Here is a 109947-nt window from a genome sequence, read left to right as displayed (position 1 = left end):
GCGCATGACCTGACCAAATTGTCGCCGGAAGCCATCGTCGATCTCGGCGTCGCGATGGTGCCGGAGGGGCGGCGGCTGTTTCCCAAACTGACGGTGCTGGAAAACCTGATGCTCGGCGCCTTCCGCAAGGCGGCCCGGCGCGACATCGACAAGAATCTGGCGCAGGCCTTCGAAACCTTTCCGGTGCTGAAGGACCTGAAGAAACAGCTTGCCGGCACCATGTCCGGCGGCCAGCAGCAGATGCTCGCGATCGCACGCGCGCTAATGTCCTCGCCGCGCCTGCTGTTGGTCGACGAGCCGTCCGTCGGATTATCTCCGCTGCTGGTATCGCAAACCATCACCAAGATCGGTGATCTCAATCAGCGCCTCGGCCTCACCGTGCTGATGGCCGAGCAGAACTTCAACCAGGCGATCCGCATCGCCAACCGCGGCTACATCATCGTCCACGGCGAGATCGTCGTCGCGGCCCGTTCCGTCGACGAACTGAAGGGTAACGACATCGTCAAACGGCTCTATCTCGGCGGCATAGCCTGATGGCGCAAGACGGCGCGCACGCGTCCTTGTAAAGTCGGCGACCTGACCGGAGAATTCAGCCGATGCGTCTCCTGAGCGAAGACTTCCCCTTGGGCCTGCCCGCCGGACCCGTATCCCCCAGAGCCTATCCCGAAGTCGAGCCGGACGCGCTGTCCAATGTCGAACTGTTCCTGCAGGGACAGCCGTTCGACATCTATGCCCGGCTGCGCGCCGAGGCGCCGGTGGCGTGGCAGCGTGAGGGCAGTAACGGCCCGGGCTTCTGGGCGCTGACCCAGTATAACGACGTGATGCGCGTCGATGGCGATCCGAAAACCTTCTCGTCGCAGAAGGGCGGCATCCTGATGGCCTATGGCCCGCCCGAAACACGACATCCCCTGCTGTTCCGCGCCTCGGTCGACGCCATGATCAACATGGACGCGCCTTGGCACCTGCAGCTCCGCAAGGAGCACATGCCCTATTTCACAGCTAGCTATCTCACGGGCATCCGGGAGAAAGTGGCTATCGAGACCACGCGGCTGATCGACGACATGGCCGGCCTTGGCGAATGCGACCTGGTCGAGACGCTGTCGTCGCGGCTGCCGCTGTTCACGCTATGCGAAATCCTCGGCGTGCCGGAATCCGACCGGCCGAAATTCCTCGACTGGATGCATTATCTCGAAGTGGCCGGCCATGTTTCGGCGCAGCAGCGCAAGAACCCGCAGCCGACGCCCGAGTTCATGGCGTTCGTCAAGGCCTTCAACGAGAACGTCGCCGAGATGTTCGCCTATGGCCAGCACATGCTGCAAAAGCGACGCGCCGACCCAAAGCCCGATCTGATGAGCGCGATCGCGCGCGCCACCATCGACGGCGAATTGCTGCGCGACGAATATCTCGACGGCTCCTGGCTCCTGATCGTGTTCGCCGGCAACGACACCACGCGCAATTCGATTTCCGGCTCGATGAAGCTGCTGACAGAGTTCCCGGATCAGAAGCGCGCGCTGATGAATGATCTGTCGCTGCTGCCGAACGCCGTCGACGAGCTGATCCGCATGATCAGCCCTGTCATCTACATGCGCCGCACCGCCACGGAAGATACCGAGATCGGGGCGCAGAAGATCGCGGCCGGCGAGAAAGTCATCATGTATTACGGCGCCGCCAATCGCGACCCCGCGATCTTCCCGGACCCCGACAGGCTCGACATCCGCCGCGCCAATGCCTCGAAGAACATCGCCTTCGGTTTTGGCCCGCACGTCTGCATCGGCAAGCGCGTGGCGCAACTGCAGCTCGAGGAAGTCTATCGCCAGTTGCTGACGCGGCTGCCGGACATCGAATACGCCGGCGGCATCGAAATGGCGCCGAACAATTTCGTCCATGCCATCCGCAAACTGCCGGTGCGGTTTACTCCGCAGCGCGCGATCTGAGCGCAGGCCGCACCGAGGGCCGAAGTCGCGAACCAGCGAACCGTCTCGAAACACTTTTTTACCCAAAGTAGGCAATTTTCTGCGGTAGCCGGCCAGACGTGCTAGAGGCGTTGCTATCGACGCGCGGTCTTGGACTGGGTAGCTCTATGCGCAAATTCCTCAGAAGAGCGCTGATCGTCTGCTTGGTGATAGCGGCTGTTCCGGCCGCCCTGTTCGTATCGCTATGGCTTTGGATTTCGTACAAAACCGCTGAAGTTGATAATTTTTATAAACAAAACCGACTTCTTGGCGGAATGCGCTCCGTACAGAGAGACAGCACGAACGACTCGGCGCCGGCACGCGAAGCACTTTTGAAGATAATCCCACTGGGAACGAGCAGAGAGGCCGCAATTGCCACGCTCCGCAAGGAAAAACTTGGCTGCCAGGGCATCGCCGGTCCAATCGCCTGTCAGACGATGTCTCCCAACGTTCTTGGATACAAGCAGTGGATAGTCAGTCTGGAATTCGATACTGATGAACGCCTGAGCGAAGCACGTATCGCCATTTGGAACATCTTTTTCTAACGATCAGATTTTGTTCGATATAGCCCTTGCTGCGGACGCCTTCCACTTTACTCTGCAGCGCGCGATCTGAGCGCCGGCCGCACCGAGGGCCGCTCGCCGGACGCAAAGACGATGTCCTCATAGCCCTTGGCGACGGCATCGTTGATGGCGGCGACGTATTTCGGCGTGCCGCCGTTGTAGACGAAGTAGCGGTACTTGCCGTGCTCGTGGCCCGGAACATTGGAATTGTAGCCGGTGAACCACGACTTGGCGTTTCGCATCAGCATGATGGCGTACATTTTTTTCACATGCGCGCTCCAGCGCTCCTGCGCTGCCAGCGTCGGATCGGCGCTGGTGTAGCCGCGATCCCAGATGTGCTCGAGCAAGCCCATGCACCAGTTGACCCCGGTCTCGATGCCGCGCGGAAAATTGGTCGAGGCCGAGCCGCTTTGCGGGCCGGTCGGCATCAACAGGTTTGGAAAACCGTGCACGAGCATGCCGAGGAAGGTCGAGGGACCGTCCTTCCATTTGTCGTATAGTTTCTCGCCATTAATGCCGGTGATGTCGATCTGGTCGTACGCGCCGGTGATGGCGTCGAAGCCGGTCGAATAGATGATGATGTCGAAATCGTAGTCTCGCGCCGACGTACGCAGGCCGGTTTCGGTCACGCGCAGAAGCGGCGTTTCGCTGATATCGACCAGATGCACGTTGTCGCGGTTATAGGCCTCGAAATAATTCGTCTCCAGCGGCACGCGCTGCACGCCGAAACCATGGTCTTTCGGAATCAGTTTTTCAGCGATGACAGGATCGTTGACGCGGCGGCGGATACGATCGGCGATGTAGGCGGAGAACTCGGCGTTCGCCACCTCGTCGGTAAAGATCTCGCGGAAATTGCTGAGCCAGATCCCGAACCCGGGTTCGTCGTAGAGCTTGTCCCACAGCGCCAGCCGCTCCTCGCGCGTCACCTCGTAGAAACCGCGGCGGTCGGGCTCATGCTCGAAGCCGCCGGGGCTGCGGGCGCAGGCCGCGAAGATGTCGTCATAGCGCGCGCGGATATCGGCCATCTCCTCGTTCGAGATCGGTCCGTTGTTGAGCGGCGCCGCCCAGTTCGGCCGGCGCTGGAACACGGTCAGTTCGCCGACCTTGTCGGCAATCTCGCCGATGATCTGGATGGCGGTGGCGCCGGTGCCGATGATCGCGACCTTCTTGCCCTTCATCTCGACCGGCTCATGCGGCCAGTAGAAGGTGTGGAACGAGGGACCCTTGAACGACTCCACGCCTTCCAGCCGCGGCAGGGTCGGTATCGACAGCAAGCCGATCGCCAGGATGACGAACCGGCAGGTCAGCTCGCGACCGTCGTCGACCGTCAGACGCCAGATGTGCTGCGTCTCATCGAACTGCGCGGCCAAAACCTTGGCGTTGAACTGCATGTATTTGCGCAGGTCGAACTTGTCGGCAACATGGTTGAGATAGCGGAGGTTCTCAGGCTGGCCGGAAAACCGTTCCTTCCAGTGCCACTCATTGAGCAATTCCCGCGAGAAGGAATAACCATAGGTGTAGCTCTCCGAGTCGAAACGTGCGCCGGGATAGCGGTTCCGGTACCAGGTCCCGCCAAGATCGGGGGAGCCCTCCAGCACCGTGGCATCCACCCCGAGATCGGCCAGACGCTTGATCTGATAGATGCCGGCCACACCCGCGCCGATCACGATCACTTCGTAATGCGACTTGTCGCGGGGAGCCTTATCGTGGGGAACGTTGGTCCCTTCGGTCATATTCCACCCGGTCTTTGTTGTTCTTGCCAACCACGGCGCTTGTGCCCACCATACCAACAATCCGCGCATTGCACTTGCGTCAGGATGCCAGGGTTGCGCCTGACGGCTTTACCTGGCGGGGGCCGTTCCGTACCCTAGCGGTTCCTGTGGCAATGAAAGCATCAGCATGCGCGACCAGTTCTCCAACACCCAGCAGATCCGCAAACCCGCGGTGACTTCCAAGGGCGGCATCGTCGCCGCGCAATCCGGCAAGGCGGCCAAGGTCGGCGCCGATGTGCTGGCGGCGGGCGGCGATTGCGTCGATGCCGTGATCGCGACCACGTTTGCTCTGGGCGTGCTGGAACCCTGGATGAGCGGGCTCGGCGGCGGCGGCGCGATGGTGCTCTACCGCGCCCGCGAGGACCGTTATGAAGTGATCGATTACGGCATGCGGGCGCCGCTCAGCCTGCGCCTGGAGGATTATCCGCTGAGCGGCGGCGCGGCATCCGATCTGTTTCCGTGGGCGCGGGTCAAGGACGACCGCAACATCCATGGCCCCGGTTCGATCGCGGTGCCCGGCGTGGTCGCCGGCATGGAGGAAGCGCATCGCCGCCACGCCAAAATGCCGTGGCAGGAATTGCTCGCGCCCAGCGTCGCGCTCGCCGGTGAGGGCCTTGCGGTGGACTGGTGGACCACGCTGATGATTGCGAGTGCGGCGCTTGATCTCAGGCGCTATCCCGCCAGCGCCGCCGCCTATCTCGTGGATGGATTGCCGCCGAATGCACCATGGGGGATCAAGACCAAGATTCGCCTGCCGCAGGACAAGCTCAAGGCCACGATGGCGCATCTCGCCGCGCAGGGCCCGCGCGATTTCTACGAAGGCGATCTGGCGCGCAGCCTCGCCGCCGATGTGCGAAGCGCCGGCGGCGCGCTGTCGGTCGAAGATCTCATTCCGTTCAAGGCTTTTCTGCGCGAACCGCTGGCGATCCCCTATCGCGGCGGCAAGGTGTTTGCGACGCCGGAACTCACCGCCGGACCAACGCTGGCGCGTACGCTGCACCTGCTGCAGCAAAATCTGCAGCCCGCGAAAAGCGGACCTGACGCCGCGGCCTACACGGCCTATGCCGAAGCGCTGCAAACGGCCTACCGCGAACGCCTCAAGGACATGGGCGACGCCGACGGCCGCCGCGCGCTCGGCGCCGAAACGCTGGCGCCGGCCTGCACCACGCATTTCTCGGCCGTGGACCGCGACGGCAACATGGCCGCGGTGACGCAAACCCTGCTGTCATCGTTCGGCTCCAAATTCGTCTGCCCGCAAACCGGCATCACCATGAACAACGGCATCATGTGGTTCGACCCGACGCCGGGCACGACGAATTCGCTGGCGCCCGGCAAGCGCTGCCTCACCAATTACACGCCGGTGGTGGCGCAGGCGTCTGACGGCCGCCGCACCGCCATCGGCGCCTCCGGCGGCCGGCGCATCCTGCCCGCGGTGACGCAGCTTCTGTCGTTCGTGATGGACTACGGCATGGACCTGGACGCGGCGATCCACCAGCCGCGCATCGACGCCAGCGAAGGCGCCATCGTGATCGGCGACGTGCGCTTGCCGAAATCAACGCGGGAGAGCCTGCGTGCGCAGTTCGATTACGAGGAAGCGCGGATCCAGACCACGCCGATGAAGTTCGCCTGCCCGAGCGTCGTGCTGCGCGACGGCGCCACCAACAGCGGCGCCACCGAGGTGTTCCAGCCGTGGAGCGAGGCGGTCGCGGAAGCATAAGGCCGGCGGTCGCAGCGGATGCGGCACGTTGCAAGCTGACGCGCGCCCTAGCCGCTCAGGACTCAAGCGAGAGCAAGGGAATATCGAGGAAGTACACGAACCCGCTCGGCTCATAGGTCAATCTGACATTGCCTTTGAGTTGCCGGCCGAGCGTCTCGATCAGGCGCGTGCCGAAACTCTGGCGCGTCGGGGCCGCAACCGCCGGGCCATCCTGTTCCTTCCAGGTGAAATGCAGCCGCGATGCCGGCGCATCGATCGCCCAGCTGATGGCCACGTGACCGGCGGGCACCGACAATGCGCCAAATTTCGTGGTGTTGGTGCAGAGCTCGTTGAGCGTCATCGCGATCGCAATAACCGCGCCTGATGCGATCTGCACATCGGACCCGGCAATCGAAAAACGGGGCTTGTCCGGATTGTCGAACGGCTCGGTCGCCCCCTGGACGATCTTTCGCAGTTCCGCACCGGTCCAGCGCGCCTGCAACAGCAGATCATGGGCCCGCCCGAGCGCCAGCAGACGGCCTTCGATCGCTTGCTGCGCATGCTGCGTGCTCGGCGCGTTGCGAAGACTTTGCGACGCGATGGCGCCCACGGTTGCCAGCGTGTTCTTGATGCGGTGATGAAGCTCCTCGAGGATCAGTTTTTGGAGCTTGTCGGCGGCTTCGCGCTCCTTGGCGTCGATGCCGGCCTGCTCAAGCAGCGTCTCGGCACTGAGCTTGGCCTGTGTCAGCAACAGCCGGAGACTGACGTTTTCAGCCGCCAGCTCCTCCTGCGGTGACGTCGGATCGGACGCATCGAGGGAGGCATACGGATCAGGGACTGTTCTGAACATCGACAACGAATACCACCATCTGTCCGGCTCCGGACATTTCTTTATGCCAATGATTCAGCCGTCTGACCGTTACGGTGCAGAGCCATCGGATGTCCATCTCCTGCCAAGCTCAGGCCGGGCCAAGCATTTCGCGCATTTCCGCGATGATTTCGTCGGATTGCAGCGGTTTGCCGAAAAATCGGCTGTCCAAGGGAATGTCGCTGCCGGACAGTTTGAGCTGTCCGGACGCCAGGATGATCTTGATGGGCGGCCAATTCTCGCGGACCGCGTGTGCCAGTTGCAGCCCGTTCATGCTACCGGGCATCTGAACATCGGTCAGCATCAGCGCGATATCGGACCGGGAGCGGAGGATGGCCATGGCTTCGTCCGCATCCACGGCCTCGACCGGGACGTAGCCGGCGTCTTCCACCATATCGACCACGCGCATGCGCAGCAGCATCTCGTCCTCAACGACGAGCACGACGAGCGGAAGGAGGGAATGATCCAGCGGCATCATATGCGGTTCAACGGCGCGCCGTGACCAGGCGCACCTCACGAACGGCCGCACCCGATTCTGTGTCGCGCAGGCAGGATGATGCGATGTTCGGCCAGTTCTGGCTGGCGCAGTCTCCAGCGACGTGGCCGGCCAGCCGGTCCGCCTTAGCGAGCACAACGACTTGCTCGGCTTTCACCGCTGGCGCGAAGCCCGGCAGAGCGATCACAGCCGCTCCCAAGAGCGAGAGTATCGCGAGGGCAGAAATAGATTTGATCATATTGGACTGCTGACTGTGGCGGATCGCCAATCCCGCTGCGCTTGGGGATCGGTTGGCAACGGCGCTACGGAGGCAGAGTTCCTCAACGACGACTTATATTTGTCATCTCCGCTTGCAATTTGAGGCCGGCCCGCGCAGCGGCGCTGCCAGTTATGGCCCGCGCCGCGGCCCCGGCCATCAGCCGCGAAAATCGATGCTGCGCAGGATGATGCCGGGAGGGGTGCCCTCGAACTCCCGCGCCTGGAACTTGCGCGAGGCGCATTGTTCGATCCGGTCGCGCAGCCGGACGAACTGTTCTTCACGCCGTTCCGGCGCCGTCCGCGACACCCGCTCAAGGTCGTCCATCGCCGACGCACTGACGGCGCAGGGGACTTCCCTGCCGTCGTCCATCATGGAGAACTTCAGCACCATGCGATCATATTCGTAACCCCCGATGCTGCCACGCGCGAGCGTCATCGGGCGGTTCTCAAAGGCCGGAACAACCGTACCATCGATTTCTCCCACTTAACCCACCACCATCTTCTTCTTGGCCGGCGGGGGATTGATTTCGGCAATCCTGCGCAGGCAGTCGGCTTCGGAATCATGCGGGCCCGAAACGAAGGTGCCGCTGACCTTGGTCGAGTACCAGCCGGACACGACACCGAGGCGAAGCGATTCTTCTGTCTTGACGTGACGGGGCGAGAGATTCTTCATCAGATAAGATACTTTCAGTTTGGCCGTTCGATCTTGCATCGAACACGCTGGATAAAGTCTTGGTTGGTCGAAGCCGCTTGTTCGTCTTGTTCAGGCATCATCGCCGGCGAGCCGGGTGAGATCCGCAAGCACCGCGCTCACGAGGTCGCGGTGATGCGTGTCCGATGGCGCGAGGCTGGCCGAATAGAGATTGAGCACGTAACGCGCCTTGGCCACCGCCTCGGGCCACGAGGCGGCCGGTACGGCCAGGAGCTGGATTTCGAGCTCGCCCTGCTTGTCGCGCAGCAGTTTCGCGTTGGCCTCGACGTCGGCCAGCACGCGGCGGATATCGGTTGCCTTCTGCGCCGCCATGCCGCGATGCTTGTCGAGCTCGATCGGGGTTTCAGTCACGAGGCGCGCTCGCGTCGATGCGCTGCGCATCGGACAGATCGACCGAACTGATCGAAATCATTTCCATCGAAGATCGGTGCGGCGCCGCTGCTGGGACCATGATCATGGTGGCGACACGCCGGAAGCACGGGAACGACAGCCCTTCGATCATCTCCTCATCGGTGACGACTTCGTAAGCGCCGGGCGCGAGTTGGCGATCGATTCCCTTGATGCGGAACGGGTGCCTGAAATGAATCGTTTCCCGTCGCGAGCGCATCGTCATGGCAACAGACCTCGTCTGTGCACGGAACCATCGGGTTGTTCGGACATCGGCGCAGCGTGCGCGCTTTTGCGGCAATTAGCTATCGTTTTCTCTGTCGAGAGGCGCATTTGGTCGAATAAAGCAGCAAAAGCCTTGTATTCGGTGGTTTCGTAGCCATTTCGAGCAGGTATTCAGCCAAGAAAGTACTTCGAATGAAGCTGCGCGTCGGATTCGAAATGCTCTACGATTTCCCGCAGCCGACCCCCATGATCATGGTGCTGGGCACACATTTCACGCGCGCCTCCGATGTCATCGTGCCGGACTTCCTGACCACCACGCCTGCGGTCGAGATCACGCCCTATCGCGACATGTTCGGCAATTGGTGCAGCCGCATGGTGGCGCCTGCAGGGCGCCTGCGTCTTGCCGCCGATGGCGTCGTTCGCGACTCCGGCATGCCCGATCCGGTGTTTTCCTCGGCGGTCCAGCACGCGGTCGAGGATCTGCCTGCGGACACACTGGTCTATCTGCTCGGCAGCCGCTATTGCGAAACCGACCGGCTTTCTGACATCGCCTGGCAATTGTTCGAGAAGACGCCGCCGGGCTGGGCGCGGGTGCAGGCGATCTGCGATTTCGTGCATCGCCATATCGCGTTCGGTTACGAGCACGCCCGCGCCACCAAGACGGCGTGGGAGGCCTATAGCGAAGGCAAGGGCGTCTGCCGCGACTATGCTCATCTCGCCATCACGTTCTGCCGCTGCATGAACATTCCGGCGCGCTATTGCACCGGCTATCTCAGCGACATCGGCACGCCAAAACCCTGGGCCGTGGGGGATTTCGCCGGCTGGTTCGAGGCCTATATCGGCGGGCGCTGGCACATGTTCGATCCGCGCAACAACGTGCCGCGGATCGGCCGCGTCCTGATTGCGCAGGGCCGCGATGCCTCCGACGTGCCGATCACCCAGACCTTCGGCCCGAACACGCTGGCGAGCTTCAAGGTGTGGACCGACGAGGTCACCGCATGAGCGAACCACACCCTGCCCTCAGCGCCGACGAATTCGCCTCCTTGCGCGAAGTCAGCAAGGGCGATGCGCAGCGTGAAATTCCACAGCTGCACTGGGAGCGGCTGGTCGGTCTCGGATACGCAGTGCGGCGGCTCGGCGAACTCGGTTTGACCGCGTCCGGCCTGCGGCGCCTGGCGAGCGGCCAGTAGCCACTTCAACCCCAGGAGCCGCTTGCACCGCTGGCGAGATGGATGCAACTTTCGGCCGACTTGGCCGTAACTCGCTGCATCAGCCAGGGAATATCCGCATGCGCGCTCTTGCTCTCCTTGTCGTCTTCCTGATCGGAATTGGATCTCCAGCCTTCGCTGACGACGTCGCCGCCGCGCAAAGCGTGATCCGCGCGCAGGAGCAGGCTTTTGGCCGCGACGATTCTGCCGCCGCCTATTCTCACGCGGCGCCGTCGATCCAGCAGATTTTTCCGGAAGCCGATATCTTTATGCAGATGGTCCGGCAGGCCTATCCGCCGGTCTATCGCCACAAGAGTTTTGAGTTCGGCGAAGCCCGCGCGGCGGGCGGCCAGATCGCCCAGCGCGTCCACATCGTCGATACCAATGGCGAGGCATGGGAGGCGCTGTATACGCTGGAGCAGCAGCCCGACGGCAGCTTCAAGATCACGGGCTGCTCGTTGTTGAAGGCGGGCCAGGCGGTGTGAGACATACGTTGCGACAGAGGGCCGCACCAAGCCTCGGCATCAGAATTCGCACGCAGTCCTTTGCCATTGCAACCGCCCGGAGTTTACGCCTTACTCGCCCCAATGGACGCAACCGCGTCTTGATCCGGGAGGAAACAAAAATGAAAACAGTACAGACGATGCTGGCCGAAGCCGAAGCCGAGGTGCCGCGTATCAGCCCGGATGAAGCGAAGAAACTGGTTGGCCGGGCTGACGTGCTTTTTCTCGACGTCCGTGAACCGGCCGAGGTCGCAACATCGGGCAAGGTGCCGGGCGCGCTCGCCATTCCGCGAGGACTTGTGGAATTTCGTGCCGATCCAGCTTCCGCGCTGCACGACGCGGCGTTCGATCGATCCAAGACGGTGGTCGCCTACTGCGCATCCGGCGGGCGCTCGGCGCTGGTCGGCAAGACCCTGAAGGACATGGGATACGATAACGTCCGCAACCTTGGCGGCTTCAAGGGCTGGCTGGAGGCCGGCGGCGAAGTCGAGAAGGGATAATTGGCGCGAGCATGATCCGGACCCGCAGGGCCGCGTTAGCGCAGCGCGGGTAACGGCTTTCCCTCGCGACAAACGCGGAAAAGCGTTCGGAGATCATGCTCACGCAAGAAGATGGAGCGGGGTGGCGGTTCGAAGACCCGTCACCCCGATCTAGGCCATCGCCATCCGCTGCCGCGCGCGCATCAACAGCAGCACCATGATGGCGATGTTGACCAGGTTCCAGGCGACGCCGTTGGTAAACGCGGCGGCGTAGGAGCCGGTGGCGTCGAAGATGACTCCGGAAATCCACCCCCCGAACGACATGCCGAACACCGAAGCCAGGATCACGAACCCGACGCGTGTCGCAGCCTCCGAAGCCGGCATCGTCTCGCGGACGATGATGGCGTAGCTCGGCACGATGCCGCCCTGGAACAGCCCGAACATCGCGGAGATGAGGTAGAGCGAGGTCAGGCCGTCGAAGAACAGGTAGAAAAGAAGCGCGGAGCCTTGCGCGACCGAGCCGATCAGCAGCGTCGGGATGCCGCCGATCTTGTCGGCCAGGAAACCAGAACCGATGCGGCTGATGATGCCGAGGCCCAGCATCAGCGACAGCATTTCGGCGCCGCGCGCCACGCCATAGCCGAGATCGTTGCAATAGGCGACGATGTGAACCTGCGGCATCGACATCGCCACGCAGCAGGAGATGCTGGCGAGCCCCAGGATCACGGTGAGCGCATTGGTCGACAGCTTGAGGTCAAGACGCGGCGGCAGTGCGTTGGCGTGGCTACGGCGCACCCCTGCGCCCATCAGCACGCGCAAGCCGATCAGCGCCAGCGTCATCGCCACGGCAGTGAAGATGCCGAGCGCAATATGGGTGGTGCGCCAGCCATAGGTCTGCATGCCCCAATTCACCAGCGACGGCCAGACCGCGCCGCCGATGTAGTTGCCGCTGGCGGCGATCGCGACCGCCAGCCCGCGGTAGCGCTCGAACCAGTGCGAGGCTTCCGCCATCAGCGGCCCGAAGGTTGCCGCCGAAGAAAGCCCGATGGCAAAATGCACGAGAATGTACGGCCAGATCGACCATGACATGCCGGCGACGATGTAGCCGAGGCCCAGAATACTGATGCCAAGCCCGATCGCGGTGACGATACCGTAGCGGTCGGATATTTTGCCTGTGATCACCTGGCCCAAACCGAAACCGAGCATCATCATGGTGAAGGCCAGTGACGCCGTGCCTCGCGTGGCGCCGAAATCCTGCTGCACCACCGGCAGCGCGACCACCACCGACCACATGCCGACGCTGCCGAGCGAGCCGATCAGCACGGCCACGGCAAGCCGGGCCCAGGCTCGGCGCGAGTCGGGAACGAACAGTTCGGAATCTCGAATGAATTCAGAAGAAATTACCACGGCGGGCGCAACTTCTAGCGCAATTGCCTAGAGGTCAAGCCACAATGGCGCGATATTGGGCATGCAGATGTGGAGGGGGTGCACGTCATACGACCAGCACCTCCCCCTCAGAGCATTAGCGCCTACTCTCAGAGCAATGGCACCTGCTCACGCCATCTGCTGCCACAATTTTTGCACCAGCACGCCGGCGCGTTTCTCGATCGACGCCGCGGCATCGAGCGCCAGATCCTCGCGATAACGTCCCGCGATCAGTTGCACGCCGATCGGCTTGCCCTCGTGCAGCGCGACGGGAACCACCGCGGACGGCAGGCCCAGCACGTTGATCGCGGAAATGAACCGCAAATCGTTGAAGAACATCTCGGCCACGCGCTCCAAGCTGGTCGTATCCGCGCGCGGCCCGGGCGTCGGCATGACCGTCGTCGGCGCCAGCACGACCGGATAATCCTCAAAGAAGGCTTGCCAGGCGCGAATATGACCGTTGCGCGCGGCGGTCGCACGCATCCAGCCCGCCAGGTCGAGCGTGTTCGCCTTGAGCTTGATGCCGCCCCAGGCGGTGTGGAAATGCTCCGAGGCCACCGCCAGCATCCCGGCTTCCTGCAGCACGGCAACTTCATTGACGATGATGTCGCACCAGGTCTGCCAGACGCCGTTGATATCGGGGACCTCGACTTCGCTGACGCGATAGCCCCCGCGCTCCAGATGGTCGGCGGCCTGCTTCAGCGCCGCTCGCACCGATGGATCGACGTTCATGTCGGCGGGCAGTTTCGCCAGCGCGACCTTGATCGGCCCCTTCGGTTTCGGACCCGCCAGAGGTGCCGGCACCCACCAGGGATCGCGCGGATCGCGCTGGCACATCACTTCAAGGCCGAGCCTGACGTCGCCGACGCTGCGCGCCAGCGGTCCCTGCGCCGACATCAGATGCGCGAGCATCGGCCGCTCGGCCGAGGCGCTTTGATTGAAGGCGGGGATACGGCCTTGCGTGGGCTTGATGGTGGCGACACCGTTGCAATGCGCCGGCCAGCGCAGCGAGCCGCCGATGTCGTTGCCATGCGCGATCGTGCCGATGCCGGCCGCCACCGCCGAGCCGGCGCCGCCCGATGACCCGCCGCAGGTGATATCAGGATCCCAGGGGTTGAGCGTCAGTCCGTGCAGCGGGTTGTCCGTGAAGCCGCGGAACGAGAATTCGGGTGTATTGGTCAGCCCCAGCACGATCGCACCGGCCTTCCTGAGATTGCGCACCACAGGCGCGTCCGAGGGCGCGATGATGTTCATTTGCGCGGGCACGCCATTGGGATTGGGCCTGCCTTCATAGTCGACGTTTTCCTTGATCGTGATCGGCACGCCATGCAGCAGGCCGAGTTCACCGCCTTTCGCCCGGGTCTGGTCGGCCGCTTTGGCGGCCTTGAGCGCTTCGTCGGAGAGATCGACCACAATTGCATTGAGTTTTGGATTGACCGCGCGCATCCGCGCGACGTGAGCCTCCGTCACCTCGACCGAGGAAGTCGCGCCGGACCGGATCGCGGCCGCGGTATCCAGCGCCGACCATTGCCAGACCGGCCCCTTGGGCACGGCCGGCTTGCGCGATGCGGTCTTTTTCCCGGTCTTGCTGGCCGCCTTCGCGGCGTTGCTGGTGCGGACAGCAGTTTTTTTGGTCGATTTCTTCGCAGGCGCCTTTTTCGAAGCGCGCTGCTTCACAACTCTCTTGGCCAAGTCGGTTCTCCCCAATTGCGCAGCGAAGGTTATGGGCCAAGAGGCCGCGTGTCGAGGCTTACACGCCTGACCAACGAGCTTCTTCAATCGATTGATTCAAAAGCGATCAATGCGATTAGGCGCTCCGATCGCAAAAATGCGCCGTGTCTGAACAGCGATCGAATGGGAAAGGCGCATTTGCCATCGGCATTCCGTGATCCGGATCACTTTTTCGAAGGCGCGGATCGTTCAGGCTGCGCGTGGGCTCCGGGCCACCGCCCGGCCGCTTCTAACGGTTTCGTGAGCAGCAATAGTGAAGCAGCTCACGATCGCCGCCGCGCGTCTCGACTTACAAAAGCCAATGCAACGTGGGAGCTGAACATGCCAAGAGACTTAACGAGAGTCCTGCGCCATGATGTCACTCAGCGTACACATAATGACTGGGCGATCGCTATCCCGGTTGGAATGGTGATCGCGGGCCTGCTGGGCTTCGTCGCCTTTTATCCGAAGCCGGCGCATGTATCCAAAGCCGGACAGGCTGAAACCGTGGGCATCGTCGCCACGAAACCGGAGCCAGTCCCGGCTGCAAGGAAGCCGGTCCGCTACGAAGCGACGATCGAAAACTGGAAGCGCTACCGCGCGGCAACCAAACCTGCCGAGCATCCTCCGGCGGATTGAGCCCTCAAGCCATCTTGCACTGCATCCTTCAGCCCCGGGCTGCACCGAAAGGTGCTCGCAACCGAGGCCGGGCCGGCATAGCCTTGCACCCGCCTGACTGGATCAACCGGCCGGCGCATATCCTGGGAGGAAGTGATGACACGCGACGTGCAGCGCGATGCGCAGTCCATGATTTCACGACGAACGCTGGTCCACGGCCTGGCGCTCGCCGCCGGCGCCACCGTGGCGGGGGCCGGCACCGCGCTGGCCCAGCAGGGCGCGGTGGGGCCACCATCCGTGGTCACCACCCCGCCGCGCGATTTCAGCCCCCGGGGCGCGCCGACCACCTATTTCTGGGACCCCGACATCATCGCGGTCGATCCGTCGTTCAACGACCTCGCCCAGCCCAACGCGCCAATCCAGCGTCTCCATACCGGACTATTGTGGGCCGAAGGCCCGGCCTGGAGCTCGCAGGGCCGCTATCTCCTGTGGAGCGACATTCCCAATAATCGCCAGATGCGGTGGACCGAGGATGACGGCCGCGTCAGCGTGTTCCGCACCCCGTCCAACAATTCCAACGGCAACTCGTTCGACTTCCAGGGCCGGCAGCTTTCCTGCGAACATCTCACCCGCCGGGTGGTGCGCTACGAGCACGACGGCACCGCGACCGTGCTCGCCGATAATTTCGGCGGCAAGAAGCTCAACTCGCCGAACGACGTCGTCGCCCATCCCGATGGCAGCTACTGGTTCACCGACCCGCCCTATGGCGGCCAGCTCTATGAGGGCGAACCGGACGTTGCGGGCGGCCCCAGCAATCCTGCCGGCAAGCTCAACCCACGGATCGGCCAGCCGGCCGGCTTCATGCCGGGCAAGCGCGAGCTGCCGACCAATTGCTACCGCATCGACCCCTCGGGCCGCGTCGACCTGGTCGTGACCGAGGAGCAGGTGCCCGATCCCAACGGCCTGTGTTTCTCGCCGGATTACAAGAAGCTCTACGTCGCCAGCACCGGCAAGGGGCCCGGCGATACCGGGCCGGGCGGCAAGGGCGACATGTTCGTGTTCGATGTCGGCACCGACAACAAGCTGTCGAACCACAAGCGGTTCAGCGACTTCATGGTCGACGGCGTCAAATGCGGACCGGACGGCGTGCGCTGTGACGTCAACGGCAATGTCTGGGCTTCCAGCAATGCCGGCCGCGCCGTCGGTTACAGCGGCGTGACGATATGGTCACCGGACGGCAAGCTGATCGGCCGGATCCGCCTGCCCGAAGTGTGCGGCAACGTGTGTTTCGGCGGGCCGAAGCGGAACCGCCTGTTCATGGCCGCGAGCCAATCGCTCTACGCTGTGTACACCGCAACCCAGGGTGCCGGCCCGGGCTGAGCCGCTCGGCACCGCACGAAGAACAAGGCGAAGCCGGCGCAACCCGCCGGCTTCTTCATGCCGCACAGCCCTCGATGCAGTCTGGTCTCGAGAAGTCCTGTCTCGAAAAACTTCGGGCATGCGCACGGTTGTGCGCGACCATGCGCATGCGTGGGGTCTCCGCAGTCATACGGAGCCAAATCGCGGCGCCTGTGTGCTAGATTGAACAGACGCTTTACCACTACTCGATATTAATCTCGGCGTTTCATTACCAAACAATATTTCGACGAGGGCCCGGCCGGTGTGCCGGGCTTTTGTTTTTCGGCCGTGTTCGGATGGCAGGTCAGCGGAGTGTCTCAACGCGCGCAGGACGGATCGAACCCAACGGTCCTCAATAGTCGCGGCGGGGCTTCTTACTGCGTCGCTTTCCGCCCTCGTAATAGGGATTGACGACGCATTGTGCGGCGCGGCCCGATGCCGACATATTGCACTGTGGGATCGAGGTGTAGCCGCATTCGAAGTAAAAATCGTTCCGGCCCGTGTAGACCTGCAGGCAGACGGGATACTGCGGATCATAGGTCTGGGCGTGAGCCGACGGCGCAGCCACCACCGCCGCAATCGCCAATGCAGCCAACGTCAGAATGCGCATCAGAACTCCTTCGACGGCAGAATTGCCCGCTGCCGCCGGGATAACCCCGCGCGGGTGCCGGTAGTTCCTCTCGGACAAACCGCGCATGCCCGATCCGGAAACCCGACGCTAGGCCGCTCCGTCGATAGCAGCCAGCCTGCAGCCGTTTGAACCCGACGGCTGCGGCCAAGCTTACTCGCGATCACTTGCCGATATTTCCAGCGATTGTGCTGGTCGCGTCGTTCATGGCCCGGAGCATGTTGGTGGTCAGCTGGATGGCCATTTGCCGCTGAGACAGCAGGCTTTGCAGACGGATCATGTACAGTTCGCCACCGCAAACCCGGTCGAGTTCTGTTTCTGCCAATTCGTGCGCAAGGTTATTCATGTCGTTTGTCCCCTGGTGGATGTTTCGCTCGATGCCGAACGTTCGATCAGCGGATCGGGAAAACGACTTTCGGCAGCGGCTGCTTCGGGAACAGCAGCTTCAGGATGTCAAGGATGCAGCCGCCTTCGGTGACGCCGCCGGCCACGATCTCCAGTTCCTCGATCGCCAGTTCACGGTTTTCGGTATTGGGCTTGGTCATGACATTTCTCCATCGGTTGAACATGAGGTGAGGAGCGATTGCTCGTCATGACGCAACACTACGCTTGCCGATTGCGGATCACCGTGACGATCATCACACGATCCGGAATGAACGATACGGATGGGGCCGATGCTACAAACCGTGATCTAGCTCACGGCAGGTCACTCGCACGAACCTAGCCTGCCCTGTCTGACGATGCGGATGGTCCCTTCGTCCCACGACAGGAGACAGATATGGAATCCGGGCAAATCGAACCCAACCCGCTCCGGGAAACCGAACTCGATACCATCTCGGGCGGCCGCACGTGTAACCACGCTCCGCCCAGGATGGAAGTAAGCATACCGTTCGGCGGCCAGGTGCTGGTGATCTGGGCGACCCCCACGTACTCCGGCACCTATTGGTACGTGAAGTAATGCGCAGGCCGGCCCCTTTGAAGGAGGCGTTGGTGGCTGCAGGTCTGCTCGATGAATCCGGAAAGCGGCGCGAAGCTGCCTGACGTGGCTTACTGTTTGCCGGCGGTTGCGACCGGTTCGACCACCTGCTGATCGACGACGCCCAGGCGCCCCGGCAGCGCCCCTGAACGCACCAGCATCGCGACGTTGTTGGCGTCTTCGATCGTGAAGTTGCCCGATATGATCGCCGAACCGCCCGTGATCGGCTCGCTGATGACCGATTCCGACAACACCTGGTCGTCAACGACGATCGCGAACGGCTTTGTGATATTTTCCTGCGTGATGGTGGCGAAGCGCCGGGTGCCGCGCGCATTCAAGCGGAACGACGCGATCGGCTGCTGGGTTCGCGGGTCGATCAAGGGCGACGCGTCGATGATATCGTCACCCTCCATTGCGATCGCCTTCAGGACCACAGAAGGCTCCCTGGTCTTGAAGTGGTAAAGAACTTCGGATGTCGGCGGCACCGGACCTTTCAGAGCCAGCGCGGCGATCACGGACACGTCCACCAGTCGGAACGTCACCCGCCCTCGCTTGCCGAGCATCGCGCTCACGCGCTCGGGATCCCTGACGCCCGGCAAGAGCACGCGAAGCCGGTCGGCCCCGTCGGGCTGCGCGCTGGCGTCCCTGATGCCGGCGTTGCGCAGGCGTTGATCGATCATCGCGCCGGATTGCCTGACCAGTTCGCGCAGGCGCCCGGCGAATCCTGCCTCGGTCGGCATCAGCCGGATCAGCCCGTCACCGCTGTCGGCAACGCTGATCGTCTGTGCGGCGGAAGGCGAGTCCTTCGTGGATGGCACCAGCTTGGCCAGCACGCGCTGCCGGTCCTTGGGTTCGGCAATCCGGACCTCGACGCCGCCGTCGCGCATCGCCAGACCAGAGAACGGAATGCGCCCTTCCCGCACGGTCCGATACACATCATCGCGCAGCTCCGTCACGACGGCTTCGCGCAACGCGGCGCTATCGACCTTGAACAGAATCTTGGAGCCGCCTTGCTTGGCCAGCGCCTGCTCGGCTTTGGCTGCGATCGCCGCGCGCGCCTTGTCGACCGCTTGCGCGTCATCGGACGTGCCGCGCGGGGCGGCTATGGCCGAACACGCGGCAGACGCCAGCATGAAGGCGACGATAAACCCTGCCGTCTTGCCCCGCACGTTCATGGTCACAGCGTCCTCTCATTCGGCGGCACTGATGTGCCAGTCCTTTAGTGCCGGAGGCGCGCGCTGAGGTTCAAAGCCCTTGCCAAAGGCCCAGGGCCAATATGAACTCCCGTAGCACCTCAGGCTGGGAGACGTCGCGTGAGCCCGATCGATACGCTGTTCACCAACGCAAGATTCGCTGACGGTTCGCTCAATGATGTCGCCGTCGCGAACGGACGCATCAGCTCCGTTTCGAGGGCGGGAACCCATATCTCCGCCGGTGCGCCGACACGCGATCTCGGCGGCGCGCTGATCGTTCCCGGGTTTGTCGAAGGACACATCCACCTCGACACCAGCTTCTATGGCGACGACTGGAAGCCCCACAAGCTCTATACCAACGGCTTCAATGTCCATGAACGCGTCGCCCTTCAGGCGCAAAATTTCGCCGAAGCGGCTCCCGTGGAAGTCCGCGCCCGAAATCAGCTCGAGCTTTGCATCGGCCATGGATCGACGCATATGCGCAGCCATGTCACGGTAGACGGCACCATCGGACTCCAATCGCTGGAGAAGATTCTGGCGGTGCGCGAGGCCTACCGGGGTATCATCGATATCCAGCTCGTCGCGTTCCCGCAGAGCGGTATCCTGCAAAGCCCCGGGACAGCTGAACTGCTCGATGCAGCGGTGGCGATGGGCGCTGATCTCGTCGGCGGCATCGATCCCGCGAGCTTTGATCGCGATGTCGAAAAACATCTGGATGTCGTGTTCGGCGTTGCCGAGAAACGTGGCGTCGGCGTCGACATTCATCTGCACGATAGCGGAACGCTCGGAATCTTCGAGATCGAACAGATTGCGGCGCGGTCGCGCGCGCTCGGCATGGGCGGCCTTGTCGCGATCAGCCACGCCTATGCGCTCGGCGATGTCGCCCTCGACCTCGCCAAACGCACGGCCGACGTTCTGGCCGAAAGCGACGTTGCGATCATGACCAACGCGCCCGGACGCCGGCCCTTTCCACCTGTCGCCCTTCTGCGCGAGGCCGGCGTCACCGTATTCGGCGGCAGCGACAATATCCGGGACTCCTGGTGGCCTTATGGCGACGGCGACATGCTGGGCCGCGCCAACATGATCGGCTACCGCTCCGGCTTCAACACCGACGACGAATTGGGGATTGCCTTTGACGTCGTGACCAGGGCCGGCGCGAAAGCGCTGCGGCTTGAAGGCTACGGGCTTGAGGTCGGCGACAAGGCCGATTTCGTGACCTTGAATGCGCAACATGTGCCGGAGGCGGTGGTGGCGATACCTCGCGGGCGATCGGTCTACAAAAATGGAAAACCCGTGGCGCACGATGGACAGTTGGTCCGATCGTAAGTTTGCCGGGCTCCCGATCCTGACCGACTAGCTACCATTCAACGCTTGTTCAGGCGCCAGCCCATTTCCCAGAAGTCGGCTTCGAGCCGGGTTGCTTCCTTGAAGGTTGCGATCAACTCGGCCTCGCGGGCCGGCGTCGCGTAGCGATCGGCAAGCGATTCCAGATGCGCCCGCGCGTTGGCCGCGACCTCCTGATAGGGTGCGCCGGCATATTCGGCGATCCAGACGCGATAAGGGTTGGTTGCGACTAGCGCGTTCGGGTGCGCGGCGAGCCTAGTTGCGATCTCGGCGTAGCCGATCACGCAAGGCGCCAGCGCCACCTTGAGCGACAGCAGGTCACCGCGCATTCCGGCGTCGAGCACGTAGCGGGTATAGGCCAGCATCTCGACCGCCGGAGGGGCTTTTTCGAGATCGCCGGGCGACAGCCCCCAGCCGGCGCAGAGTTTGACGTGCAGGTCCATCTCGACGTCGAGAATGGCCGAGAGGCCGGCGGCCGCCTCGCGCATGTCCGCGAGCTGAGGCGACTTGTAGACCGCGAGCGCGTAGGCGCGCGCAAACTCGATGAGGAACAGATAGTCCTGAACGAGATAGTGACGAAACGCCGCCTCGGCGAGCGAGCCGTCCGCCATGGCGTTCGTAAAGGCATGCCCGGTGTAGGCGCGCCACTCGGCGGATGCTTCGGTCTTCAATCGCTCGAAGAAACTCATGATCTTTCGCTGGGCTGGCTTTTCAACGGGTGGCCTGTCCGGTGATAACAGACCACTGCGGCACCGGACAATGCCGCTCTGCCCAGAAGCATTTCACAGCCCGACGGAGCACGACGGCAGCTTGAACGCTGCTGCGACGTTTTGCGCCTCGGCCAGCTTTCCGGCGCCGGAACTCCGCGGCACAGGCGGCCGTTGACGTGTATGGCAACCGTTCTGCGAAAACCCGTGATTATTGCCGTGATTGTCGCGGCAATCTCGATTACCACCATCATCCTGGTAGATCACACCAACCTGATCGTTGACCGACGGGCGCCCCAGACGCCTCCCGGAACGACATTCAACACGGTGAACGACGCCGGCGCGACGGTCACTCCGACCCGTCCTGAATCGGCGATCAAGCCGACGCCGCCCGGCCCGGCACCGGTTCAGCCGGCCATTCCGGCCAAGTAGCCGACGGCCTCGCTGGCGCTGAATCTCGGATATCGGGCAGCGCCCTGCGCGGGATCCCCGGCCCTACCGGGTCACTTGGCGTAGCCCTGCGATCGGAGCCACGCGACCTTGCGGTTTCCGTTCATCCAGTCGTCGGCATCTGCCTTGCTGGTCAGCCCGGTGATCACGCGTTGTTCGCTGCCCGGATAGTCTGCCTGGATAGTCCAGTCGTCATCTGCGATCCTGACGGTCTTGAAGGTCACTTTTGCTTTTGCCATGAGACCTTATGCACCATCCCGAGGCGACTGTGTGAGGTTTTCTCACGATTGGAACCAGCGCGGAGGCAACGAAAAAGGCCGAACCGAGGCAGCCTTATCGTTCCAGCACATGGCGGACTCGTTATGCTCAGTTCTTCCGCTAATGACCGACCCACAGCGGACTTCGGGCCAGTGCCTGTGTTCCTAGTGGCCTAGTTTATAATCGTGGCCTGATTTGAGTTGTTAACGATTTCGCGATGTGAGCAATTTTGACCACTATGTCGACCTGCGGACATGCCAGATTATCTCATCACCGCCCCGCCATCGGCTTCCATCGGTGATGAGAACGCGAGTTGCGCTCCCGCCTCCTCAAGAATGGAGCAGCGCCATGCAGCGACGCCACTTCAAACAATCTGCTCCACTAGATCAACGACTAACGCTCGAGGCGGAACGCCTCCGTACAGAAGCCCAAGGCACCCCGCCGGGGGTTATTCGCGACAAGCTCATTCGCCAAGCCAGACAGGCCGAAACAGCTTCGCACATGCATGAATGGCTCACGTCTCCCGGCCTGCAAGCGCCACTCTGATGCCGGAGTATCGCGCTTACATCGTAGGCGAGGACGGGCACTTCATCGGATACGAGCCGCTGGTCTGCGCCAATGACAGTGAGGCCATGGAAAAGGCCAAACGCCTTTCAAACCGTGGCCCGGTGGAGCTTTGGAGCGGGCCCCACCAAGTCGCTCGGCTGGGGGCGGCAGAGACTAGCGACTATGCCATTACGCACGAAATACGCGATGGCCACAGGATCCCTAAACCCGCAGAGCACCCTAAGTAGGGCCGCCTCATTTGGCGAAACCCAACTATCCTGTAATCTTCGCCGACATGTCCTACGACGCCGCCAGATTTCGCGGGCAAGCTGGCGATTGCCGAGACCAGGCCGAGCGTGCGGTGACCTTCGCGAAAGGCGTTGCTCTTCTATCGAGCAGGGCAGTGATTAGATAGGGAGGGGGCAACCCAAGGAGTTGCCATGAAAAAGCCTCTGACGATACCGGACGAGCCGCAACCCCGCAACATCACACGCGCTGACCTTGTGATGACCGAGGGCTTTGGCTTGGAAGTCGATGGGCGGATGAAGACAGTATTTCCAACGCTTCAAGCCGCGCAGAAAAGGGCGAGGGATCTCAAAGCCCAGTTTCCGATGCTCCAAGTCAAGGTGTACGACGCTGCGGAAAAGAAGATGCTGGAGTTGTCGCCGACTGAGTGATGCTATGAGACCATGAAAATTGACCAGATTATCCGACCAGCGGAAGCGAACGTCGTCGGCTTTTGGGCTGCGCGACGGTGAGACGAGACCTTGCCGATACGCGTGCTGACTTCCAAAATTGGACCATCGTTCGTACTAAGGAACGACGTTCTCATAGGGATTAGTGGCCTGTTGGGTGATGCCCGGATCAAACTATCTGGTGCATTATCGGCGTCATGTCAGACGACGCAGCCAGGCCGTAAGCTAGCTGACGAATGCCGAGAATAAGGCGAGCGGGCCCTTAACCCGCTCGATAAGGAATCGTGGCTGCGGCTCGCGGGCGAATGGACGAAGATGGCGCAAACCGCCGAACTCAGGCTCAAGAGAGAGTAAGGCAGCTCGTAAGTACCCTAGTCGGCGGCATTTTTCTCGGTCTCGCGCGGTAACTCGCCACGATTTTCGGCAGTCTCTTCCGGATCGCCGGGCGTTTTGCCGGCCATATTTCCTGGGTTGTAGTGAAACTTGCCCTCCGGGTTTTCGCCGGGCTGCTTTTTGTTTGTTTCTTGTGTTGTCGTCGGCCATCAGTCGTTCCTTTGGAAGGAGGAACAACGTTTAACAGAACTGCGCTGGTTACGTTCCTGTACGAGTGGCCTGCGGTGGCCTAATTTGAGTGTTTAACTAGTTCGCGATGTGAGCTGTATTGACCAGTATCTCGGCTGCCGGATATGCCAGATTGCCCCGGTCACCGCACCGCCCCGTTTGGCCCTTATCGGTGATGAGAACGCCCGGTTGCGCTCCCGCCTTCCTCGATGGAACGGAGCAGCCCTATGCAGCAAAGACAGCACTACACACCACCTGAAATCCTCGAGCAACGTCTTGCCGAAGAAGCACACTGCCTGCGCGAGCAAGCCAAATTGCTTCCACCTGGCGCGGTTCGGGAGGCCACGATCCGCAAGGCCCGACAGGCCGAAACCGGATCGCACCTGAGCGACTGGCTGCGATCTCCCGGCCTGAAGGTTCCGAACTAATGCACGCATTCAGCGATAACTACACCTTGGGCAAGTTCAACCCGCCCTCATACGCGAACTGGCTCGCCGAACTTCGCGCCCTGTTTCCTGTCCCGGATGAATTCCTTCTGGCGGATGCGATCTGCTTCCCAAACGCATTCAAGGAAGGAAAGACGCCGCAACAGGCTTACGAGGCGTTCGATATTTTCGTCAGCGCGGAGGCTTGAACATGAACGGCAACAGCCGTAGGCCGCTGCTGACCGCTCCATCCGCCCCCGCATGCTCTTCGGCTGCTTCAATCTGACGTGCATTTCCCTGAAGGCGCGAGATAGCTCAGGGCGAGGCTGCCTCGTTCATCCCGGCTGTGAAACCTTCATCGTGCGGCACTTTTACTTCAGGACGTCGGCGGCGTGAATGGTATGGTAGGCGTCCCACCGCGGGGAACGGAACCGGACATGCCAAACAATACCGATCAAGCAAAATTTGATCCAAAGGAGTTTCTCGCCAAGGTGGGCGAAGGGAAGACTATCCTTGAGTTTCGCAAGGATGAGGTCGTCTTCGCGCAGGGCGATGCGGCAAACGCGGTGTTCTACATTCAGAAAGGCCGAGTTAAGGTCGTTGTCCTATCCGAGCAAGGCAAGGAAGCCGTGGTCGGCATTTTAGGACCCGGCCAGTTCTTTGGCGAAGGCTGCATGAACGGCCATTCGCTGCGGATCGCGACGACGACAGCGATGGAGGAATGCCTGGTGACCGCGATAACGAAGAGCGCCATGGTCGCGGCACTGCACGATCAACCCAAGTTTTCCGAGCTGTTCATGGCCTATCTGCTGACCCGCAACAGCCGGATAGAAGAGGACCTGATCGACCAGCTCTTCAACTCCAGTGAAAAACGGTTGGCGCGCCTGCTGCTCCTGCTGGCGAATTTCGGCAAGGAGGGAAGCCCTCAACCGATCACTCCGAATATCAGCCAGGAGACATTGGCCGAAATGATTGGAACGACACGATCCCGCGTCAGCTTCTTCATGAACCGATTCCGCAAGCTCGGCTTCATAAGCTACAACGGAAAAATAGAGGTCAACAGTTCATTGCTGAACGCGGTCTTGTACGACAAGCCCGAGATCAAGCGCGAATTGTAAAACGATATGGAATTGCCCCCAGGCGTCACAAGCCAACCCGCCGGGCGCGTCGCTAGGGCTTCGCCAGCAAATCCGCGATCTGGAAAGCGCTACGCTACAATGCCAATCAATGTTGGTAGTCGAGTGCGGAAGCCGCCAGCCGATCCTTCATCCGGCTGATCGAACGGAACTATTGCGCCGATATAAACTGGAAATGGCCGAGTGCCTGAATACCGTGTCGATTGCTCGGAATTTGACTCGCTATTGGACCGTTAAAAGGCGCACGGTGATTTATCACCGTTTCGCGCTTTCGGCTGTTGTCGGTGACTGGAGTGTTGAGCTCCCGCCTTGGTGAAAGGGAGATCCCATGCCCAAGAATTCCCCGCCTCCGATCTGCCCGAAGTGCAGCATGCCTATGCGATTTGTGCTCGTGAAGACGGGAGGACGCAAATTCCGCTGCGTCGATTGCGATGTAACAGGCCTCCTTAAATTGCCGGAGGTCACCCAGCTTCTCACGGGCGAATTAAGACATCCGGGCTAAATTACCTCCGTTGGCTTTGATGGCGAAACTTACTGAGAGGCTGGCTTCATCCGACAGGCATCGGTCTTTGGAGGTCATTATGAATGACGCATTCTCGCTCTCAATCTCGGTAGGTATCATTGCCTTTGGATTTTGCATTGCTGCTAGCGCGATCGGCGCTGGCTCGTCTTGGGCCTGGATGCTCATAGGACTACTTCCCGTCATTGTAGGTACGATCAGCCTTTATCTGGCGATTCGCGAAGTCAATGTTGCGCAGAGGAATTGAGATTCAGTGAGTGTGGAGGACGGCAAGCGCCTGCCTCAATGGGGGTGTTCTCAAAGAAGGAGGACTTCCATGAAACTTCGCGCAACATTGTTCTTTGCGGCCGCACTTGGCGGTGTCGCTGCCGTGGTTGCCCCTGCTACAACGGCCGCGGCTGAGCCTAACAGCCAGATCACCATCCTCTATGACGCTTTCGGCACCTGCCGCAACGAAGAAGGATTGGGGCTTCTCCGCGCTCGTGGAGGTCGCCGGTAAACCGATCTTGTTCGACACTGGCAACGATCCAGACATCTTCGCAGCCAACGTCAAGGCGAAGGGTATTGACCTCACCAACATTGGCAAGGGGCTAGGTCAGCATCCCTCACTTGATCTTCCTTGAGCCGCGCCCAGCTTTAAGGAAGGTTGGTTTGATCGATAGGTTCTCGCACCGGCTAGCACCAACAAGAGACATAAGAGACCCATAGCGGCCACTGTCTAAGGCTAGAGCAAAGTCGAGCGCATCAATCCCAACTGTAAACGAAAGGACCGCCGGTCTCCGGCGGTCCTTTTGTTTGGGTGAGCCGGGGCGATCAAGGTCCTCGTGATATGCTTAAGCCAAAGCAAGGAGGGCTGGCATCATGCCTACCGGATTATTCAAAACACCCGATCAGTCGGCTCAGGTTGAATACGACGGCGTTTCCATCCCGATACCTAGGTCGACATACGAGAAGAACGGCTACCAGCCCGATTTCGACAAACTGCCCCTCGAAGACGAATATAAGGCGGCCCAGGAGAAGTTGCGTAATGCCCCAAGAAGCGGACATCTCGCATTTATGAGTACGCGTCCTAGCGCTCAAGGCGGATGAGCTGGAGCGCCATCCGCCGTTCGAACCCAAGACAGGATGGCGGACTGAGTCGCCGCCTCGGGCCGCGCCTTGCGCGACCCGTCGGCTCACTCCGCCCTGCGCGCTGACCGAAACAGGCCGCGCGCAGATCAGTACCGGTCGTAGTAGCGGCCGCGCGGATAGTAGGCGTGGGCGTGCATGGGGTTGATGCCACAATAGGCGTCGGTCCCGTACGCGGTCGCCATGCACTGCTGATAGCTGGAGAACTGGCAATTGCCGGGATAGCCCCACTGGCGGCCTTGCAGGCAATAGCGATCCTGGATGCGCTCGGCTGCGGGCGCCGGCGACATCGATCCGACGACGGTCAAGGCGGAAACGGCTGCCAGAATGGCAAGGGAAACATTGCGGCGCATGGTCGAAGCTCCTTGAATTGCTATCAATCGCTTTCGATAGATAGACGGGCTAGCCCCTCGAAAAGTTCAACCCGGGCGGATTAATTCCTGGTGATGTTCAGGGGGTTGATGACGTGGCTGGTCGCTGCCGGCGGATGATATCTGTTGTTGGGGTGCATCGCCGCCGCAACGAGCAGGGCGAGAATCACGAAGCCGGCTATCTTGCGCATCGTCCCGCTCGATGCTTGGCGAGGGCTCGCCGTTGATCCGGAGCGAGTGTGCCGAGGCTGTTCTTGCGGGAATGTGATGGGAATCACAAAAGCCGTCCAACTGAAGCGGCCGTGTTGATGCTGAAGCCTAATAACGAAGCCTTGACCGAGGCGGCTAAATTCGAGGGCGTGCAGCGGGAGAAGGCGCGCTAGTATCAGTGATTGTGTTGCGCGTCCGTGCCGAAGCTTTGCGGCAGACGTTACGCTCCAGCAAGCGGCCTCGACAGTAAACCCGCGAGGCAGTTCTGGTTGGCGATTTCGAGGGATGTTCCGATGCGCATTCTGGCTTTGACGTTTCTAACGATTGGTCTGGTTACCGCAGCCGAACAAGCTCCGGCGCAGACCTATGACCCGGCGTTTCCAGTTTGTGCGCATGTCGTTCCGTGGGGCGGCGGCTCGTTTGAAGATTGCACCTACTATACGATGGCCCAATGCGCGGCATCGGCTTCCGGCCGCGCTGCGCAGTGCCAGCTCAACCCGTTTTACGCTGGTGCGGCAGCGCCGAGACAAGGCGAGCGGCGTTATCGCCGGGGCTACTGAGCTGTCTAGCAGGCCCCCGTTGGCGGCCCTATTCATCGGCTGCCCGATTTCGAAAGGGCCCGGTCGACCGCCAGTACCACCTGCGTAATGGCCTCGCTGCGCGTTTTCGTTTCACCGCTTTTGGTGGTGTGGTCGTCAAGCGTCACCGCCCATCGCCACGAATTGGGCTGGTCGCCTTCGAAAATCAGGTAATTCTTGCCGCGGTATTCCATCGGAAAAAATCGATACTTGTCTGCAATCAATGCCGGTCGCGCTAATCTCCCAACATACCACGGTTCTGCATCCGGCCGCACGGTGAAATTTGTGCGGCCGCAGCCGAACCGGTCGCCGCGCTGGCAGGCCCGAAGCTTCCAAGGCCATCAGGCTGGCCCCTGCCCTCCCTGGCAATGATGACGGGCCTGACAAGGCTCAATGAAAAGGCCGCAATGAGATACTGGTTCTATTTCTCCTTCAGCCCTCGCGGCAGCGCGTCGCGCAAATGGACGGTATCCAGCACGTTTCCTGCCTCGTCCGCGATCAAAATCCTCATCGGCATGCCGTCGATGGCGAGGACGATCCACTCGGCAAGCATTTCGCGCGCCGCCAGCAGCGCTTCCCGGCGCGCGGCTTCGAGGTCGGGCAGTTCGGTGCCGTCGGGATCGGTGTCCAACTCATCGATGTGAAAGTAATATCGCGGCATGCTGGTTCTCGACTACCAACGCTACTCAACATGCACATTTGCAATAAGTTGCTCTGTCAGTCGGCGAACAGGTGCCAGGGGTCGCCAAGTTTTTCGTCCCGACGTCGCCTAGCGAGCAGACGAATGGCAAAGGGGCGGTTAGCGTGGAACATCATCGCCCGATTCCCCAGGTATTTATCGGTGACAGAGAGACTCTCCTGGACGGCCCCGACGGCACCGGGCGAACGATCCTCACCGTCGAACTCACGACCGGGTAACGTCGCATCGCCACGCGCCACGCCTGCCGGGCACAGCCGGCCGGGCCGCCCGTCGCCTGCTATGCCGGCGGCTCTGTTACGCTGCATGGGTCGCCGAAGCGCTCCAGCCTGATCACGAGGCGCGTGCCACTCCAAAGCTCGATATCGCAACCGTCGAGCAGTCGCCTGGTCCGGACGATGGCGTCGGCATACCGGGACAGGTAAAGGCGCGTGAGGCGGTCATATGCCGTCCTGGCCGACCGTATACGCGCGGTACTCGATCACTTGCGCGATGCCAGCCCCGACGATGCCAACCCTGGCGGCGACAGCCACCGGTTCATGCGTGAGGCTGTTTCAGCCTGTTGCGCCCGGCGCAAGAGCAGCTCCCGGGCTGTGCTGCCGGCAGGTTGCTCTTCAGCCGCTTCCTTGAACCGCAGGGCCTCTTCCGCCAGCCGCTCCTCGAAAGTGGCCGTGTGCTTGATCCGTCTTCTGGTCTGGACCATGGCCTTGTCCTCACCCAAACGCCCTTGTTGGATTTTACTCCACGGTCGTCCGGATCGTCTGTCCGCTGCCCGACATTTCAAACCCTCGCCATGCCCGGCCCGCTGCTGCTGGCATGCGTTCGCCTGCGCGCGAAACTTGCGTCGTGTTGCGCTGGCATGGCATCGGGAAAATCGCACGCCCGGGCGGCAGCTTTCAGCCGTCGAAGATGCGCGCGTAGTGAGAATTGACGGCCGCATCGCACTCGCAAGCGCGCTGTTGAATCCTGGCAATGTCGATGATGTGAACCCGGCCTCGCGCATAGGAGATCAATCCGGCGTCCTGCAATTTCCCCGCCACTGCCGTGACGCTGGTTCGGCGCACGCCGATCATCTGGGCGAGAAATTCCTGCGTCAGCGGTATGTCGTCGCCGACGAGTTGCTGCATCCTCAGGAGCCATTTGCAGGTGCGGGAATAGACGTCATGAACCGCGTTGCACGCACAGGTCTGTTGCACCTGCGCGAGGAAGAACTGTTCATAGTGCATCAGCATCTGCCGGAGTTTAGGATTCTCCCGGGTGAGATCGCGCAGCCGGTCGGCATCGACAACCGAAGCGGACCCCGCAACCAGCATCACGACATGGTTCAGGGAGATCTTGTGATCCATCGCGGGGCCTGCGCCGTACTGACCGTCCCTGCCGATCATGCCGGTTTCGATCCGGCCTCCGTTGGACAACTCGACGACACAGGAAATGATGCCGCCATGGGGGAAGTATACCCTCTGGACATGCGCATGGGTTTCCGCGATCGCAAAACCCTGACGCAGTTCTGCGATGATGAGGTGCGGCTCGAGGTGCGCGAAGGTGGCGCGATCGAGCCGGGACAAAAGTTGATTTTCTCGATGACCGCGCATGGCGCTCTCTTTGGAGAAGGCGGGAGCGCGACGAACTCTCAGTCACCGAAAGAAGCCCCGGACGGCGCGGTGATAATGTCATCTAGCAGACATTTGCGGCCTTCGTCTGTCTTGTAGGCAACTTATGGGGGCGACGCTGCCAGGGAGGCTGCCAGGCTGGAATTCGACCACTCAGGCCGAACGAGGCGCGCGGCGCTAGAGCAACGCAAGCGCGATACCAAAGCACGTTATCAGCGTCGCGGTGCTCAGTGACACCACGACCAAAGCCTCTTCCTTGCGCTTTTCCAAATTGTCCATCCGGACTTACGTCGACGGAGCGGCTTTGTTCCGCTACTCGTCGATCTCGCGGAGTTTCATTTCCGGAACTATTGGAGCGGATGGACGAACGCGCAATTCGCCGTCCGCCCCCCCGAACACCAAAGGGCGGATGACGCCGGAACCAGGACGACTTCGCAGGACCTGGATCGGCCTAACCGAACGATCTTGCCATCTGAGAAATGACGGCTTTCGCACTGCGCGAATAGTACGAGCCATGGAAATGCTCGTCCACAAAATGGAGCACAAGGAGAGCAACGATCGTGGCCGCCAGCACCCTCATTCGAATATCGTCGCGCCGGGGACTTAACGGCAAGTAAACAGCCAAACCCGCGCGTGGGGGATCAGCGACAGCCCAAACGTCGGTAACGAAAAATTAACCCTGCCCGCGCCACCTTTTCAGCAGATGGAGGGCGCCCAAGAATGCAGGTTTTCAGAATGACGCTGAGTGACGGTGCGAGGACATTCCACATCGCCATTCAGGCACCGGATGCCGCCGCCGCGGAGGCGAAGGCCGCCGATTGCTTCGATACCTCGAAGTGGCAGATTCTGAATATCCGCCGCGCCGGCGTGGTGGCCGCCGGGCCGGAACCGCAATCCGCCGCGGCTTGATCCCTAGGGAATGTGATCCGGCCCTGCCCGCCGCGCTCGTTTTAACCTGCCGCTGCCTTGTCTTCCTTGTCGATACCGCGCGTCACGATCCTGAGCGCGTCATCCGCTAGCGGCCGCTGCAGCCCCTTGGCCTCATCCCATGGCGCGCGCATCCAGACGTCGCGTTCCTCGTCGGTCGTCAGGATCACCGGCATCGCCTTGGGGTGAACGGGCTCGACGATCGCATTCGGCGTCGTCGTGAGAAAACCGTAGACGTTGTGCGGACCGGGGATCGGCTTCGACTTGGTGCCGCGATCGCCCTTGAACTCGGTCCAGATGCCGCCGAAGGCGAACAGCGGCCGATCGTCATGGAGGGCGAACCAGACCACGTCCTTCTTTTTCGTCTCCGGATCGGGCTCCGGCGCGTATTCCGCAAAACTGTTCACCGGCACCAGGCAGCGATTTTCCGGCTTCAGCCAGCCGCGCCAGTGCGGCGAAGAGGTGTTGCGGATGTTGGTGACCGGCGGGCCGCCGGTGCGCGGTGGCGGCGGCATGCCCCAGCGCATCGTCACCAGCTCAGTGCCGTGATCGGTGTTGCGCACGACCGGCGCGGGATAGTCGGGGAATACGCCGGGCATCGGGGCGAGGTTGCCGACGTACCGGTTGACGACGCGAAACAGCCGGCTGATCGCTTCCTGGTTGGTCGTGATCGAATAGAGATTGCACATGTTGCGATCGACGGTACCGGCCGATTAAGCCACTCGCAATTTCAATATGGGCCAGTGACCGTACGGATGCGCAGATCGGTCCGCTTCCGCGGCACATCGCCTATGTCGGCGGCGTTCCGGTATTGAGCAAATTGGAAATGGCGGTCACAAGCTGTGCCGGGGCAAAGGGTTTGGCGAGCAGAACACTGTTGGGGACGCCTTTGGAAGCCCACTCCCCTTCGTGAGTGCCGGTCATATAGATTACGGGCATCGCCGGATCGGTCTCTCTGGCCGCGCGAGCGACTTGCCATCCGTTCAGGCTTCCGAGCAGATTGATGTCGGTCACGACCGCCCGGTATTGCGCTTCATCACCCTGGAGCAGCGCAATGGCTTCCTCGCCGGATGTTGTGATGGCTGATTTGAAGCCGCCGTCTGCAAGCGCATCTTCGACCATGGCCTGGATGAGATGGTCGTCCTCGACGACCAGTATGGTAACCGCATGATCCACTTCAACCGCTCCCTGCAGCAGTGTTGCAGTCCTCCGGGAGAGTAAGTGACGCTGGAAAGGATTGGTTCCGAAATAATGTTCAAAAGTGAACATTTGGCGCAGGGTGCTGCGTCAGGCACGCAGGATCGGCGTCGGCTTCTGCGTGACAGGCCGTGGCTTGATCGACGCAGGCTTCGGCGTTACCGCGGGGCCTGCAGGCCCGCTGAGGCCAGCCATTCCTGCATGTGCGAAGCCGTCTCGGCCTGTCGGGCCCGGCGAATGAGCTCGTCGCGCGCAACGCCCGGCGGGGTGCCGCGCGCTTCCTTGCGCAGGCGTTCTGCCTCTTCCGTCAAACGTTGATCTAGCGGGGCGGTCTGTTTGAAAATGCGTCGCTGCATGGCGCTGCTCATTCCCTGGGGGAGGCGGGCCACGACCGGTGGTCCATCACCGATGGAAGCCACTGGCCGGGCGGTGATGCCAGGACAATACGCCACCGGTACTGCCGGTCTGTCCACTTGTGCACACACAGCGCAAATCGCGGCTCGGCTGGCCCTCAAATTCCGTTTCTTGATCTGGCCACAAATTTCTTATGGTCTACCCTACTGCCTGTTGCTCCCTCGGGAGGCTTGGGAAAATGAAGGCTGGAGAACCGGCGCATTGCCCTACCTGTCACAGCGACCTGACCCTCGTTCGTACGCAGCCAGATCAACCCGGATTCGAGTTGCAAACCTTGCACTGCCCGAGGTGCGATATCACGCATCGCTGGATGGTCAGGAAGCAAGCATCGCCGCCAAGCGGGTCCAGACTTGCCAGCAAGCGAGCTAGGCCCAAAATCCTCGCGCGGTTCTGGAAGAAAAAATAGCAGCGCGTCGGGCGGATTAGCGACAGCGTCATCCGCCATCCGGGCTCGCAGCAACATGGCCCCGGCGCTAGTTCTTCAGAGCATCGTCGCTTGTCGCTGCGTCAACCGAGTCGACAGCGGCCATTGCTCCTTCGGCTTCTTCACTTTGAACCTGCCGGAAGAGAGTCGTAAAGCTCTCGGCAATCCGTCGCCAGGCAGCCCTGTCCGTCTCATTCGTGGCCCGTCGCGCTTGGTCGTGGGCCGCTAGCGCCCGCCGCCAATATTCGGCGCTGTTATCCATGTCGGTATCTGCAATCGGGAAAAATAGGTTCGATCAATGCCAGCAAATTGTCGCATCGGCGACCGCCGGTCAATCCGGCTCTCGGGAAACTCCGGGGTAGTAGATCAGGACCAGGCGTCCGGTACCGACCGAGGACATCAGTCAATCTGAATCAGGACAGTCTTTTTGCAGGGACTTGGGGGACGCTCGGCATGCCCGGTTTTGGTTTGAGCGGTGGCAGGCCGGAGCCGAGTTCGAAAAGCGCCGCGAGAAGGTGGCAGATTGCTTCCAGGACGAGTTCGGCCACCTAACCCTCGCAGAGGGGAATTCGGACGCCTTTGGATAGGTCGGAGGGCCGGGGAAGCAAGTTCAGTCACTTTTGGAGGTGGTCCTGATCACGGAATCAGGAAGCGCGACGTGACCCGCAAGGAGCGCGGTCTGTCAGAAATGGAACTTGATCAAAAGAGCGGGCACGACCGGCGTATTGACGACGGGCGGCCTGGGTTCCTTGTGGGGCACCGTCTGCCCCTTGGCGTTCTTGTCACCGCCGCTCACGAAGTCGAGTTCGGCATCGCGCAAGATCGAGGTCTGGCTGTGCATGGTCCCGCTCCGTGTTTGGCGATATGTCGCCGTTGATCTGGAGCGAGTATGCCGCGGCGCTATCCCGCGGACTGTGACCGCTGTCACGCAGCGTCGCGATCCCGGACAAGCCGCCCCGAGTGAGCGGGCCGCGACGCTTCGCCAGCGCGCAGGGCGGATCAGCGGCAGCGTAGTCCGCCGCTACGACCCTAGCCGGTGCGATAGGCGTCCAACGCGTGCGCCACGAAAACGCCGATGCTGAGGAAGGCCAACAGGGCTGCTATGAACTCGGTCATCGCCGCCTCCCCTGGGTCATGGCCATACCAACGATGGCAGCCGTGAGGAAATGGCGGTAAATCGAATTGAGGATGGCGACTAACATGACCGTTCCCCTTGTTTGAGCTTCCCCTTGTTTGACCTGACATAGGCTACCGGCGCTCTGTTTCAGGACGACTTCGCGACCCGGGAAAACGGTTTCGTCGCGGCCGATCTATTAGGGCGAATTTGCGACAGCGTGATCCGCCGTTCGAACCGACTACAAGATGGCGGTCTTCGCCCCTTCGGCGACAGCGGACAACCGGCTCGATCCGCCCTGCGGACCGACACCTTGGTATGGCTCGCCCTCTTCCTCGGCCCAATCGACCGCAAACACGCCGCAACGTAGCGTCGTCGATGCCGCGGCCGCCAACCCAAGGAGTCCTTTCCATCATGTCGTCGCAACAACAACGCCTGAACTGCGCGCGGCAATCCCCCGAGCTGTTGCTGCCTGAGTATCCACGCAAGAAGGCTTCCGGCTTCACGGACCAAACCACTGCGCACAGCGATGGCGCGTCGAAGCCGCGCGACGGGAGGGTGTGATGAACGTCGTTGTCTTTGGTGCGACGGGGTCGACGGGACGGCTCGTCGTTGAGTCCGCTCTGTCCGCATGCCACGTCGTCACGGCCTTTGTCCGTGATATCAAGCGCATGCCCTTGACGCATCCGAAACTCGGAATCGTCAAGGGCGATGCAATGGATCCAGCCTCGGTGGCATCTGCGGTTCGGGGTATGGATGCGGTCATCTGCACGTTGGGGGCGATACCTCAGGCGAAGGACGATCGGGGTCGACGCCAGCCCGGCGTCCCGGTTTGCTCGGTGGGCACCATGAACATTCTGGCCGCCATGCCACGAGGCCGCGGCCGGCTCATCGTCGAAAGTTCGGTGAGTGTCGGTGAGAGCTACCGCACCGGCAGTTTCGGCGCAGGCTTCCTGGTCAAGCTCGCACTCAAGGAAGTGATGGCAGACAAGGAGAAGCAGGAGGCCGCCGTCCGGGAGAGTGACTGCGATTGGACGATCGTTCGACCGGCAACGCTGACATTCAAGCCTGCTCGCGGAAACCTGAAGGCCGGCACCGACCTGCGCTGGAACATCACCTCAACAGCCACCCGCGCTGATGTGGCCGAGTATCTGGTCAAGATCCTCGATGACCCCGCGACCTTCAGGAAGGCCATAACGGTACGCAACTAGGGCACATGCTCATAAATCTTCGGCGCTCTCCGCCTCGCTCCGATACCGACCGCCTCTGTGCAACAGCCGCAATGTTGCGATGGGCCGTTTGCAGACTTTCGGCGTCGTCGGCGGACTATGCGGGCGGCAAATCGAGGCCGTCGGGTAGCCTGATCCAGAGAACGGTTTGCTCGTCTGTGGAGTGACGGGACAGATGGCCCTTTCCGTGTGTGTCCTCCACCAGCACGAACTCGCCCGCAGGGACCTGCCGCACCTCGCCGTCATCAGTCTCGTACTCGACCGCCCCGGTCAGCCTGACAGTCAATACCCGCGCCGGAACGGTGTGCCAGTCAACCTGTCGCATGCCGGCAGGAATTTGAGTGAATTCCATGCTTGACGCGGGATAGCGCCTGGACACGTGAAACGGCTTGGCACCAGGAGCGACGGTCACCTTTGCCGTCATGGGGATTTCCACTTCACCGAAGTGAGATTCACCGTCCGGGGTTGCGTATATCCGAAGACACTTCATCGGCTGTCACCCGTCGGCTCGCCAGCGGCTCGATCTGCCCTAAGGCCCTTTTTTCCTCCTCCTCAGCCCCAGCTACCAGATCAGGTTTTTCCTCAACTGGACTCGGGAGATGGGTTGCTCCGTCGGAGCAGGGAGAACGGCATTTCCACCGCGCGCGTAGCGGATGATGTTTTCAGCCTGCGTAAAAATAATATCCAGAATAAGCCTGGCGATCGGACGCGCAACAAGGCCCAACGCGGCCGCTAAAACGCCACCGACGAACGGAACGTTTTCGATCGGTTTCATCAAACCCTTGATCAGGGCATCGACCGATACATGACGGTAGTTCTGCGCAAGGTTTTCCTTGTTCATGAGCATCTGGATGGCAGGGCGGCCTTCCTGCCCCGCGGTCAGCACGGTGGCGCTAAATTTGGCTGACCCGACCAGCGCGTCGGCCTCCGCAGCGGCTAGCGGCATCATGCGCAAAATCTCGATATCCGTCGATTTCGGGCCGGTGCAGGTAACGACGAGAGACAGTTCGCCCATTTGAAAGGCAGCCATCATCGTTGCGAGGTAAGCGGCATCCGGCTCCCGTCTTTGGAAATCGACACCCGGGATTTTATCGAGAATGTCGAGCAGCTTGCCAAGATCAGCGGCCTCTGCCGCGCGCCTGGCCATGCTGTCAGCCAGCGCCTTCAAGGCAGCGGCAGCTTCGGTCACGCCTTTCGTAGCTGCACTGACAGCGCCTCGCGCGCCTTCCTTGAGCCACTCAAACATCGCCGCTGCCTCTTGTCGATTCCGGGGAAGCATATGGTGGGCATTTGCTTGATGTCAAAATGCGCCGGTCGCATTTTCGTCAGCGCTGGGGCGGTCTGGAGCGCGTTGCGCGTAGGATGAGCGACAGCGTAATCCGCCGTTCGATCGAAAACCAAAGCGGCGGATTACGCCTTCGGCTCACTCACGTTTCCAGCCATGGCGGTTCATGACAACGCACTGCGGCATTTGTATAGCCAGGGGCTGGGCTTCCCAAACCGCGAGTCAATGCCGTCCTTTACGACGATTTTGCCCTCAGTTGTTATGGATTGGAAAAACCGAATGCGGAAAGCCTTTTCGGTCTGACGATCGTTCTCCTTTAAAAACACAGTCCAGAAGGTCTTCCCATTGAATTCCGCAAATTTCGGATCAGCGTTACGGACAGTAATTTTCAGCATTGAAGATGAGATTATTTCTGCGCCGTCAACAATGGTCGCATAAATCGATTTCGCGCCGAAATCCAGCTCGCGCCTTGCAAGCCCATCAGCATCCCTGGAGAAGATCGTATGAAAGCCGCTGACCGTCGCGGGCTGACCGCAGTTGGCCGACCATGTGCCGGTTAAGCCAAAGCGTCCAGGACGTCCCATGCAGAGTCGGCCGCAATCGCACAGCATGTCGAGAGAAGAAATATGAGGGCTGCCAGTTTCCGTGTCATGCCGCAGCCCGATCTTCCTTAGTCCGCGCGCCAAGCCTATTGGTGAGTGATGGATTTCAACCGCCGAATGGATAGGGTCGGCAAAGGGGAATTCGATGCGATCGTCGAACATATGTTAATAGCAGCAAACTTGGCTCGTGATTAGAGCCGCCAACCGAGGCGGCCCAAAAGTGTGAAAGCATGAAATTCCCGATTGAAAATGGCACCCGCAAGCCACTGACGATATTCGTTGAACTCGAAACGTTGGAAAAAGTCATCCCATCGGGAGGCAAGGCCGTCGTCACGTTGCCCGATAATCCAACATCCTTCCTCGAAGTGCGCGATGGGCTGGTGGTCGTTTGGAACAACGGGCCGGGTGAGGCGACTATTGAGACATGGGACGATTGCTAAAGTCGCCGGGTTGGAAACTCCGTTCACGGACGGAGAACTACGGAGCGGATTAGCGACAGCGCAATCCGCCGTCCGAACCACGACAAATGGCGGATTACGCCTTCCGCCTTCGCACTTTGAGCTACGGCGGACAGGTCGGCTCAATTCGCCCTACGGCCCTGATGAAATTGAGCGATTGCAAAATTCGGGTTCCAAGAAAGAGGCCACCAGAGGCGGCCTACGCTTTGGTCAGAGCCTTCTGGCGGGGTGCCGCAACCCTCTTGCTAGAGGCCGGTTCTGCTAGTGGCGCTTCGCGAGCAAGCCTGTCGCGCTCCACCACACCGGGCAGAGCCATTCGAGCCTCTCTCCAGCGCCGCTCGGCTTCCTTCAACAGGCCTTTGTCGAGCGGGTCGATTTGCTTGAAACGTCGCCCTTCGGTCATAGACCTTCCTTTGCAGGAAAGGGTAGTGACCGACATAGGCCACTCGCAGGTTCAAAATAGGCCACTAACGCAACAGCGCCCCAAAGCCGAATGATGCTTAGTAGCGCTGTGCTAGCCCCGGAAAGTGCAATCCCCCGGTAGCTATCTGTCTGCAGGGACGGGCAAAGGTTCAAAGGATTGTTTTGGAACCGGGGCCGGGGTGCTCGGTCAAGGTGGCAGTTCAACGTCGCGGCCGACGGCACACCAAGTGCCCAGGAGTTATTTTCTGATTTACGGAAATTCCTCTTGACAGCCACCCCAACTCACCTGGCATATCTCTCCCGTCTCATCCCTCTACGAGGGGCGTATCGCGATCGTCCGGACGCGGGGTGGGATGCGGTGGACGCTGAGGTTGCGATTGACGGTCGCGGCTGAAGCGTACGGCGAAAGCGTGTGGTCCTGGCGCCCGTAACGGCGTCAAGTCTTTCGGGAGCCAACGCTTCCGAGGGGCGACGGTGGCAATAGAGGCCGTCTCGCCGGGGAGAGCGCGATATAAGCCGTAAAGCCATTGCGCAGGGAATGTCGGATGCTCTCCGCTGCCCTGTATGCTCGTGTGCGCACTCTTGTTGCACAATTGCACACGAGACCACGGGTGCAGCGCGCACCCGGCATTCCCTGCTCCCTTGTTTTGGGGAGGAACGGTTTGAATCACCCGGGCGCTTGGCGTCGCGGGATCGCGAAGGTGTGTTTCCGTCATCCTGAGGTGCGAGCGCAGCGAGCCTCGAAGGATGCGTGGCCCGGCTGGTGGCCGTCGTCCTTCGAGACGCGGCGAAGGCGCCGCTCCTCAGGATGACGGTCTTAGGCTGAATGGCCGCGGAGGGATGGATCGAGGCGCCAAATCTCCCGGAAATTAACCCTTTACTAACCATACACCGGGCAAAATTTGCCCAGTGAAGTCGAGTGTCGTCAGCCGCGTAGAACGGGAGGAACCCCGTGGACGCCAGTGCGGTGCCTCACTTACGGAGCGGCGGCCCTTCGGCCGCCGCGAAGACGTCTGGCGGCCGCGGCCGCCATTCGCGAGGAGCTGCAAGCATGGTCGACGTCACGGCAGGTCAGGGCACAGGGGCAAGCGGCGGCTTCCCCAGCTTCAGTGAAATCGGCACCATGCTCCGGCGCGGCGATCTTGCGCTGGCCTTCGGCGTCCTCACCATCCTGGTGGTGCTGATCCTCCCGCTGCCCGCGATCGTGCTCGACCTGTTTCTGGCGATCTCGATCACGGTGTCGATCCTGATCCTGATGACGGCGCTGTTCATCCAGGCGCCGCTGGAATTCTCGTCGTTTCCGACCGTCCTGCTGATCTCGACCATGCTGCGGCTGTCGCTCAACATGGCCTCGACCCGGCTGATCCTGAGCCACGGCCATGAAGGCACGGCGGCGGCCGGCCACGTCATCGAGGCGTTCGGCAATTTCGTGATGGGCGGTAATTTCGTGATCGGAATTATCGTGTTCGCGATCCTGGTGATCGTGAACTTCATCGTCATCACCAAGGGTTCGGGCCGCATCGCCGAAGTCGCGGCCCGCTTCCAGCTCGACTCGATGCCCGGCAAGCAGATGGCGATCGACGCGGATCTCTCCGCCGGCCTGATCGACGAAGCCACCGCCAAGCGGCGCCGCAAGGAACTGGAAGACGAAAGCGGCTTCTTCGGCGCCATGGACGGTGCCTCGAAATTCGTGCGCGGCGACGCCATCGCCGGCCTCTTGATCGTCTTCATCAACGTCATCGGCGGTATCATCATCGGCGTCGCCCAGCAGGGCATGAGCTTCGGCGATGCCGCCCGCACCTACACGATCCTGACCGTCGGCGACGGCCTGGTCACCCAGGTGCCGGCGCTGATCGTCTCGACCGCGGCGGGCCTGCTCGTCTCCAAGGCCGGCATCACCGGCGCCGCCGACAAGGCGCTGATGAAGCAGCTCTCCGGCTATCCGCAGGCGCTCGGCATGTCGGCCGGCGTGATGCTGGTGCTGGCCTTGCTGCCGGGTATTCCGATGCTGCCATTCGTGGCGCTCGGCGGCGGCGCCGCTTACCTGGCCTGGAAGGCGCGCAACCACAACCGCGTCACCAAGGCCGCTGAAGCTGCCGAACTCGCCGCGCCCGACATTGCCGCGGCGGCTGCCAGCGCGGCGGCGGAAGAGCCGATCGCCAACTCGCTCAAGATCGACGATCTCAAGATCGAGCTCGGCTATGCGCTGCTGCCGCTGGTCAACGGCCCCGACGGCACCGACCGCCTCACCGAACAGATCAAGGCGCTGCGGCGTTCGCTGGCGGTCGAAATGGGCTTCGTGATGCCCGCGGTGCGCATCCTCGACAACGTCCAGCTCGAGGCCAACACCTACATGATCAAGATCAAGGAAGTCGACGCCGGCAGCGGCAAGATCTGGCCGAACCAGTTCATGGTCATGGACCCCGCCGGCAACCAGGTCGGCGTGCCCGGCATCCACACCGTCGAACCGACTTTTGGATTGCCCGCCACCTGGGTCGATGCCAGCCTGAAGGAAGAGGCGTCGCTGAAGGGCTATACCGTCGTCGACGCCGCGACCGTGCTGTCGACGCATCTGACCGAGCTGTTGAAGAACAACATGTCGGACCTGCTGTCCTATGGCGAGGTGCAGAAGCTGATCAAGGACCTGCCGAAGGAACAGGGCGAACTGGTCAAGGACATCGTGCCGAGCCAGGTCACCATGTCGGGCATTCAACGCGTGTTGCAGCTGCTCTTGTCCGAGCGGATCTCGATCCGCGACCTCTCCACCATCCTGGAGGGCATTGCCGACGCGCTGGCGTTCTCGCGCAACCCCGCCACCATGGTCGAGCACGTCCGCGCCCGGCTGGCGCGCCAGATCTGCGCCCAGAATACCTCCTACAACGGCTATCTGCCGCTGATCGCGCTGTCGGCGCGCTGGGAGCAGGCGTTCGCCGAATCGATCGTCGGCAGCGGCGAAGACCGCAGCCTCGCCATGCAGCCGTCAAAACTGTCGGAGTTCATGACCGCGGTGCGCGTCAGCTTCGAGCGCGCCGCCCAGGAAGGCGAGGCGCCGGTGCTGGTGACGTCGGCGGCGATCCGCCCGTTCGTGCGTTCGCTGGTGGAGCGGTTCCGCGCCCAGACCACCGTGCTGTCGCAGGCCGAAATCCACCCTCGCGCCCGGCTGAAAACGGTCGGCAGCGTTTAGTTCCGCCGCGAAAATCGATAAGGGGGCCGCGAGGCAATTTCGCCACAGGCAAACGGTTTGTTACAATCCGGCAAGGTGGTCGATTTTGCGTCCCGACAGGCCAGGGCACGTCTAACAATCTGTAATTGTTTTATTATTTGTCATTTTGGGCAGCCATCGCCGCTCAGTGATCGCGGCCGTTCAAGTCTTTTCACTGGCTTGTGATCGCATCTGTGGAACGAAACCGCGAATTCCTACGTTTCCTGTGTCGAGACGTTGAACCTGTTTGTCGAGTTGGTTGTCTAATTCGACACAGGGGAAGGCGGGCAGGAGACTTCCATGAACCACTCGATCTACAGCGCAGACCGCACGACCCATCTCAAGATTGTGGTCGTAGCTTTGGTCGTGGGCATCCTGGTCGCCGGCTTCGGCATCTCGGCACGCACCACTTCGGAGGAAGGTTTCCAGCAGACCGCGAGCACCCGCGTGATGAAGGCCGGCAAGCCGGTCGTGGTCACGAGCTCGGGCAATTCGGTCGTACGCTAACAAAAGGAATTCACGAATTCACGCGGCTCTTTACAGCCCCCCAAAGTCGCCACGTGAAGTACTAGAAGACCCCAACTACCCCCAAGTTGACTACGAAAACGCCCGCTCCCCACGGGCGTTTTCTCTTTATGGGGGTCCCCAATTACAGGGGTCCAAAGTCAGCGCGTCGGAGAGGCCGGCACCGTCTCGATCAGCTTGCCGGCGAAGACCGGCGGCAAGTTTGGCTTGCCGTCACGCGATCCGCCGGCCTGCTCGACCGTCACCGCGTAGGTCGCGGCGTTGATCGTGCCGGCGTCGTAGGACGCCAGCACGTTGCGCGCGGTGAACTCGCTGCCGCCGATCACGCCCAGCGAGCGCGGCTGCGGCAGCTTGTCGGAGACCAGCCAAAGCTCGAAGCTCTTGCCGGCCTCCGCATCGGCGTTGACCTTGCGGACGGTGAAATTTTTGGTGGCGGCGTCGACCGTGAGGATGAACGCCGGCGAACCGCCGTTCCGCTGCAATATCGCAACGTACTGCGCCGACGGCGGCGCCGGCAGCGGCGGCGACTTGACCTCGACCACCTGCGTGCGGATCTTGGGACGCAGTGCGTTGGGCAGCGAGTCCGGCGAATAGACCTGCAGGCCGAGCATCGCGATCAGCGCCGCGGCCGCAGCCGTCGCGAACGACGCCAGATTGCGCCAGCGCTTCACCCGGCCCGACAACTGGACGACGTTGGAATTATCAGCGGCCTGGGTCATTTCGGCCATCAGGGGATCCACCGGCGGCGGAGGCGCGGCGGCTTCCGGCGGCGGAGCAGCGGCGGCTTCCGGCAGCGCCAGCGGCACCTGCGGTCCGGCATGTCCGATCGCGCGTTGAATATTCTCCCAGACGATCGGCCGCGGCTCGACCGAGCCGACCATCTGGTTGAGGACGCCGAGCCTGTACTCCCACGCCTGGACCACGGCGGTGAATTCCGTGTCGACGGCCATCATGGCTTCGACCTGCGCGCGCTCGTCGGCGTCGAGGGTGCCGAGCGCATATTCCGCGGCGAGCGCGATATGGTCTTCGGTATGGGCCATCATCTAACGTCCAGGACACCTTTCAAGAACTCAAAAACCAAAAACTCAAATCCAAAACTCAAAGCCCGAGACATTCCCGGATATCCATGATGCTGCGGCGCAGCCACGTCTTCACCGTATTCACCGGCGTCTCGAACTTGGCGGCCAGCTGCTCGCGGCTCCAGCCGTTGTAATAGGCCAGCAGCACCAGCTTCTGCCGATCCGGCTCCAGACGGCCGACGCATTCCAAGAGCCGCTTCAGCTCTTCCGTCATCTCGCGCCGCGCCAGCGGATCGGGTGAATCGGCGGCCACTTCCATCGCGGTCGGCTCCTCCTCGATCGAGGCCTCGGTCTTCTTGCGCACGACATCGATCGCCCGGTTGCGCGCGATCGCCGCCATCCACGTTATCGGTGAAGCAAGCGCCGGATTGAATTGTCCGGCGCTGTTCCAGATCTTGACGTAGGCCTCCTGAATGACCTCCTCGGCGAGATCCTGTCGGCGCAAGATACGGAGGACGACACCGAAGAGTTTCGCGCGCGTGGCGGCGTAAAGCCGCTCGAAAGCAGCTTCATCCCCCTTCGCAACAGCGGCAATCAGCCAAACCAGCTCGGCTGGCGTCAGCATTCAGCGTCCCCCAAAATCGCGATCCCCCATCGCGCTTTACGCCGGGAGCATCGAGAACCCTCCTAGCATACCTTGCAGCAAACCAGCCACCAAGACGGCTGTCTGTGGACATTATCAAAGAAAAACCCGGACCTTGCGGCCCGGGTTGTCGATGATCGGATGAGAGAAGGTCAGGCGTCAGGCGATGGCGCCGAGCCGGGCGCGCATCAGACCGATGGAGTCCATGTCGGCCTGCTCGCGGGCGTTCTCCTCGGCGCGTTCGCGCGCCTGGTCACGCTCGTCCAGCAGTTCGACCTTCTTGAGCTCCTCGAAGGCTTCGCCGAGCAGAGCCTTGGCATCCTCGAGCTGGATGCGCAGTTCGTCGGCCGAACGGGTCAGGTTCTCGCGCCGCTGGATCGCCGCCTTGGCATAGGTCGGATAGGCGAAATGGGTCGGATCGTTGATGCCGGCCCGGTCCTGCTCGGTCTGGATTTCGCGCTCGAGGTCAACAGACATGCGCTGGAAATCAGCGATCATGCCTTCGATCTGGGTAACCCTTCGGCGCTTCTCATCGACCTGAAACTTCTTCAGGCGGATCAGCGTTTCACGTGACTTCATCGACTCATACTCCCCAGAAGTCCCAATCTTAACGCGGGACAAAGCCGGCTTCCCCCGGGGGCCCCGCCAGCAAGACTATTCATGTGCCGGGGATGATGGCCTGACAAAGTTAGCGTTCCGTTTCCAAACTAGTCAGGATCTGCGCCAATTGCTGGTAGCCGTCGGCGAGGCTTGCTTTTTCGCCCTTGCCCTGCCGCAAAAACCCTTCCAGTGGCTCGTGCAGCCGGATCGCCTCGTCGACCTCCGGGCTCGACCCCGCCCGGTACGCGCCGAGCCGGATCAGTTCCTCCATATCGGCGTAGGTCGCCATCACCTGGCGCCCCCGCATGATCACGGGAAGATAGGCCGGATCGGCCGATTTCGGCATGGTGCGGGAGACCGATTTGAGGACGTTGATCGCGGGAAAACGCCCGCGCTCGGCGATCGATCGCTGCATCACGACGTGACCGTCGAGGATGCCGCGCACCGCGTCCGCAATCGGCTCGTTATGATCGTCGCCGTCGACCAGCACGGTGAAAATGCCGGTGATGGTACCGGTGCTGGTGCCCGGCCCTGCCCGCTCCAGGAGCTTCGGTAGTTCAGTGAACACCGTCGGCGTATAGCCTTTGGCGGTCGGCGGCTCACCCGCCGACAGCCCGATCTCGCGCTGCGCCATCGCAAAGCGCGTCACCGAATCCATCAGGCACAGCACGTCCTTGCCTTCATCGCGAAAATATTCTGATATCGCGAGCGTCAGATAGGCCGCCTGCCGGCGCATCAAGGCCGGCTCGTCGGAGGTCGCCACCACCACGACCGAACGCGCCAGACCCTCGTCGCCAAGGTCGTCCTGCAGGAATTCCTGCACCTCGCGGCCGCGTTCGCCGATCAGCCCGATGACCGTGATATCGGCATCGACGTTACGCGCCAGCATCGACAGCAGCACCGATTTGCCGACGCCGGATCCGGCGAAGATGCCGAGCCGTTGGCCGCGGCAGCAGGTCAGGAACGTATTCAAGGCGCGCACGCCAAGATCGAGCGGGGCGCCGACCCGCTGGCGCGAATGCGCTGGCGGCGGCGAGTTCCGATACGGCATCGGCGATGGCCCCTGCGTCAGCGGCCCCTTGCCGTCGATCGGTTCCCCCATCGCGTTGAGCACGCGGCCGAGCCAGGATGGCGAGGGCCGCACCTGCCCCGCGGCATTGGCGATCACGGCGCGGCAGCCGCGCCTGACGCCCTCGAGGCCGGCGAACGGCATCACCACCGCATTGTTCCCGGAGAAGCCGATCACCTCGGCCGGAATGAAGCTGCCGCCGGTCTCGATCACGATCCGGGCGCCGACCGACATCGCATGGATCGGCCCCGCGATCTCGACCATCAGCCCGCGCACGCCGATCACACGGCCATATATATTGACGCCGTCGACGTCGCCGATCTGTTCCGCGAGTGCCTTCATTGCGAAAACCTTAAGTTTCCGCGTGTTTGAAAGGGGCGCTTAACCTCGTGTTTACCCGCATCGTTAATCATTGCGTCACTGTCTTTGGTGACTGAGAGCGCTCGCCCATCAGAAGAAGGATGAGTCGCGGGAGTCGGTTAGGCCCGTCTCTTAATGTGGAACTTGAACGAGAACGGTAAGGAAAAGCTGCTTCGACGCAACATCTTACGGCGATTCGATAAAAATTGCACGGTTAGAGCTTGCGAACACGAATCAGTATTTGTTAACCATATGTCGTCAGGATCCGAATCAGTTGTTCAAAGGCGTTTTGAGTGCCGCAAGTGCGGCCGACCTGACGCCCGGAGCGGCGACTATAGGGGACTGGCATGCGCGTTTTGCTGATAGAAGATGACAGCGCCGTCGCGCAGTCGATCGAGCTGATGCTTAAATCCGAGAGTTTCAACGTCTATACGACGGATCTCGGAGAAGAAGGCGTCGATCTCGGTAAGCTTTACGATTACGACATTATCCTTCTCGACCTCAATTTGCCCGACATGTCCGGTTACGACGTGCTCAAGCAGCTTCGGGTGTCGAAGATCAAGACCCCCATTCTGATCCTCTCCGGCCTCGCCGGCATCGAGGACAAGGTCAAGGGTCTCGGCGTTGGCGCCGACGACTACATGACCAAACCCTTCCACAAGGACGAACTGGTCGCCCGCATCCACGCGATCGTGCGCCGTTCCAAGGGTCATGCGCAATCGGTGATCCAGACCGGCGATCTCGTCGTCAACCTCGACACCAAGACCGTCGAAGTCGGTGGCCAGCGCGTCCATCTGACGGGCAAGGAATACCAGATGCTGGAGCTGCTCTCGCTCCGCAAGGGTACCACGCTCACCAAGGAAATGTTCCTCAACCACCTCTACGGCGGCATGGACGAGCCCGAGCTGAAGATCATCGACGTCTTCATCTGCAAGCTGCGCAAGAAGCTGGCGAACGCTTCCGAAGGCCGCAACTTCATCGAGACCGTGTGGGGCCGCGGCTACGTGCTGCGCGAGCCGCACGAACAGGAAGAACGCATTCCCGCCTGACCTTAGGTTTACGGCGAGCCGCAAGGCTCACTCCTCCCGACTGGACCCCGCCGCGAATGGCGGGGTTTTTGTTTTTGGGCGGAATGTTGTTTGGCAGATTCTTTGGGATTGAACCGACGTCTCCGATGCACCGACCAATGGGTCGTGCGAACGTGGGAATGGGTCGAGTCGGGGCGTCATCAATGATCTTGCAATCCCTCGCCGGGCTGCCGGCGTTTCTGGTCTATTTCTGTACGGCGCTGGTCGCCGTGGCCGCCTACCTCTTCGCCTATACCCGTGTCACGCCGCATGACGAGTTCCTGCTGATCCGCGACAACAATCCGGCAGCGGCGATCGCGTTGGGGCTCAGCCTGCTCGGCTTCGCGCTGCCTTTGGTCAGCGCCATCGCCCATTCCGCCAATGTCTGGGATTGCCTGATCTGGGCTGTCGTCGCGCTGATCGTGCAGATCATCGTCTTTTACCTCGTCAAGATACCGGTGCCGAACCTGTCGCAGCGCATCGCAGGCGGCGAACTTGCCGCCGCCATCTGGCTTGGCCTAGCCTCGCTGGCCGCGGGCGCACTCAACGCCGCCAGCATGATCTACTGACCATGGCGAACAAGCCCCCCAAACGCACAAGCGAATTCGGGACGCGCAAACCATCGGTGCCGCCTGTGCCGCAGTCGTCGGGCCCGCCGGCCAAGCGTTCCGGCCACGTCGCGCTGTTTCTGATGGGCACGCTTGCGGTCGGCAGCGTCGCCTACACGCTGATGCCGCGCAACAAATGCGAGCCTTCGCCGAACACACCGCAGCCGTCGCTGCTGCAAAACAGCGCCGCCGAATGCCAGCAGCGCGGATCTTCATCCAGCAGCTCCGGCGGCTCCGGTGGTGGATGGTCCTCATCCTCACGCAGCAGCTATTACGGCAGCGATTCGTCCACGAGCCATTCATCCTCTTCATCCTCGGGCATCTCCGACTCCGGCTCGCACAGCGCGCAGCGCGGCGGCTTCGGTTCGTTCGGGCACGCCGTCGGCTTCTCGGGTGGCTGAATTCCATGCAGCGCATCTCCTGCCCCGAACGTGACGACTGGCGTGCCACCGCCGAAAGCGCCGGCTTCACTTTTCACACTATCGACGGCGAGCGTTATTGGGACGAACGGGCCTATTACGCGTTCACGCTGAACGAAATTGAACGGCGGATCGAGGCGCCCACCGGCGAGATCGAGGCGATGTGCCTCGAGGTGGTCGGCCGCGCGATCAACGACGAAAGACATCTCCGCCGGCTGAAAATACCAGAAGCCTTCTGGCCGCTGCTGTCGGCGAGCTGGCACCGCCGCGACGCAAGTCTCTATGGCCGGCTGGACCTCAGCTACGACGGTTGGAGCCCGGCGAAACTGCTGGAGTACAACGCGGATACGCCGACCTCGATCTTCGAAGCGGCGGTTTTCCAGTGGACCTGGCTCGAACAGGCGATGGAGCGCAACATCATCCCGAAGCGCGCCGACCAGTTCAACTCGATCCATGAACGGCTGATCGACGCCTGGAGAAAACACGGCGGCGCAAAGCACCTGCATCTGACCGGGATGACCGACAATGCCGAGGACGCCGGCACGCTGGCCTATCTGCAGGACACCGCGAGTCAGGCCGGATTGAAGACCACGCTGATGGACATCAAGGACGTTGGCCTCGGGGGCGATGGCCGGTTCGTCGATCTCGAGGATCGCGGCATTGAGCTTGCCTTCAAGCTCTACCCCTGGGAATGGATGTTTCAAGACACGTTCGGCGCAAATCTGTCGAGCGCGCCGACGCGCTGGATCGAGCCGCCGTGGAAAGCGATCCTGTCCAACAAGGGCATTCTTCCGCTGCTCTGGGAGATGTTCCCAAAACACCCCAATTTGCTGCCGGCCTATTTCGAGGACGATCCGAAGGCGGCAATGCTCGGCTCCTCCTTCGTGCGCAAGCCGCTTTATTCGCGCGAAGGCGCCAATGTTACGCTCGTCAGCGCCGGCTCGACGCTGATGGAACAGCAAGGCCCGTATGGGGCGGAAGGATTCATCCTGCAGGGTTTCGCGTCGCTGCCGAGCTTTTCCGACCAATACCCGGTGCTTGGAAGCTGGCTGATCAATCACACACCGTGCGGACTATCGATCCGCGAGGACGAGAATCCGATCACCGGCAACACGTCACGGTTCGTGCCGCACGCGATCCTCTAGCTGATGTCGATAGACCGATAGATCAGCGCGCCGAAGCAATCGACCTCGGCGCCTGCGGCACCAGGGTCGCTATTCCGGGGCGCACAACAGTTGGTGCTGCGTTCGGACGATAGAGCCCGCGCCGATCCGGATAGGGCTTGAAGGCGTTGGTGATTCCGACCACGGATTCGGCGGCCCCCAGCGCCAGCACGCCATCGGGCTCGAGCATCCGCGAGATGCGTTCGAAGATTTTGGCTTTGGTGTCCTGGTCGAAATAGATCAGGACGTTGCGGCAGAAGATCACGTCGAACGTGCCGAGGTGAGAAAAATCCTGCAGCAGGTTCAACTGACGGTGCTGCACCATGCTGCGGATGTCGGCGTTGAGCTGCCACAGCTCGCCATTCTGCGTGAAATATTTCACCAGCATCTGGATCGGCAGGCCGCGCTGCACCTCGAACTGGCTGAAGATGCCGGCCTTGGATTTTTCCAGCACGGCGAGCGAAAGGTCGGTCGCGACAATCTCGGTGCGCCAGCCCGCCAGCATGGCGCCGGCCTCCTTCAGGCACATCGCAATCGAATATGGCTCCTGCCCGGTGGAGGAAGCCGCGCACCAGATGCGCAGGGAACGACGCGCCGCGCGCGCCTGCGCCAGCGCCGGAAGAACCGCCTCTTTCAGATGATCGAACGGAAGCTTGTCCCGAAAGAAGAAGGTCTCGTTGGTGGTCATCGCTTCGACCACCTCGGCCGTCAGCGCCTCGGCGCCGACCTTCATCTTCTGAACGAGCTCGGGGATACCGGCAAGGCTCTCCTTGCGTGCCAGCGGCACCAGACGGCTCTCGACCAGATATTGCTTGTCGGCGGACAGGTCCAGCCCGGAACGCTCTTTCAGAAGCTTACGCAGATACTCATAGTCCTGAGGCGTCACGAACGATCTCCCGAAAACAACCGAACCAGTTTCGGCGCGATCTGATTGAGCGGCAATATCGCGGCGCAAATGCCGGCATTCGCGGCCGCACCCGGCATGCCCCACACCACACTCGTCGCCTCGTCCTGGGCAATCACGCTGCCGCCGGCCGCGACGATATCCTTGCCGCCGCGCATGCCGTCGGAGCCCATGCCGGTCAGGATCACAGACATGATGCCGCCCTGCCAGACATCGATCGCGGAGGTGAACAGCGGATCGACCGCAGGCTTGCAGAAATTCACTGGCGGTCCGTCGTCGAGCGCGATTGCCGCCTCGGCGCCATGACGCACTACTTTCATGTGACGGCCGCCCGGCGCGAGATAGATCCGGCCGGCCTTGACGATTTCGCCATCGACCGCCTCATGCGCCGGCCGCCGGCTCGAACGCGCCAGATGCTCGGCGAGAATCGTGGTGAAGGTCGGCGGCATATGCTGCGTGATCAGAACCGGGAAACGGTCGATCACCGGCCCGATTTCGGTGACCAGCGACATCAGCGCCTGCGGGCCACCGGTCGACGAGCCGATCAGGAGCACGCGCGGCGCCAGCATGCTGAACGGACGGCGTGCCGGCGCCGGATGTGCAGCCGGTGCCGGCGAAGCCAACGGCGCACGGGCTGCGGTTTCCCGCAGCTTGTCGTGGTGAGCCGGCGCCAGCGGCGGACTCGCCGGCGCGTGTGCATGCGCACTGCGGCGGATCTTGGCGCCGAGGTGACGGATCTTCTGAATCAGATCGTGGCGAAAAGTTTCGGCGGCGGAAGCCTCGCGCGTGCTTTCGGGCTTTGGAATGTAGTCGGAGGCGCCAAGCGAGAGCGCCTTGAAGCTGATCTCCGCATTGCGGCGGGTCAGCGTCGAGGCCATGATGATGATGAGATCGCGCTTCTTCGCCAGCAGTTTCGGCAGCGCGGAAATGCCGTCGAGCTCCGGCATTTCGATATCGAGCACGGCGACGTCGGGATTGATGCGTTCGAGCTGGTTGACGGCGTCGAGGCCGGTGCGCAGGGAGGCGACGACCTCCATATCCGGCTCAGCTCCGATCCAGCGCGAGATCATCCCGCGGATGACGACGCTGTCGTCGACCACCATAACACGCAGCTTGTCCTGCCGTGTCGAAGTCGGAGCCGGGGCACTTGTCAACGCAGTACTCATTACTTCACCAGGAACGACTCGAACGGCACACTTAGCAAGGAAAGGCCGAGGGCCGTTGAGCCGCCGGATCGAAGCACTTCTTATTTGAGCATGATCTTTTCGAAAAACCGGTTTCCACTTTTCCGGATCATGCTCCGCAGATCAGATCAGGCCGACTTCCTGGAACTTCGCGGTGACGATGTCCTTGTCGAACGGCTTCATGATGTATTCGTTGGCACCGGCGTGCAGCGCGCGTGCGATGTGCGCGACATCATTTTCGGTGGTACAGAACACCACCTTGGGCGCATCACCGCCGGGCATGCGGCGCAGATTGCCGAGGAATTCATAACCGTCCATCACGGGCATGTTCCAGTCGAGCAGGACGGCCTCGGGCATGGCGCGCTTGCAGGCGTCCAGCGCTTTCGCGCCGTCCTCGGCTTCGATGATCTGGAAATCAAGACCTTCCAGGATACGGCGTGCGACCTTTCGAATGACGCTTGAGTCATCGACGACGAGACATGTTCTCATTTTCGGCCTCTACTTCCATTCCCCAAAGGGGGACGTTTCCAAACGTTACGTACGCTTCGCCTTGCTTCTGCTTCTTATGCCGCCATCAGATCCGGCACGATTTCGAGGACGCGATCGACATCGAGGACGACCATGAGCTGGCCGTCGAGGCGGTGGACGCCGCCGGCGAGCTTGGCCATGCGGGGATCGAGATTGACGGGGTTTTCCTCGCGGCTGTCGTCCGGCAGCCGGAGCACCTCGCCGATCTGGTCGATCAAGAGGCCGTAGGACTCGCCGCGCAGGTCGACGCCAACCGCCATCGGCGGCTTGCCGTCGTCGTTTTTGGGCAGCCCGAGCCGGGCGCGCATGTCGACGACCGTGACGATGCGGCCGCGCAGGTTGAGCACGCCGGCGATCTCGGCCGAGGACAGGGGAACGCGGGTCAGCCGTTCCGGCATGAACACGTCCTGGACGCGGGAGATCGGCAGGCCGAACAATTGCCCGCCGATCAATGCGGTGACGTATTCGACCACGGTGCCCTCGATGGTGTCGGTCTTGGTTGTCATGATGTCTTGCCTTTGGCCTTATGCCGCGCGCCTGGTCTCGCCGGCGGTCTGTTCCTTCAGCGCCGCGATCAGGCCGGGACGGTCGAACTTGGCGACGTAATCGTGGAAGCCGGCCTGCCGGCCGCGCTCGATCGCCGCCGGCGAGACCATCGAGGACAGCGCGATGATCGGCATCGCACTTAAGTGCTGGTCGGCCCGGATCGTCTCGGCAAACTCGAACCCGTTCATGTCGGGCATCTCGATGTCGGTCAGCACCACATCAAAAGTCTGGCCCGAGCGCAGCGCGGTGAGGCCTTCCTGCGCATTGGGGGCGACCCGCACCCGGTAGCCGGCGGCTTTGAGCACCGGCGCCAGCATGTTGCGGAAGAAGGCTGAGTCGTCGACCAAGAGCACCGATTGCGCCGATACCGAGGGGCGCATCTCCTTGCGGGAGAACCAGTCGGCAAACGCCATGGGCAGGAAATGGCCGACGTCGATCACTTCGGTGGCCTGGCCCTTGATCACGGCCGAACCCAGAATGCCTTCGCTGGAACCGGCGACCTCGATGTGCAGCCGCTCCTCGACGATGTCGATGATCTCGTCGACCACCAGCCCCATCGAGCGGCCGTCGTCGGCGAACACCAGGATCGGCTGCGCGCCCGAGGTTTGGACGTTGACCCCGTTCATCTGCACCAGCGGCATCAGCTGCTCGCGGTACTGCACCATGTAGCGGCCGTTACTGAGTTCGATCTTGTCGGTGGCGATCTCCTCCAGCCGGGTGACGAGGCCGAGCGGCACCGCCTTGGGCTGGGTCGAGCCGGCGCGGAACACCAAGAGCGAGGTCAGCTGTTCGCCGGTGTTGGCATGGGCCGCCGCGTTCTCGTCCGCCATCCCCTGGGTAGAGGAGCCGGCGGCGCCGAGCGCCTTGGCAAAGCCGTTGGGGTCGATGATCATGATCACGGCGCCATCGCCCAGGATGGTGTTGCCGGAGAACATGTCGATGTGACGCAACTTGGTCGACATCGGCTTGACCACGATTTCTTCGGTGTGGAACACGCCGTCGACCACGATGCCGAAGGTCTGGCTGCCGACTTGCGTGACCACGATGAAACCGTTCTCGGGGTCGGAGGAGGAACCGTCGTCGATCTTGAGCAGCTTCTTCAGGTGCATCAGCGGCAGCAGCTTGTTGCGCAGCCGCAAGACCGCGGTGTCCTTGATGCGCTCGATGCGGTGTTCGGAATTGGCGCGGGCGCGGACCAGCTCGACCACAGACAATTGGGGTATCGCAAAGCGGTCACCGCCGGCTTCCACGATCAGGGCCGAGACGATGGCGAGCGTCAGCGGGATCTTGATGGTGACGCTTGAGCCCTCGCCGGCCACCGACTTGATGTCGATGGTGCCGCCGATCTGGTCGATATTGGTGCGCACCACGTCCATGCCGACGCCGCGGCCGGAGACGCTAGTGACGGTGGCGGCGGTGGAGAAGCCCGGCGCGAAGATGAACTTGTGGATCTGGGCTTCGGTCATCTTCTCCAGTTCGGCCTCGGAGACGAGCCCGTTCTGCAGTGCCTTGGCCTTGATCCGCTCGGTGTTCAGCCCGCGGCCATTGTCGGCGATGCAGATGATGATGTGGCCGCCCTCGTGATAGGCCGAGAGGCGAATGGTGCCCTGCTCGGGCTTGCCGGAGGCGGCCCGCTCGGCCGGGGTCTCGAGGCCATGATCGGCGGAGTTGCGCACCATATGGGTGAGCGGGTCCTTGATCAGGTCGAGAACTTGACGATCAAGTTCGGTGTCGGCGCCGTGCATCTCGAGTTCGATCTGCTTGCCGAGTTCGCCGCTTAGGTCGCGGACGATCCTTGGCAGCTTCTGCCAGGCATTGCCGATCGGCTGCATCCGCGTCTTCATGACGCCTTCCTGCAGTTCGGCGGTGACGTTGGAGAGGCGCTGCAGCGGCACCTTGAACTCGGTGTCCTCGTTGCGGCGGGAGATCTCCAACAGCTGGTTGCGGGTCAGCACCAGCTCGGAGACCATGGTCATCAGATGTTCCAGCGTGTCCACGTTGACGCGGATCGACTGGTTGGCGATCTTGTCGGCCTCCTGGACGTCACCGACATCGGCGGCGGCGGCCGCCTTGCGGGCCGGCTTGGCTTTGGCTTCCACCTTCGCCGGGGCGGCTTCCGGCGCCGGAGCCGACACTGCGGCCTTGGCGACGGGCGCGGGAGCTAGTTCGATTTCGGTCTCGCGGAAGGCGCGCTCGAGTTCATCGAGCGAGACTTCGCCGGGACGCAGCGGCCGTTCCAGCACCTGATCCACCAGCGTGCCGTGAGCCACTTGCGTCTCCTTGGGAGCCTGGGGCTGAACCGGGGGCGAAGCGATCATGGGGGCGGGTTCGGCAATGGCTTCCGCCGGCGCATCGTGCGCCCCGCCTTCCGCCAACAGATGCAGCTTCTCGATCAGGTCCTCGTCGCTGCCTTCCGGCTCGTTCTCGGTGGCTTCGAGACCTGCGAGGATTTCCTTGATGCGATCGATCGAGGACAGGATCAGCGTGACGGCGCCGGCGGTGACCGGCATGCCGTCGCGGAATTTGCCCATCAGGGTCTCGCCGGCATGGGCCAGCGCTTCCAGCCTCGGCAGGCCGAGGAAGCCGCAGGTACCCTTGATCGTGTGCACCAGGCGAAAGATGTTATCCAGAATCTTCGCGTTGTTCGGGTCCTGCTCGAACCGCACCAACTGATTGTCGACCGTATCCAGGCTCTCGCTGGTCTCGGTCAAAAATTCCCGCAACAAATCATCCATGAAACCGGCCTTCGCACGCACCGGCACGCGACATCGACGTGCCCCGACGGAACTTGGCCAGCTTCTATGCAAAGCGTTTAATATTGGTTGAGCAAATGGAAAAGAACGGCCTCAACAAAGAGATAAGACGGCTGCAATGAATCCAGCCGTCCAATATCAACCTTTGGTTAACCATAATCGCCGCGTGGCGGCGCTCAAGCGGCGGTCACGAGCACCTTGTCGCCGTCGAGCGCGAGCGTCACGGCGAGCCCGCAGGCCTGCGCCAAAAGCCGGGTATAATATGGCTGCACCGCATGCGCATCGATCGCGGCGGTCGAACTTGCGCTCAGCAAGTCAGCGATGTTTTGCGGCACGCGGGCGTTGAGGCCGGCCGAGGTGACGCGAAAGCTCATCGTCTCGCCGTCGCCGATCGGGTCGATGGTCAGCGTACCGCCGCGCGGAATGGTCTGCTGCGCAATGACCAGCATGTTCAGGAGCAGCTTGACGCGGTTCTTCGGCAAGAGCAGCCGCGGCAAATTCCAGCTGATGGCGATCTTGCCGTCCTCGATATGGCCGCGCGCCATGGTCTGGGCGTCGCCGAGGTCGATCTGCGCGCCGGCCGAGCCGGCCGCGCCGAACGCCAGCCGGCAGAACTGCAGCCGGGCCGAGGCGGTCTTGGCGCTCTTGCGAATCAGATCGAGCGCGAATTCACGATCTTCGGGCTTGGGATTGTCGTCGAGGACCTCCAGCCCATTGACGATGGCGCCAACCGGACTGATGAGATCATGACAGACCCGCGAACACAGCAGTGCCGCAAGTTCGAGGGCGTCAGGAGCGACGCCGGGAGACGGAGTGTCAGACATCAGATTTTCCTGGAAGGCCGCGCAGTCCCCAATCGCTGCAAGACTGCCGGCGGACAATTACGAATCACGCATGCTCGGTGGTTTGATACACTGCGCAGGCGCGTGCGGCCAGCACAGGAGCGCCGGTACCCGTCGTCAGGCGGCACCGGTCAAGGGAACACCAACAGCAAATGAGCCCGCTTATGAATGAGGCAAGTCCGTCCGTTATCGATCATATGGCCGCCAGCGCCCTGATCGAGCCGCTGACCGATCTGGTGATCCGGGCCGGCGCCGCGATCCTTGCCGTCAACCGCGCCGCCATGACGGTCGATGGCAAGACCGACGGATCGCCGGTCACGGAAGCCGATCTCGCCGCCGACCGCATCATCGGCGAAGGCCTGGCGCGGCTGGCGCCAAATATACCGTCATTGTCCGAGGAGCGGACGCATCTGGCGAAGCTGCCTTACAAGGACAGCTTCTTCCTGATCGACCCGCTCGATGGCACCAAGGAATTCGTCGCCGGCCGCGCCGAATTCACCGTCAACCTGGCGCTGGTGACCGCCGGGGTGCCGCTGCTCGGCATCGTCAGCGCGCCCGCACTTGGATTGATCTGGCGCGGCATCGTCGGCCGGGGCGCCGAGCGGCTGACCCTTATTGACGGCGGCGCGCCGCGGATCGAGCCGATCCGGACGCGGCCCTGCCCGATCAGGGGAAAAGCCTGGACCGTGGCCGTCAGCCGCTCGCATGGTGATGACCGCACCGAAGCCTTTATTGCCGCACGGCCCGGAGCGGTGCGCGCCGAGCTCGGTTCGGCGGTCAAGTTCGGCCGGGTGGCGGAAGGCGCGGTCGATATCTATCCCCGCCTGTCGCCGACCTGCGAATGGGATGTGGCGGCGGGCCATGCGGTGGTTACAGCCGCCGGCGGCAAGATCACGAATTCAACCGGCGCCGCGCTGCATTTTGGTGCTGGCCGCGAAGATTTCATCGTGCCGGAATTCATCGCCTGGGGCGATCCGGAGGCCTCCTTCTGATTTACTGCGCCAGACCCTGTTCGAGCCGAGGCCAGTGGGCGGCGGCGTCTTTCAGGAAACGCGAAGGATCGGCCTTGAAAGCATCGCGGTTTTCCTCGCGGCCGAACAGAAAGAGCCGCTGGCCTGCGACCGCCCAGAACCGCGGGTTACCGGCATAGGTAACGCCTCGCCCGAGATCGACCGGATCGTAGCCGCCGAACTGGGGGCCATAGACCTCGGGGTGGGCGACAAAGGAAGCGCGATTGCCCTCGTTGCGAAAGCGCCAGACGGCGCCGGCCTCGGCGGCCTCGAAATCCGCCACGCCCTGGACGGCCACGGAATCGGTGAAATAGGCGACGGGATCAAACCCCTCGATCGCAAGGCCGGAATAGCGATTGACCACCACGCGTTCGGTGGTCGCGGCAAGGGCGGTGAAATCATGGCAGAGAACGCCGAAAAAGCCTGCCCACAGGGCGAAAATGGCCATTCCGGGGCGCCAACCATATCTTTCCTGCCGTTGTGCCGTCATAGTTGATACCGATAACATACGAGTCGAGGGGACACTGGACGCAACCTAGAGCCGTGCTTGTTGGCGTCAGGTTAAGGCGGCGGCCAGAATTTCGATACCAGGGGTTCTTTGATGATTTTCGTCTCACGCCTTGCCGCGGTAACGCTCGCCGCGCTGATGTGCTGGACTGTGCCCGCACCAGCGCAGCAGTCGGGGCCGATGCAACAGGCGCCACTGCAGGCACCGGGCCAACAGGCGCCATACCAGCAGGCTCCGGTGCAGCAAGCACCGTACCAGCAGGTCCAGCAGGCGCCGCCGCCGCAGCGCGCGCAGGGCCCGGCGACCTATGGGCCGGACGAGCTGGTCAACGCCGGCCACAAATTCTTCGGCAACGTCTCGCGCGGGCTGGCATCGATCATCGAGCGCGCGGTGAGCCAATGGGGCCTGCCGAACGGTTACGTCCTCGGCGAGGAAGGCTCCGGCGCCTTTGTCGCCGGCCTGCGCTACGGCGAAGGCACCCTCTACACCAAGAACGCCGGCGACTTGCGGGTCTACTGGCAGGGCCCGTCGGTCGGTTTCGACTGGGGCGGCGACGGCGCCCGCACCATGACGCTGGTCTATAACCTGCCCGCCACCAACGCGATCTATCAGCGCTTCGCCGGCATCGACGGCTCGGCCTATATCGTCGGCGGCTTCGGCATGACCGCGCTCACCGCCAACAATATCGTGCTGGTGCCGATCCGCTCCGGCATCGGTCTGCGGCTCGGCGCCAACATCGGCTATCTCAAATTTACCCCGCGCGCGACCTGGAACCCGTTCTGACCTTTTTCCTGAGCAACGGTTTCCTGAACAGCGGAGCCTGATCGGTTCTGATTGCATCAGAACCGGGCTCCAGTTTTTGTTTTGACGCGTTTTCTTTACGCGAACCGGGGTCCACTTCGCTCGAAAACGCTACGCCCCCACATTGATCTTCACGATTCAGGTTAACGCGGCATTGGGCTGGCCTTTTGCCGGTCCCCCATGGCATTGTGATTAACGAATTCTTTACGCCCTCGGGGAGTGACCATCCATGATCGAACCGATCATGTATCTGGCGATCGGTTTTCTGGTCTCGATGCTGTTTGGCCTGATGATCGTGCCGCTGGTGCATAACCGCGCGGTCCGGCTGACGACCCGGCGACTGGAAGCGGCCACCCCGCTGTCGATGGCGGAAATCCAGGCCGACAAGGACCAGCTGCGCGCGGAATTCGCGATGTCGGCGCGGCGGCTCGAGATGAGCGTCGACCAGCTGAAGAACAAGACCACCAGCCAGCTTGCCGAACTCGGCAAGAAATCCGACGCGATCAACCGCATGAAGATCGAGCTTGGCGAGAAGAACGCCACGATCTTCGGGCTCGAGGCGCGCGAGAAGGCGGTGAAAGAACAGCTGCGCGCCACCGAAGAGGAATTTTCGGCCAAGACCGAGATGCTGCGCGGCGCCGAAAGGGCGCTGACCGACAAGCAGGGCGAACTTGCCAAGATCAATCATGAACTGTCCGACCGTTCGATGGTGGCGGACAGCCGCCAGGTCGAGCTGGTCGCGGTGCGCACGCAGATCGAGGAGTTGAAGGGCCGCGTCGGCGACGCCGAAAAGGAATTCGCGGCGACGCAAGCCCGGCTCGCGCAGGAGCGCAGCGAATCCGAGAACGCGACGCGTGAACTCAACGAGGCGCGCAGCCGCGTCGAAAATCTGAGCCAGCGCGTCACCGATCTGGACCGGCAGCTGATCATCCAGGTCAAGGAAGCCGAAATGCTCGGCAACCGCGTCAACGATCTCGAGGCGCGGCTCGCCACCCAGGGCAAGCTCTTGGCCGAACGCGAATTCGAGAACAACCAGCTCAAGCAGGCCAACGACGTCGCCGAGCGCACGACCAAGGAATTGCGTGTCGAGATCGCGGCCCTGAGCCAGGGCGGCAATTCGCCGGCGATCGAAAAGCTGCGCAGCGAGAAGGCCGCGGTCGAGGAACAGCTTCGTGTCGCGCGCGACGAACGCGCCAAGCTGCAGCGCGACATCAACGCGATCCAGCAGCAGGCCGAAAGCTCCTGGGCCACCGAGCGGATGGAGAACGCGCTGCTGCGCGAGCGCATCAACGACATCGCCGCCGAGGTCGCTAAATTGGCGATCCAGCTGGAGGGACCGAATTCGGCGATCGAGGCCATGTTGGCCGCGGAACCGGCGGCTCCCAAGCCCCCGGCCAAGCCGGCCAACGACACCGCCGCCACCACGCCTTCCGAAGGCGGCGGCACCCTGGCCGAGCGAATCCGGGCCCTGCAGTCGCACGCCTCCCGCGCCCGCCAGCAAGGGGCGTAACTTTTTTTGACGCGTTTTCTTCACGCGAACCGGCCTCCACTTCGCTCGAAAACGCTATGTCCCGATTCGGCCGCTTTGTTTGCTTGACACTATGGGCCCTCACTTCGTAAATCGCGGGCTCTGACGGCGCTGATTTCGCCGAATCCCGGACGCATAGCTCAGCGGGAGAGCGTTCCCTTCACACGGGAGAGGTCCAAGGTTCGATCCCTTGTGCGTCCACCAGATAAATCAATCACTTAGCAAACTCTGATTTGTCACTTGCTTCGCTGGGGTGCCCTGCGGGTACAATTCCATTTGAGAATTGATACCGAGAATTGCGAGGCTGCGATGGCTCACATCAAAAAGATGACGGACAAACCGCGGAGGTTGCCGTGGCGCGCGCAAGTTAAGCGTAAAGGCCATCCTACGCAGGTCAAGATGTTTCAGACACGTGCGCAAGCTGAACGATGGGCGCATGAGCAAGAGAAAAACATCCTGGAGGTGGGGCTCCCACTCACGATTAAGCACCTCGAAAGACACACGGTGGGGGACATCGTCCGCCGCTATCTGAAAGAGGTTACGCCACACAAAGGCTCCGTTGTCAGCGAGACATCGGTGTTGAACGCTTTTCTCCGGCGAGAGTTCTGCAAAAAATCCTTAGCGTATGTGAAGCGGCAAGATGCTCACGCATACATCGAAGCAAGGAAAACGGATGTTTGGCGCGGGAAGTTGATCACGCCTAGAACGATCCGCCGGGAATGCAATTCAATACAGCATGTCTTTGAGGTCGCTAAAGAGCGATGGGGCTTTGAAAATCTTACGAACCCATTCCGGGGCATCGAAATCAAAGGATCGATGCACCGACGCAAGCGACGGCTGGAAGACGGCGAACTGGCCTTGCTTGATGAAGCCTGCAAAGGCTGCCGCGCTCAAAATCAATACTACGCTCCGCTTGCAATCTACCTAGCGATAGAAACTGCAATGCGCTTGCAGGAAATCTTCAGTTTGAAATGGGCAGATATTGATATTGAAAAGCGGCAGATCGAGATCCGGAAAAGCAAGACTGACCACGCAAGCTCCTACGAGGGCAGAACAATTGTGCTTTCTGTGAACGCTGGAAACTACCTCATGCCTCTCGCCGTGAAACTTGCCAAGGAAGGCAAGTTCAAATGGACCAATAATGTCTTTCCGATGAACAAGAACGCGTTCAAGCAAACTTGGATGGATGCGGTTAAACGCGCTGGCATCACGAATCTCACGTTCCATGATCTAAGGCGGGAGGCTGGTTCGCGGTTCGATGAAGCCGGCCTTACAAAGGCCGAGCACGATCTTATGATGGGCCATGCGAACAGGGACATGGCAGGTCTTTACATCCGCTCCAGCCTAAATTCGATTCGAGACAAACTGGATCGGTATGCTCTCAAGGGCCACACCTTGAAAGAGGTTCACGATCAGTTGGCCATCGAAGGGGTGCCAGCAGAGGTGTTAGTGCGCGTCCGCGCATACGCGCTTGCCTTCAAACGCGGACTTACTCCAGCACAAACGGAAAAGAGCGTTGAGCTCGCGGTACGCAATTGGAAAAAAGCTAACCAACCGCACAATGTAATGTTGGCACTCCCATCGCTGTAGAAACGCTCAAGTCGCGATTAGCTTCAAGGAATAGGTAGGGCGCCACAACGCCCTACCTAACTGCACGCATTACGTCGCTCTAAATCCTTTAGTGCTAAAGCTTAGCCTTTGTGTCGGCACCTCCGGCCGTCTACGGCCTCTCTGCTTTGGCTCTGACCAAATATAGATCATCAAGCCATCATCGGTGTCGTGCTCTTTCAAAGTCCAATCTTTTCCGTCGGGTACTAACTTTGCAGTACGGAGCGGTCTGTCCAACACACAGTGTAGCATTTTGGTCGATTCATGGAACGCGCGTAACGCGTCTCCAAATTCTCGACGTTTCGCCATGTAGTCGTCGTAAGCTTCTTTGGTCGACGGCTCTGAATACAAATCTTCTTCAGTCACACGAAACTGATTGAGTAACTTTGGGTCGTTGGTCATATGCCTACCTTTCTGATTGAACACTTCAGTGTGGTCGACATGGCTGGTTCAGTGCATTCCTGTCAAAGGCGCGCACCCGACGGGAACGGTCGTAAAACGCGGGAATGGTCGTAAGAGAACAAGAAATATATCTACCGAACTTCGAATAGAGGCCGTTTCATTGAAAGACCTCTAAAAATTTGATATACTCTTTTCTTCCCCCGCTCTTTTAGACTCACGTAAGCGCTGCTTCGCGCATTAGTGCCCAATACAAGGGAGACCAACAATGGACTGGGTAATGATCGTCTTGGTGTTATCGACAGCTCCCAATTACTCGCAATCGCAAAGCCACTATCTGGCAGGGTTTGGCAACGAAAAACTCTGCCGTGACGCAGCAGCAGCATTCCAGGCCGACCTCGCAAGGCCGTCCGATGCAGGATTTAAAATCGATGTTCGCGCGGTGTGCAGTCAGAAGAAGTGAGCAAAGGCCAGGCACTGGGAATTCGGCTAACCGATTAGTCGTATCCGCTTCTGCATCAGCCTTGTTACGCTTCATCGCAACTGAAGGGGAATGAAAATACATCCGCTTTAGGATACCTAAGGAATATCAAAAGGAAGAAAAGAGAGAACAAGGTTTAGAAGAACAAGGGACAAGGCTATTTATAGATACAACGAACATGAACTAAGAAAAGGAACTAAGGACACAATATGTTAGATAATATCTTCAGGTACGTAAGGTACCTTGAAAGACGTAAGATGATTGGACAACTTCATTCTTGGAATTCATTTGACCAGACGACACCTATCATCGGGTTGCTAGTGCCGCTGGAAGTCGCAATGAACGAATGTGCGCAATGGTCTGGCCAGGAAATCACGAGGTTCGAATTTATCAAATACTTGCGCGACCAAGGTGTGCACGTTTTCAACACACTGGATGAATTCATGCAAGAGAAAGCCCGAGGGGGGTCACGACCTACGCCGCGAAAGTCGAAGCGATTGATGCAAATCGTCGATCAACTGAACGTATCGAAAGAGCGAGTTCAGTACAGCACTGTCCAAGATCGATTTGTGCTGGTTGGAAAGAACGGACGCGTTCACGAAGACGACGCGAACCTTTCAACGATGCACGTATATGTTTCTGGTCGGAGCAAGCGACATTGGAGCTCCATCAAGCGAAAGCTGTCGTTCTTGAAACTGCTCAAGGACGAAGGCAAAGGCGGGCACTTCAGCTTCGATGCTCTGCCAAGCGTTGAGCAAGCGGCGACAATTAGAAACATCGTCGGAATGAGCAAGTGTCACACCATCACCGAAACGCAAAAAAACGCCCTTCAGACTCACGCATCAGCTATTCGCGAGCGTAGGAGGGCGACTTCGCTGCAACTTGCTTAGCAAATAAGAGGGTTTGAACGTAACTTTCATTAGAAAAATTGGGGGTCTCTGCAAACGTCTGGACTGAGATACTCACATTGACGATTTCAGACTTAATATGAGGGTTTTAGTCTCTCCCAAAATTCCTTTTTGTTCTAGCTCGTTTGTCATAGCAATCTTTGATGGCGACGTAGTCTAATACCCATGGCGGCATTACACCCGTATCCAACTTCAGGAAGTCATAAGGAGCGTTCACCGAACTTTGCTCATTTTTCGACCCCGCCCCGACCTTAGTCCCCTCAAGCTTGCATATATCTTCTCGATCGAAAGAGGCCATGAATTTGGTGTGCGTCGTAATGCATTCGTCCACATATTTAGTCGAAGTGGTTTTTGCTACACCGTTCTTAATGAGTGAAAATCCTTTATCAAAGCACCGCGCTATCAGAATTGATTTCTCGTACATGTGCTTTTGAAGAGCTTCGATATCTTTTTGTCTAACGTCAACGTGCAACGCTTCCGCCTGAGCCTTTAGCATTTTCAGACCTTGTATAAACTCGGTACGAATTCGGTCTTTAATCTCTCGATCGTAAGCTACGTCAGCTTCAATGTTGTCCATCGCGAGAGCTGCAACGCATTGTCCCAGGAATAGAACCGCTATCAGGAACGTCTTCACGACAAGCTTAGTCTTCAACTTCATACCTAACTTGCCGTTGCGTTCGATTAACTTCATGAGTGCCCCTTACCGTTTTCCTCATCGCTAACGGGGAATCCGATGTTGCAAAAAAACGCCGCCAAGCAAGCGTCGCAAACCGGCTCGCGCAGCGGGATTTGGTCCAGGTTCTTGCGACATACCGCTCTCTCGCTCGGCAACATGCCCGAACAGAGGGCACACTCGTCTTCGCTGACAAAATCCGAAATCATGAAGTTCCCCGCATCGAAAATCCGGTTAGTCACTTCCGAAGAGAGATCGAAGCGCACCGGCCCTTGGAATGTCAACGTGGTATGGCCGCCTAGTATCTCTTGACCCAAGCTTCGTCGCCCACGGTTTGAGCATCATCCCCAACGTGTTTACTCACCACCACTTCCACCACGATTTTGGTTTCGGCTGCTCCGTCAATTCTTTGATCTCATCAAGGAGAAATCGTTCTTTAAGAAATGCCAATCCTTTGCTTATGAACGCTTTCGACAAATCCGCGTCATTGAGCGAGCCGAGGTTTAGCCGGGTGCCATCCGGTTGAAAGACGCAAAGCACATTTGATACTCAGGGGAGGTTTCAAGGGTCACGAAAAAGGTCGGGCGGCTAGTCTCCCGATTACAAAGGACGAGGACAAATATGTACTTTATGAATCCGGCCCCTCCGATTGGGTCAACATCACGAAGAAACAGCGGCGTGTAGAAGCCTGCCGAATATGCCTTGATGGTTTTCGATTTCCTGACGGCGGAGGAGCGGAAGGCTTCATCGGCATGGCCGCGTTCTCCATAAGGAATAGAAGGGCTGGGCAGGGCTTGATCGTCTAATCCTATCACTACATCAATCCGACCAGGACGAGATCGATCTGTTTGACGTTCTCTTGCTTAGATGGCTTTCAACCGCAACGCGCCAACCGTTTAACTTGGACCTTCATTTTGAAAAGACGATTATGGACTCGCTGTATTCGTCCGTTGAGCGCGGCCGTGCGTTAAGTCCGCCCGATTTACTAAGGGGCACGTGGATTGTTTCGAGGACCTTGAGCCCAGCTTGCTGACCTAGTTCGGCAACAGCCAGCGCGGAATCCACCGAATGCAGAATCTTCTTTGTTTTGTGGATGTAGAATGTGTGGCTTTTTGCCACGACAAAAATGGCACGGCCGTCCTTTTTAAGACATCCCTTCGTCTGCCGTAGCACCTTTTCGAGGTCGAGATAGTAGTTCAACGTTGGCAGGTATTTTGGAAGGCGCTGTTGATCGGTCCTCAGAAACTTCAATGTTCGCCTGATCGCTGGTGGCATACCTTCTTCTAGATGCAGCGTGTCGCTTTGAGCGGACATTTCGCCTATGAACGATTGATCAAGTTCGTCCAGTTCCTCAACAGTAGCGGCTCCCGTAAATACCAGCGGAATTGCTCGGGCACGCGCGTAATGCTCCCTTCCTGATGAAGCGGGAATGTACGGCGGGCTCGTGAGGATCAAATCCGCCTTCTGCCCGTTGAGCAATTCGACAAGATTCTTCGCAGAGCCCCGTATAACTTCGGCGGCACCAAATTCTTCGCCGTTACGCTTGAGCCACGCGAAAACTTCGGTGATTGCTACTAAGTGGAATGCCTTTTTTAGAAAAAGATCCAAAACGCCCACTCGTGCAACATCAATCGTAAACCGACCATTTCCTATGCCGACGAAACGAAGACGAAGCTTCTTGGTCAGAGCGTGAGAGAGACAAACCCACATAATAGGCTGAATCTCAGTTGGAAGCTGCGAAATGAGGCACCGAGCTTTTGCTGAGTCGCCTTCAATTTCTCCAATCAAGTCGTAGCCTTCTTCCAACCCTCGCTTTATGAGACGAGATCGCATCGGTTCAGGTGCTGTGACCTTGAATTTTTTCCAGTCGTTCAAGCTGAAGCGGCCCGAAGCAAACAACGAACGTTCGACTCCGGAATTTACAGCGTCATGCATTGCCTCACATACTTGATGCATAATCACCGGATCGAGGTTTATCGGCGCAAGTTTCTGATTGCTGATCAAGACGGAAGTAGGATCGACATCAATTCCGATAGACCGATGGCTTAAGACGGAAGCTTCCAACAATGTTGTGCCGCTTCCGACAAACGGGTCGACTATAAGGCTATCTAGTTTTTTAACGTACCGATTGATTAAAGCCCGTACCATTCGTGGAAAGAACTTGCCCTTGTACAAATGCAGTTCGTGGGTGAGATAGAGCGTTGTCTTTTTTGCAGCGAGGGCAGCCTTTATTTCCTGTACATACCGGTTTGCTGGCGGAATTTCGTCCAGGACGTAATCCACCAGTGCATCCAATCCCACGGAAACGCTTAGTCCCTTCCCCCGATTCGAAACCATTCTAGTGCTGTAATCCAAGACCGACGATAAGGTGACGCCTCGCGTCGCATGGCGACTATTCGCAAGCTTGAAGTCGCGCGATAGCTTCCGCACCATTCCGTTTTTAACCTTTGACGCGCGCTCGCTTAGAAACAGAACTTCCTGTCCGAACGCGCTCTCTCGAAGCACAAGTTCGAATTGATCGCGCGTTGTTTCATCAATCCTAAGCGCGACCGCCCCAGATTGCCTCAAGTGACGAGTTAGCAGGCGTATTGATATGGCGTCGGCTTCAACCTCGTTCAAATACTTCAGAAGACTCGCTCGCGAATGGATCAACTCAACACTTGATGGGTCATCTAGACCGCACATAGCTGCGAGCTCAGCAACTGCGATTTCAATATCGCTCTCCAGAACTATATTGTGCCTTAGAGAGACAATCAAAGAGGAGTGCCGTTTACGCTGCACTGTAGCCACTCCAAGAATCGAGTGTTTTCGTTGCACTCCCGTCGATCAGCTTTTTGATGAAGCCTCCCAGGTCCCATGCATCAGCCAACACAGGATCGTTCATTATTTGACGGTTGAAGGTGAATACGCTGTCGAAAAGAAACGTGAGTCTGTCCTTTGCAATCGTATAGGAAGCGGTTTCATCGCCATTTTGATTTGGCTTGAAATCCTTGTTGTGTGCCCATCGTATGTCTTCAAGCTTCTCCAAATAGTCAGCGTATTGATGAACAGGATCGATGTTCGCGACCAGCGCTGTTTTTAGAGTGCGACGCTGGCATTCTTGGACGTAGTAAGCTCCATATTTTAGGCTGGCATAAGTTCCCTTCATCATATTGTCAGAACGAGCCAAGCCAGCTTTGGTTTTATTATCGTCGATAGGAGCGCCCCAACCCGATGTTAGCCAAGCCTTCTTTTTGTCGTCTCCCGTGCGAAGCCGCTTTGGAACCTCAAACGCCATATAAATTGTGAGCCAGTTGTTGATTATTTTGAACACGCTGGCCTGATCTAAAGCTCCGATTAGCGGAGCATATGGCCAATCTTGCCCACTCCTTTTGCCGATTGGAAGGAATGTGTCATCCGTGGAAAAATAGAGATTGAGTTCGTGATCCGACGATGTGAATCCTGCAAAGGTGTGATCGCGTTTTTGAAGAGGAAGGCCAGTCTCGCCGCTCACACCCTCTGTCATAGGAGCGTTCATAACGGACATTACCGGCAGTAAGATCAAAGGACTTGCTTTTATTTGCGTGATGATCCCCAGTCCCTCGAAGAAGAAGGCTGCGTCAACGTCGTGCTGATCATCAAAGACGAGCAAGCTGGTTGCATCCGGGAATTTTGATTTGATTAGCAGATCGAGAATGTAAACAATAACTCGCTCGCCGATCCTACCGACGTGATGGCTCTCGATCTTGTTGCCGAAATACCGTGCGCGGGATTCTCGCTCTTCTTCTCCAACGAGTGCGTTGGCTCCAAGCACGGCTTCGACAGGTCGATTACCCTTCAATACACAGTGCGGGCATACTCCCAAGTATGGATAGTACACTCTGTGGTCTCCGGCTTTCGTGCAGTAGGACCAGCGCGCGTCGGTAATTCGCCGCACATACTCCATATTGAAACAAAAATCAGAGATGGCTCCAAATACGAGACCCATGAATCTTGCGGGATCGGCCGCGTACTGAGACTGAAGTAACGGAAAACCGGCCAGTGTCCCATCAGTCAGCCCCTGGCCTACTTTCGTTACCATTCTCGCGATTAACTCGCGCATTTTAGGACCGTTAACGATCTGTTTGGACAGAGCGACCGTCACGTTGTTGGTTCGATAGTCGCCATCGATGTCTGTGGTAGCCACTCCGAACAGCTCAAGAATTCGATTACGCGCGGGGCAACCTTCGGGACAGGGATAGGTCGCTAAGTGCCCATTGAGAAATTCTTCGGTTGGTGGTCTCCAGGTTCGTCTAGGCAAGTCGCATTTCCTTTAAGTAGTGCCTTAGGATCAATATTATTCAGCTACCCTTAGACCTGATTCGGCGGTCGGCGGGGCATCTTCCACGGGCGGAGAGTCGCCGTCCTGCATTGATCTTGGAGCGGAAGCTCCGAGTTTAGCTTTTTCCTTAAGTCATTCGATCTGGTCATGAGGAGTTCTCCACCGCATTTGGGTTTTGAACCCCCTAAAGGGTCCTCCCGAATTACGGCGGGCCGGCAGTTCCGTATGGCCCATCACTGAGGTCGAGAATCCTGAGTTTTGCACAGGGGGGGCGCAGCAGGTGCAACACACCGGAAGCTCAGCGCTCCCCGCGAGAAAGCCCCTCGCCAATGCAAAAGCCCTTGATTGGGATGTCACCTGCCGCTTTTCGGCTGCTTACGCTTGCCTGTCGCTTCAATCCTTCTGACCATCGTTTCATCGTACGCTGGGATCGATGCTCTGAGCTGGGCCTTAGAAGGCTCGCCGTTGTGGACCGCTTTACTTATCAGGTCCATCCCGCCTTGGATCTTTTGCTGTACAGCACGCCGCCTCTTTTCACTGGCTCCCATATCGACCTCCCTAGATGAATCTTCATTTCAGCTTGCCACCAAAGACGACCCTCTAATCGTTGGATTAAAGGGATAAGGCTTGCAGCCGACCTCTAACCCCAAAAAATTTGGTACGATATTTTTGGGCCTTAATTCAACGTCGACACGAGGCCCCCCACCCCCGTGCCCCCTGAGGCCAGGAAGGCGTTCTAAGGCTCAGGTAGGCCGCCTAAGGGGCGGACTGACCTACGCGGCCCTCCTCCTGTAGATCGCATCACGAACCGCCTGAGGGAAGTGCGGGGAAGCCAGGGGTGCCCGTGGGGAGCCCTCGAAGTTATTGATCTTTAAGACATCCTCTTCATCCAGACGTCACTATATCATCAACATATTGAAAGTATTGAGTTATTTCTGCGCGATTTAGTGACATTCCCCTTCACACGGGAGAGGTCCAAGGTTCGATCCCTTGTGCGTCCACCATCGTCCTGACCGGACGAGCTCAGGTTTGAATTTCAAGCAATGCCACCTCATTCAATCTGTCATTGCCGGGCTTGCCGCCTTCGCTAAAGCTTCGGCGAGCCTATGGGCTGTGTGCCTCGTCGAAGCCTTGGCGTAGACGGGACCCGGCAATCCATCGTCTTCGAAAAACGCCCTCGCGAAGATTGATGGATGCGCGGGTCAAGCCCGCGCATGACGAGTTGAGGTCAAACACACACCCCCGCGATCCCGCGGCGCGAAGCGCCCGAGTTGCAAGGATCGTTTCGCCCTCATGAAATCAGAGGGCGCAGGGAATGCCGGATGCGCGCTGCACCCGCGGTCTCGCGTGCGATTGTGCTAAGAAAGCTGCACACGAGCATACAGGGCAGCGGAGAACATCCGACATTCCCTGCGCAATGGCTTTACGGCTTATAACGCGCTCTCCCCGGTGAGACGGCCTCTATTGCCACCGTCGCCCCTCGGAAGCGTTAGCTCCCGAAAGGCTTGACGCCGTTACGGGCGCCAGGACCACACGCTTTCGCCGTACGCTTCAGCCGCGACCGTCAATCGCAACCTCAGCGTCCACCGCAACCCGTCCCTCGTCGTGACGATGGCCAACGCCCCTCTGATTGGGACGGGATGGCTATTGATGTGCAGGTGATTTGGGGTGGAAGGGAAGAGAAATGTTTTTGATTTTCGGAAATTTAGGACTTGACACGATTTCCTAAAATCGGAAGTGATTTGCCCGTCGGGTCAGTTTGTCGCGCAAAGGAGCAGACCAATCAGCGCGCAGAGTGCATTTGCCGATGCGTATTCGGAAGCGTCGCGTTCTTTCGCGTTTTCCGACCGCTCATCAGCGCTTTGGTCACCTGCGACAGCCATCGCGTATCGGAGCACTCCGGAAGAGTGACTACAGCTCGCTGATGAGCCGGGCAATGATGCCCGGAAGTGCCGCAGGATCGCGACTTTGGATGGAGTACAAGATTTACTTCGCGCTGGTCGGCGTAGCCGGGCCGATCGGATCGTTTGTCACTGCAGCCTTCATGCCGTTGAGTGGGGGATAGGCAGTATCTGACTGCCTCTTCTCTCACCTATCTGCCTGACGGGTCCGGCCGAATACAAGGCAGGCCTCGATCAAGCGGTCGCACGGGGGTGGCTGTTGCTGCACGAGGGCGGCATCTATGTGAAGTTCACGCCGGCCGGCGCGAAGCTGTTCGCCTGATCCTTGCATCTCCAAAAGAAAACGGCCCGTCGGGGGGTGAGACGTGCTTCGGCCGTATTTGTTCGACTACCTCCATTGCCACTTGTTCCCGAAACTCCCCTCCTCTTTGGTTCAGGTCAGTTTGTGCCATTCCTGGTTTGTGCCAGTGTCGTGGATCGCGCTTGGACTTGCTATCGAGACAAAAACGGCCCCAGCACTGGGGAGAGCTGAGGCCGCCATTCCAACGGATGTCATTGAGCTGCCATCCGGTAGTCTCCAATGAATTCGCCCCCGGAAGGTTCGTTCCAAATCAGTGGCCTCGACGTTTAGCCGATCAAGCGAATGTTGAGCCGGGACAGAGGCACTTACTCATTTTTGGGCTTTTGTTGACCTGAATCATAATGCCCCGAATTGGCCGGGTCGAAAATCTGAGGATGAACCAGCGTCAGCATTGGGACTGGGTGCAAATCGCGGGATATGCCTCGCTGCTTCTCGCGATGGGGGCGCTGATTGTTATTGGGGTTTCCCTGTCGTCCCTCAGTCTTGAACGGATTTAGTTTTGATCGTTGCAATGCCAACGCCGCGACGCCAAAATTGAGCACCTATCTAATCCCTGGGGTCGATAAGGGAAAGCGCGAACTCTGCCACAGGATAGACGCGGCCATCGGCTTCAATCGTTACTTGTGCATCCTTGAGCAAGCAAATCGTTTGATGTCTCGATGGCGTCAGCGGGCATGTCCCGGACCACTTCCGTGTCCCCAGCCAGATCGCTCTTGCCCCGCACAATGAACATTCCCGGTCCCTCGAGTTGATCAAAGATACCGCGCAGTGCCGATCTCAACACGCTCGTAGAATTACGTACTCCGGAATAGTGACCGCAATGTCCGTGCCAAAAGTTAGGCTATGCCTCTCCCCGCATGTTGCGCCTTACAGATGCCGCGCAAAGAGAGACGACCCCAGACGGGCGTGAACGCCGAAGGCCATTTCCGATGATGCCGCGCCACCACCTCATTAAGGCTCTAGCGGCTATATATCGACGGTTCCAAGATGGCGAACTGACGCACCCTTTTGCCAATGGATTGGGAGACCTGACAGGTTATAGCGATGTCGCGCAGACGAAAAACCCCGCCGGTTAGGGCGGGGCTAAGTCGGGGTATCATTGCTTCTTTAGCCCGAGTGAGGCTGCTGGCACCGTAACAACATAGCCGGCACAGTCGATCGCTTTTCTTGCATACTTGTCCCGCATGCGAGCAATGGGAGGTAGGAACTGTCTCCCCCTTGCAACATGCTGGATGTTCCGCTTCTTGAAACACTAAATATAACTTCCGGGATCGATAGTCTTGCGGCAGCCGCGGCGCTATCGGGACTGGGAGTCTGCATTGCACTGACATTCAATTTTCCCGGCAAGGCCGCAGCGCGCGACGCCTGTGGCCTTTTTCATTGGCCTGCGGATTCCTGGACATCTGGGCTGCCACATTCAAACTGACCCAATGTGTTATTCAGCAAACTCAGGATCTTTCGAAGGTCGGTTAACCTGCTTGCCCTTCTGTCGATGGAACGAGACGCCCAGCTGGTCTCCATTTACCCATTTAAGAGAGCAGCGCCGATAAGCGAGACCGGTGGAGGAAAGCAGGAGAAAAAACTCGTTAAGCTGTAGCCCTTCAATCGAGACATTCACCGTCAACTTGGCGTCCCCGTCAGATATATCATTGATGACGCAGTCCCGGCGCCAGGTGCCGTCAATGGCCATCATGTGCGCGCTCAGGCCGTGTTCGAACTTCACCCGACGTTCGCTTTCCTTTGAAGTTACCATCCCACTCTCCGGTCAGCCAGCTGCCATTTTTTCCCGATGGTGACGGAAAGGAATTAAGGTCGTCTAAGCGCTTAATAGCTTTCTGCGCATGAGCTAAGTATACTTTTGTACATAAGCGGTGGAACCAATCCGAGACCACCGCGTGTTTCTTTCGGCGGCGGGGAAAACTGATGGAAACTGTTCTGGTCCTCGTCATCGAAGATGATCCCGCCGTTCAAGTGATCCTTGACGAAGCACTTTGTGAAGGGGGCTACGAACCTGCTTTGGCAGCATCCGGCGAAGAAGCCGTGACCTTGTTGAAGGGCAGGAAACTCCCGTATCGCGTCTTGGTAACGGACATCAATCTGCTCGGTAGGATCGACGGATGGGAGGTCGCCAAACAGGCGAGAGAGCTGGACCCGAATTTCCCCGTCGTCTACATGACCGGTGCTGCCGCCGACCAATGGCCGGTCCACGGCGTTCCGAACAGCATCCTTCTCACCAAACCATTTGCGCCAGCGCAGCTCGTAACCGCAATATCCAATCTGCTGAATGCAGCACCGCTGGCACCGACAGACTGAGGCCGCCTGAGGAATTGCCGAGCTAGTTGCCGAACTGCAGGCTAATCACCGCCTAGATTGCCGCCCGCGCGCCGTTAAAGTTCCGACCGGGCCTGGCACTGATTCAATCAGTATGGCGCGCTGTGTGTCATCCGCGCTACAGCAAATGTTGCGCATTGCGCGCTAGCTGCAGAGACACAGTATAAAACGAAAGATCAAAATGAAAAAGTTCCTCCTTGCTACTGTCGCCTTAGCCGCCTTGGCAGGTACAGCATCGGCAGCTGACATGGCCGCCCGTCCCTACACTAAAGCCCCAATGATGGCCTCCCCGATTTACAACTGGACTGGCTTTTACATCGGTGGTCACGTCGGCGGCGCATTCGGTGGCGACAACAACATTCTTGCCCCCGGCTTCACCGGCACCAACGGCAACGACGGTGTGTTCATGGGCGGCGTGCAGGCTGGTTACGACCACCAATTCTCACCGAACTGGGTACTCGGCCTTGAAGCGAACTACAGCTTCCTCGACACGAACAACAATCCCTTCGTCAACCGCGGACTAGGTTCGGTCACCGGCCGCCTTGGCTACACGTGGGGTCCGGCGCTGGTGTACGTCAAGGGCGGTTATGCCTGGGCTGACTCCCGCCTCACCAACGGTTTTGGCGGCGGCACCTTTTCAAACGGCGGCGGCGGTCGCGACGGCTACACCGTCGGCGGCGGTCTCGAATACCTGTTCACTCAGAATTGGTCGGGCAAAATCGAATACCAGTACTACGATTTCGGTACCCGGAACGCTCTCTTTACCAGCGCTGCTGGCGTCGTCACCGCTGTTGGATTCCGCAACGACGAGCATACGATCAAGGCCGGCCTGAACTACCGGTTCGGTTGGGGCAACGCGGCGGCTTCTCGTTACTGACGACTTTTGAGATGCAGATTAAGAGGGTCAGCCGTCAGGCTGGCCCTTTTTTTGTCCAACGCTGACGTGCGCTCGCGAAACATTCGCATCGTCCCGGCTCATTCGACCGAAACCCGCGCAAGGCCACCCATGCCGATCGCGTTTGCCCCTGCCCCGCTGAGGTCGATGCACCGGCTAAAGGCGACAATTCGACATTACGAAGTCATGGATCTGGCCGTGATACTCGCCGGTATCATCATCTTAGAAATTGGCAACCTCCGAAAGGGCATGCTGACAAAATGACGTCCTGCTGAGATTCGCACTCTGCGTCCCCCGCGATGTGTAGGTGATTTGGGGTGCAGGGCAATATCTTTGATTTGCAGAAATTCAGGATTTTGACATGATTTCTTGAAATCGGAAGTGATTTGCCCGTCGAGTCAATTGGTCGCGGATGCCCTTGGGTTGAGGCCCAGCTGCTGGCCGAGATCGACTACCGAGCGAAGTCCGCCGAGGGCAAGGTGCGGCACCCGTTCCTCAAGGATCTGAGGGAGGACTTCGCAGGAATGCAGGTCTCGAATATCTTTGTCAGTACACCGCGCAACCATCGACCCACCAAAACCGGCATTCGGGAAAAACGGAAAAGCCCTAGGCCGAATCTGATCAGTGAAAACGAAGAAGAGGCCAAAGAGAGCGCTAAAGCAATTCGCAGGCGCAATTTGCGAAGCTAGCGCGTCACCTCAGTTGGCGGCTCCGAACCGTGAATAGGCGGCCCCAGCGCGCCTGGCGCTTGCACTGGGGCCGCCAAGCCGCGTGGCAACGGCGGGTTGCCAGCGGGTTCTGCCAAGTTACCGCAACTTGATTGATCTTTTCGAGCCAGTTCGGAGTACCTATTTCGGGAACAAGTGGCAATTTGTTGCGTTGCTGTCCCGTCCGGAGAGATACTGGACATATGCCTTCACGGCCTCAGCGCACGCTTCCCCTTAGACGCTGGGGCCGTTTTTTGTGCCCGCTTGGCGTGGGTCGAAGCCGATGGGCGGCAGCACCAGGGTCGGGTCAATTACCTTAGACTGTTGAGATCGGCGCGAGGGAAGGAATTCCACTCATGCGCTCGACATCAATTCTGCTTGCCATCATTGCAGCATTCATCTCAGCGACCCCTGCACGCGCCTCGGAATCCAGCATGACGGCGAGATCGTCACTGCCGCCGGGGCGAACTCTGGGCGCAGATCGGTGATTTCCTATAAACCGAATTGACTTGCCCGTCGGGTCAATTTGTCGCGCAAATGCAAGGCTCGCGCGATGAGCGCTGCCGATCGCGGCCGCATAGACCTCTCGAACCGACGTTGGCGGCGGTTCCATCGCTTCTCCGTCGGCGACGACAGATCGGTGATTGGCGCTGTGAAATGTTCTCCGGAATTAGGAACGACCCCGTAGCGGCCGAGTTAAGCCGACAAACCACCAGTTAGGGAGACGAAACCATGGCCCGTGCAACAGCCCATCCGGATCATCACTGCATCTCGAGCGAAGACATTCAGGGCACCGAGGTTTACGGTGCACAAGGAAAGAATATCGGCGAGATCGATCACCTCATCATCGACAAGATGTCAGGTCGCGTGGCCTATGCCGTCATGAGCTTTGGCGGCTTTGCCGGGTTGGGCCACAGCCACTATCCCATCCCCTGGGGCGCTCTGACATTTGATACGTCGCTTGGTGGTTTTCGAACCAACATCACCGAGCAACAGCTGAAGGACGCGCCTGAGTTCAGTGATGACTCGTGGGAGGATCGAGATTGGGAAGCGCGCACCCACCAGTACTACGGAACGCCTACGTACTGGGAGTCGCGAGGTGGCCAAATACGCTAGGCAGCGCATGTACCAGCTGAGTCATTGAACAACGGATCAATGACGCGGATGGGTGTGATGCCGGAAATCAAGGCGAACTGCCGGAAGGCAGTTCGCCGGCGCAGGTTCTTGTCACGTCAGATCGCTCTTGGAGCGCGGCCAGCGCGTCAGGACAATACTGCCTCAGTGGATTGAGCCGTCTTCGGTCTTGTCGACGGTTCGCAGTTCGTGGGCGCATTAGCATTTGCGCAACCCCGCCTCTTTTGTCGTCGATCAACGGCGGATTACGCCGGAGCCTGCCATCGGGCGGCGCTACGCGCGGACCCGTTGGGCCCAATCCCCTCCGCAGATGGCGATCATACTTTTCGCCGCTTACTGCGCGGACGCTCTTCGATCAGGACGACGGCGCCAATGACCGAACGAAGGTCATGGCCGTCGCGTATCGGAGTACTCCGGAAGAGTGACTGCAGCTCGCTGACGAGCCGGGTTATGATGCCCAGAAGTGCCGCAGGATCGCGACTTTGGATGGAATACAAGATTTACTTCGCGCTGGTCGGCGTAGCCGGGCTGATCGGATCGTTTGTCACTGCAGCCTTCATGCCGTTGAGTGGGCGATAGGCAGTATCTGACTGCCTCTTCTCTCACCTTTCTGCCTGACGGGTCCGGCCGAATGCGGTGCAGGTCTCTGCAGGGTCTTGGCTATTGATGCCACGGAAAAGTGCGGCGGTTGGCAAGAGCGGATGTACCTCTTGCCAATGCCAGGGCCCCGGAGCGATCCGGGGCCTTTTCGCCGTCCTGAAGCAATCACTCTGCGCTGTTGTGTACGGGTATCGTTGCGTGGAGTTGCTTTATGAGTAAGTCCATTTGGACCCCATCGATCGTTCCAAACGAGCACAATCGAGAGGTCTACCTGGTGGTCGATGACTTTGGCTCCCTCGGCCGAGCATGGCGGGGGAGTGGTGTCGGCGATACCGGCCTCGAAACGGTCGTGCGCGATCTGCTGGAGGGTCAATACTGCAACCCCGTCCGCGTTGCCGGTTTTAATGTCGCTGAGGGATGGTGCAGAGACGTTTCAGCAGACGTCGCCCACGAGCTGCAGAAACGTTGCTCGGATCAGATGCGAGAGCTGCCGAGCTTCCTGCAGGAATTCGTCCGCCGGCATGCCGGAAAAGCAACGCCTAGGTAGTGCCTGTCTGACCGCACGTTGCCGAGACCGAACGAGTCTTTAATCTTCCCACGTGCGCTGGCCGCACCGGCATTCAAACATGTGGACGATGCAGCCGGTACGAGGATTCACTATCGTTCGAATCAGGGCCAACCGCTTCCCGCATGTGCTGCAGATCTTGTTGGTGTGGCTTTCCAAAACAGCCACCTCTTCACCGCGGATTAATTCCATAACCGCCTCCATGCCGAGTTCTGTTTTGAGGGGTGAGACCTAAGTCAGGTCCCCGACATAGTACGAGGGGGCGCGAACTATTCCAAATTAATTCGAGGTGCGCCCTCCGTTCGAAAGGGTCAGCCTGCAATACCTACCGCTCCGCGTTATTCGTCAAGACACGCAAGGCGCCGAAGAGACGGAAGCCTGGCACCGCTTCGCCTGGATCGGGAACAAGCAGCAACTGACTGCAATGAACTGTCGCCTATCGGGCAGACAACGACACCAGAAGCGATTTCAATCGGTCCCTACCTGAAGGCTGTGCAATCGCTCAATTGAACGGGTGGACGGATGGCGCACCAAATCAACAGATTGGTTGTCGGCACTCGTTTCAAGGTGAACCAACTCGGATCAGTCCGGTGCCCGGCGCTGGCCGGCAAGACCGGGACGGTTACCGGAATTAGCTATCGCAACACTGGCGTTGCCGTGCTGTTCGATGGCACCAAGAGACCAACTTACCTGCACAGGGATTTTATCAGCTCCATCCCCGATCGTTCGTTGACGACAGAAGAGGCGGGTTACGCAAACGCCAACCCGCACCACGAACTCAAACGCGGCGATCGGCTGCATGCATAGCTAACCATCTCGTCGACGCGAGACTGTGCCGCAGGCTTCTGCGAGCACGGAATCTCGATTGCGATGTGCGGGTCAACTCCGTCCCACCGAGAAGACCGCTCAGCGCGCGGACCGCATTTGCCGAGGCAGATTCGCAAGCGTCGCGGCTTTCGTAATACTCGACCGCGCAACGGCAATCGCTTTGGTCACCTACGATCCAAACAGGAATATTTGCGCGGAGTTATAAAGTCCACAGCAGGATCACGATCGCGGCGCCCGCTGCGCCATTGCACGAACTCGTCGCCAAGATACCAGCCGTGGCTTTGATCTCGAGCGCCTCGCCGTCGCGCGATACGAGAATGGCCGGCGGCGCAAGGATTAGTCGGAGCCCGGTCTCGCGTATCCGCGCCGTTCTGCCTCGGAGGTAAAATGGCATTTCGGACAGGTAAATTGAATCATCGGCCGAGACGACCAGGACGGCTTCACGATGTTCAACGCCATCGGCCACGCGTTGCATTTTGGACATGCGATCAATACGGCATCGGGGGCGAGGTCGGGGGTTCTCATCCGATCCACCTCACCCCGCCCGGTTCATCACGCGGGTTCGCGTCGATAAGCAACTCCAGAGCCGCGAGCACCCATCCAATGCGGCATCGGCGCACCGTCACGGTGGCGCCCGCCTATACCTGCCGCTGCCCATGCGATGACAGCACCCAGCAACAGGGCCGCGGCGACGGAGAAAGCGAGGATCACCGAGCTCCGGCGAGATTTGGCTATCGCAGTCCGAGAACTTGCGATTACGCCATCGACCCGTTTTTCGGCTTCGGGCCCGGCAAGACCAGTACTCGCGGCGACGAGTTGAGCCAGATAAGATCGGTCCTCACTGCTCATTCCCGAGTGGCTCGACGACGTCAGGAGGATTCTTCCGGCCTCCGCCCGCTCCTGCGAAAGGTCCACGTTCGCGGCGCGGCGCAAGGGCCTGAACAACCGGTCGATCTCATAGCTTAACAGCGGCTCTGCGGCGCTCGTCCTTGCCGAGGACATGTTGCTGTTGGACCGCGTCAGGGACGCACTTCCGAGCAACGCCGCAAGCGCCACCCCGAGCACGACGGCGAGCGCCCAGGCAGCGAGACCATGCAAGCCGTCGCGCTGTTCGATTTCGTCAACATCCGAGACGGCCGGCGCGACACTCGTTCGCCCCGCAATGTAGCCTCCCACGCCGAAACTCAGTGCAGCCTGGATAATGAGATACAGTCCCGATAGAATCCAAAGTGCGGCGGACGCGTCCCGCCACGTCGGCGCCGTCGACGAAATCCCCAATCCGATGGTCGCGCCGAACGCCAACAGGATCGACGAAAGCGCGGTGGCCACTAGCGCACCCAGGATCGCCGGTGTCCAATTCAAATACCTCGGGGGGACTCCAATGGGAGCCGCGCCGGGTTCGATCTGTTTCACCATGTCAGCGCAGCCCGAAGAACGACAGTACGGCCAGGATGACGACGATCAATCCAACCAGATAAATCAAACCGTTCATTTTTCTCTCCTCGTTTTGCTAACGATCGAGCTTGCAGTTCATCATGCGCTTTGCGACGCGCGCTTTCCCGCCGCGTCGCGCCGATCAAGCAACTTGAAAATGCCAGGCCAGCTGGGGGCCCAACCTCTATCTAGCGATGCGCGAGCCAACCCGACACGGAAGTGCGCCGCGTAACCCGATAATGGAAATCCTATTGGGAAGGTTCCAATCGCGAACAACATAAGACCTTGTCTCGGTCCGAGCGCTTGAGCAGATATTGGGTGCACTGCAACGATGACCGGGAAGAAATGGCAATCTTCAGTGCCCCCCGTTGCTCCTCGCGGAGGAGACGGAACCAAATCTGAAGACTGCGGTTTCATCGACGCATCATGAAGCTGGAGGATTTTCAGGAAGCTGCGATCGGGATTCTTCAGACACGAAAAACGCGCCGCCCCATGGAGGTGGCAAATCATGGTTGATCCGCATCAGGTTAACTCGATCATTGCAGATGCAATTTGCGAATGCTTCAAGGATCATCCCGAGCGAAGCATGGGCTTTGAGGAAGCCAAACAAATAGCAAAATGCGTCGTCGAGGCCCTCGCCGACGCCCGGCTGGAGATCCGCGTGCGTGAACAGGATTGAATGTTTGCGAGGTGTCTGGGCTTCCATCTTTGCCGTCGATGACGGCGGATGAGGGCTGGGGTGGGGCGTCGCCGCGAGTCATCGTATGGAGAGAGCCCCCACCCGCCGCGCTCTTCGAGCGCAGGTACCTAAGAGCGAGCTTCGCTCGTCTCGACCCCTCGAGCGAGAGAGGTGCACTGAGTTTGCGCCTACCGATTCACTCAAGTGGCATTAGGTTTGGTGCTCGCGTAATCCACCCGATGGTCTTTCATCACTGGATCGTCTCATGCACGTCGAGAATGGGCACGTCCGGCGTGTTCATGATCTCGGCAATGATATTGTATGAAACGTCAACCGAGCCGGGCTTGTTCGGGTCAATCCTGACCTCCTTGACGTGAAGCGTCGCGCGAACCAGCCGGCCGTCGCTCAGGGTTATTTCGGTGACGCCGTGACGAATGCGGGAAACGACAGTTTCCGGGCGATGGCCGATGTTGAAGGAAAATGGTTGTGCGTATCCGAACTTCATGGCCTCACCCTCGCATTTCACGTGCAGTCTCGTAACTTGCGCGCTTGCTGTCCGATCAGATTTTCGGCGCCCGGCCTGCGCGGTCGAATACCGGCACCTTCTCGACATCGTCGGGTGCTGCGGCAGACGGCGTATCTTCGGCAGCGTGTCGCAACGCCTCGGTCTCGGCGTCGAGGCCGTCAACGGTTTCGTTGGCCTGGCTGCCTGAATCGTGCGGTCGTGCCGGAACCTTGCCGTCCGTTTTGACTGGATTCTGTTTTGCCATTGTCTGTCTCCTTGGAGGTCAAGACACCAATGAACCGGGGCGCGGTCGGTTCCGTTGCGTTTATGTGATCGCGAGTAGCAAACGCAGAAGGGCCCCAGCGTAAGGCTGGAGCCCTTCGATGATGTCCGCTTGCCTGATTACGCGGCTTGCGCGGTCTCGGCGTGACGGTTGACCTCGGATTCCGCGAGCTGGCTCAGGGCGCTGTCCGTCGCCTTTTCTTCCTTGAGCGTCGCGTCGAGCAGCTTTACGGCGTCCTTGTAACCCAGTTCACTCGCCCAGGTCTTCAGCGTGCCATAGCGGGAAATCTCGTAGTGCTCTACGGCCTGCGCGGCAGCCAGAAGGCCGGCGTCGAGGGCGGGCATGCCCTTGTACTCGTCCATGACTTCCTTGCCTTCATCGATGATTCCCATGATGGCATCGCAGGTCTTGCCCTTCGGGGTCTCGTCGATCGACGCAAACACCTGCTCCAGCCGCTCGACCTGGCCGTCGGTCTCGGCCAGATGCTTTTCAAAAGCCGCCTTGAGTTTTGGGGACTGCGCCGCCTTGGCCATCTTCGGCAACGCCGAGAGGATCTTCTTTTCCGCGAAGTAGATGTCCTTCAACGTATCGAGGAACAGGTCCTGCAGTGCTTTCTCTTTCGCCATACCGGCCTCCAGCTGTTGGATTGTGTTGCGGTAGAACCAGCCGTACCGGGAGTTGTTCCTCAACTGCGTCCCGCTGGGACGATTCATTTTTCTCGGCTCATTTTTGTTTTCGGACCTGAATCACAAGGACCGCAAACCCGATCAGGCTCGCGACGACGATCGCGATCGACAGATGACCGCCTTGCCCATCATTTTTCGCACCGGCGCCATCGTTGCGCCCTTCCCTGGCGCCTATTGCTAGTGTGTATCGCTCTGCTGCCACTTCTCCAGATCGGGCGTCTTGTCGCTCGGCTTCTGCTCCTTCTCGGGAGGCCCTTTCCAGGGTTTGTCGGTCTGGGAATGCGAACCCCAGTCGGTTCGCTGCCGGGGATCGTCCTTCGGGGTTTCTTTGCTCATCGGGTTCTCCTGCATCGGTTACCCCTGGGAAATCCCCTGTCCCGGCGTCCGTTCCATGAGGGAATGCCGAAGTCTGCGTGGAATGCGTCGATGCGTCGCGCTGATTGATTTCATCACGGTGCTCACGGGATGGAGAACGCGTACGACCGGTTGTCTCCGCGTTACCGTGGACGGGAAACCGAAGCAGCAGCCACAGAAGATCCAGAATCAAAAAACGCCGTCGAGCGGCGTGGTCACCGGCCTGGCGCTCGTTGCACGCGTTGTCGCGCGGATTGCAGGACGCGGCCAAAATCCCATCAACCGTCAGAGCGTAATCGGCAAGACCGCTACCGGCTGATCCATGGAAAGGAATCGCTCACGGCTTTTGCTCGGGATGGAGCGCGGCCTTTTCGGCATCATTTGCTTTATCAAACCGGCGATCCCGTCCAGGGTGAGCTGGTCAGTCACATGCGTTGATATTCGCCTGTAGTGTTCGATCTTGCCGTCGAGTTCGGCGCACCGTTTGCACATGCTCACCTGCCTTCAGGCGGGAGCACCGACACTCTCATCGCCGGTGGAGGCCAGGGGCGGACGGCGATAGAACGGCAACTCCGATCTTTATGTCGGGTTCCTCTGACATCGTGACCCAAGCTGGATCGCCCGGGTAAGGTGGATTAACGGCCACCGGCAGCGATGCTGCGATAGCACTACCTACCCATAGCGGGGCGGCCGCGACGGAGTAGCCTTCGGCTGCGAAGGCGCGATGCGTGCTGTTCCCGTTTCGATGGCCGGTTTGGCGCCCTCGGCCGCGCGATTCTGGCGGGATGCCAGGATCTGTTCGGCGAGGTATTCCCACCGCTCGGCCTCACCGAGCAACCTCCAGCTATTGTCCGGATCGCACGCGGCCTGTTGCCGGCAGAGCAAGGCCGTCGCGCGATACGCTTCAGCGCTCTTGAAACCGCTTTCCATAAGATCCTCCCCAGCTTTCGCGAGGTGCGACCAACCCCGCGTGAGGAGCAGAACGTTCCAGCCGCAGCCCCGTTCCTATGACGCCAGCGACAGGCCCTGTTCGGCTCGAAAACGCTGGTAGGCAGCGATGGCGGTGTTGGAGAGAAGCAGCCGGCGGCGCTCGCCGCGGCGAACCATCGCTTCGATCGTGTCGAGCAGGTGATTGGCTGCGGTGTCGGGATGGCCGAGTTCGCCCGTTGCCTCCAGATAGTCCCAGGCGATCTGGAAGGAATCTTCAATCGTTGTCATCAGCGTTTCGGTCATGAAGGCAAACGCCGCCGGGGATGACCTGTTCCGCGACCATCTGCCGCTTGAAGCAACCATCTGCCGCTTGAGGCAAATCGCGCGCGCCAAGGGTTCGGGCGACGTCGCGCATTCAAGGAACGTGATCGTTCCTGCTGCCGCCGATACGATGCGGCTTGTTGAGGAAGTATCCGCGATTGCCGAGTGCGGCTTCCGCGTATTGGTCGATCGAGACGATGATGGCCTGGACGTGCTGGTAGCACCAGCCTTCGCGGCAGGCCAACGTCCGCACTTCGGCGAGCGCCTTGATCCAGGGCGGATTATCCGCGTTGTGGTCGTACCATTTCAGCGGATCTGACGGCATCGGAATGGCCTCGCTTCATCAAATCTTCCAGCTCCGCCCGCTTGCGCGAAAGCAGGAGCTCAGCCGTCGCATTGTCGAGGCCGGCTTGATCCAGCCGGCGAACTGCCGAGCCCAGTTCGGCAAGCTGCCTGCGCAGCTTTTCGATTCTTGATTTCCAGGCCTCTTGATATCCAGCCTCATCGCACACGGCGGCCGCGCGCGCCTTTCAAGGGGCCGCGGCCGACGGCGCGGCAATCCGCTTTCAGCCGCTCATCGACATCGAGCAGGCGTTCTTCGCCGCCGAGCCTGTTCCGCTCGCTGATCAGCCCGAGCATCACGACGCGCATGGCCATCACCTGCATCGAGGCCTCAGCGCAGTCTTCGTCGCGGTTGATGTGTTGGCGGATGGTGCTCTCGGCATCCAGCATTTGAGAGCGCAAGAACCTGATTTTCCTGCGGATTTCGTTCAATCTGTTGTCCATGGCTCACCTCACCGGGGGTTGGAGCCTATAGAGAACAAACAAAGAACAAATATCAAGTTAACAATGCGGGCGGAGCCAAGAATCTTTGTGGGTCAATCTTTGTGGGGTCGTGTGGGCCGCGCCCGATCGGCTGGTGAACGGGCGCGGGCGTGGCCTGCGCGTAACCGCGCGACCAGCGGTCGTCCGAGCCATCGCGTCGTCAGATCCCGAATACCCAGACCGCGACGATGGTGCCCAAGGTCGCGAGCCCGCTGATGGTCCATCCGGTTGCGTAGAGAAGGTTGTCCTCGCCGGTGCCACGCATCGCGTCGGCATCCGCGGTTTCTGATCGCCAGTGCATGGCGCATCTCCACAGAGCCTGCCCGCGCTGACAACGCCGGGCCGGGTTCCCGGTTCCATCATTCCCAGATCACACGATCGAGCACTGATCGCCGTTTTGAAGGGTGGCCAAGGCCAAAACCGGCGCGCCCGAGCAGGTCACAAAAAAAGGCCGCTCCCCGGGCGGCCCTCTGAGTGCTTCGCGCCGTCGGCGAAGACCATTACACCAGCAACAGACGGTCCGCGTTCGCGGGCGCCAGCTCATCCTCGTCTTTGACGATGATGGTGACGTCCCAGCCTTCGCTGGCCCATACGCGCGCCTTGGCGAGTGCCATCAGCGAACTCGTCCTGTCCATCCTGACGGTCTCGTTGTCCCGTTCCGCCACGATCCTGTACGCCATGCAAGTTCCCCTTACGCATCTGTTTGGCGGAACATTTGAATCCAGCTTTGACCGCAATTTGCTGACAATTTGTCCAATTGGCGGCCCGCCGGGCGGCGCCGGACCGCAAAACGCCTTATTTCGCCGAGCCACGCGGAACGTTTGCCTTTGTGACGAATTAGCGTCAGTGCGGGCGGGGAGAAATAAGTATGTTGAATTTGTTCCGGCATTCCGAAGCTGCCGATCTCGAAGATATCCTGGCCCGGCACGCCATCAGGAACACCGCCGCAGCTGACGACACGGAATCGCGTGAGAAGCAGTTCCGCGATCTGCTGCAGGCGCTGCCCGCCGCCATCTACACGACAGATGCCGAAGGCCGGATCACGTTCTTCAACCATGCCTGCATCGAGTTCGCCGGCCGCACGCCGAAGATCGGTGAGATGTGGTGCGTGACCTGGAAGCTGTTCTGGCCGGACGGCACGCCGCTGCGCCACGAAGATTGTCCGATGGCGATTGCGCTCAAGGAAAACCGCCCGGTGCGCGACGTCGAGGCGATCGCCGAACGGCCCGACGGCTCGCGCATCTGCTTCATGCCATACCCGACACCGCTGCGCGACGAGGCCGGCCGGCTGCTCGGCGCCGTCAACATGCTGGTCGACATCACCACCCGCAAGCAGGCCGAAGAGCGCATGATGCTGCTGACCGGCGAAGTCGATCATCGCTCGAACAATCTGCTCGCCGTGATCCAGGCCATGCTGCGGCTGACCAAGGCCGACAGCGCCGAAGAGTTTCAGGCCGCATTCCAGGGGCGCTTGAGTGCGCTTGCCAATGTGCAACGGCTGTTCTCGGTGTCGCGCTGGACCGGCGCCAGCATCCAGACCATCATTCAGGAAGAATTGAAGCCCTATGGCTCGACGCGGGTCAGCATGACCGGGACCGACGTCCGGCTTCCCGCTTCACTCGCGCAGGCCATCGCGGTGGCCATCCACGAACTCGCGACCAACGCCGCCAAATACGGCTCGCTGTCGGGCCCCGCGGGCAAGATCGACATCCACTGGCAGATCGATGAGGCCGACAGCCTTCAGCTGCGCTGGACGGAATCCGGCGGTCCCCAAATTGCCGAACCGATGCGGAAAGGATTTGGCGTCGACGCGATCGACGGCATGGTCCGCACCCTCAGCGGCCGGATCACGCGGCAGTGGAAGCCCGAAGGACTGGACTGCGAATTGTCGTTCCCGGTGATCGGGGCGTAGTACTAACACCCTGTTCGTCATGCCCGGCCTTGTGCCGGGCATCCACGTCTTAGCCTTACCTAAGCAAGAAGACGTGGATGGCCGGGGCATAGGCGAGCGAAGCGACGCCGCCCTTCAGACGGCTGTGCCCGGCCATGACGGCTGTGATTAAGACCTCGCCCCTACTTCCCCTGCCTCACGACCAGCGCCGGCTTGGTCACGCCGTCGAGGCCGGTCAGCATCAGAACCGTCAGCAGCGCGTTTTGCGGGCCGAAATACGCATCCGTCGGCTTGTACCATTCGTTGCGCGAGTGCCAGTTGCCGCCCTCGCCGCCGCCGCCGATGGTGACGGCGGGAATGCCGAGCGACATCGCGATGTTGGAGTCGGTCGAGGAGCCCGCAAAGGTCACCCGCGGCGCGCGGGTGACGGCGGCGACCGCGCGCTGCGTCGCCTGAACGATCGGGGAATCCATCGGCACGATTCCGGCGGGCCGGTCTCCGATCATCCTGGCCTCGACGCCAAGCTTGTCGGACTTCCAGCGCGCGTTTTCATCCGCCACCGCCTCCTTGACGAGATCGAGCAGGCGCGCCTCGAGCTTGAGCAGTTCATCGGTCGAATTCGAGCGCATGTCGACCGCCATCCGTGCTTCGGCCGCGATGGCGTTGACCGAGGTGCCGCCGACGACGGTGCCGACGGTGAAGGTGGTCTTGGGATCGGACGGCGGCTGCAGCTCGGAGATTTTGGCGATCGCGCGGCCCATGGCGTGGATCGCGCTCGGCAGGCCGAACTCCTGGAACGAGTGGCCGCCGGGCCCCTTGAAGATGAACTCGTAGCGATGGCTGCCGGTCGCATGGTTGACGACGCGGGTGATGCCGAGCCCGTCGATCGAGATGAAGCCGTCGATGTCCTTGTGATCGCGGAACAGCGCCTTGACGCCGCGCAAATTGCCGAGTTCCTCCTCGCCGACGGTGCCGACGAACATGATGTCGCCGACGGTCGCGATCTCGTTGGCGTTCATGGCCTTGATCAGCGACAGCAGCGCCGCCAGCCCGCGGGAATCGTCGCCGATGCCGGGCGCGACAAAGGCGCCGTCCTTTTCCTTCACCGTGACGTCGGTGCCTTCGGGGAAGACCGTGTCGAGATGCGCCGACACCACGAGTTTCGGACGGCCGCCGCCGGACCCCTTGCGCAGCGCGATGACGTTGCCTTCGCTGTCGATCGCGGCGTCCTTGAAGCCGAGCTCCTGCATCCGCTTCTGGTAGTATTCGGCACGGATCTTTTCCTTGAAGGGCGGCGCCGGAATTTCGGTGATGCGCTTTTGCTCGTCGAGCGTTCGCGCATCGTCGGCCTTGATGTCCTCAAGTGTCTTGGCGACCTTGGGATTGGCGAGGATGGGCTCTATCGCCGGCGCGGGCGCGGCCTGCCCCCAGGCCTGCGAAGCTGCCGCGACAAAGGCGATTGTCAGGATCGTGCGCTTGAAATTCATGAATGACTTCCCTCGCTCCTCGCAGGTCTCAGCCTGCACTTAAGCCCGTATCCTTCAGCCGCTCGGCGAACCAGATCGACATAGCCGGATCGATCACGCCACCGGTATAGACCTCAGACATCGCGACCTGCTTCCTGCCGAGCGTCACGAACACGCCGATCCAGTAGGCGAACCACAGATGCGGATCGGTCAGCGCCCGCAGCTTGTGCTGGTCGTGTTCCAGCGGCTGGTGATTGGCGGATTTCCGGACCTCGATCGTGAGCAGATTATTGGGGATCTCGCGCTGATGCACGACGATATCTGGGTAGATCGATTTGCCGAGATGGTCGTCGGTCGAGATGATCGAACCGTGCGGCAGCCGCAGCGTCCGCTCGCCGAGCCTGTCGTAGTCGCAATCGACCTGCCAGCCGGCAAACTGATGTTCAAGATGCACCGCCAGCCGGTGCGTCAGCGGGCGCTCGCCGACGTCCTTTTCGAGCAGGAACGTCTCGTGCGCGTAAAACTCTGACAGCGCCGTGACGACCTTGTTCAGCTCGGTCTGCATGTCGCCTCCGACCTTCCGTCATTCCGGGGCGATGCGAAGCATCGAACCCGGAATCTAGAGATCCCCCGGTGCGCAATTGCGCACCTGAGGTTCGCTTCGCACCCCGGGATGACGGCTACGCCGTCACATCTGCACTTCGATCAACCGCGGCCCCGGCTCGGCGACAGCTTCCGCCAGCGCCTTGACGAAATCGTCGACATTGTCGACCGCCCGGCCGGGCACGCCCATGCCCTTGCCGAGCGCGACGAAGTCGATTGTCGGGCGGTCGATCTTGAGCATGTCGAGCGCACGCTGTCCCGGCTCGCCGGCGCCGACGCCGTCGAATTCGCCACGCAATATCTGGTAGATGCGATTAGCGAACACGATCGTGACGACGTTGAGGCCTTCGCGCGCCTGCGTCCACAGCGATTGCAGCGTGTACATCGCGCTGCCGTCGCCGACCATGCAGATCACCTTGCGGTCCGGGCAGGCGATCGCGGCTCCGGTCGCGACCGGCGTCGAGTATCCGATCGAGCCGCCCAGATTCTGGATCCAGTCGTGCGGGGCGCCGGCCGCCATCACCGGAAAGAATGCTCGCCCTGTGGTGACGGATTCGTCGACGACGATAGCATTGTCCGGAATAGCCATGGCGATCGCCTGGGCAATTGACGCATGGTTCAGGGCGCCGGTCGGCTTGACGAGTTCGACCTGGGTCTGCGGCTTCACGTCCGCCGGCTTGGCGCCCAGCGCAGACGCCAGCGCCTCCAGCGCCGCGACCGAATTCTCCCCGCTCGACGTCATGCGATGGACCTCGCAGCCCTCAGGCTTCAGCAAGCTGGGCTTGTTCGGATAGGCGAAAAACGCCACGGGATCGTTGGCTTCGACCAGCACGATGCGCCGAAAACCCTTCAGCGCCGCTTGCGCCGCTTCGATCACGTAAGGCACCCGATCGATCGAAAAACGCCCGCGGCCGCGCGCCATTCGTGGACTGGCCAGCGGGCCCATCACCCTGCAGCCGGTCTTGCCGGCGATTTGCGCGGCCAGCGCCAGTCCCTTCTCCGTCACCGCGCTGCCGGTCATCAACAGCAAGGTCTGTTCGCCTCCGCGCAGCACCTTTGCCGCCTTCTCGACGGCCTGCGGGGAGTAGCTTTGACGCTGCGATTCCAGCGGGACTTCGGCCACGCCATCGGCTTCGTTCCACGCGGTGTCGGCCGGCAGGATCAGGGTTGCGATCTGCGGCGGCGCACCGCTCGCCGCGGCGATGGCGGCAGCACCGTCACGGGCGACCGATTTCGCGTCCGGCGAAGTCCGAACCCAGGACGACATCGGTCGTGCCAGGCCCTCGATATCGGAGGTCAGCGGCGCATTGTATTCGATGTGGTAGGTGGCATGCTGGCCGACGATGTTGACGATGCCGGAATTGGCCTTCTTGGCGTTGTGCAGATTGGCAAGACCGTTGGCGAGCCCGGGGCCAAGATGCAGCAGCGTCGAGGCCGGGGTGCCCTTCATGCGGAAATAGCCGTCGGCGGCCCCCGTCACCACGCCCTCGAACAGGCCCAGCACGCAACGCATGCCCTCGACCCGGTCCAGTGCGGCGACAAAATGCATCTCCGACGTGCCGGGGTTGGTGAAGCAGACGTCGACGCCGCCTGCGACCAATGTCCGCACCAGACTTTCCGCACCGTTCATGGTCTCGCCCCCGTTCGCGATTGTTCTCAAGACGGCTCAAGATCAATCATTGTTCACCCGTTTCGTCAAAGGTTTAGCCGACAATGCAGCCATCGCCTCCGATGTGTTGCCTTTTTTAACCGCCGTGTCCGAAAATGGCGCGCTCACGGGCTCTTTGCTTGCGAAATCGCGGCAGTTATGGCCTGTCTCGCTGCATATTCTGATTTTTCACGAGGAAGAAAATGACCCGGGTTTTGGCTTTGTTATTTGCGGCATTGACGGTGCTGGCCGGTGTCGGTCACGCGCAAGCCCAGGATTTCGGGGGCTTCTTCGACTCGCGCGGCCTCTTCGGCGGCGGTCCCGATTTCCGAGGTGGCGGATCGAGCCCGATCCCGCGGCAGACGGTCAACTTCTCGGGCGGTTATGCCCCGGGCACGATCTACATCAACACCGCCGAGCGCCGGCTCTATCTCGTGGTCGGCAACGGCCAGGCGCTGCGTTACGGCATCGGCGTCGGCCGCGACGGCTTCCGCTGGAGCGGAACCCACCGCATCACGGCGAAAAAGGAATGGCCGAGCTGGACCCCGCCGTCGCAGATGCTGGCGCGGCGGCCCGATCTGCCGCGGCACATGAAAGGCGGCATCGACAATCCGCTCGGCGCCCGCGCGATGTATCTGGGATCGACGCTCTACCGCATCCACGGATCGAACGAGCCCGAGACCATCGGACAGGCGGTATCGTCCGGCTGCTTCCGCATGACCAACGACGATGTGACCGATCTCTATAGCCGCGTCTCGGTCGGCACCCCGGTGATCGTCAAGAACTAGCCGCATCCCAACGTCAGGGAACCGGCAGCGTCTGCGTTGACGCGCCAACAAGACTTGTTGACCTGAACCAGCCTCGCCTGGCGTGAACAAGTCTTGCGCGCACGCGCCGATTGCGGCAGCGTCGAGCCACAATGAGCGCAATTGGCCGGCCTCGATTCCCGCGAATGCTCGCAGCCGCTCTGGCGGCCGTAGCCCTCGGCGAAGTGTTGCTGCCCGCCGCGGCATTGGCCGGGGATCCCTCCGTCGCCCAGCGTCAGCGCGCCCAGAAGAAGATTTTCACGGACAGCGAGATCATCGAAGGCTTCTTCAAGATCGCCTTCGGCGCCGAGTATCACCTTGCCGGCCGCGTCGACCGCATCCGGAAATACGAGGCACCGGTGCGGGTGTTCGCCGACGGCACCCGCGCCGACCGCAAGGCCCAGCTCGCGAAGATCGTCGCCGACATCGCCACACGGGTCCAGCACCTCGATATCGCGATGGCCGCGAACAACGATGATGCCAATGTGCTGGTCAAACTGGTGCGGGACCGCGACCTCAACCGCACCATCATAACCTTCTACGGCAGCGAACGGGCGCGCGAGATTCGCTCCTCGCTCGACCCGCAATGCCTGAGCGGCTTCCGCAAGAACGAAAAGTTCGAGATCGAGCATTCCGACGTGATCCTCACCGTCGACAATGGCGACTTCGTCTTCTTCGATTGCGCCTATGAGGAATTGCTGCAATCGCTCGGCCCGATCAACGACACCCCGACCGTGCCCTGGACCATGTTCAACGACAATGTGTCGATGGGATATTTCGGCGTCTACGACCAGTACCTGCTCAACCTGCTGTACGATCCCCGGATCAAGGCCGGCATGACCGTGCAGGACGTCAGGGCGATATTGCCCGACGTGCTCGCCGACGTCCGTGCATGGGTGCGCAAGGTGAATAATCTGCCGGAGTGATATCCATCACGATCGCGGCGTTGACCTCCGTTAGCTTCCCTATCCTTCCCGACGCCGCCGTTGCGAGGTCCGCTTCGAGGGGAAGAGCGGTGGTCGTGGCCAACCGACGCGAATGCCCCAATTGAGACAGCCTGATCGGCCGGGCGCCATTTCTCACTCGCAGCGCATCCGCAAAGTGCTAGGCTTTAGGCCCGGGACGAGATGTGTTCTTGGGGGATGCATGCGTCGACGCGAGTTCATCACGCTGCTGGGAGGTGCGGCGGCAGCTTGGCCGCTGGCCGCGCGCGCGCAGCAGCCCGCAGGGCGGGTCTACCGGGTGGGTTACTTCGCAACCACCTCCCGGGAACGTTCGCTCCATGTTATGAAGGCGTTCGAAGAGGGCCTGCGGAGCCTCGGCTACCGCGTTGGCGAGAATGTCGCTATCGAGTATCGCTTTGCCGATGGCGAGATGGGACGGCTATCCGCGCTCGCCACAGACCTGGTCAGACTCGGTGTCGACGTCATCGTTGCAGGGAACAATACGAATACGATTGCCGTCATGAAGGTGACCACGACGATCCCGATCGTCGTGGCCAGCAGTGCCGATCCAGTTAGTGCCGGGCTTGTCGCCAGTCTGGCGCGCCCCGGCGGGAACGTGACCGGGATCGCTCAGGACACGGGCGGCGAGCAACATGTCAAGCGGCTCGAGTTGGTGAAGGACACACTGCCGAACGTCTCGCGCGTGGGCGTTCTGTGGAATCCGGACTTTTCGCCCAATCCCGCCCGGCTGTCGTCGATGCAGGAGGCTGCCCCGGCACTGGGCTTGACCCTTGTCCCGGCTGAAGCACGCGGGCTGGACGCACTCGAACAAGCGTTCGCGACGATGGTGAAGGAGCGCACGCAGGCGCTCGTCGTACTGAGCGATGGCGTGCTCTTCAACTTTCGTGGACAGATTGGCGTCATGGCCATCAGAGATCGGCTGCCGGCAGTCGCTGCCGCAAGAGAGTATGCCGAGACGGGTTTTCTTCTGACGTATGGGATTGATTTACGAGATGGATTTCGTCGATCCGCCGCCTTCGTCGACAAGATTTTCAAGGGTGCAAAGCCTGCCGACCTGCCGATCGAACAACCGACCAGGTTCGAGCTAGTGATCAATTTGAGGACCGCGAAGGCGCTTGGCGTTATCATGCCTCCAGCGCTGCTCGCCCGCGCCGACCAGGTGCTTGAATAGCGGGGTTGTTTGCTGTGGTGCAGTGCCTGCTTGTGGTCACAAAGCAGATCTGCCGCGATGGCCTATCGATGTCTGCTCCTGAAGGGCAAGAGGCCATCCCTGTCACGAGGCCCAACTTCCGCATTGCCCCCAACGGACGTTGCGCACCCCCAAAGGCAGGAACTGTGGTATCCTCCGTCAAACGCGATGGGACGGTTTGCTGCTCGTGCTGAGCGTCCTCGTGCCCTGCGATTGCAAACGGATCAGAAGATAGCTCTCCCGGATCTCCATGAGGACCAACGTCGTGAAGCGGGACTTCGACCTCATCGTCTATGGTGCGACGGGTTACACCGGCCGTCTCATCGCCGAATATCTGGCGGCATCCTATCGCGGCGACGATGCTCCGTCCTGGGCGATTGCGGGACGCTCGACCGACAAGCTCCAGAAGGTGCGTGCCGACATCGGCGCACCGGACAGTTTGCCTCTGGTGAAGGCGGATGCCGCTGAGCCGGCCAGCCTACGTTCGATGTGCGAGCGTGCGACCGTGATTATCACGACGGTCGGGCCTTATCAGCTCCACGGTCCCGAGCTTGTGGCGGCCTGCGCGGCCACGGGCACGGCCTACGTTGATCTGTGCGGCGAACCTGCCTGGATGCGGCGCATGATCGACGCCCATCACGAAGAGGCGAAACGGACCGGGGCGCGCATCGTCTTTTCCTGCGGCTTCGATTCCATCCCGTTCGATCTCGGCGTGCTCACGTTGCAGGAGAAGGCGCGCGACAAATTCGGACGCCCGGCGCGCCGGGTCAAAGCCCGCCTGCGCAACGTGAGAGGCGGCATGTCTGGCGGCACCGCAGCGAGCGCTCGGGCGACGTTGGCCGCCGCCGCGCGCGACCCGACCCTGATCCGGCTGCTGAACGATCCCTTCGCGTTGACGCCGGGGTTCACCGGGCCGTCTCAGCCGTCGGGCCTCGTCCCCGAATTCGACCCGCGCATGAACGTGTTGCTCGTGCCGTTCCCCATGGCGCCGATCAACACCAAGAACGTGCACCGCACGAATTTCCTGCTGGGTCATCCCTATGGCAAGGACTTCGTTTACGACGAGATGATGGTCGCGCCGGGATTTGGGGAACTCGCCCGCGTGACGACGGAGACGTTCGCCACGATGATTTCCCTGGTCGCGACCGGCGGTCTCAAACCCGGCGCAGGCCCGACCCGGGAAGCGCGCGAGAAGGGCCTCTACGACATCCTGTTCCTGGGCGAGCTGCCGGATGGTGGACGGGTCGAAGCGGTAATCACGGGCGACCGCGATCCGGGCTACGGCTCGACGAGCAAGATGATCGCCGAGAGCGCTCTCTGTCTCGTGCGCGACGTGCAGGGCGAGGGTGGCATCTGGACGCCGGGCGCGCTGATGGGGCCGGCATTGCGCAAGCGCCTGAGCGAGCGCGCCGGCCTCACCTTCAGCGCGCATTGAGGTAGCGCTCAGAACTGCAGCGGCGTGCCGGACGACGTGGATCGTAACCAGCGAAAGCGGAGGAGACCAGCATGACGATTTACGTTTCTCAAGGTCGTTACACCGCCGCGGCCATCAAAGGGATGTCTGCGAAACCGGAGGACCGTTCCGAGGCGGTCGCCGAGTTGTTTGCGGCCGCCGGTGGTCGGCTGATCAGTTGGTATCTGACTTTGGGGCCCTACGATTGGCTGATCATAGCTGAAGCACCGGATGAGCCCACGATGATTTCAGCGGTGCTTGCCGCCGCGGCTGGCGGAAGCCTTTCGGACATAACAACTACCGTGGCGCTCACGGCGAGCGATACGACGAAGGCCTTCCAGCGGGCAGGTGAGCTTACTCAGAAATTCAGATCGGCGGGCCGAGCCGATTACTACGGAGTAGGGATCGATTCGGGGCGTGAGATCGGCTAAGCTTGACTACCAAATTCCGGGATGCACGGTGCCGCTTGCACCACGAAGCCAACAAGATCTCGGCGGCTATGAGCGTGGTGCGGCCTTGTCAGGCCGAGCGTGGGCTGATCGCCAATGCAACTCGAAACGAATGTCCGCGCCCGCAGACGGTGTGTTGGCGCAAACCCTCATTCGGAAACTGAGCAGAGGGGGCATAATCCCTGGGCCCGCACCGAGGAGCAACAATATGAAGCAACAGATCCCAGAGGAGCTTTCCACCAGGTTGATCCACTGCAGTCCCTTCGTGACCATGGACAGCGCGGTGCCGCCCCGAGATCCTGATGAAGACGAAGAGGACGAAGAGGACGAAGAGGAAGAGGAAGAGGAAGAGGACAATGCCGACGAACCGGCGGTCGTGCGCGAGCCGGACGACGACTAGACTGGCCTGTCGCTGGCAGCCGGCGTAGAGTATCTCCCATGAGTTGGGATGCGAAAGACGTAGCACTGCTCAAAAAACTCTGGGCCGCTGGACAGAGCGCCAGCCAGATCGCGCGTCGTCTCGAGTGTAGCCGTAACGCGGTCTGCGGCAGGCTAACTCGTTTGGGTCTGAAGCGTGGTCACAAGTCGCCAACGGCAAAACCCAAGATAAGGCCGGTCCCGAAACGAAGGCCGGCGTTATTGGCCGCCTGTGCCCGCCCGGTGGCAAAGAAGGTGTCGCGGAAGACAGTAGGGAGACAACCCAAGGAATTCAGCAAGAGCCAGCTTTACGCGATGCTTGCTGACGCGGTCAGGAATACGGGCTAGCCCGTTCACCGCGACCTCGTTGCGGCACTGCCTCCGGTCCTCGTTCAGTTCGAACGGTTTCCTTCGAAACTGCTATTCCCGGCAAACGATCCCGTCATGATCTGCCGCAAAACTCAGGATGTGTTCGGCGCAGGCCCGCGGCTGCAGCATCCCGAGCATCGCGTAGGGTGTGCCCAGATGCGTCACGCGCACCGAGGCGATGTTCTCGCGCAGCGCGGCTTCCTGATCGGATGAGGAGATATTGCTGCCGGTCGGATAGAGTGCGAGCGTCGGAGCCGTGATCTTCTGCAGGTAAGGTCTGGCGTCGACGGAGCCGGCGAACTCGACCATCGCCGCGACGATTTCGACGTCGGCCTTCCCGACTTCCCGGGCGTACCAATCCATGAAGGCGGGATCGAAACCGGCGGGAAACCGCGCCAGCGTGTTCGACTTGCGCACCCAGCCCTCGACGCCGAGCGCCCTGATGGCCTCGACCCAGCTTGGAAAGCCGACCGCATAGGCGTTGCGGATCCAGTCATTGGCCCACACCGCCGGCGCCAGCACCGACAGCGTACGCAGGCGCTGCGGCCGCTCGGCGGCGAAAATCAGCGTGATGGCGCCGCCGATCGCCTCGCCGACCAGATGGAAATTCGAAGCGCCCGCGTGATCGGCCACCGCCTCGATGTCCCGGATGTAGGCGACGAGCGAGAGCGCGTGCGCCGGATCGTTCAGCGGCGCCGATTGTCCGAGCCCGCGCAAGTCCGGACAGATCACGCGGTAGAACCGCGCCAGATACGGCACCATGTTGAACCAGAACTCGCCCGAGCGGGCGAAGCCGTGGATCAGGATGATGGTCTCGGCCTTGCGCCAGCGGTCGGTGTAGTCGTGAACCGCGTAGTGCAACGGTGTCCCGTCGCCGGCTCTGACGGTCGGCATGGCGGCGCTCCCGTCAGTTCGGTTTCAGGCGCAGCTCTCTGGCGAGCTGCTCCATCTGGACGAATTCGCTTTGCGCGTATTTGGCGGCGTCTTCGGCGCTGATCGTCCAGACCTCCTCGCCGCGCTTGGCCGCCATCGCCTTGAATTCGGGGCTTTGCGCCGCCCGGGTCAGAACGTCGCGCAGCTTTTCAAAGCGGTCCTGCGGGATGTCGCGCGGCGCGATGACCGCGCGCCACAGCAATGTCTGGGATGGCGCCATCTTGACGTCATCAAGGCTCTCGACGTCGGGCAGCGTCGGAAAGCGCCGCGCCGTGGTCAGCAGCAGGCACTTTGCTTTTCCTTCGGCGACAAATTGCGCGATCGAGGCGATGGCGCCGCCATAGATGTCGATGGTGCGCGCAAGGAAGGCCGTTACCGTCTGGTCGGCGCCGGTGAAGGGGATGATCCGCTGGCGGATGCCCTGGGGTTGAAAAATCCGTGCCGTCGAAAACTGCACGAAGGCGCCGACGCCGTCCGAACCATAGGTGTATTTGTCGGGGTTGTTCTTTAGCTCGGCGAGGAACTCGCTTGCGTTCTTCGCCGGAAAATCCGGGTGGACGCAGAGCACGCCGGCGGCCTGCGTGATCATCGCGACAATGCGGTAGTCGGCCTGCTGGAAGCTTTGCGCCGCGACATGCGGGGCCATGGTGATGGCGCCGCTCGGCACCCCGCCGATGGTGTAGCCGTCCGGCTCGGACTTCGTCACAAAGCCGACGCCGATGGTGCCGCTGGCGCCGGGCTTGTTCAGGATCACGATCGGCTGGCCGAGCATCGGCGCTGCGGCCTGGGCCAGTGACCGCATGATGGTGTCGGTGCTGCTGCCGGGCCCGGCGGGCACCACCAGCTGAACCGGCCGCTCGGGATAGCCGTCGGCCGACGCCGGCGAACATACGCCTGCCAGGAGGACAGCAAAGGCGGCGACTGCGCCGCTTCGGGCGGAATCGGCACAACGGCGCAACCAGGGCCACCACATCATTTCAGCGAGTTTCTTCATTCTGTCCCCCGCAATTGCCGGCAAGCGCCATGATCCAGGTTCCGGCCGGTGACAACGCAGGGTTTCGCCTTCGAAAACTTGTGACTTGCAGGAGCAAATCTTGTCTAATGAGATAAAGGAAATCGTGTATAAGCTTTTCAAATGAATGACCTCCCCCGTACCCAGGCCCTGCGCTGCTTCATCACCGTGGCGCGCGAGGGCGTTGTGTCGCGCGCGGCAAGTTTGCTGAACCTGACCCAGCCGGCCGTCAGTTTGCAGCTAAAAGGGCTGGAGGAAAGTACCGGCCTGCTCCTTTTCAACCGAACACCGGGCGGCTTTACCCTGACCGAAGCCGGCGCCGCCCTGTTGCCGCTGGCGCACAAGGCGATATCGGCCTCGTCGGACTTCAAGACGATGGCGGATTCCCTGCGCGAGTCGGTACGGGGATCGCTTCGGGTCGGCACGATCCTGGATCCCGAGTTCATCCGGCTCGGACCTTTCGTGCGGAGCCTCGCCACGTCCTTGAAACAGACCGAAGTCTTCCTGCGCTACGGCATGAGCGACGACGTGCTGGCGCAGATCGGCAGAGGCGACCTCGACGTCGGATATTTTGTCGACGCGACGCCTGCCGAATCCCTGTCGTTCCCGAGCTTCTCCGAGCGCCACATCGACGACGGAAAGTACCAGCTCGCGCCGCTGATGAGCTACCCGTACCGGGTGATTGCCCCGGCGGAATGGAGCGACCGGGTGATCGGCAAGGACTGGCCCGACCTGATCGGCCTGCCGTGGCTCGCAACGCCGCCGCACTCGGCGCATCGGCGCCTGCTCGACAATATCTTCCGTCCCATGGGCTCGCTGCCGAAGCGCGTGGCCTATGCCGACCAGGAAGAGGCCATGATCGACTTCGTCGAATCCGGCATCTGCCTCAGCCTCGCGCGCGACTGCACCCTCGATCGCATCACCCGCAAGCGGAACTTCGTGATCGCCGACAAGGTGACGGTGACCTGCGACCTCAGCTTTGCCTGCCTGACATCGCGGCGGCACGAACCGGTGATTTCGCACGCCTTCTCGGCCATGCAGGCGGTGTGGGATTTGAAGCCGACCAACACCCTGCCCGCGCCGGTGGCTGCGCCAAGGTCGCGGAAGAGCGCACGAAGATAACCAGACCCGCCGAACTAGAGCCTTTTCCGTTCCGATGGAATCGGAACGGGGCTCTGGATTCTTGTTTTGACGCGTTTTCTTCACGCGAACCGGTGTCCACTTCGCTGGAAAACGCTCTGGCCGTCAGATCTTGCCGTCGGAATCGCAGATCGATCTCAGCGCTTGCCATTCCTCCGGCGTCAGCAGCGGCGGCTTGCTGGCCGGCCGGTCTTCCCGGGTCATCCGCGCCAGCCGATCCTCGCTCATCGGATGGCTGGAGATGATGGAGAGGCCCTTGCCTCCCTTGCCGGTGACGCGGACGAGCAGTTCGCCCATCGGCTTGGTCGGCCGGCCCAGCCGGTGCATGACGTCGATCGAGAAGCCGTCGGCATCCTGCTCGGCCTCGCGCGAATGGGACGAGGTGACCAGCGTCTTTGAAGCAAAGATCAGCGCGCTGGAGCCCGTGATGTCGCCGAACAACAACCCGACCAGAAACGCTGTGCCGCCGTCGCGGATCAATCCCCGCATGTTGTCGCGATGCTTGTGGTGGCCGAGTTCGTGCGCCAGCACGCCTGCGATCTCGTCGGCGTTCTCGGCCTTCGCCAGCAAGCCGTTGAACATGTAAACCCTGCCGCCCGGCAGCGCGAAGGCATTGGGCACCGACGACGACAGCACGCTGGACTGAACCGACGTATCCATCCCGGCGGATTCACGTATCGCGGTCATGAGCTTGACGAAGGCTTTTTGTCCGGCCGCATTGTCGCAGACCTTGGCGTCGAAGATCGTCTTGACCTGACTTTCGGCCGCCTCACCGAGCCGCCGTTCGAAGGCCTCCGGCACCAGCGGCGCCAAGCGATCGGCGGCGAGCGGGACGCCGAACAATACCACCGCGATGATCGAAACCGTCGCGGCGAGCGACCAGCCGACGATCGCGGCGACACCGCGCCGGCCCGGCGTGTTCTCGTCCAGAGTTGCGCAGCGCGAGACCAGGTCGGCCGCGACCGCGGCATCGCGAACCTCCAGGCGCGCCAGCGCCGGTGCGGTCAGAGCACTGAGGCGCAGCATGCCGGAGGGACCGTCGGCGCGGCGGATATCGGCATAGGCCCATGCCGCAACGGCCGCGTCACCATCCCGGATTTCCAGCCGGTCAGCAAAATGCAGCGTGACCGCGCGCCGCTGGTTCGACTTGCCGTCGAAATAGATCGCCGAACCGCCAAGCGGCGATTTCGAGGTATCCGGAGCGTCGCTATCCATGGCCATACCGGTCATGAGCTAGAACCCCGCCACGTCAAGGCCATCGGCAAAACCTTCACCGAGCGCATTGGCCAGTTCACCCCTTGCCGAGACATTGGCGGCCGCTTCGATGCCGTGGATGTTGATCGATTCCGACACCCGCACCCAGAGATCGCGCATCAGATAGACGCGGATCACGACGTTGAGCGCCAATGCGAACACCAGGTAGCCGAAGCCTGCGAGCACCAGCAACAGGATGCTCTGAGAAGCTTCCTGCGACTTGAAGAACTCGCCAATTCCCTCGCCGCTCATGCTGGCAACCAGCGCCGTGGCAGCTGCGAGGTAGACCGAGAAAACCAGACCCAGCACGACGATCCAGCCGACCACCTTCCAGTACAGGCCGATCAGCCGGCTGCGCGGCAATTCCGATTCCAGGCGCACGCCGCCGATCCGGATGCCGGACAGCCACCAGCGCCATTCGACCGCCTTGAACGCGCCGTAGATGAAGGGTGCGAACAGCGGCATCAGGAATGCCATCGGTGCGAGCAACCACAACCACCAGCCGCGCTTGAAGAATTCCCAGCCGCTTCCCTCGAACTTCCCCTGCAGATCGCCATAGTATGAATGGCGCATCTTGTAGCGCTCGAGCGCCGCCGTGCGCCATGGCAGCGCCAGGCCAAGGGTCACCATCGACAGCAGGCCCCACAACGACGCCTGCAAGGCATAGATCCAGCCCGAACCACTCATCCAGAACCGAACGCCGCGCCACACCGTGCGCGTCAGGCGATAGCGGCGGGCGCGAAAGATCGCGAACTGCCCGAACAGATAGAAGAAGGCGACCAGCGGAATGCTGGCGAACGCCTTGTAATGCTCGGCTTCGAGGCCGGCGAGAAAGTAGGCCAGATAGATCGGCACCAGGATCGCGAGGGCAACCAGGAACCCGATCAGCAATTCCCGGCCCCGCCCGGTATATTCGGCGCCGTCGCCGTCGATCTGGGTATTGCTCCAGAGATGGCGGCGGATGTCGGTGGTGAGCCAGAAGCGGTAGAAGCCGAGCGTGACCAATTCCAGCCCGGCGCCGCGCTTCACCAGTTGAAAGAATTCATCACGCTTGCCGGAAAACCCCACCGGCATCGGCGGCGGTTTCGGCAGCGGCGGCAGCGATGGCGGCCCGAGCGGGGTCCAACTCATCTCGTTCACGGGTCAACTCCAGGGCAGCTCCGAGGCAGCGGGCAACAAATCGGGTTTACACCAATTTGTCGACTGGAGTGTGATCCGGTTCACTTACGCCGACTTGTCGAACAGCTCCCGCCCGATCAGCATACGCCGGATTTCGCTGGTTCCAGCGCCAATCTCGTAGAGCTTGGCATCGCGCAACAGCCTGCCGGTCGGGTAATCGTTGATGTAGCCATTGCCGCCGAGCAGCTGGATGGCGTCGAGCGCGCATTGCGTCGCCTTCTCGGCGGCATAGAGGATGGCGCCGGCGGCGTCCTCGCGCGTGGTCTCGCCGCGGTCGCAGGCTTTCGCCACCGCATACACATAAGCGCGCGAGGCGTTCATCGTGGTGTACATGTCCGCGATCTTGCCCTGCACAAGCTGGAAGGTGCCGATCGGCTGGCCGAACTGCTTGCGCTCATGCACGTAAGGCAGCACCACGTCCATGCAGGCCTGCATGATGCCGATCGGACCTGCGGCCAGCACCGCGCGTTCATAATCGAGGCCCGACATCAGGACGTTGACGCCGCGGCCGACTTCGCTGAGCACGTTCTCTTCCGGCACTTCGCAATTGTCGAACACCAGTTCGCAGGTATCCGAGCCGCGCATGCCGAGCTTGTCGAGCTTTTGCGCGGTGGAAAATCCCTTCATGCCCTTCTCGATGATGAACGCCGTAATGCCGCGCGGGCCGGCATTGGCGTCGGTTCGGGCATAGACCACCAGCGTGTCGGCGACCGGGCCGTTGGTGATCCACATCTTGCTGCCGTTCAGCACGAAGCGATCGCCCTTCTTGTCGGCGCGCGTCTTCATCGACACCACGTCGGAGCCGGAATCCGGCTCCGACATCGCCAGCGAGCCGACATGTTCGCCCGAGATCAGCTTCGGCAGATATTTGCGCTTCTGCGCGTCGTTGCCGTTGCGGCGGATCTGGTTGACGCAGAGGTTGGAATGCGCGCCGTACGAAAGCCCGACCGCCGCTGATGCCCGCGACATTTCCTCGACCGCAATACAATGCTCGAGATAGCCGAGCCCGGTGCCGCCATATTCTTCCTCGACGGTAATGCCGTGCAGGCCGAGCGCGCCGATCTTGGGCCAGAGATCCCGTGGAAACTGGTTGCTCTTGTCGATTTCGGCCGCGCGCGGCGCGATCTCCTTGCTCGAAAAGGCAAACACGGTTTCGCGAATGGCATCCGCGGTTTCACCGAGATCGAAATTGAACATCCGGTACGCATTGGGAATCATGGTCGGGCGACCTCCGGCGAAATATCGTTGTTGGGATAAGCCTTAACCCCTGCAGGCGCGCTTGTCACGAGGAATGATACGGCTCCGTATCGGCCCCGGCCGGGGGTAAAGTTCAATGCGGCCGAAGCATCAAAACTGTCCCTTGCCCCGGCACGTACGAACGGCTGTAATCACCCCAAAATACCGCCACCGGGCGAATCCCGGCGCGCGGAAAACAATCAGGGAGCCGCTCCATGCAGGGAACCATCGAACTCACCCAGGATTCCATTGAACTGGACTCCCGGCAAAAGGCCGCACGCGAGCGCGCTTATTCGCTGCCGCTGGCCGAGTTCGACCCCGGCGATCCCGAACTGTTCAAGACCGATACGTTCTGGCCGTATTTCGACCGGCTGCGCCGGGAAGCGCCGGTGCATTACTGCAAGGACAGCATGTTCGGGCCGTATTGGTCGATCACCAAATACAACGACATCATGGACATCGAGACCAACCACGCGGTGTTCTCGTCGGCGGCATACCTTGGCGGCATCACCATCCGCGACGTCGCGACCGATCTGCGCCGCGAAAGCTTCATCGCCATGGACCAGCCGCGCCACTCGGCGCAGCGCAAGACCGTGGCGCCGATGTTCACGCCGACCCATCTCGACCAGCTCGCGATCAACATCCGCAAGCGGTCGGCCGAATGCCTCGACAATCTGCCGCGCGGCGAAGTGTTCGACTGGGTCGACCGGGTCTCGATCGAGCTCACCACGCAGATGCTCGCGGTGCTGTTCGACTTCCCCTGGGAGGATCGCCGCAAGCTGACGCGCTGGTCCGACATTGCGACGACGATTCCCGGGCCCGGCGGCCTCGTCCCGACCGAAGAGGCGCGGCAGGCCGAGCTTCTGGAATGCGCGACCTATTTCTCCACGCTCTGGAAAGACCGGATCAACCAGCCGCCGAAGAGCGATCTGCTGTCGATGATGGCGCACAGCGAAGCCACCCGCGACATGGACCCGAAGAATTTCCTCGGCAACCTGATCCTCCTGATCGTCGGCGGCAACGACACCACCCGCAACACGCTGTCGGGCAGCATCTATGCGCTGAGCAAAAATCCGGATCAGTACAGCAAGCTGCGCGACAATCCCGCGCTGATCGACAGTTTCGTTCCCGAGGTGATCCGCTGGCAGACGCCGCTGGCGCATATGCGGCGCACCGCGCTCGAGGATATCGAGTTCCGCGGCAAGCAGATCAAAAAGGGCGACAAGGTCGTGATGTGGTACGTCTCGGGCAACCGCGACGAAGAGATCATCGAACGCCCTTACGAGTTCATCATCGACCGCGCCCGGCCGCGCACCCACATCTCCTTCGGCTTCGGCATCCACCGCTGCGTCGGCTTGCGGCTGGCGGAACTGCAATTGAAGATTATCTGGGAAGAGATCCTCAAGCGCTTCGACAAGATCGAGGTGATGGATGAGCCGAAGCGGGTTTATTCAAGCTTTGTCAAGGGTTACGAGACCCTGCCCGCGCGCATCTCGAACTAGGCAGCCAGTTCCGCAACTACCTGCACGGGCTTTGCCCTTAGAACGCCTATAAGTTATAGTCTAATACATTCCTTCAACGTTTCCTGTACCCGGGGATGAACGACGATGAACGTCCACGCCGCGATCCGAGCCGACAGACAAGAGCTTCTGCGCGCCGCGCGCGAAGAGGCCTACTCGACGCCGCTGAAGGATTTTCACCCCGGTGCGCCAAAGCTGTTCCAGAACGATACGCTATGGCCGTGGTTCGAACGGCTGCGCAAGGAAGAGCCGGTGCACTACTGCACCAACGCGCCGATCGAACCCTATTGGTCGGTGACCAAGTACAACGACATCATGCATGTCGACACCAACCACGGCATCTTCTCCTCCGACTCGACACTCGGCGGCATTTCGATCCGCGACGTACCGCCCGGCTATGACTATCCGAGCTTCATCGCGATGGACCAGCCGCGGCACTCCTCGCAGCGCAAGACGGTGTCGCCGATGTTCACGCCGACGCATCTGGACGAGCTGGCAAAACTGATCCGCGAGCGCGCCTGCAAGGTGCTCGACGATCTGCCGCGCAACGAGACTTTCAACTTCGTCGATCGGGTGTCGATCGAACTGACGACCCAGATGCTGGCAACCCTGTTCGACTTCCCCTGGGAAGAGCGGCGCAAGCTGACGCGCTGGTCCGACGTCTCGACCGCGCTGCCCAAGAGCGGCGTCGTGGAATCGCCCGAGCAGCGACGCCAGGAAATGGACGAGTGCTACGCCTATTTCTCAAAACTCTGGAATGAGCGCGTCAACAGCGAGCCGCGCAACGACCTGCTGTCCATGATGGCCCATAGCGACGCGACGCGGCACATGGACCCTGATAATTTGATGGGCAACATCATCCTGTTGATCGTCGGCGGCAACGACACCACCCGCAACACCATGAGCGGATCGGTGCTGGCGCTGAACGAGCATCCCGAGCAGTACCAGAAGCTGCGCGACAATCCGGCGCTGATCGATTCCATGGTGCCGGAAGTGATCCGCTGGCAGACTCCCTTGGCGCATATGCGCCGCACCGCGCTGGTCGATACCGAGATCGGCGGCAAGAAGATCGCAAAGGGCGATCGCGTCGTGATGTGGTACGTCTCGGGCAATCGCGACGAGGAGGGTATCGAGAAGCCCGACGAGTTCATTATCGACCGCGCCCGGCCGCGCACCCACCTTTCGTTCGGCTTCGGTATCCACCGCTGCGTCGGCATGCGGCTGGCCGAGTTGCAGCTGAAAATCGTGTGGCAGGAAATGCTGAAGCGGTTCGATCGCATCGAGGTGGTCGGCGAGCCGAAGCGGGTCTATTCCAGTTTCGTGCGCGGCATCGAATCGCTGCCGGTGCGGATTTCCTGAGCGAGCTCAATTCGCCTGATCGCGCCGAAGCTATCAACGCCAAAGGCTTTACCGGCGCCCCCTATAACATCGCGGCATGGCAGCTTGAACCAGATGAGAAGGCCGCACTGCGGTCTTCTGGGCTAAACCTTGGCCGTGGTCACGCAGGAGACGTGACCCGGAACCGAGGCTGCCATGAACGATGTTGCTGTCAGGGATGACGCCAAAGACGATACCCAGTCCGGCCTAAGCTGGCCGGCGCAGATCTACAAGACGCTGAAAGCGCATGGCGTCTCGCAAATCTCCTATGTTCCGGATGCCGGCCACTCCCGCCTGATCGAGCTGTCGCACGCCGATCCAGCGATCCAGACCACCGTGCTGACCACCGAAGAGGAAGGCGTCGCGCTGTCCGCCGGCGCCTGGCTCGGGGGCGATCGCTCGGTGCTGTTGATGCAGTCGAGCGGCGTCGGCAATTGCGTGAACATGTTTTCGCTGGCCGCGAGCTGCCGCCTGCCGTTCCTGACATTGGTGACGATGCGCGGCGAATGGGCCGAATTCAATCCGTGGCAAATCCCGATGGGGAAAGCGACGCCACAGGCGTTCGAAATCATGGGTATCACCGTATTCAGGCTCGAACGGCCTGAAGACGCAGAAGAGATCATTTCGGCCGCCTGTTCGCTGGCCTTCGAGAGCGACCAGCAGATCGCGGTGCTGATCTCGCAGCGCATGCTCGGCCGCAAGAAATGGACGGAGACGAAGTGATGGTCCAGAATTTCACGCTTGGTCGCCGCGAGGCCGTCAAGGCGCTGCTCGCCGATCGCAAGGACCTGCTTGTCGTGACCGGGCTTGGCTCGGCATCCTACGACGTGTTCGATGCCGGTGAGCATCCCGGTAATTTCTATTTGTGGGGCGCGATGGGCGGAGCCGGCATGGTTGGCCTTGGCCTTGCGCTCGCGCAACCGAATCGGCCGGTCGCCGTCATCACCGGCGACGGCGAACAGTTGATGGGCATCGGCAGCCTGCTGACGATCGCCACCAAGACGCCGGGCAATCTGACCATCGTCATTCTCGACAACGGCCATTTCGGCGAGACCGGCATGCAGGTCAGCCATTCCGGTCTCGGCGCGCAGCTCGACGTGATCGCGACCGGCGCCGGCTTTCGCTCGGTCATCGAAATCACCGACATCGCGGGTATCAATGACTACCGTCCCACGCTGCAGCGCATCGACGCCGGGCCGCGGCTGGCACGCATTCGTATCGCTACCGGCCATGTCGATCGCGCGCTGCCGCCGCGCGACGGCGTGTTCCTGAAGAACCGGTTCCGGGAAAATCTGGGGTTTGCGGTTACGTAATCGCCTCAGCCGACCTGGATATCCCAGAGGCCTTCCTTGCGGCAGGCGTCGACCTCCTTGCGGAGCAGATCAGTGACGAGCGTGATGGCGGTCGAACCGGGATGCTCGATGGGGGACGCGATGGTGAGTTCGCGCATCGGCGCCGGTTTTGAAATCGTGGCGACTTCCAGCCGGCCGTCGGCGACTTCCGCGCGCAGCGAGGACGGCGGCAGCAGCGCATATCCGAGCCCCTCCTCGACCAGGCTGGTGAGGACGCGAAAGGAATCCGCCTCGACCTGGACATCGAGCTTCAGCTTCTTCTTTGCCGCCGCATGCTCGATCAGCGTCCGGAGCCCGTGCGAATGACTGGGCAACACCAGCCGCTGCCGCAGCAGCCAGTCGATATCGACCTGCTTCTTCTTCGTCAGCCCGCAACCGCGCGGGCCGACGGCGACGATCTTGTCGCGGCCGAGGTGTTGCACGGTGAGGTGCAGATCGGCCGACGGCCCGTAGATCACGGCCAGATCCATCTGGCCGCGGTGCAACCACTCGATCAAATGCCCGCTGTAGCTCTCGACGATGCAGAGCGAGATGCCCGGGTAGCTTTCGACGGTGCGCCGCGCCAGCCGCGCGGAGATCACGCAGCTCACCGTTGGAACCAGACCCAGCACCACCCGTCCCGACGGCGGGCCGCCGGAGGACTGGATATCGTCGCGAATTTGGTCGATTTGCCGGACGATGCCGGCGGTCCGCGCCAGCAGCAGGCGGCCGGCCTCGGTCAGCACCATGCCGCGGCCGTTGCGGGTAAACAGCTCGGCGCGCAGCTCGTGTTCGAGCAGCTTGATCTGGCGGCTGAGCGCCGGCTGCGCGACCCGCAACGTGTCGGAGGCCTTGCTGAGGCTTCCGAGTTCGGCCACGCAACTGAACGTCCTCAGCTGTCGGAAATCCATGCTTGCCAATCTTGGAATGCGGGTTAATACGCTATAACAATCGAGCATAGGGACTTACCGGTGGTTTCACAACTCCACGCCCATCCCCAATCACAACGACGGCACTCCAAATGACCGCACTCGAACAGCAAGACGAATACGCCGACATCCGCAACGCGGTCGCGAAACTCTGCGCCCAATACCCCGGCGAATACTGGCGCAAGCTCGACCGCGAGATGAAATATCCGAGCGAGTTCGTCGATGCGCTGACGCAGGCGGGCTATCTCTCGGTGCTGATCCCCGAGGAATATAACGGCGCCGGGCTAAAGCTGTCGGCGGCGGCCGCGATTCTCGAAGAGATCCAGCGCGCCGGCTGCAATGGCGGCGGCTGCCACGCCCAGATGTACACGATGGGCACGCTGCTGCGGCACGGCAGCGACGAGCAGAAGGCAAAATGGCTGCCCAAGATCGCCAGCGGCGAATTGCGGCTGCAGGCCTTCGGTGTCACCGAGCCCACCAGCGGCACCGATACCTCCTCGCTGAAGACCTTTGCCAAGCGCGACGGCAACAATGGCTACATCGTCAACGGCCAGAAGATCTGGACCAGCCGCGCCGAATATTCCGACCTGATGATCCTCCTGGCGCGCACCACGCCGAAGGAAGACGCCAAGAAGCGCACCGATGGTCTGTCGGTGTTCATCGTCGACATGCGCGAAGCGAAAGGCAACGGCCTGGAAATCCGCCCGATCCGCACCATGATGAACCACGCCACCACGGAAGTGTTCTTCACGGACATGCGGGTGCCTGGCGAAAATCTGATCGGCGAGGAAGGCAAGGGATTCCGCTACATCCTGTCAGGCATGAACGCCGAGCGTATCCTGATCGCATCCGAATGCATCGGCGACGCCAAATGGTTCATCGCCAAAGCCACTGCCTATGCCAAGGAACGCGTGGTGTTCGGCCGTCCGATCGGCCAGAACCAGGGCGTCCAGTTCCCGATCGCCAAGGCCTATGCGCAGATGCGCGCGGCCGAGCTGATGGTGAAGGAAGCCACCCGCAAATATGAAGCCGGACTCGATTGCGGCGCCGAAGCCAACATGGCCAAGATGCTGGCAGCCGACGCCTCCTGGGAAGCCGCCAATGCCTGCGTGCAGACCCATGGCGGCTTTGCCTTCGCCGAGGAATACGACGTCGAGCGCAAGTTCCGCGAGACGCGGCTCTATCAGGTCGCGCCGATCTCGACCAATCTCATTTTGTCGTTCGTGTCCGAGCACGTGCTCGGCATGCCCCGCTCCTACTGAGAACAATCATGCTGCCGTTAGAGGGATTGATCGTCGTCGCCGTCGAACAGGCGGTCGCTGCGCCGTTTTGCAGCTCACGGCTGGCGGATGCCGGCGCCCATGTCATCAAGGTGGAGCGCCCCGAGGGTGATTTTGCGCGCGGCTATGACGCCGCGGCGAAGGGACAGAGCAGCTATTTCGTCTGGCTCAACCGCGGCAAGAATTCCGTGGTGGTCGATCTCGCGACCAAAGAAGGCCGTGCGGCGATGGAAGAGCTGATCGCCAGCGCCGACGTGCTGCTGCAGAACCTGAAACCCGGCTCGATGGACAAGCTCGGCTTCTCGCTGGAGCGTTTGCGCAAGGATTATCCGGCGCTGATCTGCTGCACCATTTCAGGCTATGGCGACGACGGCCCCTATGCCGACCGCAAGGCCTATGATCTCTTAATCCAGGCCGAGAGCGGCCTCGCCTCGATCACCGGCGGGCCGGAAGGCCCGTCCCGCGTCGGCATTTCCGTCGTCGATATCGCAACCGGCGCCACCGCGCATGCCTCGATCCTTGAAGCGCTGATCGCCCGCGGCCGAACCGGAAAGGGCGCCGATATCCGGATCTCGATGTTCGACGTGATGGCCGACTGGATGGCGGTGCCGCTGATCAATTCGGAAGCCGGCAACCCGCCGAAGCGGATGGCGCTGGCGCATCCGTCCATTGCGCCCTACGGCGTATTCCAGTCCAAAGACGGCAAGGGCATCCTGATCTCGATCCAGAGCGAGCGCGAGTGGAAGAAGCTCTGCGCCGAGGTGCTGGATCAACCCGATCTGCCCAATGATCCCCGCCTGGCCAACATGGTCGAGCGCGTCAGGAATCGCACTGTGACCGACAAGATCGTGGCCGACAGCTTTGCCACGATGGATCGTGTCGATCTGCTGAAGCGGCTCGCGAACGCCGATATCGCGTTTGCCGAGGTCAACACCATGGCCGATCTTGCCACCCATCCGCACCTGCGCCGCATCGAGGTCGATACGCCGAAGGGCAAGGTCAGCTACGCCGCGCCGGCTGCGATCTTCGTCGGCGAGAACAGGCGTTACGGCGCGGTCCCTGCGATCGGCGAGCACGTCGAACTCCCCAAAGCTTCTATGGCCAAATCGTCATGACGGAAAAACTCGACCTCGACCATTTGCGCGGCTGGATCGGAAAGACCACCGAGGCCTCGGACATCGTCACCGCGCAACTCGTGAAGGGTTTGCGCGCGACGCTGTTTCAGGAGATCGGCGAACCCAAAACCGGCGACGCCGCGCCCTGGACCACGCATTGGTGCCTGGCGCAGCCGGTGTTTCCGATGTCGATGCTCGGCCCCGACGGCCATCCGACCCGTGGCGGCTTCCTGCCGCCGGTGCCGCTGCCGCGCCGGATGTGGGCCGGCGGCGAGCTCGAATTCCTGGACGCCTTGCGCGTCGGCGATGAGGCCAATCGTACCTCGCGCATCGCCGACGTCACCATGAAGACCGGCAGCACCGGCGCGTTATGTTTTGTCGCGGTCGAGCACACCATCACGACGCCGCGCGGCGTTGCCATCCGCGAGCGCCAGGACATCGTCTACCGCGACCTGTCGGGCGCGGCGCCGTCCGCCCCTGCCAAGGCGCCCCCGCCGCCACCGGTCGCAAAGCACCGCGAAAGCCACATGGCCGACCCCGTGCTGCTGTTCCGCTACTCGGCGCTGACCTTCAACGGCCACCGCATCCATTACGACCGCGACTACGTCACCAAGGTCGAGGGCTATCCGGGTCTGGTGTTCCACGGTCCGCTGCAGGCGGCCCTGATCGTGGAGTTCGCGGCCAAACTGCACGGCGGCGCGGCGCCGAAGAAACTAGGCTACCGCGGCGTGCAGCCGCTGTTCGAAGGCAGCGAGTTCTCGGTCAATGCCAACGACACCGGCACCGGCACGGAACTGTGGACCGCCAATTCGGACGGCCAGCCGACCATGAAGGGTACGGCCACGTGGTGAAGTTGATTTGACGTCATTGCGAGCGTAAGCGAAGCAATCCATACCTCCATGCAGGAAGTATGGATTGCTTCGTCGCTTTGCTCCCTTGTGCAAACGCTTCGCGTTTGTCACAGGCAATGACGGAGTCTGCAGTTAGCTCTGGGAGTCACGGATGTCGTCCCGCAAGCCCAC

The 109947-nt window shown here is 60.9% G+C and carries 125 protein-coding genes, 1 tRNA gene and 1 pseudogene (2 of these 127 running past the window's edge); 61 read left to right on the top strand and 66 right to left on the bottom strand.

What is annotated here, in order from left to right:
* The 3 genes from JQ609_RS01405 to JQ609_RS01395 all read left to right on the top strand — a co-directional run.
* Positions 1-534, top strand: the 3' portion of a protein-coding gene (locus JQ609_RS01405) for an ABC transporter ATP-binding protein (protein ID WP_212271737.1). The gene continues 204 nt to the left of window position 1, outside the view; 534 of the gene's 738 nt are visible here — the last part of the coding sequence; the start codon falls outside the window, past its left edge; the stop codon is at positions 532-534.
* A 62-nt stretch (positions 535-596) separates the two neighbouring features.
* Positions 597-1934 carry a cytochrome P450 gene (locus tag JQ609_RS01400; RefSeq protein WP_212271736.1) on the top strand — a complete coding sequence of 446 codons (1338 nt, stop codon included), beginning with the start codon at positions 597-599 and terminating at the stop codon, positions 1932-1934.
* Positions 1935-2080: 146 nt separating this feature from the next.
* Positions 2081-2497, top strand: coding sequence for a hypothetical protein (locus JQ609_RS01395; protein WP_212210193.1), 417 nt, complete (start codon positions 2081-2083; stop codon positions 2495-2497).
* A 47-nt stretch (positions 2498-2544) separates the two neighbouring features.
* Here JQ609_RS01395 and JQ609_RS01390 read toward each other — a convergent pair whose 3' ends face one another.
* Entirely contained in the window at positions 2545-4248 is a 1704-nt protein-coding gene (locus tag JQ609_RS01390) for an NAD(P)/FAD-dependent oxidoreductase (protein WP_212271735.1), read from the bottom strand.
* Between the two features lie 166 nt (positions 4249-4414).
* On the opposite strand from JQ609_RS01390, the gene JQ609_RS01385 reads away from it, so the two are divergent.
* Positions 4415-6004 carry a gamma-glutamyltransferase family protein gene (locus JQ609_RS01385; protein ID WP_212271734.1) on the top strand — a complete coding sequence of 530 codons (1590 nt, stop codon included), beginning with the start codon at positions 4415-4417 and terminating at the stop codon, positions 6002-6004.
* Between the two features lie 55 nt (positions 6005-6059).
* Here the strand turns inward: JQ609_RS01385 and JQ609_RS01380 are convergent, their stop codons facing one another.
* From JQ609_RS01380 to JQ609_RS01350, 7 genes are all read right to left on the bottom strand, one after another.
* A complete protein-coding gene (locus JQ609_RS01380; RefSeq protein WP_212210189.1) occupies positions 6060-6833 on the bottom strand; it encodes a sensor histidine kinase in 774 nt (257 codons plus the stop codon).
* 109 nt (positions 6834-6942) lie between these two features.
* Entirely contained in the window at positions 6943-7329 is a 387-nt protein-coding gene (locus tag JQ609_RS01375) for a response regulator (RefSeq protein WP_212210188.1), read from the bottom strand.
* Between the two features lie 7 nt (positions 7330-7336).
* A complete protein-coding gene (locus tag JQ609_RS01370; RefSeq protein ID WP_409411153.1) occupies positions 7337-7615 on the bottom strand; it encodes a hypothetical protein in 279 nt (92 codons plus the stop codon).
* A gap of 147 nt (positions 7616-7762) precedes the next feature.
* Positions 7763-8041, bottom strand: a complete 279-nt coding sequence (locus JQ609_RS01365; protein WP_192740012.1) for a DUF1488 domain-containing protein — start codon at positions 8039-8041, stop codon at positions 7763-7765.
* A 48-nt stretch (positions 8042-8089) separates the two neighbouring features.
* Positions 8090-8317: a hypothetical protein gene (locus JQ609_RS01360; RefSeq protein ID WP_249119491.1), complete on the bottom strand. Its 228-nt coding sequence runs from the start codon at positions 8315-8317 to the stop codon at positions 8090-8092.
* 51 nt (positions 8318-8368) lie between these two features.
* A complete protein-coding gene (locus tag JQ609_RS01355; RefSeq protein WP_212210186.1) occupies positions 8369-8668 on the bottom strand; it encodes a hypothetical protein in 300 nt (99 codons plus the stop codon).
* The gene (locus JQ609_RS01350) at positions 8661-8930 is read right to left on the bottom strand and encodes a hypothetical protein (RefSeq protein WP_209842810.1); all 270 of its coding nucleotides are present in this window, start codon (positions 8928-8930) and stop codon (positions 8661-8663) included. The genes JQ609_RS01355 and JQ609_RS01350 overlap by 8 nt, the downstream gene beginning before the upstream one ends.
* 191 nt (positions 8931-9121) lie before the next feature.
* Between JQ609_RS01350 and JQ609_RS01345 the strand changes: the two genes are divergently transcribed.
* The 4 genes from JQ609_RS01345 (at position 9122) to JQ609_RS01330 (ending at position 11140) form a co-directional block, all read left to right on the top strand.
* Positions 9122-9931, top strand: coding sequence for a transglutaminase family protein (locus tag JQ609_RS01345; protein WP_212271733.1), 810 nt, complete (start codon positions 9122-9124; stop codon positions 9929-9931).
* The gene (locus JQ609_RS01340) at positions 9928-10119 is read left to right on the top strand and encodes a hypothetical protein (RefSeq protein ID WP_192739931.1); all 192 of its coding nucleotides are present in this window, start codon (positions 9928-9930) and stop codon (positions 10117-10119) included. The genes JQ609_RS01345 and JQ609_RS01340 overlap by 4 nt, the downstream gene beginning before the upstream one ends.
* Positions 10120-10217: 98 nt before the next feature.
* On the top strand, positions 10218-10622 hold the full coding sequence (locus JQ609_RS01335; RefSeq protein WP_212271732.1) for a DUF4864 domain-containing protein: 405 nt from the start codon (positions 10218-10220) through the stop codon (positions 10620-10622).
* Positions 10623-10762: 140 nt separating this feature from the next.
* On the top strand, positions 10763-11140 hold the full coding sequence (locus JQ609_RS01330) for a rhodanese-like domain-containing protein (RefSeq protein ID WP_212210183.1): 378 nt from the start codon (positions 10763-10765) through the stop codon (positions 11138-11140).
* Between the two features lie 150 nt (positions 11141-11290).
* On the opposite strand, the gene JQ609_RS01325 is transcribed toward JQ609_RS01330, so the two are convergent.
* Both JQ609_RS01325 and JQ609_RS01320 read right to left on the bottom strand, forming a co-directional pair.
* Positions 11291-12526 (bottom strand): MFS transporter, encoded by a 1236-nt coding sequence (locus JQ609_RS01325; protein WP_312014783.1) that lies wholly within the window; start codon positions 12524-12526, stop codon positions 11291-11293.
* A 147-nt stretch (positions 12527-12673) separates the two neighbouring features.
* Entirely contained in the window at positions 12674-14236 is a 1563-nt protein-coding gene (locus tag JQ609_RS01320; protein WP_212271731.1) for an amidase family protein, read from the bottom strand.
* A 48-nt stretch (positions 14237-14284) separates the two neighbouring features.
* Between JQ609_RS01320 and JQ609_RS01315 the strand changes: the two genes are divergently transcribed.
* Positions 14285-14893 (top strand): hypothetical protein, encoded by a 609-nt coding sequence (locus JQ609_RS01315; RefSeq protein WP_212271730.1) that lies wholly within the window; start codon positions 14285-14287, stop codon positions 14891-14893.
* A 135-nt stretch (positions 14894-15028) separates the two neighbouring features.
* Positions 15029-16252, top strand: a complete 1224-nt coding sequence (locus JQ609_RS01310) for an SMP-30/gluconolactonase/LRE family protein (protein WP_212271729.1) — start codon at positions 15029-15031, stop codon at positions 16250-16252.
* A gap of 370 nt (positions 16253-16622) precedes the next feature.
* On the opposite strand, the gene JQ609_RS01305 is transcribed toward JQ609_RS01310, so the two are convergent.
* The 3 genes from JQ609_RS01305 to JQ609_RS01295 form a co-directional block, all read right to left on the bottom strand.
* Entirely contained in the window at positions 16623-16880 is a 258-nt protein-coding gene (locus JQ609_RS01305; RefSeq protein WP_212271728.1) for a DUF3551 domain-containing protein, read from the bottom strand.
* 181 nt (positions 16881-17061) lie between these two features.
* Positions 17062-17244 (bottom strand): hypothetical protein, encoded by a 183-nt coding sequence (locus tag JQ609_RS01300; RefSeq protein WP_212210178.1) that lies wholly within the window; start codon positions 17242-17244, stop codon positions 17062-17064.
* Between the two features lie 46 nt (positions 17245-17290).
* Positions 17291-17443: a hypothetical protein gene (locus tag JQ609_RS01295; protein ID WP_212210177.1), complete on the bottom strand. Its 153-nt coding sequence runs from the start codon at positions 17441-17443 to the stop codon at positions 17291-17293.
* A 233-nt stretch (positions 17444-17676) separates the two neighbouring features.
* Between JQ609_RS01295 and JQ609_RS01290 the strand changes: the two genes are divergently transcribed.
* Entirely contained in the window at positions 17677-17856 is a 180-nt protein-coding gene (locus JQ609_RS01290) for a hypothetical protein (RefSeq protein WP_212271727.1), read from the top strand.
* 89 nt (positions 17857-17945) lie between these two features.
* On the opposite strand, the gene JQ609_RS01285 is transcribed toward JQ609_RS01290, so the two are convergent.
* Complete coding sequence (locus tag JQ609_RS01285; protein WP_249127541.1) at positions 17946-19049, bottom strand: SecDF P1 head subdomain-containing protein; 1104 nt, start codon at positions 19047-19049, stop codon at positions 17946-17948.
* A gap of 138 nt (positions 19050-19187) precedes the next feature.
* Here JQ609_RS01285 and JQ609_RS01280 point away from each other — a divergent pair, with 138 nt between their 5' ends.
* Positions 19188-20393: an amidohydrolase family protein gene (locus JQ609_RS01280; protein ID WP_212271726.1), complete on the top strand. Its 1206-nt coding sequence runs from the start codon at positions 19188-19190 to the stop codon at positions 20391-20393.
* 38 nt (positions 20394-20431) lie between these two features.
* Here JQ609_RS01280 and tenA read toward each other — a convergent pair whose 3' ends face one another.
* A complete protein-coding gene (gene tenA / locus JQ609_RS01275; RefSeq protein ID WP_212271725.1) occupies positions 20432-21100 on the bottom strand; it encodes a thiaminase II in 669 nt (222 codons plus the stop codon).
* Positions 21101-21325: 225 nt separating this feature from the next.
* Between tenA and JQ609_RS01270 the strand changes: the two genes are divergently transcribed.
* On the top strand, positions 21326-21550 hold the full coding sequence (locus tag JQ609_RS01270) for a hypothetical protein (RefSeq protein ID WP_212271724.1): 225 nt from the start codon (positions 21326-21328) through the stop codon (positions 21548-21550).
* Positions 21551-21621: 71 nt separating this feature from the next.
* Here the strand turns inward: JQ609_RS01270 and JQ609_RS01265 are convergent, their stop codons facing one another.
* Positions 21622-21807, bottom strand: coding sequence for a hypothetical protein (locus tag JQ609_RS01265; RefSeq protein WP_212000504.1), 186 nt, complete (start codon positions 21805-21807; stop codon positions 21622-21624).
* Positions 21808-22812: 1005 nt separating this feature from the next.
* Here JQ609_RS01265 and JQ609_RS01260 point away from each other — a divergent pair.
* From JQ609_RS01260 to JQ609_RS01235, 6 genes are all read left to right on the top strand, one after another.
* A complete protein-coding gene (locus JQ609_RS01260) occupies positions 22813-23049 on the top strand; it encodes a hypothetical protein (RefSeq protein WP_212002261.1) in 237 nt (78 codons plus the stop codon).
* Between the two features lie 806 nt (positions 23050-23855).
* The gene (locus JQ609_RS01255; protein WP_212002266.1) at positions 23856-24056 is read left to right on the top strand and encodes a hypothetical protein; all 201 of its coding nucleotides are present in this window, start codon (positions 23856-23858) and stop codon (positions 24054-24056) included.
* A complete protein-coding gene (locus JQ609_RS01250; RefSeq protein WP_212271723.1) occupies positions 24056-24262 on the top strand; it encodes a hypothetical protein in 207 nt (68 codons plus the stop codon). The genes JQ609_RS01255 and JQ609_RS01250 overlap by 1 nt, the downstream gene beginning before the upstream one ends.
* Before the next feature lie 228 nt (positions 24263-24490).
* Positions 24491-25171: a Crp/Fnr family transcriptional regulator gene (locus JQ609_RS01245; protein WP_212210170.1), complete on the top strand. Its 681-nt coding sequence runs from the start codon at positions 24491-24493 to the stop codon at positions 25169-25171.
* Between the two features lie 599 nt (positions 25172-25770).
* Positions 25771-25956, top strand: a complete 186-nt coding sequence (locus tag JQ609_RS01240) for a hypothetical protein (protein ID WP_192739913.1) — start codon at positions 25771-25773, stop codon at positions 25954-25956.
* Positions 25957-26137: 181 nt separating this feature from the next.
* Positions 26138-26332, top strand: coding sequence for a hypothetical protein (locus JQ609_RS01235; protein ID WP_212271722.1), 195 nt, complete (start codon positions 26138-26140; stop codon positions 26330-26332).
* A gap of 594 nt (positions 26333-26926) precedes the next feature.
* Here JQ609_RS01235 and JQ609_RS01230 read toward each other — a convergent pair.
* Together JQ609_RS01230 and JQ609_RS35445 are read right to left on the bottom strand one after the other, a co-directional pair.
* Positions 26927-27190 (bottom strand): DUF3551 domain-containing protein, encoded by a 264-nt coding sequence (locus tag JQ609_RS01230; RefSeq protein WP_212210168.1) that lies wholly within the window; start codon positions 27188-27190, stop codon positions 26927-26929.
* A gap of 80 nt (positions 27191-27270) precedes the next feature.
* Positions 27271-27399 carry a hypothetical protein gene (locus tag JQ609_RS35445; protein WP_283813755.1) on the bottom strand — a complete coding sequence of 43 codons (129 nt, stop codon included), beginning with the start codon at positions 27397-27399 and terminating at the stop codon, positions 27271-27273.
* A gap of 312 nt (positions 27400-27711) precedes the next feature.
* Between JQ609_RS35445 and JQ609_RS01225 the strand changes: the two genes are divergently transcribed.
* Entirely contained in the window at positions 27712-27978 is a 267-nt protein-coding gene (locus JQ609_RS01225) for a DUF3551 domain-containing protein (protein WP_212271721.1), read from the top strand.
* Between the two features lie 32 nt (positions 27979-28010).
* Here the strand turns inward: JQ609_RS01225 and JQ609_RS01220 are convergent, their stop codons facing one another.
* The 4 genes from JQ609_RS01220 to JQ609_RS01205 form a co-directional block, all read right to left on the bottom strand.
* Positions 28011-28190, bottom strand: a complete 180-nt coding sequence (locus JQ609_RS01220) for a hypothetical protein (RefSeq protein WP_212210166.1) — start codon at positions 28188-28190, stop codon at positions 28011-28013.
* Between the two features lie 227 nt (positions 28191-28417).
* Positions 28418-28657: a DUF6894 family protein gene (locus JQ609_RS01215; protein WP_212210165.1), complete on the bottom strand. Its 240-nt coding sequence runs from the start codon at positions 28655-28657 to the stop codon at positions 28418-28420.
* A gap of 517 nt (positions 28658-29174) precedes the next feature.
* Complete coding sequence (locus JQ609_RS01210; RefSeq protein WP_212210164.1) at positions 29175-29396, bottom strand: hypothetical protein; 222 nt, start codon at positions 29394-29396, stop codon at positions 29175-29177.
* Between the two features lie 193 nt (positions 29397-29589).
* A complete protein-coding gene (locus tag JQ609_RS01205; protein ID WP_212210163.1) occupies positions 29590-30285 on the bottom strand; it encodes a Crp/Fnr family transcriptional regulator in 696 nt (231 codons plus the stop codon).
* Positions 30286-31023: 738 nt separating this feature from the next.
* On the opposite strand from JQ609_RS01205, the gene JQ609_RS01200 reads away from it, so the two are divergent.
* Entirely contained in the window at positions 31024-31212 is a 189-nt protein-coding gene (locus JQ609_RS01200) for a hypothetical protein (RefSeq protein ID WP_212271720.1), read from the top strand.
* A gap of 41 nt (positions 31213-31253) precedes the next feature.
* Here JQ609_RS01200 and JQ609_RS01195 read toward each other — a convergent pair whose 3' ends face one another.
* From JQ609_RS01195 to JQ609_RS01180, 4 genes are all read right to left on the bottom strand, one after another.
* On the bottom strand, positions 31254-31919 hold the full coding sequence (locus tag JQ609_RS01195) for an SOS response-associated peptidase (protein WP_212271719.1): 666 nt from the start codon (positions 31917-31919) through the stop codon (positions 31254-31256).
* Between the two features lie 100 nt (positions 31920-32019).
* Positions 32020-32499, bottom strand: coding sequence for a response regulator transcription factor (locus JQ609_RS01190; RefSeq protein WP_212271718.1), 480 nt, complete (start codon positions 32497-32499; stop codon positions 32020-32022).
* Between the two features lie 86 nt (positions 32500-32585).
* A complete protein-coding gene (locus JQ609_RS01185; protein ID WP_212210160.1) occupies positions 32586-32783 on the bottom strand; it encodes a hypothetical protein in 198 nt (65 codons plus the stop codon).
* Positions 32784-33947: 1164 nt separating this feature from the next.
* Positions 33948-34106 carry a hypothetical protein gene (locus JQ609_RS01180; RefSeq protein ID WP_212210159.1) on the bottom strand — a complete coding sequence of 53 codons (159 nt, stop codon included), beginning with the start codon at positions 34104-34106 and terminating at the stop codon, positions 33948-33950.
* A gap of 836 nt (positions 34107-34942) precedes the next feature.
* Here JQ609_RS01180 and JQ609_RS01175 point away from each other — a divergent pair.
* The gene (locus JQ609_RS01175; protein WP_212271717.1) at positions 34943-35590 is read left to right on the top strand and encodes an NAD(P)-dependent oxidoreductase; all 648 of its coding nucleotides are present in this window, start codon (positions 34943-34945) and stop codon (positions 35588-35590) included.
* A 115-nt stretch (positions 35591-35705) separates the two neighbouring features.
* Here JQ609_RS01175 and JQ609_RS01170 read toward each other — a convergent pair whose 3' ends face one another.
* From JQ609_RS01170 to JQ609_RS01160, 3 genes are all read right to left on the bottom strand, one after another.
* Complete coding sequence (locus JQ609_RS01170; RefSeq protein ID WP_212271716.1) at positions 35706-36098, bottom strand: hypothetical protein; 393 nt, start codon at positions 36096-36098, stop codon at positions 35706-35708.
* Positions 36099-36170: 72 nt separating this feature from the next.
* Entirely contained in the window at positions 36171-36854 is a 684-nt protein-coding gene (locus JQ609_RS01165; RefSeq protein ID WP_212271715.1) for a hypothetical protein, read from the bottom strand.
* A gap of 203 nt (positions 36855-37057) precedes the next feature.
* Positions 37058-37657: a hypothetical protein gene (locus tag JQ609_RS01160; RefSeq protein WP_212271714.1), complete on the bottom strand. Its 600-nt coding sequence runs from the start codon at positions 37655-37657 to the stop codon at positions 37058-37060.
* Positions 37658-37725: 68 nt separating this feature from the next.
* On the opposite strand from JQ609_RS01160, the gene JQ609_RS01155 reads away from it, so the two are divergent.
* The 3 genes from JQ609_RS01155 (at position 37726) to JQ609_RS01145 (ending at position 42085) form a co-directional block, all read left to right on the top strand.
* Positions 37726-37935 carry a hypothetical protein gene (locus JQ609_RS01155; RefSeq protein ID WP_212271713.1) on the top strand — a complete coding sequence of 70 codons (210 nt, stop codon included), beginning with the start codon at positions 37726-37728 and terminating at the stop codon, positions 37933-37935.
* A 1492-nt stretch (positions 37936-39427) separates the two neighbouring features.
* Positions 39428-41560, top strand: coding sequence for a flagellar biosynthesis protein FlhA (gene flhA, locus JQ609_RS01150; RefSeq protein WP_212210154.1), 2133 nt, complete (start codon positions 39428-39430; stop codon positions 41558-41560).
* 318 nt (positions 41561-41878) lie between these two features.
* Complete coding sequence (locus tag JQ609_RS01145) at positions 41879-42085, top strand: hypothetical protein (RefSeq protein ID WP_212210153.1); 207 nt, start codon at positions 41879-41881, stop codon at positions 42083-42085.
* A 158-nt stretch (positions 42086-42243) separates the two neighbouring features.
* On the opposite strand, the gene JQ609_RS01140 is transcribed toward JQ609_RS01145, so the two are convergent.
* From JQ609_RS01140 to fliI, 4 genes are all read right to left on the bottom strand, one after another.
* Entirely contained in the window at positions 42244-43143 is a 900-nt protein-coding gene (locus JQ609_RS01140; protein ID WP_212271712.1) for an anti-sigma factor domain-containing protein, read from the bottom strand.
* A 58-nt stretch (positions 43144-43201) separates the two neighbouring features.
* A complete protein-coding gene (locus tag JQ609_RS01135) occupies positions 43202-43747 on the bottom strand; it encodes a sigma-70 family RNA polymerase sigma factor (protein WP_212271711.1) in 546 nt (181 codons plus the stop codon).
* A gap of 177 nt (positions 43748-43924) precedes the next feature.
* The gene (gene fliJ, locus JQ609_RS01130) at positions 43925-44344 is read right to left on the bottom strand and encodes a flagellar export protein FliJ (protein WP_212271710.1); all 420 of its coding nucleotides are present in this window, start codon (positions 44342-44344) and stop codon (positions 43925-43927) included.
* Positions 44345-44453: 109 nt separating this feature from the next.
* Positions 44454-45776 (bottom strand): flagellar protein export ATPase FliI, encoded by a 1323-nt coding sequence (gene fliI / locus JQ609_RS01125; protein ID WP_212210151.1) that lies wholly within the window; start codon positions 45774-45776, stop codon positions 44454-44456.
* Between the two features lie 365 nt (positions 45777-46141).
* On the opposite strand from fliI, the gene ctrA reads away from it, so the two are divergent.
* The 4 genes from ctrA (at position 46142) to JQ609_RS01105 (ending at position 49033) form a co-directional block, all read left to right on the top strand.
* Complete coding sequence (ctrA, locus tag JQ609_RS01120; protein WP_015688285.1) at positions 46142-46843, top strand: response regulator transcription factor CtrA; 702 nt, start codon at positions 46142-46144, stop codon at positions 46841-46843.
* 182 nt (positions 46844-47025) lie between these two features.
* Entirely contained in the window at positions 47026-47430 is a 405-nt protein-coding gene (locus tag JQ609_RS01115) for a DUF350 domain-containing protein (protein WP_212210150.1), read from the top strand.
* 2 nt (positions 47431-47432) lie between these two features.
* Entirely contained in the window at positions 47433-47870 is a 438-nt protein-coding gene (locus JQ609_RS01110) for a hypothetical protein (RefSeq protein ID WP_212210149.1), read from the top strand.
* Positions 47871-47875: 5 nt separating this feature from the next.
* Positions 47876-49033, top strand: coding sequence for a glutathionylspermidine synthase family protein (locus JQ609_RS01105; protein ID WP_212271709.1), 1158 nt, complete (start codon positions 47876-47878; stop codon positions 49031-49033).
* A gap of 22 nt (positions 49034-49055) precedes the next feature.
* On the opposite strand, the gene JQ609_RS01100 is transcribed toward JQ609_RS01105, so the two are convergent.
* The 6 genes from JQ609_RS01100 to chpT all read right to left on the bottom strand — a co-directional run bounded on the left by JQ609_RS01100 (position 49056) and on the right by chpT (position 55790).
* Positions 49056-49937: a protein-glutamate O-methyltransferase CheR gene (locus tag JQ609_RS01100; protein WP_212271708.1), complete on the bottom strand. Its 882-nt coding sequence runs from the start codon at positions 49935-49937 to the stop codon at positions 49056-49058.
* Positions 49934-51121, bottom strand: a complete 1188-nt coding sequence (locus tag JQ609_RS01095) for a chemotaxis response regulator protein-glutamate methylesterase (RefSeq protein ID WP_212271707.1) — start codon at positions 51119-51121, stop codon at positions 49934-49936. The genes JQ609_RS01100 and JQ609_RS01095 overlap by 4 nt, the downstream gene beginning before the upstream one ends.
* Positions 51122-51262: 141 nt before the next feature.
* Entirely contained in the window at positions 51263-51628 is a 366-nt protein-coding gene (locus JQ609_RS01090) for a PleD family two-component system response regulator (protein ID WP_192739881.1), read from the bottom strand.
* Between the two features lie 74 nt (positions 51629-51702).
* Positions 51703-52173: a chemotaxis protein CheW gene (locus tag JQ609_RS01085; protein ID WP_212271706.1), complete on the bottom strand. Its 471-nt coding sequence runs from the start codon at positions 52171-52173 to the stop codon at positions 51703-51705.
* 18 nt (positions 52174-52191) lie between these two features.
* Complete coding sequence (locus JQ609_RS01080; RefSeq protein ID WP_212271705.1) at positions 52192-54948, bottom strand: hybrid sensor histidine kinase/response regulator; 2757 nt, start codon at positions 54946-54948, stop codon at positions 52192-52194.
* A 194-nt stretch (positions 54949-55142) separates the two neighbouring features.
* On the bottom strand, positions 55143-55790 hold the full coding sequence (gene chpT / locus JQ609_RS01075) for a histidine phosphotransferase ChpT (protein WP_212271704.1): 648 nt from the start codon (positions 55788-55790) through the stop codon (positions 55143-55145).
* 182 nt (positions 55791-55972) lie between these two features.
* Between chpT and JQ609_RS01070 the strand changes: the two genes are divergently transcribed.
* Positions 55973-56800, top strand: coding sequence for a 3'(2'),5'-bisphosphate nucleotidase CysQ (locus tag JQ609_RS01070; RefSeq protein WP_212271703.1), 828 nt, complete (start codon positions 55973-55975; stop codon positions 56798-56800).
* A gap of 1 nt (position 56801) precedes the next feature.
* Here the strand turns inward: JQ609_RS01070 and JQ609_RS01065 are convergent, their stop codons facing one another.
* Entirely contained in the window at positions 56802-57266 is a 465-nt protein-coding gene (locus JQ609_RS01065; protein WP_249119418.1) for a YHS domain-containing (seleno)protein, read from the bottom strand.
* 153 nt (positions 57267-57419) lie between these two features.
* Here JQ609_RS01065 and JQ609_RS01060 point away from each other — a divergent pair, with 153 nt between their 5' ends.
* The 6 genes from JQ609_RS01060 to JQ609_RS01035 all read left to right on the top strand — a co-directional run bounded on the left by JQ609_RS01060 (position 57420) and on the right by JQ609_RS01035 (position 63033).
* Positions 57420-58109 (top strand): DUF1134 domain-containing protein, encoded by a 690-nt coding sequence (locus tag JQ609_RS01060; RefSeq protein ID WP_212271702.1) that lies wholly within the window; start codon positions 57420-57422, stop codon positions 58107-58109.
* A 247-nt stretch (positions 58110-58356) separates the two neighbouring features.
* Entirely contained in the window at positions 58357-59637 is a 1281-nt protein-coding gene (locus tag JQ609_RS01055) for a hypothetical protein (RefSeq protein WP_212211831.1), read from the top strand.
* 147 nt (positions 59638-59784) lie between these two features.
* Positions 59785-59859: transfer RNA gene (locus JQ609_RS01050), tRNA-Val, on the top strand.
* 105 nt (positions 59860-59964) lie between these two features.
* Positions 59965-61245: a site-specific integrase gene (locus tag JQ609_RS01045; RefSeq protein WP_212271701.1), complete on the top strand. Its 1281-nt coding sequence runs from the start codon at positions 59965-59967 to the stop codon at positions 61243-61245.
* A 685-nt stretch (positions 61246-61930) separates the two neighbouring features.
* On the top strand, positions 61931-62125 hold the full coding sequence (locus tag JQ609_RS01040; protein WP_212271700.1) for a hypothetical protein: 195 nt from the start codon (positions 61931-61933) through the stop codon (positions 62123-62125).
* A 227-nt stretch (positions 62126-62352) separates the two neighbouring features.
* Complete coding sequence (locus JQ609_RS01035; protein WP_212271699.1) at positions 62353-63033, top strand: hypothetical protein; 681 nt, start codon at positions 62353-62355, stop codon at positions 63031-63033.
* A 106-nt stretch (positions 63034-63139) separates the two neighbouring features.
* Here the strand turns inward: JQ609_RS01035 and JQ609_RS01030 are convergent, their stop codons facing one another.
* The 4 genes from JQ609_RS01030 to JQ609_RS01015 form a co-directional block, all read right to left on the bottom strand.
* Complete coding sequence (locus JQ609_RS01030) at positions 63140-63742, bottom strand: hypothetical protein (RefSeq protein ID WP_212271698.1); 603 nt, start codon at positions 63740-63742, stop codon at positions 63140-63142.
* An 891-nt stretch (positions 63743-64633) separates the two neighbouring features.
* Positions 64634-66007, bottom strand: a complete 1374-nt coding sequence (locus JQ609_RS01025; protein ID WP_212271697.1) for a DNA methyltransferase — start codon at positions 66005-66007, stop codon at positions 64634-64636.
* Positions 66008-66494: 487 nt separating this feature from the next.
* On the bottom strand, positions 66495-67889 hold the full coding sequence (locus JQ609_RS01020; RefSeq protein ID WP_212271696.1) for a hypothetical protein: 1395 nt from the start codon (positions 67887-67889) through the stop codon (positions 66495-66497).
* 3832 nt (positions 67890-71721) lie between these two features.
* Entirely contained in the window at positions 71722-72039 is a 318-nt protein-coding gene (locus JQ609_RS01015) for a PilZ domain-containing protein (RefSeq protein ID WP_212271695.1), read from the bottom strand.
* Positions 72040-72209: 170 nt separating this feature from the next.
* On the opposite strand from JQ609_RS01015, the gene JQ609_RS01010 reads away from it, so the two are divergent.
* The 3 genes and pseudogenes from JQ609_RS01010 to JQ609_RS01000 form a co-directional block, all read left to right on the top strand.
* Positions 72210-72599: a response regulator gene (locus JQ609_RS01010; protein WP_212271694.1), complete on the top strand. Its 390-nt coding sequence runs from the start codon at positions 72210-72212 to the stop codon at positions 72597-72599.
* A gap of 199 nt (positions 72600-72798) precedes the next feature.
* Complete coding sequence (locus JQ609_RS01005) at positions 72799-73494, top strand: outer membrane protein (RefSeq protein ID WP_212211837.1); 696 nt, start codon at positions 72799-72801, stop codon at positions 73492-73494.
* 437 nt (positions 73495-73931) lie between these two features.
* A pseudogene (locus JQ609_RS01000) lies at positions 73932-74027 on the top strand (DNA ligase); the annotation flags it as partial.
* Between the two features lie 508 nt (positions 74028-74535).
* Here JQ609_RS01000 and JQ609_RS00995 read toward each other — a convergent pair.
* Positions 74536-74832, bottom strand: a complete 297-nt coding sequence (locus JQ609_RS00995; protein WP_212271693.1) for a hypothetical protein — start codon at positions 74830-74832, stop codon at positions 74536-74538.
* 119 nt (positions 74833-74951) lie between these two features.
* On the opposite strand from JQ609_RS00995, the gene JQ609_RS00990 reads away from it, so the two are divergent.
* From JQ609_RS00990 to JQ609_RS00980, 3 genes are all read left to right on the top strand, one after another.
* Positions 74952-75335 carry a PRC-barrel domain-containing protein gene (locus tag JQ609_RS00990; protein ID WP_212211841.1) on the top strand — a complete coding sequence of 128 codons (384 nt, stop codon included), beginning with the start codon at positions 74952-74954 and terminating at the stop codon, positions 75333-75335.
* Positions 75336-76164: 829 nt separating this feature from the next.
* The gene (locus JQ609_RS00985) at positions 76165-76500 is read left to right on the top strand and encodes a hypothetical protein (RefSeq protein WP_212211842.1); all 336 of its coding nucleotides are present in this window, start codon (positions 76165-76167) and stop codon (positions 76498-76500) included.
* A 540-nt stretch (positions 76501-77040) separates the two neighbouring features.
* On the top strand, positions 77041-77325 hold the full coding sequence (locus tag JQ609_RS00980) for a hypothetical protein (protein WP_212211844.1): 285 nt from the start codon (positions 77041-77043) through the stop codon (positions 77323-77325).
* A gap of 220 nt (positions 77326-77545) precedes the next feature.
* On the opposite strand, the gene JQ609_RS00975 is transcribed toward JQ609_RS00980, so the two are convergent.
* Entirely contained in the window at positions 77546-77830 is a 285-nt protein-coding gene (locus tag JQ609_RS00975) for a hypothetical protein (RefSeq protein WP_212211846.1), read from the bottom strand.
* A gap of 68 nt (positions 77831-77898) precedes the next feature.
* Complete coding sequence (locus JQ609_RS00970) at positions 77899-78762, bottom strand: hypothetical protein (RefSeq protein ID WP_212211848.1); 864 nt, start codon at positions 78760-78762, stop codon at positions 77899-77901.
* 526 nt (positions 78763-79288) lie between these two features.
* Between JQ609_RS00970 and JQ609_RS00965 the strand changes: the two genes are divergently transcribed.
* Positions 79289-79459 (top strand): hypothetical protein, encoded by a 171-nt coding sequence (locus tag JQ609_RS00965; RefSeq protein WP_212211850.1) that lies wholly within the window; start codon positions 79289-79291, stop codon positions 79457-79459.
* A 250-nt stretch (positions 79460-79709) separates the two neighbouring features.
* Here the strand turns inward: JQ609_RS00965 and JQ609_RS00960 are convergent, their stop codons facing one another.
* The 4 genes from JQ609_RS00960 to JQ609_RS00945 form a co-directional block, all read right to left on the bottom strand.
* Entirely contained in the window at positions 79710-79964 is a 255-nt protein-coding gene (locus JQ609_RS00960; RefSeq protein ID WP_212271692.1) for a hypothetical protein, read from the bottom strand.
* Between the two features lie 55 nt (positions 79965-80019).
* Positions 80020-80229 (bottom strand): hypothetical protein, encoded by a 210-nt coding sequence (locus JQ609_RS00955; RefSeq protein ID WP_212211853.1) that lies wholly within the window; start codon positions 80227-80229, stop codon positions 80020-80022.
* 137 nt (positions 80230-80366) lie between these two features.
* Complete coding sequence (locus JQ609_RS00950) at positions 80367-80873, bottom strand: ferritin-like domain-containing protein (RefSeq protein WP_212211986.1); 507 nt, start codon at positions 80871-80873, stop codon at positions 80367-80369.
* 237 nt (positions 80874-81110) lie between these two features.
* Positions 81111-81269, bottom strand: a complete 159-nt coding sequence (locus JQ609_RS00945) for a hypothetical protein (RefSeq protein ID WP_212211854.1) — start codon at positions 81267-81269, stop codon at positions 81111-81113.
* An 82-nt stretch (positions 81270-81351) separates the two neighbouring features.
* On the opposite strand from JQ609_RS00945, the gene JQ609_RS00940 reads away from it, so the two are divergent.
* The gene (locus JQ609_RS00940; RefSeq protein WP_212271691.1) at positions 81352-81606 is read left to right on the top strand and encodes a hypothetical protein; all 255 of its coding nucleotides are present in this window, start codon (positions 81352-81354) and stop codon (positions 81604-81606) included.
* A 353-nt stretch (positions 81607-81959) separates the two neighbouring features.
* Here the strand turns inward: JQ609_RS00940 and JQ609_RS00935 are convergent, their stop codons facing one another.
* The 6 genes from JQ609_RS00935 to JQ609_RS00910 all read right to left on the bottom strand — a co-directional run bounded on the left by JQ609_RS00935 (position 81960) and on the right by JQ609_RS00910 (position 84043).
* On the bottom strand, positions 81960-82217 hold the full coding sequence (locus JQ609_RS00935) for a hypothetical protein (protein WP_212212019.1): 258 nt from the start codon (positions 82215-82217) through the stop codon (positions 81960-81962).
* 75 nt (positions 82218-82292) lie between these two features.
* The gene (locus tag JQ609_RS00930; protein WP_249119417.1) at positions 82293-82505 is read right to left on the bottom strand and encodes a hypothetical protein; all 213 of its coding nucleotides are present in this window, start codon (positions 82503-82505) and stop codon (positions 82293-82295) included.
* Between the two features lie 127 nt (positions 82506-82632).
* The gene (locus JQ609_RS00925; protein ID WP_212001304.1) at positions 82633-82863 is read right to left on the bottom strand and encodes a hypothetical protein; all 231 of its coding nucleotides are present in this window, start codon (positions 82861-82863) and stop codon (positions 82633-82635) included.
* A gap of 176 nt (positions 82864-83039) precedes the next feature.
* Positions 83040-83324: a hypothetical protein gene (locus JQ609_RS00920; protein WP_212271690.1), complete on the bottom strand. Its 285-nt coding sequence runs from the start codon at positions 83322-83324 to the stop codon at positions 83040-83042.
* Positions 83325-83523: 199 nt separating this feature from the next.
* On the bottom strand, positions 83524-83664 hold the full coding sequence (locus JQ609_RS00915) for a hypothetical protein (protein WP_212211860.1): 141 nt from the start codon (positions 83662-83664) through the stop codon (positions 83524-83526).
* A gap of 199 nt (positions 83665-83863) precedes the next feature.
* A complete protein-coding gene (locus JQ609_RS00910) occupies positions 83864-84043 on the bottom strand; it encodes a hypothetical protein (RefSeq protein ID WP_212211863.1) in 180 nt (59 codons plus the stop codon).
* Between the two features lie 188 nt (positions 84044-84231).
* On the opposite strand from JQ609_RS00910, the gene JQ609_RS00905 reads away from it, so the two are divergent.
* The gene (locus JQ609_RS00905) at positions 84232-85275 is read left to right on the top strand and encodes an HWE histidine kinase domain-containing protein (protein ID WP_212211866.1); all 1044 of its coding nucleotides are present in this window, start codon (positions 84232-84234) and stop codon (positions 85273-85275) included.
* A 161-nt stretch (positions 85276-85436) separates the two neighbouring features.
* Here JQ609_RS00905 and JQ609_RS00900 read toward each other — a convergent pair whose 3' ends face one another.
* The 3 genes from JQ609_RS00900 to JQ609_RS00890 all read right to left on the bottom strand — a co-directional run bounded on the left by JQ609_RS00900 (position 85437) and on the right by JQ609_RS00890 (position 88953).
* Positions 85437-86741, bottom strand: coding sequence for a M20/M25/M40 family metallo-hydrolase (locus JQ609_RS00900; protein ID WP_212271689.1), 1305 nt, complete (start codon positions 86739-86741; stop codon positions 85437-85439).
* Positions 86742-86769: 28 nt separating this feature from the next.
* On the bottom strand, positions 86770-87285 hold the full coding sequence (locus JQ609_RS00895; protein ID WP_192736580.1) for a hypothetical protein: 516 nt from the start codon (positions 87283-87285) through the stop codon (positions 86770-86772).
* A 123-nt stretch (positions 87286-87408) separates the two neighbouring features.
* Positions 87409-88953 carry an acetolactate synthase large subunit gene (locus JQ609_RS00890; protein WP_212271688.1) on the bottom strand — a complete coding sequence of 515 codons (1545 nt, stop codon included), beginning with the start codon at positions 88951-88953 and terminating at the stop codon, positions 87409-87411.
* Between the two features lie 221 nt (positions 88954-89174).
* Between JQ609_RS00890 and JQ609_RS00885 the strand changes: the two genes are divergently transcribed.
* The 7 genes from JQ609_RS00885 (at position 89175) to JQ609_RS00855 (ending at position 94598) form a co-directional block, all read left to right on the top strand.
* Complete coding sequence (locus JQ609_RS00885; protein ID WP_212211872.1) at positions 89175-89759, top strand: L,D-transpeptidase; 585 nt, start codon at positions 89175-89177, stop codon at positions 89757-89759.
* Positions 89760-89923: 164 nt separating this feature from the next.
* Positions 89924-90703, top strand: a complete 780-nt coding sequence (locus JQ609_RS00880; RefSeq protein ID WP_249119416.1) for a DUF2927 domain-containing protein — start codon at positions 89924-89926, stop codon at positions 90701-90703.
* 220 nt (positions 90704-90923) lie between these two features.
* The gene (locus tag JQ609_RS00875; protein WP_212271687.1) at positions 90924-91913 is read left to right on the top strand and encodes an ABC transporter substrate-binding protein; all 990 of its coding nucleotides are present in this window, start codon (positions 90924-90926) and stop codon (positions 91911-91913) included.
* 268 nt (positions 91914-92181) lie between these two features.
* Complete coding sequence (locus JQ609_RS00870; RefSeq protein WP_249127510.1) at positions 92182-93366, top strand: saccharopine dehydrogenase family protein; 1185 nt, start codon at positions 92182-92184, stop codon at positions 93364-93366.
* A gap of 71 nt (positions 93367-93437) precedes the next feature.
* Positions 93438-93815: a GYD domain-containing protein gene (locus tag JQ609_RS00865; protein ID WP_212211881.1), complete on the top strand. Its 378-nt coding sequence runs from the start codon at positions 93438-93440 to the stop codon at positions 93813-93815.
* A gap of 226 nt (positions 93816-94041) precedes the next feature.
* Positions 94042-94233 carry a hypothetical protein gene (locus JQ609_RS00860; protein WP_212271686.1) on the top strand — a complete coding sequence of 64 codons (192 nt, stop codon included), beginning with the start codon at positions 94042-94044 and terminating at the stop codon, positions 94231-94233.
* Between the two features lie 38 nt (positions 94234-94271).
* Positions 94272-94598 carry a GcrA family cell cycle regulator gene (locus JQ609_RS00855; protein WP_212271685.1) on the top strand — a complete coding sequence of 109 codons (327 nt, stop codon included), beginning with the start codon at positions 94272-94274 and terminating at the stop codon, positions 94596-94598.
* A 72-nt stretch (positions 94599-94670) separates the two neighbouring features.
* Here the strand turns inward: JQ609_RS00855 and JQ609_RS00850 are convergent, their stop codons facing one another.
* Positions 94671-95513: an alpha/beta fold hydrolase gene (locus JQ609_RS00850; RefSeq protein WP_212271684.1), complete on the bottom strand. Its 843-nt coding sequence runs from the start codon at positions 95511-95513 to the stop codon at positions 94671-94673.
* 13 nt (positions 95514-95526) lie between these two features.
* The gene (locus tag JQ609_RS00845) at positions 95527-96546 is read right to left on the bottom strand and encodes a tripartite tricarboxylate transporter substrate binding protein (RefSeq protein WP_212271683.1); all 1020 of its coding nucleotides are present in this window, start codon (positions 96544-96546) and stop codon (positions 95527-95529) included.
* 141 nt (positions 96547-96687) lie between these two features.
* Here JQ609_RS00845 and JQ609_RS00840 point away from each other — a divergent pair, with 141 nt between their 5' ends.
* Complete coding sequence (locus tag JQ609_RS00840; protein ID WP_212271682.1) at positions 96688-97686, top strand: LysR family transcriptional regulator; 999 nt, start codon at positions 96688-96690, stop codon at positions 97684-97686.
* Between the two features lie 123 nt (positions 97687-97809).
* Here JQ609_RS00840 and JQ609_RS00835 read toward each other — a convergent pair whose 3' ends face one another.
* The 3 genes from JQ609_RS00835 to JQ609_RS00825 form a co-directional block, all read right to left on the bottom strand.
* Positions 97810-98925 carry a M48 family metallopeptidase gene (locus tag JQ609_RS00835; RefSeq protein WP_212271823.1) on the bottom strand — a complete coding sequence of 372 codons (1116 nt, stop codon included), beginning with the start codon at positions 98923-98925 and terminating at the stop codon, positions 97810-97812.
* Positions 98926-98937: 12 nt separating this feature from the next.
* Positions 98938-100098, bottom strand: a complete 1161-nt coding sequence (locus JQ609_RS00830; protein ID WP_409411152.1) for a DUF898 family protein — start codon at positions 100096-100098, stop codon at positions 98938-98940.
* 84 nt (positions 100099-100182) lie between these two features.
* On the bottom strand, positions 100183-101355 hold the full coding sequence (locus JQ609_RS00825) for an isovaleryl-CoA dehydrogenase (protein ID WP_212271681.1): 1173 nt from the start codon (positions 101353-101355) through the stop codon (positions 100183-100185).
* 233 nt (positions 101356-101588) lie between these two features.
* On the opposite strand from JQ609_RS00825, the gene JQ609_RS00820 reads away from it, so the two are divergent.
* From JQ609_RS00820 to JQ609_RS00805, 4 genes are all read left to right on the top strand, one after another.
* Positions 101589-102875, top strand: a complete 1287-nt coding sequence (locus JQ609_RS00820) for a cytochrome P450 (protein ID WP_212271680.1) — start codon at positions 101589-101591, stop codon at positions 102873-102875.
* Positions 102876-102980: 105 nt separating this feature from the next.
* Positions 102981-104252 (top strand): cytochrome P450, encoded by a 1272-nt coding sequence (locus tag JQ609_RS00815; protein ID WP_212271679.1) that lies wholly within the window; start codon positions 102981-102983, stop codon positions 104250-104252.
* Between the two features lie 174 nt (positions 104253-104426).
* A complete protein-coding gene (locus JQ609_RS00810) occupies positions 104427-104993 on the top strand; it encodes a thiamine pyrophosphate-binding protein (RefSeq protein WP_212271678.1) in 567 nt (188 codons plus the stop codon).
* Positions 104993-105583: a thiamine pyrophosphate-dependent enzyme gene (locus JQ609_RS00805; RefSeq protein WP_249127509.1), complete on the top strand. Its 591-nt coding sequence runs from the start codon at positions 104993-104995 to the stop codon at positions 105581-105583. The genes JQ609_RS00810 and JQ609_RS00805 overlap by 1 nt, the downstream gene beginning before the upstream one ends.
* A gap of 5 nt (positions 105584-105588) precedes the next feature.
* Here JQ609_RS00805 and JQ609_RS00800 read toward each other — a convergent pair whose 3' ends face one another.
* Positions 105589-106512, bottom strand: coding sequence for a LysR substrate-binding domain-containing protein (locus tag JQ609_RS00800; RefSeq protein ID WP_192736597.1), 924 nt, complete (start codon positions 106510-106512; stop codon positions 105589-105591).
* 110 nt (positions 106513-106622) lie between these two features.
* Here JQ609_RS00800 and JQ609_RS00795 point away from each other — a divergent pair, with 110 nt between their 5' ends.
* The 4 genes from JQ609_RS00795 to mdlC form a co-directional block, all read left to right on the top strand.
* A complete protein-coding gene (locus JQ609_RS00795) occupies positions 106623-107792 on the top strand; it encodes an acyl-CoA dehydrogenase family protein (protein ID WP_212271676.1) in 1170 nt (389 codons plus the stop codon).
* 8 nt (positions 107793-107800) lie between these two features.
* Complete coding sequence (locus JQ609_RS00790; protein ID WP_212271675.1) at positions 107801-108925, top strand: CaiB/BaiF CoA-transferase family protein; 1125 nt, start codon at positions 107801-107803, stop codon at positions 108923-108925.
* Positions 108922-109776, top strand: coding sequence for a MaoC family dehydratase N-terminal domain-containing protein (locus JQ609_RS00785; protein WP_212271674.1), 855 nt, complete (start codon positions 108922-108924; stop codon positions 109774-109776). Before JQ609_RS00790 ends, JQ609_RS00785 begins: the two co-directional genes overlap by 4 nt.
* A 151-nt stretch (positions 109777-109927) precedes the next feature.
* On the top strand, positions 109928-109947 hold the beginning of the coding sequence (mdlC, locus tag JQ609_RS00780; RefSeq protein ID WP_212271673.1) for a benzoylformate decarboxylase. It continues 1609 nt past the right edge of the window; the window shows 20 of its 1629 coding nt (coding positions 1-20); its start codon is at positions 109928-109930; the stop codon falls past the right edge of the window.

The organism is Bradyrhizobium sp. AUGA SZCCT0169 (genome assembly GCF_018130085.1).
Classification (GTDB): Bacteria; Pseudomonadota; Alphaproteobacteria; order Rhizobiales; family Xanthobacteraceae; genus Bradyrhizobium.
This window is presented reverse-complemented; position numbering and strand designations above follow the sequence as displayed.

Coding starts and splice junctions, on each gene's coding strand:
- JQ609_RS01165 (WP_212271715.1), bottom strand. CDS start 36,854: ATGTTTGAGTGGCTCAAGGAAGGCGCGCGAGGCGCTGTCAGTGCAGCT.
- JQ609_RS00860 (WP_212271686.1), top strand. CDS start 94,042: ATGAAGCAACAGATCCCAGAGGAGCTTTCCACCAGGTTGATCCACTGC.
- JQ609_RS00795 (WP_212271676.1), top strand. CDS start 106,623: ATGACCGCACTCGAACAGCAAGACGAATACGCCGACATCCGCAACGCG.
- JQ609_RS01080 (WP_212271705.1), bottom strand. CDS start 54,948: ATGGATGATTTGTTGCGGGAATTTTTGACCGAGACCAGCGAGAGCCTG.
- JQ609_RS01035 (WP_212271699.1), top strand. CDS start 62,353: ATGTTAGATAATATCTTCAGGTACGTAAGGTACCTTGAAAGACGTAAG.
- JQ609_RS01060 (WP_212271702.1), top strand. CDS start 57,420: ATGATTTTCGTCTCACGCCTTGCCGCGGTAACGCTCGCCGCGCTGATG.
- JQ609_RS01170 (WP_212271716.1), bottom strand. CDS start 36,098: ATGAAGTGTCTTCGGATATACGCAACCCCGGACGGTGAATCTCACTTC.
- JQ609_RS01115 (WP_212210150.1), top strand. CDS start 47,026: ATGATCTTGCAATCCCTCGCCGGGCTGCCGGCGTTTCTGGTCTATTTC.
- JQ609_RS00930 (WP_249119417.1), bottom strand. CDS start 82,505: ATGACAACGATTGAAGATTCCTTCCAGATCGCCTGGGACTATCTGGAG.
- JQ609_RS35445 (WP_283813755.1), bottom strand. CDS start 27,399: ATGCGCAAGATAGCCGGCTTCGTGATTCTCGCCCTGCTCGTTGCGGCG.
- JQ609_RS01110 (WP_212210149.1), top strand. CDS start 47,433: ATGGCGAACAAGCCCCCCAAACGCACAAGCGAATTCGGGACGCGCAAA.
- JQ609_RS00995 (WP_212271693.1), bottom strand. CDS start 74,832: ATGGAACCGCCGCCAACGTCGGTTCGAGAGGTCTATGCGGCCGCGATC.
- JQ609_RS01300 (WP_212210178.1), bottom strand. CDS start 17,244: ATGAATAACCTTGCGCACGAATTGGCAGAAACAGAACTCGACCGGGTT.
- JQ609_RS01175 (WP_212271717.1), top strand. CDS start 34,943: ATGAACGTCGTTGTCTTTGGTGCGACGGGGTCGACGGGACGGCTCGTC.
- JQ609_RS01340 (WP_192739931.1), top strand. CDS start 9,928: ATGAGCGAACCACACCCTGCCCTCAGCGCCGACGAATTCGCCTCCTTG.
- JQ609_RS01215 (WP_212210165.1), bottom strand. CDS start 28,657: ATGCCGCGATATTACTTTCACATCGATGAGTTGGACACCGATCCCGAC.
- JQ609_RS00825 (WP_212271681.1), bottom strand. CDS start 101,355: ATGATTCCCAATGCGTACCGGATGTTCAATTTCGATCTCGGTGAAACC.
- JQ609_RS00840 (WP_212271682.1), top strand. CDS start 96,688: ATGAATGACCTCCCCCGTACCCAGGCCCTGCGCTGCTTCATCACCGTG.
- JQ609_RS00990 (WP_212211841.1), top strand. CDS start 74,952: ATGGCCCGTGCAACAGCCCATCCGGATCATCACTGCATCTCGAGCGAA.
- JQ609_RS00785 (WP_212271674.1), top strand. CDS start 108,922: ATGACGGAAAAACTCGACCTCGACCATTTGCGCGGCTGGATCGGAAAG.
- JQ609_RS00820 (WP_212271680.1), top strand. CDS start 101,589: ATGCAGGGAACCATCGAACTCACCCAGGATTCCATTGAACTGGACTCC.
- JQ609_RS00815 (WP_212271679.1), top strand. CDS start 102,981: ATGAACGTCCACGCCGCGATCCGAGCCGACAGACAAGAGCTTCTGCGC.
- JQ609_RS01330 (WP_212210183.1), top strand. CDS start 10,763: ATGAAAACAGTACAGACGATGCTGGCCGAAGCCGAAGCCGAGGTGCCG.
- JQ609_RS01090 (WP_192739881.1), bottom strand. CDS start 51,628: ATGAGAACATGTCTCGTCGTCGATGACTCAAGCGTCATTCGAAAGGTC.
- JQ609_RS01205 (WP_212210163.1), bottom strand. CDS start 30,285: ATGCGCGGTCATCGAGAAAATCAACTTTTGTCCCGGCTCGATCGCGCC.
- JQ609_RS00980 (WP_212211844.1), top strand. CDS start 77,041: ATGGCGCACCAAATCAACAGATTGGTTGTCGGCACTCGTTTCAAGGTG.
- JQ609_RS00890 (WP_212271688.1), bottom strand. CDS start 88,953: ATGAACGGTGCGGAAAGTCTGGTGCGGACATTGGTCGCAGGCGGCGTC.
- JQ609_RS00960 (WP_212271692.1), bottom strand. CDS start 79,964: ATGAAGTTCGGATACGCACAACCATTTTCCTTCAACATCGGCCATCGC.
- JQ609_RS01310 (WP_212271729.1), top strand. CDS start 15,029: ATGACACGCGACGTGCAGCGCGATGCGCAGTCCATGATTTCACGACGA.
- JQ609_RS01255 (WP_212002266.1), top strand. CDS start 23,856: ATGCAGCAAAGACAGCACTACACACCACCTGAAATCCTCGAGCAACGT.
- JQ609_RS01010 (WP_212271694.1), top strand. CDS start 72,210: ATGGAAACTGTTCTGGTCCTCGTCATCGAAGATGATCCCGCCGTTCAA.
- JQ609_RS01360 (WP_249119491.1), bottom strand. CDS start 8,317: ATGCAAGATCGAACGGCCAAACTGAAAGTATCTTATCTGATGAAGAAT.
- JQ609_RS01400 (WP_212271736.1), top strand. CDS start 597: ATGCGTCTCCTGAGCGAAGACTTCCCCTTGGGCCTGCCCGCCGGACCC.
- JQ609_RS01305 (WP_212271728.1), bottom strand. CDS start 16,880: ATGCGCATTCTGACGTTGGCTGCATTGGCGATTGCGGCGGTGGTGGCT.
- JQ609_RS00885 (WP_212211872.1), top strand. CDS start 89,175: ATGACCCGGGTTTTGGCTTTGTTATTTGCGGCATTGACGGTGCTGGCC.
- JQ609_RS00880 (WP_249119416.1), top strand. CDS start 89,924: ATGCTCGCAGCCGCTCTGGCGGCCGTAGCCCTCGGCGAAGTGTTGCTG.
- JQ609_RS00855 (WP_212271685.1), top strand. CDS start 94,272: ATGAGTTGGGATGCGAAAGACGTAGCACTGCTCAAAAAACTCTGGGCC.
- JQ609_RS00915 (WP_212211860.1), bottom strand. CDS start 83,664: ATGCACTGGCGATCAGAAACCGCGGATGCCGACGCGATGCGTGGCACC.
- JQ609_RS00905 (WP_212211866.1), top strand. CDS start 84,232: ATGTTGAATTTGTTCCGGCATTCCGAAGCTGCCGATCTCGAAGATATC.
- JQ609_RS01185 (WP_212210160.1), bottom strand. CDS start 32,783: ATGCAGCGACGCATTTTCAAACAGACCGCCCCGCTAGATCAACGTTTG.
- JQ609_RS00925 (WP_212001304.1), bottom strand. CDS start 82,863: ATGCCGTCAGATCCGCTGAAATGGTACGACCACAACGCGGATAATCCG.
- JQ609_RS01180 (WP_212210159.1), bottom strand. CDS start 34,106: ATGCACAGCCAGACCTCGATCTTGCGCGATGCCGAACTCGACTTCGTG.
- JQ609_RS01260 (WP_212002261.1), top strand. CDS start 22,813: ATGAAAAAGCCTCTGACGATACCGGACGAGCCGCAACCCCGCAACATC.
- JQ609_RS01195 (WP_212271719.1), bottom strand. CDS start 31,919: ATGTGCAATCTCTATTCGATCACGACCAACCAGGAAGCGATCAGCCGG.
- JQ609_RS01045 (WP_212271701.1), top strand. CDS start 59,965: ATGGCTCACATCAAAAAGATGACGGACAAACCGCGGAGGTTGCCGTGG.
- JQ609_RS01085 (WP_212271706.1), bottom strand. CDS start 52,173: ATGACAACCAAGACCGACACCATCGAGGGCACCGTGGTCGAATACGTC.
- JQ609_RS01235 (WP_212271722.1), top strand. CDS start 26,138: ATGACGCTTTCGGCACCTGCCGCAACGAAGAAGGATTGGGGCTTCTCC.
- JQ609_RS01040 (WP_212271700.1), top strand. CDS start 61,931: ATGGACTGGGTAATGATCGTCTTGGTGTTATCGACAGCTCCCAATTAC.
- JQ609_RS00965 (WP_212211850.1), top strand. CDS start 79,289: ATGGTTGATCCGCATCAGGTTAACTCGATCATTGCAGATGCAATTTGC.
- JQ609_RS00920 (WP_212271690.1), bottom strand. CDS start 83,324: ATGGACAACAGATTGAACGAAATCCGCAGGAAAATCAGGTTCTTGCGC.
- JQ609_RS01140 (WP_212271712.1), bottom strand. CDS start 43,143: ATGGCCCATACCGAAGACCATATCGCGCTCGCCGCGGAATATGCGCTC.
- JQ609_RS00985 (WP_212211842.1), top strand. CDS start 76,165: ATGAGTAAGTCCATTTGGACCCCATCGATCGTTCCAAACGAGCACAAT.
- JQ609_RS01220 (WP_212210166.1), bottom strand. CDS start 28,190: ATGGAATACCGCGGCAAGAATTACCTGATTTTCGAAGGCGACCAGCCC.
- JQ609_RS01190 (WP_212271718.1), bottom strand. CDS start 32,499: ATGTTCACTTTTGAACATTATTTCGGAACCAATCCTTTCCAGCGTCAC.
- JQ609_RS00870 (WP_249127510.1), top strand. CDS start 92,182: ATGAGGACCAACGTCGTGAAGCGGGACTTCGACCTCATCGTCTATGGT.
- JQ609_RS01145 (WP_212210153.1), top strand. CDS start 41,879: ATGAACCACTCGATCTACAGCGCAGACCGCACGACCCATCTCAAGATT.
- JQ609_RS01230 (WP_212210168.1), bottom strand. CDS start 27,190: ATGCGCCGCAATGTTTCCCTTGCCATTCTGGCAGCCGTTTCCGCCTTG.
- JQ609_RS00910 (WP_212211863.1), bottom strand. CDS start 84,043: ATGGCGTACAGGATCGTGGCGGAACGGGACAACGAGACCGTCAGGATG.
- JQ609_RS01065 (WP_249119418.1), bottom strand. CDS start 57,266: ATGGCCATTTTCGCCCTGTGGGCAGGCTTTTTCGGCGTTCTCTGCCAT.
- JQ609_RS00975 (WP_212211846.1), bottom strand. CDS start 77,830: ATGTCCAAAATGCAACGCGTGGCCGATGGCGTTGAACATCGTGAAGCC.
- fliJ (WP_212271710.1), bottom strand. CDS start 44,344: ATGAAGTCACGTGAAACGCTGATCCGCCTGAAGAAGTTTCAGGTCGAT.
- JQ609_RS00935 (WP_212212019.1), bottom strand. CDS start 82,217: ATGGAAAGCGGTTTCAAGAGCGCTGAAGCGTATCGCGCGACGGCCTTG.
- JQ609_RS00790 (WP_212271675.1), top strand. CDS start 107,801: ATGCTGCCGTTAGAGGGATTGATCGTCGTCGCCGTCGAACAGGCGGTC.
- JQ609_RS00945 (WP_212211854.1), bottom strand. CDS start 81,269: ATGAGCAAAGAAACCCCGAAGGACGATCCCCGGCAGCGAACCGACTGG.
- ctrA (WP_015688285.1), top strand. CDS start 46,142: ATGCGCGTTTTGCTGATAGAAGATGACAGCGCCGTCGCGCAGTCGATC.
- JQ609_RS01380 (WP_212210189.1), bottom strand. CDS start 6,833: ATGTTCAGAACAGTCCCTGATCCGTATGCCTCCCTCGATGCGTCCGAT.
- JQ609_RS01160 (WP_212271714.1), bottom strand. CDS start 37,657: ATGTTCGACGATCGCATCGAATTCCCCTTTGCCGACCCTATCCATTCG.
- JQ609_RS00835 (WP_212271823.1), bottom strand. CDS start 98,925: ATGGCCATGGATAGCGACGCTCCGGATACCTCGAAATCGCCGCTTGGC.
- JQ609_RS01375 (WP_212210188.1), bottom strand. CDS start 7,329: ATGATGCCGCTGGATCATTCCCTCCTTCCGCTCGTCGTGCTCGTCGTT.
- JQ609_RS00805 (WP_249127509.1), top strand. CDS start 104,993: ATGGTCCAGAATTTCACGCTTGGTCGCCGCGAGGCCGTCAAGGCGCTG.
- JQ609_RS01365 (WP_192740012.1), bottom strand. CDS start 8,041: ATGACGCTCGCGCGTGGCAGCATCGGGGGTTACGAATATGATCGCATG.
- JQ609_RS00810 (WP_212271678.1), top strand. CDS start 104,427: ATGAACGATGTTGCTGTCAGGGATGACGCCAAAGACGATACCCAGTCC.
- JQ609_RS01265 (WP_212000504.1), bottom strand. CDS start 21,807: ATGGCAAAAGCAAAAGTGACCTTCAAGACCGTCAGGATCGCAGATGAC.
- JQ609_RS01250 (WP_212271723.1), top strand. CDS start 24,056: ATGCACGCATTCAGCGATAACTACACCTTGGGCAAGTTCAACCCGCCC.
- JQ609_RS01135 (WP_212271711.1), bottom strand. CDS start 43,747: ATGCTGACGCCAGCCGAGCTGGTTTGGCTGATTGCCGCTGTTGCGAAG.
- JQ609_RS01030 (WP_212271698.1), bottom strand. CDS start 63,742: ATGAAGTTAATCGAACGCAACGGCAAGTTAGGTATGAAGTTGAAGACT.
- JQ609_RS00875 (WP_212271687.1), top strand. CDS start 90,924: ATGCGTCGACGCGAGTTCATCACGCTGCTGGGAGGTGCGGCGGCAGCT.
- fliI (WP_212210151.1), bottom strand. CDS start 45,776: ATGAAGGCACTCGCGGAACAGATCGGCGACGTCGACGGCGTCAATATA.
- JQ609_RS01225 (WP_212271721.1), top strand. CDS start 27,712: ATGCGCATTCTGGCTTTGACGTTTCTAACGATTGGTCTGGTTACCGCA.
- JQ609_RS01295 (WP_212210177.1), bottom strand. CDS start 17,443: ATGACCAAGCCCAATACCGAAAACCGTGAACTGGCGATCGAGGAACTG.
- JQ609_RS01350 (WP_209842810.1), bottom strand. CDS start 8,930: ATGACGATGCGCTCGCGACGGGAAACGATTCATTTCAGGCACCCGTTC.
- flhA (WP_212210154.1), top strand. CDS start 39,428: ATGGTCGACGTCACGGCAGGTCAGGGCACAGGGGCAAGCGGCGGCTTC.
- JQ609_RS00850 (WP_212271684.1), bottom strand. CDS start 95,513: ATGCCGACCGTCAGAGCCGGCGACGGGACACCGTTGCACTACGCGGTT.
- JQ609_RS00950 (WP_212211986.1), bottom strand. CDS start 80,873: ATGGCGAAAGAGAAAGCACTGCAGGACCTGTTCCTCGATACGTTGAAG.
- JQ609_RS01070 (WP_212271703.1), top strand. CDS start 55,973: ATGAATGAGGCAAGTCCGTCCGTTATCGATCATATGGCCGCCAGCGCC.
- JQ609_RS01200 (WP_212271720.1), top strand. CDS start 31,024: ATGCAGGTTTTCAGAATGACGCTGAGTGACGGTGCGAGGACATTCCAC.
- JQ609_RS00955 (WP_212211853.1), bottom strand. CDS start 80,229: ATGGCAAAACAGAATCCAGTCAAAACGGACGGCAAGGTTCCGGCACGA.
- JQ609_RS01055 (WP_212211831.1), top strand. CDS start 58,357: ATGATCGAACCGATCATGTATCTGGCGATCGGTTTTCTGGTCTCGATG.
- JQ609_RS00900 (WP_212271689.1), bottom strand. CDS start 86,741: ATGAATTTCAAGCGCACGATCCTGACAATCGCCTTTGTCGCGGCAGCT.
- JQ609_RS01015 (WP_212271695.1), bottom strand. CDS start 72,039: ATGGTAACTTCAAAGGAAAGCGAACGTCGGGTGAAGTTCGAACACGGC.
- JQ609_RS01245 (WP_212210170.1), top strand. CDS start 24,491: ATGCCAAACAATACCGATCAAGCAAAATTTGATCCAAAGGAGTTTCTC.
- JQ609_RS01005 (WP_212211837.1), top strand. CDS start 72,799: ATGAAAAAGTTCCTCCTTGCTACTGTCGCCTTAGCCGCCTTGGCAGGT.
- JQ609_RS01240 (WP_192739913.1), top strand. CDS start 25,771: ATGAATGACGCATTCTCGCTCTCAATCTCGGTAGGTATCATTGCCTTT.
- JQ609_RS00970 (WP_212211848.1), bottom strand. CDS start 78,762: ATGGTGAAACAGATCGAACCCGGCGCGGCTCCCATTGGAGTCCCCCCG.
- JQ609_RS01345 (WP_212271733.1), top strand. CDS start 9,122: ATGAAGCTGCGCGTCGGATTCGAAATGCTCTACGATTTCCCGCAGCCG.
- chpT (WP_212271704.1), bottom strand. CDS start 55,790: ATGTCTGACACTCCGTCTCCCGGCGTCGCTCCTGACGCCCTCGAACTT.
- JQ609_RS01155 (WP_212271713.1), top strand. CDS start 37,726: ATGAAATTCCCGATTGAAAATGGCACCCGCAAGCCACTGACGATATTC.
- JQ609_RS00800 (WP_192736597.1), bottom strand. CDS start 106,512: ATGGATTTCCGACAGCTGAGGACGTTCAGTTGCGTGGCCGAACTCGGA.
- JQ609_RS00895 (WP_192736580.1), bottom strand. CDS start 87,285: ATGCAGACCGAGCTGAACAAGGTCGTCACGGCGCTGTCAGAGTTTTAC.
- JQ609_RS01285 (WP_249127541.1), bottom strand. CDS start 19,049: ATGAACGTGCGGGGCAAGACGGCAGGGTTTATCGTCGCCTTCATGCTG.
- JQ609_RS01095 (WP_212271707.1), bottom strand. CDS start 51,121: ATGAGTACTGCGTTGACAAGTGCCCCGGCTCCGACTTCGACACGGCAG.
- JQ609_RS01105 (WP_212271709.1), top strand. CDS start 47,876: ATGCAGCGCATCTCCTGCCCCGAACGTGACGACTGGCGTGCCACCGCC.
- JQ609_RS01390 (WP_212271735.1), bottom strand. CDS start 4,248: ATGACCGAAGGGACCAACGTTCCCCACGATAAGGCTCCCCGCGACAAG.
- JQ609_RS01395 (WP_212210193.1), top strand. CDS start 2,081: ATGCGCAAATTCCTCAGAAGAGCGCTGATCGTCTGCTTGGTGATAGCG.
- JQ609_RS00865 (WP_212211881.1), top strand. CDS start 93,438: ATGACGATTTACGTTTCTCAAGGTCGTTACACCGCCGCGGCCATCAAA.
- JQ609_RS00845 (WP_212271683.1), bottom strand. CDS start 96,546: ATGAAGAAACTCGCTGAAATGATGTGGTGGCCCTGGTTGCGCCGTTGT.
- JQ609_RS01290 (WP_212271727.1), top strand. CDS start 17,677: ATGGAATCCGGGCAAATCGAACCCAACCCGCTCCGGGAAACCGAACTC.
- tenA (WP_212271725.1), bottom strand. CDS start 21,100: ATGAGTTTCTTCGAGCGATTGAAGACCGAAGCATCCGCCGAGTGGCGC.
- JQ609_RS00940 (WP_212271691.1), top strand. CDS start 81,352: ATGCGTCGATGCGTCGCGCTGATTGATTTCATCACGGTGCTCACGGGA.
- JQ609_RS01385 (WP_212271734.1), top strand. CDS start 4,415: ATGCGCGACCAGTTCTCCAACACCCAGCAGATCCGCAAACCCGCGGTG.
- JQ609_RS01210 (WP_212210164.1), bottom strand. CDS start 29,396: ATGGTCCAGACCAGAAGACGGATCAAGCACACGGCCACTTTCGAGGAG.
- JQ609_RS01335 (WP_212271732.1), top strand. CDS start 10,218: ATGCGCGCTCTTGCTCTCCTTGTCGTCTTCCTGATCGGAATTGGATCT.